Source organism: Neobacillus sp. Fa239 (assembly GCF_055395235.1).
Genome location: NZ_AP041611.1, coordinates 222,501 through 336,715, shown reverse-complemented (window position 1 = coordinate 336,715; position 114,215 = coordinate 222,501). Strand labels below are relative to the sequence as shown.

Here is a 114,215-nt window from a genome sequence, read left to right as displayed (position 1 = left end):
TAGTCTTTCAGCAGCTTCTGATATTCCTTCCAAGCTGTGAGACCGCCCTCTAAAACCGTGACATTATAATGCCGGCTGCGTAAAATCTCAGCACACTTAGCTGCAGAATTCCCGGTTGTACAGGTTACAACGATTTCCTGCTCCTTGGGTAAAGCGAATGGCAATACATCTTCTGCTTCAAAAATTTCTGTTTTCGGTATGTTGTGACTTTCAACTAGAGGGCTTTCTATATGAAAGTCGTTATATTTTTCTTCTGCCCGCACATCAAGAAGAATGACCTTTTCGTTTCTTTTCAGTTTTTCATCTAGTTCTTTTGGCGTCATTTTTTTGTTCGTCACTCTAAACACCTCCATTATAAAGAATACCATATTTTCCTGATTAAGCCTCAAGTCTGAGGAAAAATAAATCCGGAGGTGCATTGAGAGATGGGGGTATATCCCTTATTATTTCTATATAGATAAAAATTGGTAAAAGGATGGGATAAAAAAAATGAAAAGGATCGTGATTCTGTTAATCATTATCACTGGATTATATATTGTTTTTCAACAGTCCTTTAGACTTGATTGGTTTTCGGCCGGGAAACAAGATGGGCAAGCAGCCGTTTCGAACCAGATTGATATGATCAGCGTGGATGTCGGAGGCGTCAATACTACGATCATTCCAACCGATCGCGATAATGTAAAAGCTGTTTTTGAAGGGGACGGAAAGCTTTCAATAGCTCGACATGGCGATACGGTTAGTGTCTCCATCAAGCATAAATGGCTGGATTGGTTTGACTGGCTGCCATTATCGAAAAAAGAGCTAAAGGTTTATATCCCTCAAAATTATCAGCAGAGAATGGCCATCAAATTAGGGTCAGGGAATATGAAATTTTCCGGGCACTCAATGAAATTAGCGGAATTATCTGTGGATGTTGGTTCCGGCAATTTGTACATGAATGACCTGGATGTGAAACATTTTAAGCATGAAGGTGCTTCTGGAAATGTGGTCATTGATTCTTTAAAAACAGACAGCGGCACGTTTGACTTAAGTTCCGGGAATCTGGATCTTAACCACTACTCAGGAGCCATCAAAGCGGATGTTGCTTCAGGAGAATTTAATGTCCAAGTAGACAAATTAACCAATTCCATTGAGGTCGACCTCAGTTCTGGGAATGTCGGTCTGGACCTGCCGAAGGATTCTGATTTCAAATTGAACGGACATGTAACGAGCGGCAACATTTCATGTGATATTCCGTTAACTTCAGAAGAACGAAATCAGCAGAATATTAAAGGGACATCTGGTTCCGGAAAGTACAAAATTGATCTTTCTGTTTCGAGCGGGAATATTCGGATCCAATAAAAAGCTGAAAGCGCCTGGTTTTATTTCATAACCAGGCGCTTTTCATTATGCCAAATCGCTCCCCCGTCACTTGAATCTCTTTGTGCCCTCGAGCTTCTGCTTCGAGGACACTTCGTTCTCTTTTTCATCTCTTTGTGTCCTCGAGCTTCTGCTTCGAGGACACTTCGTTCTCTTTTTCATCTCTTTGCGTCCTTGAGCTTCTTCTTCAAGGACACTTCGTTCTCTTTTTCATCTCTCTGTGTCCTCGAGCTTCTTTTTCGAGGACACTTCGTTCTCTTTTTCATCTCTTTGCGTCCTCGAGCTTCTTCTTCAAGGACACTTCGTTCTCTTTCTCATCTCTTTGCGTCCTCGAGCTTCTTTTTCAAGGACACTTCGTTCTCTTTTTCATCTCTTTGTGTCCTCGAGCTTCTTCTTCGAGGACACTTCGTTCTCTTTTAATCTCTTTGTGTCCTCGAGCTTCTTCCTCGAGGACACTTCGTTCTCTTTTTCATCTCTTTGTGTCCTCGAGCTTCTTTTTCAAGGACACTTCGTTCTCTTTTTCATCTCTTTGCGTCCTCGAGCTTCTTCTTCAAGGACACTTCGTTCTCTTTTTCATCTCTTTGTGTCCTCGAGCTTCTTTTTCAAGGACACTTCGTTCTCTTTTTCATCTCTTTGTGTCCTCGAGCTTCTTCTTCGAGGACACTTCGTTCTCTTTTTCATCTCTCTGTGTCCTCGAGCCTCGTCTTCGAGGATACTTCGTTCTCTTTTTCATCTCTTTGTGTCCTCGAGCTTCTTTTTCAAGGACACTTCGTTCTCTTTTTCATCTCTTTGCGTCCTCGAGCTTCTTCTTCAAGGACACTTCGTTCTCTTTTTCATCTCTTTGTGTCCTCGAGCTTCTTCTTCAAGGACACTTCGTTCTCTTTTTCATCTCTTTGTGTCCTCGAGCTTCTTCCTCGAGGACACTTCGTTCTCTTTTTCATCTCTTTGTGTCCTCGAGCTTCTTCTTCAAGGACACTTCGTTCTCTTTTTCATCTCTTTGTGTCCTTCAACTGTAAATCAGGCCCTTTTTTTACCGATAAGGTTCCCAAATAGATTCTTGCTTCACTAATAAAAGCAAACAGTGCGGTCCCAATGGCTAAGTGGAGAACCGCCCAAGGAAGGTCAATAAATTTGATAATCACAATAATTCCAACGGCGATTTGCAGCAATATCGTTACCGCACAAAGCAGCAATCGCTTGCGAATAGCTGAATCCCATCTTTTAGCATAGGCCATATAAGTAAGAATGAGGGTATATAGAGCGGAAACAGCCGCAAATCCATGATGAAGGGATTGTAAGATCTCAGGAGTGGTTGTTGAGAAAAACGAGTGTTTGCAGCCTAACCATCCGCAAGCCAAACCATAAGACCATTTCGGTGATTTGTATCACGTTAGCGAATATTTCTCTTTCCTCTGAGGCAGGGAACCAAAATAATCAAAATATCATACCGTATAGTGCGTGTGTTTTCACTTGAAAGGAGAATAACCAATGTACTATTACCCTTTTCATTATCCTCCTCAGCCTATATATCAGGGTTATTATATAAATCAGCCAATTTCAAGAGCCTACCCTCCGGTAGATGTGAAAATTTTTTCGAAATCCGTCGCTTCCTTTCGGCTTTTGATGGAGCAAGGAAGTATATTGTTAGACCGTTTAGCCGATGTTGGTTTTGCCAGAAAAATGATGTCTGCGGCACAGCAGGGAAAACAAGTGGAAGTCGACCAGCTCATCCATTCCATCGGATTGAAGGTCCCGGTACACACGAAATATACCCCATCCGGCGTGCAATTTGAACTTTCAACCAATCCAGAAACCGGCAGCCTGTTCAGCTGCTGTACACTGTCGGTTTCTTTGAAATGGGGAAGATAGTACAAAATAGATTCAATAATTAACCTGCCTGCGATGTTGAAATTGCATCGTTGACAGGTTATTTTTTATTCATACGAGAATTACTATTTACATGTCTTTCTCAATGAGAATTTACGTAAAATAATGGAAAGATTCCTGTAGAATTCCTTTTAAAAATATAAAGTGAAGGATGTTGCCAATGGAAAAGCGAGATTTAATGAGAAGAATTGAAGTAGCCGCGGGAAGGGTTCCTGCTGAAACGGTCATTAAGAATGGAAAAATCATAGATGTTTTTAATGGCGAAATCATCACTGGAGATATTGCCATTGTCGATGGATACATTGCAGGAGTCGGGAGCTATTCCGGAATAAATGTCGTGGATGCGGGTGGCAGCTATATTGCCCCTTCCTTCATCGACGGCCATGTCCACATCGAATCCTCCATGTTGACGCCAAGGGAATTTGCAAAAGTCCTATTATTGCATGGTGTAACGACCGTTGTTGCCGATCCCCACGAAATTGCCAATGTGTCGGGGGCTGATGGCATTCAATATATGCTGGACTCTACTGAAAACCTCCCCTTTGATTTTTATCTAATGCTCCCCTCCTGCGTACCGGCAACGGAATTTGAACATGCAGGAGCCACACTCTCAATGGACGAACTTAAACCATTTTATGAACATCCAAGAGTTCTCGGGTTAGCAGAGGTGATGAATTTTCCTGCTGTCTATCATACAGAAGATTCCATGATGGCGAAAATATGGGAGACGAAAAAAAACCAAAAAAAAATTGACGGGCATGCTGCCGGCTTATCTGAACATGATTTAAATGTCTACATGGCTGCCGGCATCCTTACGGATCATGAAAGCACTACAAAAGACGAAGCAAAACAGCGGCTGCAAAAAGGAATGTATTTGATGATTCGCGAGGGAACTGTTGCGAAGGATTTGCGGCAGTTAATTAGCGTCGTTACAGAACGAAACGCCCGCCGCTGTTTATTTGTAACGGATGATAAGCATTTAGATGATTTAATGAAAGAAGGAAGTATTGATCATAACGTAAGGCTCGCGATTGCCGAGGGCCTCAGTCCCTTAACCGCCATTCAAATGGCCACCATCAATGCCGCCGAATGCTTTGGCCTTAACGAAAAAGGCGCCATTGCCCCGGGCTACAAAGCGGATTTCCTTATTTTCAATGATTTGAACACCATTGAGTTAACCCATGTCTATAGGAACGGCAGCCTGGTTGTGAAAAATGGGAGATTAGTTGATTTTCCCGGGACCAGCGAACAGATGATACCTGCACACTTAATAAATACGGTTAACCTGCATCCTTTCACGATTGAGGACCTGCAAATACCTTTAAAAAGCGGAAAGGCCAATATTATTGAAATCATTCCGAACAGCCTGGTCACAAAGCATATCATTGAAGAAGCCGACATCAATGAACAAGGATGTTTTCAACCATCCATCCAGAGAGACCAGTTAAAGCTTGTCGTGATGGAACGCCATCATCACACAACACATATCGGCTTGGGCATATTGAAAGGGTTAGGGATCAAAACAGGGGCCATCGCCACCACGATTGCTCATGATTCACACAATTTGATCATTGCGGGAACCAATGATCAAGATATGCTGACTGCGGCAAAGGCCATCCAGGAAATTCAAGGCGGGCTCGTTGTTGTTCAAAATGGAAAAACAATCGGTTCAGTCGAATTGCCGATCGCCGGTTTAATGTCGGACCGTTCCTATCAAGAAATCCTTGGAGAGCTCAGCAGCATCCACCAGTCTCTAAAAAAATTAGGTGGATTCAGCCATTTTAATCCGTTTTTAACATTATCCTTCCTGGCACTGCCGGTCATTCCGGAATTAAAGCTGACAGACAGCGGTTTATTTCAAGTATCCAAATTTAGACATATTCCGATTGAAAGCGATTGAATTTTCACCTTTCATAAGTTAATGAAATTTTAATCTAAATGAGATTTAGTTCAATAACTGTTCATGGCAGTTCGTGACTTTTATCACATATACCCTTTCGAAACAGGAGTAATATTACCCTCGTAAACAAAATTTACTTCTCGCTCGGAGGCGGAAATCATGAACAGAATCATCAAAAAAGGCACCGTTGCAATAGCGCTAATTTCGGCTCTTTCATTTTCACTTGCAGGATGTGGTACGGCAAATAGTACGGCAAAAGCAAGTGCTCCTAAGGCACAAACAGCAACAACAGCTTCTTCCAAAACAGCTGTCCAACAGGCAGGCGCCTATAATCAGTACATTGTGATTGAGCCAGGTGCCAAATTAGGGTCTGATAAAAAATTACATGATGCTTTCATAAATGATGACATCAAAATTACAGAAGGTCAGCCAGTAACCTTAAATTTCCTAAACTATGATGGAGGAACACACACCTATACTTCTGCTGACTTAGGTCTTAATATTAAAATTAAAGGCTCAACCAAAAAGGGCCAACCCGCATTAACCCAATACACCTTCACTCCTTCCAAAACAGGTACATTCTCATGGCTCTGTGCAGACAAATGTGACGGTGGCAACGGACAATGGGCAATGGCACAGCAAGGTTATATGCAAGGTAAGATTACGGTTCTGCCTGCCACAAACAATGTCCAATATGTATCAATGGTAATGAACCCTAGTTACAAACTAGGATCAGACGGCAAATTGCATGATGCTTACACACCTGGAGATATAACAGTAAAAGCTGGCCAGCCGGTCCAATTAACGGTTTACGGTTTAGGGAAACATGCCCACCCAATTGCCATTAAAGAACTAGGTGTAAATGTGAAGGAAACAGCAAGAAAAGCGGATGGTGATCCAAGTATTACAACTGTCACCTTTACACCGCAAAAGGCAGGAAAATATATGTGGAACTGTACCGTTGCCTGTGACGGAGATAACAACGACTGGGCAATGGGTCAGGATAACTTTATGATGGGATACTTTAATGTAGTAAAATAAAAATGATAAAGAGGCTGATTGCGCGTCAGCCTCTTTTTATTTTGTTATTGAATTTTTGAAAAGGGAATCTTCCATTTGCTTGGCCGGCAGAGGTTCGCTGAAAAAGAATCCTTGACCAATTTCACACTTATTCCTAATTAAAAACTCAACCTGCTCCTCCGTTTCAATCCCTTCCGCAATCACGACAAAATTTAAATTATTCCCCATATCAATAATCGTTTTCACCATCATCCCCTGGCTGGGATGGTAAAGGATATCATCGACAAACGATTTATCAATCTTAATCTTATCAATCGGAAGATGATTTAAAAAACTCAATGAAGAATACCCCGTACCGAAATCATCCATAGATAATTGTATACCAAGCCCTTTTAATTGCTTCAAAATAACGGTTGATTTTTCTACATTCTGCATGACGCTTTCGGTGATTTCCAATTCTAAATACTTCCCATCCAGCCCAATCTCCCGCAGCATCTCCCCAACATATTCCACTAAATTATCGTCCTGAAATTGACGGACAGAAACATTCACGGCAATCAGCAGTTCCTGGAAACCGGCGAGCAGCCACGCTTTTCTTTGTTCACATGCTTTTCGTAAAACCCATTTGCCTAATGGAACGATATAGCCCGTCTCTTCGGTAAGGGGGATAAATTCAGAAGGGGAAATAAAGCCATTTTCAGGATCATGCCAACGGATTAATGCCTCAATTCCAACTATTTTTCCGGTTTTTAGGTTCACTTGCGGCTGATAATATAGTTCAAATTGTTCCAACTCGAAGGCTTTTCGCAAACGATTTTCTAATTCCATTTTACGATGTGAGCTTCCATTAAGGCTTGAAGAGTAAAAATAAAAATTATTTTTCCCAAGATCTTTCGCCTTGTACATAGCGGTATCAGCATTCTTGATCAATGCCTCCTCATTCTCTCCATCAAAAGGATAGAGGCTGATTCCAATGCTTGGTGTCACAAAAAACTCCTCGCAATGGACCTCAAAAGGATGGGAAAAATCATCGATAATTCTTAGGGCCAGCTCTGTCACCCGTTCCTTATTCGTATTCTCCAGGAGGATAATGAATTCATCGCCGCCCTGCCGGGAAACCATTCCCTCCTTTAGGACACAAGCCTCCAATCTGCCTGCTACCTTTTGCAGGATTAAATCTCCTGTGGAATGTCCTTTCGTATCATTAATGATTTTAAACCGGTCCAAGTCTAAAAATAAAACGGCTAGCATTTCAGACTCCGAACGATTCAAAACCTCATTTAAATGCTGTTTAAATTTATTACGATTTGGAAGACCCGTTAATGTATCATAAAAAGCCATCGTTTGTATGGTTCTTTCAGCCAGCTTCCGCTCCGAAATATCCCTGCCAACAACCTGTTTCGCACGTCTGCCTTCATATAAAATCGTCGTAGTTGTCATCTCGACATCAATCGGCCTGCCATCCAGTCTTGTCACTTGAAACTCCAGTCTTACTCTTTCATGAGGGTTGGAATAGGATTTCTCACTAAGACTAATACTCTCAAAAATATCAGCCGGGATAAAGTTCAAAACAGACTGTCCGATTACTTGATTCGGACTATGTGCACCAATCAGTTTGTATCCTGCCTCATTGATATAATCAATCACTCCGTTACTGGCAACTGCGATAATATCCGGAGACATTTCTACCAAACTTCGATAACGTTCTTCACTTTCTTTCCGGTCAGTTATATCGAAAAGCACACTATTAAAATCGACAAATTTCCCTTTATGGTCCATTGTCGGGAATCCCCTGTCATGAATCCAGCGGACCTCGCCATCTGGCCGGATAATGCGGTACTGACTTGATACCGTCTCACCCAATGCCAGCCTTTGCTTTCTTTCCGACAATACCGGCAGATCATCTGGATAGATAACTTTTTCCCAAAGATTATGATCATGATAAAAATCGGATAATGAATAGCCATACAATTTTTCAATTCCCGGAGTGATTAATAGCTTGTCCGTTTTTAAATCATGAGACCAAATCGCAAGATCCAGGGTATCAAAAATATTTTTCAATTTTTGCTCGTTTTTTTGCAGCTCTACATAGGTCTTTTTCATCATCTTATAAATAAAAAACAATGCGATCAAAGCCGCAACAAGAAAAGCCACGGAGGTATAATTAAAAATTTTAATAGAAGGAAAAAGGATAGAACCCGCCACAGCAATGACCTCAAAAACAACCAAAAAACCAAAGGTAATCGACATAAATCTATAATTAACATATTTCGTATTCATACCCGTGCTCACTTTCCCAACATCCAATTTAAATTAAAAATATCAAAAAAATCTGATTCTCACAATCTAACTATTTTTCCAGGGGACAGTCCCCCATTACATTAACGCATTACCGTCTTGGGGGACTGTCCCCCGGCACTTTAACGCGTTACTCTTCTGGGGGACTGTCCCCAATAATGTCCCCCACTACTGGACCCCCGCCACTAATTCGACTTTGATCCGGTCGGGGTCTTCTGTAAAGAGGGCATAGTGATGCGGGCCACCGGCAAATGGATGCTTGTCTGGGTAGAGAACTGTCATGCCTTTTTCCTTTAATTTTTGTGTCATTTCATCCACTTGTTCTTTTGATTTCGCCTGAAAAGCTAAATGATTTAGTCCTGCTCTTGAGCGGTGGTATGGTATGTCCATATAACGGTCTTCCGTTTGTACAAATACTAGATAGGTATCTTCAAATTTCCAGCTTATCCCTTTATCCCATTTTTGATATTGTGAATAACCCAATTCCTTTAAAAACCATCCCCAGAAGTCGATCGTTTTTTGCAAATTAGAGACATTAATTTCAATATGATGCAGCACTTCATATCTCCTTTTTCTAAATATATCCACATTAGGGAAAAAACTAGCATTGTTACAAATATAATAAATTCATATATTTATATTACAAATATATAACAATTTCAGTCATCCGGGGGAAGAGAATGAAGAAGTTTTTTCCATCCATACTAGTACTGCTAGTATTTTTATCATCCATTTCAATAACGATCGTCAAAGCTGCCGATAACCCTTCAATGTCCATCAAGCTAAAAAACTACATTGGCAACAATAATCAACTGACCATTACGGTTAAAGGTGAATACGACATTTCGGGATCTTCTATTTCATTAATAGAGGGAAAAACATATTCGGTAAAAGTAGATACGAATGGTCTTTCGTTATACGAAAATAATATATTAGTTTCTCATTTTACAAGCATTACTGCTATCCCTAAAGTATATGGCACAAGTAATTATATAACGATCAATACTCGTCCATACTTAGGTACCATGAAATTTGTTGTTGAAAACAGCAGCTATGTTCGCCCCGTTAATATACTCCCAATGGAAGATTATTTAAAAGGCGTTGTTCCTTTTGAAATGATGGGTTCCTGGAATAAAGAAGCCTTAAAGGCTCAGGCTGTAGCAGCAAGAACCTATGCCACTCGTTACACTTCAAAAGAAATAGATGATACCATTTCCTATCAGGCTTACGGTGGATACGAATGGTATCCGAACAGTACTGCAGCAGTAGAGGAAACAAAAGCACAAACCCTTACCTATAATGGGACCATGATTGATGCTGTATATTCTGCCAGTAACGGCGGAATGACGGAATCGAATGCGAATGTGTGGGGCGGTACACCGCTTGCAATTTTCCCAATAAAAACCGACCCCTATGATACCAAGATTCCTTGGAGCTTCACTTTAAAAAAGGGGCAAATCAACACCACTTCACTCGATTTAGCGAACCCGCAAAATTGGTGGACTACAGCAAAAGAAGCCGATACAACCCTTGTATCGAATATAAAAAATTGGCTGTCCCAAAATGGTTATGCCAATTACGAGATTAAGATAATCAGCATACCCGCTCTTTCATTTTCAGACAACAAAACCTCCGGTGGGAGGGTTCAATTCGGAACGATTAATCTTCAATTCTTTTTAAAGGATAAAACAACAGGTTTGTATGTCCTGGATAGCAATAACAAAATTAAAACCAATACCTTAGCGTTAACAAACACCCCCGCATCAAAGATCAGAGCCATGATTGGACTCAATGTGATTAAAAGTTATTTAGTTACTAGTTATAAAGATGATGGAACCTCCTATACTGTTTCTGGTTTAGGTAACGGTCACGGCGTCGGGATGAGTCAATGGGGAGCTAAAGTGATGGCTGACCAGGGGTTTAATTATCGTGATATATTAAACTTTTATTATCCTGGTGCGACATTGGCCAACACAAATCCTGTACCTGATGTTAGTCCTAATGTCGGTACTGTTGTTGGTTCGAACATGGGCACTGGTACGGGTACCGCTAGTGGTGGAATTGCTCCTAGTACTGGTTCGGGTACGAATCCGATTGTCCCGGCTCCAATATCAGGTCCGGCTGCCAATCAGAATACCGGTGCCTCTGCACCAGCAGTGGGCTCGAATACAAATCCTAATGCAATTCTACCTGCCGATCCCACGGTAGCCCCAGCAGACGGATCAAATGGAACTGCTACTCCTTTGATTGGGTCTGATTCAAATCCGGTTACTGATCCGGTTACTGGTTCAGATCCGAATTCTGGCACGGTTACTCCGGGTTTTGGTTCGGATTCGAATGCTGGCACTACCGCTCCGGTTTCCGGTTCGGATACAAATTCTGGCTCGACTGCTCTGATTCCAGGTTCGGATGCAAATTCTAGCACGGATGCTCCGATTCCAGGTTCAGATGCGAATGCTGGCACGGATGCTCCGATTCCAGGTTCGGATGCAAATTCTGGCACAGCTGCTACAATTCCAGGCTTGGATGCGAATGCTGGCACGGATGCTCCGATTCCAGGCACCGTTGCCGCCTTTCCTGGTTCGAGCTCTGGAATTGCACCTCCTGTTACCGGATCGAATGCATCCAATCTATCAGCACCGGTAATTGGAACTGAACCAAAGGTAAAGCTGCCAAGTATTGCCCTTGTTAGTTCCGGTTATGTTGCAAAGGATAAACAAATTACACTTGATTACTCAATTTTTGAAGATGGAACCGCATCTGTTTATGTTAAAGATTCAAAAGGAATTAAAACCTATTTAGCAAAAAACAGCAGCCAAAAGGCTGGAAAGCAGCATTTTAAACTAGATGTCACAAAACTTCCTAATGGAATTTATTCTTTTGGTATTATCATTACGAATCACGCTAATTTAACCTCATCTGTGTTAAAGAGCGTAGCATTAAACAAGACGGTGCTTGCGCCAAAAGTAAATTCGGTATCAAATCGAGATCTATCTGTTACAGGGACAGCTGAAGCAAAGGCAACAGTCACCGTCAAAGCGGGAACAAAGGTGCTTAGAAGCGGTGTTGCCGACAGTGCCGGAAAATTTAAGATCACCATTGCAAAACAAACTGCAGGAACAAAGCTTTCCATCACAGCTAAAGATACGGCTGGTAATGTGAGCAAGGTTACGACAATAACCGTTCTCGATAAAATTGCTCCTGCCATGCCAAAGGTCAATACAGTTACTTATCTTGATACAGTTGTAACGGGAACGACGGAATCTAAAGCGACTGTCACCATCAAAATTGGTTCCAAGGTAATTGGTACGGCGAAGGCAGACTCGAAGGGCAAGTTTTCTGTGAGGATTCCAAAGCAAAGAGTGGGTACCACATTGTCAGCATGGTCTAAAGATGGGGCAGGCAATGTAAGTAAAGCCTTTGTTTTGAAAGTGAAAACAAGAAGATAGTAGTGGGTGTCTCTTTGAGACACCCTCTTTTTATAATGTGGAAGTTATGGATAATAGCAATTTGTAGATATATTTTAAAAATGTGTTGATAAATCCTAAAAAAGTGTTGATATCCTAATACATTGTGTTGATATTTTTTAAAAGTATGTTGATATCGAAAAAAGATGTGTTGATATCATTAAAGTTAATCCTTGGATTTGAAAAGTTTGCGGAATCATTCCTGAATCTCGCGGAATTATCTCTAAAACCTGCGAAATTATTCCCCAAGCTAGCGGAATTACTCTCAAAACCCACCGAATTATTCCCAAACCTTGCAGAATTACCTACCAACCTAAAAGGAAGCAATCTTTATTTTCCTTTTCGTTGAAATTTAAGAAATAATCCTTGAAATCCATACATCAGGACAGCTTTCATCAAAAAAATCAGCAGCAGTTGAAAATGCTTAATCCGGACGAGAGAAGCAATGCCCATCGTTTTTAATATATGGATACCTGGATAGACGAAAATTGCGTCCACAATTAAATTTACTAATAAATAGCGAAGGAATTTTCCGAATGTGAACTTTAGAATCCAGAGAGAACCAATAAAAAACGGACCCACTATTAAGGGAAATTCCCCCATCGTATTTGGGATCAGTTTCTCGTAAAACCGCCACCATGCTCTTTTCTTTGCAATGATACTTTCCACAACCACCCATACACTAATGAACAAAGCCCCTGGTAAAAAGCGGCGGAATGTACGTTTTTCTATAAAGGGGACTGATAACCATGGTAAGATCATCATTACAAGCAGAAACATTTTATTATTTTTCATCTATTGTCCATTCCTTTTTTTGTCTTAGGATGCACAATTTGGAAAAAAATATTAAAAAATTTTTCTTAGGCTTGAAAGCTTGGTGTCAGACCTGACATAGGCATAAAGACTAAAGGAAAATAGAAGGATGTACTTTCCTCTTTCATTTCTTAAAATTTAAAGAAGGAGGTACTCCTTGTAGGCTTCCATTTAGTATCATACAGCTCCTCATATTACTAAAATTTAAGTCCTTGGAAGGGTAGTGATGGAAAGATGCTATACATATGGGATATCGAGAATATTATTGAACATACCTTACTTGAGCACAATTTAGATATACATTATGAATTTAACAATAAATTAAACGCACCTATGAGTTATAATGTTTCGACGAATACTATCAGGTTTAACTACCTACAAATTGAGGGATATAAAGCGAAAATAAACTTTAAAGTGAAAGAGACAGATGAAAACTTTGTGAAGATAATTCTATATCATGTGCTCGGCTATTATTTGGATTTTAAGAAAAATAAACATGACACAAGAATCATCATGTATGGGGAAGTTGAAGAAAAAGAACAGCTTTTATCTCTAATAGAAACGAATTCCTGGAATTATGGAAGAACATTGGTTCCTCAACACTTATTAATATCTTATGATAAAGTTCGTGAATTAGATAAAACGCTTCTAAAAAGCAAATAACACTCCCTGTTTAATTTTTTGAAAAATGAGAGAATTTACAGTAAAATTTAATAGAATAAAAAATGAGAGGAGAAGACATGATGAGCTTAATTCAAAAAGTCGGACAGATCGGTGTGCCTGTCAAGGAATTGGATAGAGCTGTTCATTTTTATAAAGAATTGCTCGAACTGCCACTTCTATTTAATACAGATACAATGGCATTTTTTGAATGCAGCGGGCTGCGTCTTCTACTAAGCCTGCCAGAAAAGGAAGAATTCACTCACAGTAGTTCAGTCATTTATTTTCAAGTGAAGGATCTAAAAGAAAGCTATGAAAACTTGCTTGAAAAAGGGGTTCGCTTTCTCAACGAACCACATCTTGTCGCGAAAATGGGACAAATTGAAACCTGGATGGCGTTTTTTCAAGATTCAGAGGATAATACACATGCATTAATGAGCGAGGTACACCTATAGATTAATAGAAAAAGAGCTTCCGCTGAACATAGGCGGAAGCTCTTTTAGAGTTCTCAAAATGGTGCGTTTATTTTATCACTCACATGGCTTGGTAGTGGCTTCGAATGTTTTCTATAGGCTTTGACCAGGAAATCTGCACATAAAAGGACTTCGAAAATTAGGAGTATAGGGACCGCCCATATCCCAACCGAAATAATCATTTTTTTAATAGATATTAAAAAAGAATAGCCAGGCACTGTCAAAAATGTAAAGGTAAAAAACATTCCAAACGTAAAGATTCGGCTCCACTGACTTACGTCATAAGTTAAGACTCCCTTTTTTATCCCGTAACGCTTGATTCGTTTACACAATCGATACACCTCAATCGCTTCAACCACTACAAAAATGATCGCAGCAAATATCCAAATGACGATAATTTCAGGCTCACTGGCAGAATGTGATTTTATACAGGCCAGACCTGTAATGGACAACGAACCGTGCAGAATGCAGTTTGTATTGTTCCAATCGGTTTCAATGTACCAGGAATCGGCATGAAAAAGGTAGCGTTTAACAATGAAAAATCCACTAATCAGATAAAAACATAGCCCTAAAGTGATGAAAAAATGATCAATGGTCACCGGTACCCCTTTAAAAACAGCACTTATGACCAGAACGATTGATTGTGTGCTAACAGTAGATAAAAGGAGAACTCCATGAACATTTTTCGTCAGATGTTTATGATTTATATCGAAAAACGACCGGATACAAATAACAATGTATATGAGCCATAGGCAAAAATTGAAACAGGCAAGGATTCTACTCACAAATGTCCATTCAATAAACTGTTTGGCAATTAAGATGGCGCAAATGGAAGTCCCTGCCACCCATGTGCCCATCGCAAAGCGATTAATCGGATTGGAGTAATGAATTTCTCGAAACCTTTTTTTGAAAAAGGTCATTAAAAAGGAAAAGGTAAAGGATCCCCATAACGCTAAATTAATGACGCTTAAAATTTTTTCAAACGAATGCATTCCAAAAAAGTTGAACAGGACACCCTGGATAATGATTCCTAAAGACATTACAGCGGCCATTGTAGAAGTAGCTACATCAATTTTTTTTATGAGCATAAAGGCTACAAGGCTCGCAGATAAAAGGAAGAAAATCGAAAAATATAACACTATTATCACCTTGCAAATATTAATTTGTTCACTTAATTGTAACATTTGCAGGTTGCTTTTTTATGATTAAATTTAATTCTTTAGAAGAAATCGTTTCCGTTTATGTAATTTTTGAATGGAAATCCCCCTAATTTATACCATTAAAAGGAATACCGTGGTAGGATTAATTTGGTGGTGTTTGTTGGAGTGCTTGTTTAGCCCATGCATCATTACCATATATTGTTTCACTTGTATGGAATTGCTTTTGAAAAAACAATGAAGGTGGCTGGTTTCCTAACGAGCTTAAATGGAACTGCTGCCTAAAATTCGAAGGGAGAAATTGGATATGGTGCAACGACCAAATGAAAGTGAGTTTCCTGCTTATTATCAGCCGTACGTAAAGTCAGTACCTGAAGGTGACCTGCTGCAAGTTCTTAAGGAACATCTTGAGGAAACTATTAAGCTTTTCGAAGGGATCTCCGAGGATGACAGCCATTTTCGATATGCCGAGAATAAATGGAGTATTAAAGAAGTGTTGGGGCATATGGCCGATACCGAAAGAGTCATGAGTTACCGGTTGCTTCGAATTGGCCGCGGTGATGAAACGCCAATGGCCGGCTTTAATGAAAACCTTTTTGTAAAAGGCGCCCATACGAATCGACTTCCAATAAAAAATATCCTCAAAGACTTCATAGCAGCACGAAATGCCACCATAACCTTGATACAAAATATGCCGGAAGATGCCTGGACCAATAAAGGAAGCGCAAATAACGCAGAAGTGACCGCACGCGCCGTCGCATACATCATCGCCGGCCACGCCATCCACCATAGCAACATCATCACAGAAAGATATCTGACTGCAATTTAACAAAAGTGACAAAAAAAAGTGACAGGCACCGTTCGTGGACAAAACACCCATCTTTGTCCACTTGGGGTGGACACTAATTCAGAAGCTGTTTCTTTCACTTTTAAATTGTGCTTTTTTTCTAAAAAAATTAATTGCGAACATTTGTTCTTTGTTTTATAATTAGAATATGGGTAATAATAGAAGGTGGACCTATCGGATTGGTATGTGCCAATCTCCCGCTGGCTTTGTTGGTTACCCTAATATACCGGAAAAAATACTATTAATTTAGGAGCTGATTTTTTCATGACAGTACGTTTGATCCCCTATTTTGTAATGGACGGAAATGCAAAAGAAGCAATCCAATTTTATGAAAGAGCATTGGAAGCACAAGTCCTATTTACCCAATCTTTCGGAGAAATGCCGGAAAACCCTGATTTTCCTTTACCAGCAGAAGCAAAAGATCGTGTTTCCCATGCGACCATTAAAATTGGCGAATCAGAAATTATGTTTTCAGACACATTCCCTGGCCAGCCGCACCAAAGTGGATCACAAGTAACGATCTGTATTACAACGGACAATGCAGAAAAGTCAAAGCAATTTTTTAATGCACTTTCTGATGGCGGGCAAGTGCAAATGCCGTTGCAAGAAACGTTCTTTAGCCCTGCATATGGTACTGTAGTAGATAAGTTCGGTGTAACCTTCCAAATTTTCACTGAAGGCAAACCACACAAATAATCCCATAAACACATAATTTATCGCAGCTTGCTCCATTACATATGAGGATTCAAAAAAACGGCTTCCTACAGGGGCCGTTTTTCTTATGTACTATCAATGTATCGAAAAAAATCTACAATCGATAGTTTCCGATAAACCTTAAAAATTCCCTTTGTTTTGAATGATCATATTTCATGATCGCGTAATTATTAGATTCAGGCAAATGGATGGATTGGCAAATAACCTCTAACATCCTTCCTTCTAATAATTCTCTTCTGACTGTCGATATAGGCAAAAATGAAACTCCTAACCCCTCTACAATAAACCGTTTGGTGATATGAATTTGGGAAACCTTCATCATTCGAACACTTGGAAATTTACTTTTTACCACACTACAAAGATAATCCCAGTATCCAGGGTGATTGTCGGTTAAAAGATAGTTGGTTGTTAACACTTCTTCTTCGTCAAGCGGGAGTGCAGATTCAGAATCCCTTCCATCATGCGGCGCAACCAAAATCACTCGATCATTTGATAAAAGCTCACAAATCAAATTGGGATGAGTGGTATTTAAACAGGATAAGCCGATATCTACTTCTTCCTTTAAAACGGCTTGCTCAATATCAATGGAGTCAATAATTTTAACGGATATCTCTACTTCAGGATGATGATTCGTGTAGCTTTTAAGCACATACGGAAGGATGGTGTCCGCGATTAAAGGAGAAATACCGATGGTAAGTTTGGCCGTATAGCCTTGACTAAAGGAATGTAAATCTTCGAGACCATTTTGATAAACCTCTGTCAATCTCTTTGCATGACCCAAATATCGTTTTCCTTCTTCAGTTAGTTTTATTTTTTTTCCAACTCTATCAAACAAATAGATTCCCAGCTCTTTTTCCAGCTGTTTAATATGAACCGAAACGGATGGCTGTGAAATGTATAAAAGTTCAGCTGCCCTTCGAAAATTTCCGCATTTAGCCGCTGTAATAAAGGTGGTTAACCACTGAAATTCCATATTTGGCTCCTTATTAAAAATAGTAATCAATTACTTTAAAAATATTCAATATTCTTAATTATATTTATTTTATAAAATAACAGTAAATATGGAAAGGGGCGATTTTTATGATCCAAAAAGGTTTAAAGGGAGTCGTCGCGGCAGAAACGTTGATTAGTCTTATAGATGGTGAAAATGGCCAGCTGATTTATAGAGGATATGATATCGGAGAAATTACGAAAAAATGCTCGTTTGAGAAAGCGGCATTTCTCCTTTGGTTTGGGCACTATCCAAATGAGGAACAATTGACAGAGTTAAAAGACCAATTGAAACAGAATCGGACGTTAAGCGAAAACCTTCAGAAAATAATGGACCAACTGCCGCCAAGCATGGACATCATGAGTGTAATCAGAACTGCCATTTCTGCAGAGGGCGGAAATTCCAATTATGACTGGAAGCCAACAATTTCACAGTCAATCCGATTAACAGCACTTATTCCATGCATTATAGCCTATCGAAAAAGGAAATTAGAAGGAAAGGATTTCGTGCCGCCTAGGAACGATTTGGATCATGTTGCGAATTACCTGTATATGCTTAATGGAAAAATGCCGATCGCAGCTCATATCGAAGCACTTGAAACATATATGGTCCTGACACTTGAACACGGCATGAACGCTTCTACCTTTTCAGCGAGAGTAACCGCATCAACCGAATCCGATTTAGTTTCTGCGATCACATCGGCGATTGGGACGATGAAAGGCCCTCTTCACGGCGGTGCACCCTCCGGAGTGATTGAGCTTCTTGATGCTATTGCACAAGCAGGCGACGCAGAAAAAGTGCTGCGGGAAAAGCTTATGAGAGGAGAAAAATTAATGGGGTTTGGACATCGAGTCTATAAAACCCATGACCCTCGAGCTGTTTCCCTTAAAATAAAATTACGGGAGCTTGTCGGTGAGGATAATTGGCTAGACCTGGCCATGAGCGTGGAGGAAACGGCCGTCAAATTATTAGCGGAATACAAACCCGGCCGCTCTCTTTATACAAATGTTGAGTTTTATGCAGCCGCCATCATGAAGGCAATAAACATGGACGAAGAATTATTCTCCCCCACCTTTACAGCAAGCAGAATGGTAGGCTGGACCTCACATGTATTAGAGCAAGCCGAAAATAATACCATCTTCCGGCCGGAATCGAAATATATTGGGCCAATTCGGTGATGATTAAAAGGTGCCACTAAACGGTGCCTGTCACCGTTCGTGGACAAAAACGCCCTATTTGTCCGCGTGGGGCGGACATATTAAACATGCATTAAAAAGCCAGGGAGCGAGCCCCCGGCTTTTCTTTTAGCCCATTTTCGTCTTAGCAGACGCCGGCTGGTATTTTCTCATCGGGCTTTTTTCAATTACTTCTCGAAGATAAAGATTTCCTTTGGGACTTGTTTTCTTAAGCAGCTCCATCAAATATGTAATATCGTCAAGTGCCCTATGTGTTTGGTAATTGGTAATGTTGTGCATTTGCAAAAGGGTGAGGAGTTTTCCGTTTGGAAATCCATAATCTTTCCATGGGACATTTCGCATCGTACAATACCATTTCAAATCATTTACTTCCGGGTACATGTGATAAAGAAAACTGCGATCAAAGGAAGCATTATGGGCGAATACCGAATCAGCCCGGTGAAAATAGGTTTTAATTTTCACATCATAGAAGCTTTTCCCTTGTACCGACTCGTAGGGAATTCCATGAACTTGATATGCACGGTTATAATTGTTCTTTGCTGAATTGGATAGCGGCTCCCTTAAAAAGGAATCTTCCTCAAGGACCTCCAGTATCTCACCAGTATCGGTGCGATAGGAAAATAGTTTTAAAGCGAGTTCAATTACTTCATCCGTAGTAGGACTTAATCCAGTCGTTTCAACATCTAATAGTAACCCTAATTTTTCCGTTTTTCGCAAAATGATCACCTATTTATCTAAAGATACTCTCATTATAGCAGGATTCGGATCGCAAGCCTTTGGTTTTTTATTCCTTACAGCTCTACCTTTTGCAAGTTGGATAATAATTGTTGCTGTAAAGAAAGCAGCTGGTCCACATCTGTTTCGTTCATTGCCTCTAAAGCCAAAACCATTGCACGATAAGAATAGGCATTTTCCATAGATTTTTGAGATATTTCTTTCCCTTCTGGAGTTAACATTAGATTTATTTCTCTCCTGTCTTCACTAGAAGTATGCCGAATCACATTCCCTGATTGAACCAGCCCATCAACGGCTACACTAACAGAACTTTTAGGCAACCCAAGCTTTTGGGTAACCTCTTTTAAGGTTAAACCCGGTGTGGAATATAATAGATTCATAATGGACATTTGCTGCATGGTCAGCCCCAGGCTTTCTGCATTTTGCTGGGTAAACTTTGTCGTTGTCCTCGTAAGTGTCCAAAGGGATTGTAATACTTCAATGGCTTTTTTCACTTTCTCATCTTGATAATCCATTTTAAAAAATTCCCCCTTCTTTTCAAAACAGTTTAATTATGAACTGTTCACCACGGAACTAATATATCTATTTTCAAGTCCCCAGTCAAGAAAAAGAGAGGCCATAGCCTCTCTTTTACACCACTATTCCTTTCAAAAATGCTCTAATGGTAACGACCAAGCTCTCATCCAAATCCAATGACAGCTTGAATCCGCCTCTTTGCTCTAAAGAGGAAAAGCCGTGCAAGATACTCCGTAAACCTCTTACTGCGTGCAAGGCAAGGTCTCCCTCCAAATGATAAAATTGCAGAAGGCTGACAGACAGATCAACGATTTTTGCTCCAGCTTGCTGAACCTCCTGATCCCCTGGACCCGGTGCAAGTAATGCAGCCTCATAGATCCCCGGATGGATTCTCGCAAAATTTATATAGGCTTGACTAACCGCAATTAAAGCTTCCTCACCCGAAACTCCAATAGCAGCATGTGCCAATTTTTCATAAAGCAAATGCAGTCCGTAAATCGCTAATTCCTTCTTTAATCCGGGCAAGCCATCAAAATGGTTATAAAGAGATGGCGGGCGAATTTTTAGTTCTTTTGCCAGATTCGCCAACGTGACCTCCTGCATCCCGTATTGATCAGCCATTTTTCCCGCCACTTCAAGAATCGTAGTTAATTCAAGTCCAACTTTAGGTCTGGGTGACATTTTAAAAAACTTTCCTCTCTAAATTAAGAATAGCTTGTTCCATTTCCTTTACAGGATTTTCTATCATATTTCCGTGGCCGACTGCAAGGAGCATCGGTTCGAAACCAATCAACTTCTTCGCACTCTCCAATGCCGTTTTCTTACTCCATGTTCCAAAGGCTGGAAAGGGGAACAAGGGCTTCACATCCCCCGCGACTGCCATTCCTCCTCTTGTTTGCAACGCATCGCCTGCGATCAAGGCGTTTGTTCGCTTATCAAAAAATGACATCGATCCTGGGGTATGCCCTGGTGACTCGATCGCCGTCAATGAGCCGACCAGATCCCCCTCCTTCAATAAAATGGTTGCCCGAGTTTTTAGCTTTTTCGGAACTCCGCCTTTTATCGGCGTTTGATCTTCATGTGAATCGAGGGAACGGTCACCGTTCATTAACCGGTGGTCCCGCTTGGAAATATAGACCGGAACATCCGGAAACTCTGCTTTTATGGAATCAAGCGCTCCTACATGGTCCTCATGTGCATGCGTCAAAACGATTTTGGTAATCGGCTTTTTAATTCTGTCCACCGCATTAAGGATTCCCTTTGCATTAAAGGCCATTGCCGCATCGACTAACGTTAATTCCTCCCCTTCTTCCACCAAATAGCAATTCACCGGAAAAACATTTGCCATGAACGTCACTTGATACAAAAAGCCATTTTTGATCAATCTCATATCGTTCATCTCCCCTTTAACTAATATCATTAGTTTTATTTTAACTAATTATATTAGTTTTATCAATCTTTTTTTGAAAAAAATCCCTTTTAATTAATATGTTAATAAACCCAATAAATCGTTATAAAATTTATAAAGCCGGCTAAAGTATTTAGGATAGATAAAGACAACAAAAGCGCCTTCCATTTCGCAAAATGGAGGCGCTTAATTTTAAAAGCTATTATCTTCATTGCTTTTTTCGATACCGACTTTATTTTGGTACCAATTTGTAATCTGGGTCAAAATCGCAAAAACGAAAAAGAAATTCATGGCCCAAACATTGATAAATGGCGTTAATTCACCAAATTCAATCGTTTGATAGCCCTTCAATTTCATCACAATCATGGATTCGATAAACAAGAGAATAAACCCCACTACCCCTGCCACAGCTGCTCGAATCAATTCTTTCCCCTCCAAAAGTAAATTTGCACTTAATTAACGATAACAATAATCTATTTTTCAACAAATTTGTGAACATCCTTACTTCTATTATATTGCAGCCGTTTCACAAACAACAGCATTTAGAAAAAAAAGTGCCTGTCACTCAGCGGTTTAACGTGTTACCGCAATGGAGTGACAGGCACCTTTTCTTATTTTATTTTTACTTTCACGTCTCCTTTGATCCAGGTTGGAAATGAGGAAATTTCTAGAGAAATGGGACCTTTTTGTTGTTTTAAGTGGGGAATGGTTACGCCCAATACCTGTTCCTCATTATCCTCACCACCTGATAATGACATTGATAGTGAATCAATTTCTTTACCATTCCCAACTTTGATACGCAGAAAAGGGAAGGAATGATAGTTTCCATTCGTCCGCAGCTTAAAAATAAGATCATTTCCCTCAACCTTAAAGCTACTCAAATAATTTCCTTTCGGCTGCTTCAGGATTTGTAGTTTTTCAGGGTCCACCACCACATAGGCATCCTCTTTATCAATAGCCTGCACTTTATTTAGAACTAAATATAATTCTTTTGGCTCACGGAAATAATTACTTTGTAAGTAGATGATTTTTTCATCGTCTGAAATATTGTTTGCCGTGATTCCATTCGTAATTTTATTCCAAGTTTCTCCATTCTCATCAATAAGCCGTAAATCTTCAAAGTCGAGAAGCTTTTTTGTGTTAGCTGGATTCATTTTTACATGGATTGCCACCCTTAATGGATAAACAGTTGCATCCAGGACCGTTATTTTTTGCCCCTTTATTGTTACCGTCTTGTTTATTGTATAGGTTTTCTTTGCCTGGACTTCTTTTTTAAGACTAAACGGAAGGGTGTAGCTTTCATTTACGCCCTCTCCTTTTACTTGTAAGTTGAATTTAAAATCCTTTGTCTTTAATGGGCTCTCGAAAAAATATTCATAGGTACCACTATAGTTCGTTTGCCCCTTCTCCGAAGAATGTAGGGCATCATAATCACTAGAACCCGGAGGCAGCTTCTCACCATCGCGGTTCTTTAATTCAGCCTTTTCAATTGTGAGTTCCTCTTGATTCTTAGAAGAATGCAGGCTGTAAAACAAAACTAGCCCATTTTCATCTTCAATCGCTCCATCAATGGTAACCTTCAAGCCGTGTTTCTCTTGTGACACACCAATTTTCTGATAGTAATCATTTTCAATCGCAAGCAGCTTTCCTTTGTCATTTCGGATAAGGTCCACGATTTTTTCCATTCCCGGAATTACCGTTATATAATCAGCAAAAGCAGGAGAAAGACGGATCGATGTAAAAAATCCAATCAGGATGATTGCGGCAGCAAGCCCGCTAAACAGCCATTTTTTTCGACGCGGCTTCCGAACTTCCTCCTGCTTCGCTCTATGAAACCCTGCGAATATGGCTTCATCCACTAACTGTAATGGAATTTCAACGTTATCGTACACATTTTTATAGTCAGTCAGTTTTTCTTCTTCCTTTTTAAACATGGAGATCCCCGCCCTTCTCTTCAAGCTTTTCCCGAAGTGCCTTCAACGCTTTGTTAAGCCACGTTTTTACCGTACCCTCGGGACATTTCATCGTGTTTGCAATGTCCTTAATTTTCATATCATTAAAGTATTTTAAAGTTAAAATCTCACGTGAGCGGTCGTCCAGCCCGAGCATGGCATCCCTTAGCTCCATTTCGTTATGGTTTTCTAAGGTGCCTTGGTTGTTCAGCATTTCATCCCCCAAAACCACCCGCTTCTTCTTTTTCAACTGGTCATTACAATAATTAATCATGATGCGCATCAGCCATGTTTTAAAATAAGCTGCTTCCCGGATAGAACGAATATGTCTATAGGCCCTGTACGTGACCTCCTGAATCGCCTCAAGCACTTCCTCTTCATTACGTAAAAAAGCAAGAGCCGTTTTATAAAGGTCTATTTTATATAAATGAATTAGTTTCAAAAAAGCTTGATCATCGCCACGTGCTGCGTTTTGAACTAATTGATCATTCTCACTCAAGATAACAACCCCCTGCATCCCTCTGTACTAAATATTAGACTAATAAGTCGCAAAAAGGTTTTTATATGGTAAAAAGATTTTTCAGTTTGTTTTGGTTTTTGTTATAGTAGGGACGTGGTCTAGATTAGGCAAAAGGAGTGTTAGCCATGCTGCAATTTATCGGACTGGCGAGACCGAAGAGAGAAAACTTCGTGCAGAATTTGACTGATGAAGAAAAAGCAATCTTTGCCCAGCATTTTGCTTATGTGGAGAGATTGCATATAGAAGGGAAATTGGTGATTTCAGGGGCTTGCTTGGATGGGGCTTTTGGGATGATCATCTACAGGGCCGAAACAGAAGAGGAAGCACGGGCCATGTTTGAAAATGACCCACTAACAAAATCGGGAATAACAAATACCGAGTTTCATCCGTTTCGAGTGGGGCATATGTAAATCTTCGGAGGTGCTGCCCTCCGGAGATTTTTAATCTTCACAACTTCCACATAACTTCCCCCTCATTTCTACACAAGTTTTTCTTATTATAAGAGTAACTTAATTGAGTAAGTAAGGTTTTGGAACCTTTAAATCCAAAAACTTCCCATAATTTAGATTGGCCCCGTTGCCAATCTCTTTTTTTTTTGCCTTGAAAGGTCAAGCCTCGAAATTACAATGGATCTATTCCATTTCAATTACATCAGAATGGATTTTATCGGCGAATTTAAGCATTTTATCAGCGAATCGAAACCATTTATCGGCGAATCCGCTTTATGTTAACTAAATACCAAAATAAGTTGACACAAATCCCTCCCACTTATAAAATAAAAATAGAAAATTACGAATCTATTTTTAGGGGTTGGATTATGAAAATCTTAGATATTACATATGTTGCCTTGTTTGCTGCGTTTATGGGGGTTTTAGGCATCGTGCCGCCGATTATGCTTTCGTTTACTCCTGTATCAATTACCCTTCAGACATTAGGTGTTCTTCTCGCCGGGGGTGTGCTGGGTGCAAGACTCGGGGCATGGAGCATGACGATTTTCTTGCTGCTCGTTGCTGCAGGGGCACCGCTATTATCCGGTGGCCGCGGTGGATTTGGTGTATTTATCGGACCGAGTGCCGGCTATTTGATCGCCTGGCCGATTACGGCTTTTTGTGTCGGCTTCCTCGTCTCTCGATTTAGCAAATTGCGATTCTGGAGCATATTGCTGATTAACCTTACCGTCGGGATTTTCCTAGTCTATTTAATCGGCATCCCGGTGCAGGCTTTTATCATGCATCTTCCGCTGTTAAAAACGATTCAAATCAGTCTAGTTTATATTCCGGGTGATGTCTTAAAGGCAGTTATTGCTTCTTATCTCGTCTATAGACTCTTGAAATCACCTGCTATAAAGCGGAATCTTCATAAAAATGCAGAGACACTGTAAAAGTGTCTCTTTTTCATTGCATTTTGTTAAAATAAAAGAGCCTTTATAAAATATCTACAAATTTTCAGAGGTTATCTACAAAAATAAGATTTTATCTACAAACATTCTGAACTTATCTACAAAAATGAGGATTTATCTACAATCAATCTACACGGAAAGGAAAAAATTCATGGCCGGCATTACGGATACATACTCAAATATAGCAATAAAATACCCTGACAAAATCGCCATTCAAACACAAAATGAAAAAATAAGCTATCATATGTGGCTGGAATTAGTAACTAAAACCGCTAATTGGCTGGAGTCTCGTAACCTTTCAACGAAAACACTTGGGATTCTGCTGCCAAACGGCATTCCTTTTCTTCAACTCTTCACGGGAGCTGCGGCTGCTGGATGGATTGCCGTTCCCTTCGATGCGAGATGGACGGAAACTGAGTTACAGAAGCGGATCACCCTATCCGGGACTTCTCTTGTCATCACAATGAAAGACAAGCTACCTTTTTTAAAAAATCTCCCCGCAGCCGTGAAGGTTTGGGAGGATTGCGTGGAGGAAATCAGCCAAGCACCAGGCACTCGCAAAGCAAATCTTTCGTATGGTGCGCTGCCGTTTTATATGGGCTTTACCTCGGGTTCAACAGGTGAGCCAAAGGCGTTTGTCCGTTCGCAAAATTCTTGGGTCGCAAGCTTCGATTGCACTTGTGTTGACTTTCAGATTAATGAGAGCGATTCTGTTCTGATACCTGGGCCGCTGATTCATTCTCATTTTCTTTATGGGGCCATCAGCACCTTGTATCTTGGGGGTACGGTCTATCTGATGGAAAAATTCTCAGCGAAACAAGCACTAGCTTTCATCGAATCCGATCCTATCACAGTGATCTATGTGGTTCCAACGATAATTGCCGCCTTCCTAAAGGAAGACCACAACATTAAAAAACCGATGAAAATTCTCTCTTCAGGAGCAAAGTGGGAAGAAAATTCCAAACAAGAAATCCGAAAAGTCTTTATGAACTTAACGATGTATGAGTTTTACGGGGCAAGTGAATTAAGCTTTGTGACGGTTTTATCGGATGTTGATTCGACTCGTAAACCGGGTTCGGTTGGAAAGCCATGTCATAATGTCGAAATCCAGATTCGCCGGATGGACGGAGCATGCGCCAAACGAAATGAACCAGGGAAAATTTATGTTAAAAGTGAAATGATCTTTATCGGTTATCTTCATGATCAACAGAATCGTGTCCGGGACGAACAGGGCTGGATCACGGTTGATGATATGGGCTATCTCGATGAGGACGGCTACCTTTTTATTGCGGGCAGAGAAAAGAACATGATTTTATATGGAGGAATAAATATTTTCCCTGAAGAAATTGAAAAGGTATTAGAGATGCACCCGGATGTGGAGGAAGCGGCGGTTGTCGGTCTTCAAGATGCTTATTGGGGGCAGGTAGTGGCGGCAGCAGTGAAAGGAAGTGCCTCCCTAATGGAATTAAAGAAATTCTGCCGGGAGAATTTAGCCTCTTTTAAAATTCCGCGCAAATGGGTTTTCGTCAACGAATTGCCTCATACGACAAGCGGAAAAATTTCTCGTCCGCTAGTAATAGACCTAATTGAAAGCAAGGTGAGCAGCCATGGGACGAGCAGTGATTGTCCATGCAAAACGAACGCCAATAGCTAAACAAAATGGAATGTTTAAAGCGCTTCAGCCACATGAATTGGCAGCTCCTGTTATCCGGCAGCTGGCAGACGGCATAAATGTGGATGATGTCCTGCTCGGAAATGTGACCGGCCCCGGAGGAAATGTGGCCCGTTTATCTTCCCTTGAAGCCGGGCTCCCGCTTTCCGTACCCGGGGTTACCCTTGACCGCCAATGCAGTGCCGGTCTTGAAGCAATTCGCCTTGCATGCTATTTAGTTCAAGCTGGCGCTGGCAACTGTTATATTGCCGGAGGGGTGGAGAGTGCGAGCACCTCCCCTTTTCCCAAAAGAGCCCGCTTCTCTCCCGATTCAATCGGTGATCCCGACATGGGAGTGGCGGCGGAAAATGTCGCCCAAAAATATGGAATTTCAAAAGAGACACAGGATCATTATGCACTGCTTAGCTATGAGCGAGGCAGAAAAGCTTTTCTAAAAGGCTTTTTTGCAGAAGAAATCGTTCCAATAAATGATTTTTCCCAGGATGAGGAACTGCTCAAAGAGCGCAATATGGCTAGGCTTTTGAACCGGGCAAAGCCGATTTTCGTCAAAGAAAATGGCACTGTCACTGCGGCCAACAGCTGCGGCATTCATGACGGGGCAGCGGCAGTTGTTGTTATGGACGAATCAGAGGCCATTCGACTTGGATTCAAGCCCGTTCTTCGCTTTATCGACAGCCACGTGACAGGGGTCCATCCTTTTTATCCGGGAATCGGCCCTGTTCCTGCCATTCAGGCCTTGTTAAACAGGAACGAGCTGACGATGGAGGATATCGATTTAATTGAAATCAACGAGGCCTTTGCATCGAAAATTGCCGCTTGTGCAGCGGAGCTTTCGATCCCCTATCAAAAATTAAATATCAGCGGCGGTGCGTTAACCATCGGCCACCCATATGGAGCGTCCGGTGCGGTCTTAGTGACAAGACTTTTCTATGAAGTGCAGCGGAACAGAGGGGCAAACTATGTTCTTTCCGCCATTGGAAGCGGCGGCGGGATTGGTGTAGCTGTCTTGTTTGAAGCAGTGAGGCAGGAAGAATAATTGCCACCAAAAAAAATCGTACATATTCAGGTACGATTTTTTTATGCAAAATATAGGATGGTGCCAAATAGCTTACAGCTTAAAAAGCTTATTAATTGCTTTTAATGATTCAGGATCACAAATGCTTTCAAAATGGTTTTTCAATTCTGATTTGGCTTCATCCATTTCCATATTTTCCAGAGCCAGATCATTATTTTTTGCCCAAAAATTCATTGTTTCAAAAGCCATACTGCTCCAGCCGTTTTTCTCACCTGTCAAATCTGTTTTTTCTTTCGTGCCGGAGACAACGATATCCATGGAGCTTTGCAGTTCTAGCAATGCTAGATCAAATTGTTTTTTCTTTTCCTTTTCCTTCATGCCGGCTTTAACCCGTAATACTCTGGTGTCGATGCCTTCTTCCTCATTGATCACTGTAAACAATTCCAGGGCCTCCCTTGAAACCAGGCCGTCATCGTAACGCTGTTTCAGTGAAAGATTAGAACCAAGAACAGCCCTTACGAAAGGCAGAAGCTCTTTAGAGATTAAGACTGATTTTTTCTTAACAAATTTTCCGTATGCGGCAACGCCATCTCCCGGAAACTTGGCCCGCCACATCCACGGATCAAATTCCGATCCGGTGTACCATTGGTCCTTAGAGGTGTTACTGTCCAAAGAGGGATACCCAGGGATTAATCCTGCCAAAGGCAAAAATCCAATTTCTTTAATAACCTCGATTGCTTCTTGATAGGTTTGAATCTGATAATCTTTCAAGCCAACCTTCTCCTTTTTTACTATCTTACCTATTTATTTACTATAGTCATGGGTAATTCCTTCTAAAGATAAACCCAGAATGGATTAATTTTTTAAAAAATAGACTGCTATTATCGCGATCCTTGAATAATTTTGAGGCTAATTTATGGCGATTTAGCCAATCCCCTAAGTTTAATCTTCTATAAAAAATATATTCTAAATTATGATTCATGCTGACATAATGAATAGTATAAACACATTTTTTGAAAGGAATTGATAACATGGTTATGCCAATTACCCAACCTGACCTTACTGCTAGACCGTTTTCTCTGAAAGTTGAACGAATAATGGAAGCTGCTCCTGAGGTTATCTACAACGCATGGACAAAAGAGATCGACCGCTGGTTTGCAGCACCGGGTACTGTCATCATGCAAGGTGAAGTAAACACGGTCTTCTTCTTTGAAACCGTTTTTAAATCAGAAACCGCCAGCGTTGCAGAGCGTCATCCCCATTATGGAAGGTTTTTAAAACTTGAGCCTAATAGACTTATTGAATTAACCTGGGTAACCGGGGCTGGAGGCACTGAAGGAGCTGAGACAGTGGTCACTATAATGCTTGAACCTCACGAAAGTGGATCAATGGTCCACTTAACCCATGCCGGTTTTCGAGATGAACTGTCCCGGGACGGGCATGAACAGGCATGGCCGTTTGTCCTTGAGCACCTCGATAAGCAGATGGTGGAAGGCTAAACCCCTTTACTTAATATAGTAATTATAGTACATATTTTTTCAAATATTGGTCAATGAAACAGTTCATCATTAACCGCGAAGGCTCTATTTTCTTCTTGGCGGGCAATGCAGAAGCCTTCCTTTTACCGTCTAAGCTCTTTTTTCACCTTGGCGGGCAATGCTGAAGGCTTCCTTTAACCGTTCAAGCTCTTTTTGCCTCCTGACGGGCAATGCAGAAGCCTTCCTTTTACCGGTCAAGCTCTTTTTTTCTCCTGACGGGCAATGCAGAAGCCTTCCTTTTACCGGTCAAGCTCTTTTTTTCTCCTGGCGGGCAATGCAGAAGCCTTCCTTTGACCGGTCAAGCTCTTTTTGCCTCCTGACGGGCAATGCAGAAGCCTTCCTTTGACCGGTCAAGCTCTTTTTGCCTCCTGACGGGCAATGCAGAAGCCTTCCTTTTACCGTCTATTCTCTTTTTTCTTCCGGACGGGCAATGCAACCCATTATCTATCGAATACTTTATATTTCAATCCATAATCCTTTGACCGTCTAGAGTATTTTCCATAAAGAAAATTTTTCTAGAAGGGGGATCCTGCAATAACTTTTCCAATTTTATAAAAATTATGTTAAATTTAAATAGGAATTAAAATTGGAAAGGCAGGTACACCATTGTGCTGGAAATATTCTCCCTCTACATGACTTCATTTGAGCAAGAAAAAACGATCCGCGTTTATCTGCCGACAACCTATAATAAAATAAACAAGCGATACCCCGTTTTATACATGCATGACGGGCAAAATGTGTTTCGTGATGAAGATTCGATCCGTGGGGATTCCTTAAGACTTGAGGACTATTTAGACCAAAACGAACTCGAGGTTATTGTGGTCGGAATTGATTTAAATATGACTGGAGATGAACGGGCTAACGAATACTGCCCATGGCCTAATGGTAAATTTGCCAAAGAGAAATTTGGGGTGACGAATTCCTTTCAAGGCAGAGGGGAAGATTATTTGGACTTCATTGTCCACGAACTAAAGCCTTTCATCGACCGCAAGTATCGAACAATCGACACCAGCACATCGATGGCTGGCATCTCATTGGGCGGTCTAATTACTACCTATGCGGCCTGCCATTACCCGCATATTTTTAAAAAAATTGCCATTTTGTCCTCAGGATTTTATCGCAACCAGGAAGAAATCGAAAAGTTATTACGAGATTCTGATCTATCATCACTAGAAGGAATTTACATGGACTGCGGCACCCGTGAAGCCGGTGATGACGAGGAAATCAGCAGACTTTTTTTAGGCACCAGCCAATCGGTTTATGAAATAGTAAGTAAACAGGTGCCAAATACTCAGTTTGAAATCCTGGACAATGCCGAACATAACTACCCGGTCTTTAGAAAAAGGGTTCCGGCCATTTTTAACTTTTTCGAGTTTAATAAATAAATAGACATAAGGAAAGAGCAGAATTCACCGTTCTCCACGTGAAATTCTGCTCTTTTTTGGGCTTATATTCGTTTAAAAAACAGGAGAATAATCGCCAGCAGTAACACCCCCATAATAATGAAGGGAGTTAGTCCTGAACTATAAACGATATATACAGTTATATGACGCAAAGCATTCACCACAAGAAAAATAACTAAAATACTACTCAAAAAAATGATAAGAGCCGAGTTTTGACTTCTCTTCACATCACCAGCCCCTTTCTCCAAGCAAAAGGATCTAGTCTCATGGCTTTTGCAGGTCACTTATATAACACTTTATTTACTGCAAATTTTATTATTCCTCTATCCGCAAAGAAATACTTACTTTAAACAAATCCCCATCTGTTTCAATATCAAGGCTGCCCCCATGAAGGTCGACGATTGATTTGGCAATCGCAAGTCCAAGGCCCGAGCCATCCGTATGACGGGAGGTATCTCCACGCTTGAATCGTTCAAAGAGCTCATCACTATTTTCGCTAAGTTCATATTTTGAGACATTTTTAAAGGTAATGATTGCCTCGTCGTTCATTTTCGAAACCGTTATATAAACACGTGAATTCTCAAGTGAATATTTTAAGATATTTCCAATCAAGTTATCAAAAACACGCCATAGCTTTTGGCCATCAACATAAGCATAAACCGGCTTCTCGGTGCTGGCAACCCGGAAATTCAGATTAGAGCCAATGATTATCTCATCATATTCTGCCAGCGCCTGTTGTAACAACTGGCCGAGATCAACTTTTTCCTTTGTTAATTCCATATTGCCGCTCGCCATCTTGGAAACTTCAAATAAATCATCAATCAAGACCTTTAAGCGTTTGGACTTCCGGTCAATGATTTCCAGATAGGCTGAGCGGTCCTCATTTGATACTTCATCTGTTTTTAATAACTGGGTATAGGTAATGATTGACGTGAGTGGTGTCCTTAGGTCATGGCTGACATTGGTAATTAGCTCTGTTTTCAAGCGTTCACTTTTGGCTTGTGCATTTTGTGAAGTCCTCACCCCTTGCTTTAATGCATTGATATTGACAGCAAGTGTTGCCAGAGCCGTTTTCCCCGATACCTGCAAGTCCTGCCCCATTTTTCCAGCAGCCAGCTCGTTTGTTTTTTCAACAATCTTGTTTAAATAGGACAATCTCTTAGTCATGATCACTAAAAGAGGAATCCCAACGGCCAAAATCAAAATCATATAAAATGGAAGAAATACTGGTTTTACGAGAATCAGTACGGAGGCTAAACCTAAAAAATAGGATGTGACCAAAACCATAATCATTTGCCTGCCCATCGTTTGATTCGAAAATATATCTTTTAGGTTCGATATAATTTTAGTAAGAAGCGCTTTTTTCCATTGATTTTTTATATCTTTTTTGATGGAATTGAAATATTTCCATTGCAAAAGCGTAGCAGCACAAAAAAGTGAACCAAATGCCAAACAAAGGATAATTTCTTTTACGAAAACAAGTGGATTGTCATTCAGATAAACGATTTGATCGCTTGTAGTAAACAAAAAGAGAAGGAAGCCAATGATGGATAAAATGAAAAAGACTATTCTCACGTCAATTGGCAGCCTATTATAATAAGGCCTCCAATCTTCCATTTCTGCCGGAATAACTTTGGATTTTTTCCACATATAGTATGTGAATAAAAGAGCTGATAAGCTAAATAAGACAAAAACCAAAAGGATAATTTGCTGATTTTGGTAGCCGTTGTATTCCATCATAATAGAATTTGCTGTCGATAAGGATTTTGGTACGGCAATTTGCCCCTCAAAGGTTCCAGTCGTTTTTGGGATGATTGAATTCATCAGGTCTTCATATCCAGGGACACTGTAATAAATAGAATTATCGGGATAGATCGTATACTTTGTTACATAGAGCATTTCATTTGGGTTTAGTTTAGCGGTATCGCCGTCTGCTAAATTTGTGTAGACCTTACCGGTTGTACTGTTTTTAAAATAGTAACGAAATGCCTGATTATACTTTTGATAATCTGAACGATAATTCTCTCTTTCCTTAAAAAAATCATCCACTTTCTGTTCTTTTTCTTGCTTGACTTCATTTCTTATATAATCATCATTGCTGAAGTTATTGGTAATATCCTTTATTTTTTTGTCTCTTTCAGCCTTGTATAGATTGGTTTCTTCCTTACTATCCGCTTGTTGAATTAAGTTATCATATTGCTCTTTTAGATTGGCAATTTGTAAATTGATATCATTTTGTTTTCGATAGATATTGATATCGTCGCTCGTCACGGTTATCGCTTTCTTTGCATCCGTTACTGTCAGACTGTTTAGCTCAAACATGCTTAAATCCCCGGCAAATTGATCAAGTTCGCTTTGAAACTCCGGCGTGTGGAAATAGTCACGATGAATATAACGGGTTCCAGAAGTAAATAGGGACAACACTCCGCTTAGTCCGAAAGTGAAAAGGATCACCCAAATTCCAAATCGACATCTATTTTTCCATTTTATATCCAATTCCCCACACCACCTTTAAATATCTTGGATTCTTCGGATCAATTTCTATTTTTTCGCGAATCTTTCGGATGTGGACTGCGACCGTATTTTCTGCGTTGTAACATGGTTCCTTCCAAACCCGTTCATAAATTTCATTAATAGAGAACACACGGCCTGCATGTTTCATTAGGAGTTCAACGATTTTATATTCAATAGGTGTAAGCTTCACCTGCTCCCCATTGACAGTGACTTCTTTTGCTTCAGGATCGATTATTAGCCCATTCAGATCAATGACTTTTTTTATCCCTTCATATGTACCCAAACTAACGTACCTTCTTAACTGTGATTTCACACGAGCAATAAGTTCCATTGGATTGAACGGTTTTGTCACATAGTCATCCGCACCGACCTGGAGTCCTAATATCTTATCCGTATCCTCGCTTTTCGCACTTAAAATAATAATAGGGATGTTTTTCTTTTCGCGAATTTTATAGGTGGCCGCAATCCCATCCAGTTTGGGCATCATAATATCGAGGATGATCAGATGAACCGGATGATCATTTAAAATCTCCAATGCTTCGATACCATCCTTTGCTTTTAACACCTTAACCCCTTCATTTTTCAAATAAATTTCAATGACATCACGAATCTCCTTTTCGTCATCGACAACAAGGACAAAATATGGTTCCATGCTTCCCCCTTCTTTCTATCAACCATTTTCTATATAGTAACCGGAAAATCTTAACATTGATTTACGATAATTCTTAAGAATTTCTTAATGTGCTACCATTATTTTATACTAGATAGTTTGTTAGAGGGGGAATCATTTAAAAGGGTCGGGGGTCAGTCCCCCGCCGCTTTAACGCATCAAACTGCCTATTTTTAAAATCCTTTAAGATTCCTAATATCATCCCACCCATAAATAAGTTCAGTAAGTTTTGTTCCGGCAAAGTCTACTTCAATTGAACTGATCTTTTTCCCTCCCATTAACTCATAAAAATGACAGGCACTATTATCCTCCAGCACCAAAACCATCATGGTTGTCATATTTTCCAGCATCAGTTCTTTCATAACGGACTGAACTAACAGCCTTCCCAGCCCTTTTCCCTGAAACTCTTTTAAAATATAAATAGCGTATAGTTCACCTGAGAAATGAGGATATTTCCCCGTTCTTTCTTTTCCTCCAGATGAAAACCCAACGATTTCCCCTTCCTCATTTACTGCTACAAATACACCGCCATTTGGAATGCCTTCTTTCCATAACCGCTCTCGTTTTTCGTAGGACAATTGCTTTATATATTCATCCGGAATGATATTTTCATAGGTTGTTTTCCAACTATCCACATGTACCTTGGCAATTCCTTTTGCATCGGCTAACACAGCTTTTCTAATATTCATTCTTCCACCCCGTTATTTTTTATGAATGTTCTTGTTTATCCAATAAGAATATGATAGAATAATTTTAAGAAATATTAAATTATTCCGCAGTAGCTCAGTGGTAGAGCTATCGGCTGTTAACCGATCGGTCGTAGGTTCGAGTCCTACCTGCGGAGCCATTATTATTATAGAATTGAACACTATTTGATAGGGTTCTTTTTTTATGCCCTTTTCTTTTAAAGTACACCAATAATCACAGAAAATTTTTCTGATTCCTTCCCTTCGTTTTACTTCACCTACTTCGAATCTTTATTGTTTTTCTGATGATGTAAATTTCTAAATCCCTTTATTGAAATAGTACAAGCAATGGCAAAGAAGAAAATGCCGCCTATCCACAATTGTAATGTTTCTGGTATATGTATTGGTATTGAGATGGATAGCTGAAGCTTACTTTTAATAAAATCCCCCAAAATATTCAAAAGATAAATGAATATCCAAAAAACGATTACTTCTTTTTTAAAAGAGGGTAAATAGAATTCCTTTTTCACCCAACCAATAAAGGCTAAACCAAGAGACAATCCAATTAGAGTACTCTAATCCATTTCCTCACTTCATTTTTAAAGATTCCTTTTATATATTCAATATCCAATTGTCAAAATCATCCTAAAAATGGAAATTTTAGTTTCCACTTGAAGGATTATCCAACATATTTTAAGACAGAAAACACACACTAAAAACTGTTGCAAGTCTACATAGGGAGTTGGTTTAGTTGAAATGGCACATGAGGGTTTTATCCATGATTCAACAAAGACAGGAGAAAAAAATCGCCCTGGCAGTTGATACCTCTACTACAGAAGCACCTTCCGAACTTATTAACAACATCGTGAAATTATTTGAAACAGTTAAACCCGATACCATTCTCGTTCAAGCAGACTTCAAAATTCGCAGCATTACCCCAGTAAAGGCAGATACAATCAAATATCAGACACACGGGAAAGCCTCTTATACAGATGTATTGGAATGGGCCAAAGAGGAAGAAATTGAAACATTGTTCTACATTACTGATGTAACCGGCTTTATTTATGAAGAAATCAAACAGGTCGATTTTGAGCTGTACTGGCTTGTTCCAAATGGTTACTTACCGAAGGTCCCGTTTGGGAAAGCGATAAAGGTTGCATAAAAAAAGAACCCAAAATAATTTGTTATTTTGGGTTCTTTTTAAGAATAAAGCAAGAGCCATCATCGGCAAAATATAAGTATTCTCCAAATTTGATATTAAAATTAACATTTTCCTTATCATAAATAAGTTTGGCAACCTTTACAAATTGGCCGACTAATTCAACAGAAGGGTTGAAAATGATATCCTGGCTATTCTTTGTTGTAACAAATCCTTTAGGATTACCTTTTCTTTCGGGCTTTAATTCTGCAGTCCATGTTCCATTAAGAAGAAGACTGCTCGCGGTAAATTTCGATTTCCTATTTTGGACCGACCATATCTTCCGGCAATTACATCGATGTATTTTGTACTTCATTAATAATACCTTCTTTCAATGAAGTTAAAGTATCATTGAAAATGTATTCTCCGGGCCGTTGAATTATTTTTAAATTTTTTTCAGAATTTATTAAATTCTCATAAAACTTATACCATTTTCACTAAATAAATAGTAAAATATGGAGTATACTATACATAAATTAAGTCTTTGGAGGTGATTAGAATGGAACAAAAACCACTTCATTTTGATGGCAGCGTGCAAAATACAGATTCTTCCAACATTGATTCGACTGTAAATGAACCATATAAATTAACGGAAGAAATGAGAGCCAATATCAGCGCTAATCCATATGGTTCCAATGAATAAACCAGTAAACAGGCTGACCTCCCGAGTCAGTCTTTTTTATTTTCTTTGAAAAATTCTTCGTATGGTTTCTTCTTTTTTGCAAAAACTAACGTATCAAATTTGCAAGAAAGAAAGGGAAAGAATATGGCAAAAGTTCTATATATCACAGCACATCCTCATGATGACACACAATCCTATAGTATGGCAGTAGGGAAAGCATTTATTGATACCTATAAAGAGATTAATCCAAATGACGAAATTGTTCATATTGATCTTTATAAAGAAAACATTCCGGAGCTAGATGTGGATGTATTTAGCGGATGGGGTAAACTACGGTCTGGAGGCAGTATGGAAGATCTATCCTCTGAAGAAAAAGCAAAGGTCAGCCGGCTCTCTGAGTTATCTGAACAGTTTGTTTCTGGTGATAAATATATTTTTGTCACCCCATTATGGAATTTTTCCTTCCCTCCAGTAATGAAAGCCTATATTGATTCGGTTTCCGTTGCTGGTAAAACATTTAAATATACAGAAAAAGGACCGGTAGGGCTTTTAACTGACAAAAAAGCCTTACATATTCAAGCACGTGGGGGAATTTATTCAGAAGGCCCTGCAGCTCAAATGGAAATGGGTCACCGCTTTCTAGATATTATTATGCAATTCTATGGCGTCCCTTCGTTTGAAGGGTTATTTGTAGAAGGTCAAAATGCAATGCCGGATAAAGCGCAGCAAATCAAAGAAAATGCCATTGCACGCGCCAAGGATTTAGCCCATACCTTCTAATCAATATAAAAGAGGCTTTCCCAAAAGGGTCTGACCCCTACTCAATATAGTGCTATATATTGACGTTGTGGGGTCTGACCTTTTGTTTTGGGACAGCCACTTGTTATTTACATTAAAAAGACAGCCGATACGCTTTCACAATGATCCCATCATCTGCAGGGACAAAATCAAATTCAGGCAGGTGTTCAAAGCCAAGGCGCTCATACAATCTCATTGCATCTGCCATAAATTCGCCCGTATGCAGCCCGATGGAATGGAAGCCCTTTTTCTTTGCGCGCTCGATGCATTCAGAAATCAAAGCACTGGCTACTCCTTTGCCCCGAGCTTCAGGGCTAACGGCAAGCATGCGGATTTCAGGATATTCCAACTCCTTTACAAATCCTTCATAAGCATCCGTTTTTGCCGGAAATAAAACGACACTTCCTACAATTACACCATCTATTTCAGCAACAATCCGGTCAACCCCCGGCTGCAGATCAGCCTCGGAGGAAATGGCCTTTTTTAATGCATGCCAATGTTTTCTTGGAATCCGTTCCGCGTGTTCTTGATACGCGTAAACTCTTTGTTCCCGAATGAATGGCAGCTCCTCCAATAATACTTCACGTACGATCATCGCGTAGTCTCTCCTTAGTGAATGATAAACTTTTCTTCTTTATTACTTATTCGAAGGCGATTATGCTCAGAATGAAGACCAGACAAATCCGGCCCCTTCGGCAAAATACGATTATGTCCTTTTTGGTCATCACTGGCAATATGATTGGATAAATGATAATGCCGTTTGATGGCATCAAAATCGGTTGTATCACCAAATCCTGGCGTCTGATAAAGATCGCGCAAATAACCCCATAAATTCAGAAAATCTACAATCCGATTTCGATTGCATTTAAAAGCTGAATAATACGCTGCATCGAAGCGAACCAATGTAGCATAAAGACGAACATCCGAGTCTGTAATATAATCCCCAAACAAGAACCGCCGGGCAGATAATCGCTCGTCCAAGTCATCCAATCTTGCAAATAACGTGTCATATGCCTGTTCATAGGCCTCCTGTGTTTGAGCAAAACCGCATTTATACACGCCATTATTTATATCATGGAAAATACGATCATTTAATGCATCAATCTCGGACCGTAAATGTTGAGGATACAAATCCGGGGCATTTTCTTTATGAAACGGTGCCCAGGTGGTTTCGAGATAGTTTGTGAGTTTAAAATAATCATTGTTGACTACTTTTTGAGCCCTCACATCTACCATTACCGGAACAGTAGGCCTGCCCGTATATTCCGGGTCTGTTTTTTTATAAATTTCACTCAAATAGCGAATTCCCAAAACCGGATCTACCCCATGTTCATCTAATGAAAATTCCCAATCGACATGCGGAAGCTTTGGACGCATGGGGCTTGCAGTCCCTAAACTGATGACCTCTTCTAATCCAAGTACTCTTCTTACAATCACGGCACGATGAGCCCAAGGACAAACGGCGGACCATAAGAGCCGGTACCTTCCTGCCTCTACTTGAAGTTCAACCGTCTTACCGCCAAATGGCGTAGTAAATTGATTCTTTTGACGATTAAAGGATCCATCTGCTTTTATTTCGGCATTGATTCCTGTATTTGCATTCTTTGCCATGGTAAATACCCTCGCATTATATTTTGGATTATTTTAACAGCAAATATCTAAATATACAATAAAAAAAGGCTGTTCCGCCAGCCCTTTTTTGATCAACTACTCTTTTTTAACATCGTGAAATACTGACGGTAAAGCCATTCCTCAAATGGAACCTTTTGCAGATTTGGAAAGATTATTTGTGCTGCTTCACTAGTGTAAAAGTTAGCCATTTTTTCGATATAATCATCATCTAGTATTGGAAAAAGCATTCGATTATCACGTACCAACTCTAACAAAATATCATTCCCCCTACTTTCTCTTCCATTTGACAAAAGTCATAAATTCACTGATAATGCGCTTACATTTTTTTGCGATTTAGTAGATATGTATTATTGTAGCAAAATATGAAAGAGTAAAGAAACAAAATATTCCGATTATTTTTTGTTAAAATCGACACTATTCGTATTGAAACTCAGATAATAGAAGATAAATGGGGGAAAAAAAAGATCATTCCACCTGTTTATGTCGAATTATCATGAAAAATATTAATATATATTTGGTCTTTTATATGGAAGGAACTATTCGCCAGTGGAAGAGGGCTATCCGCCAGTTGGAGAACGCTATCCGACAGTTGAGCCACCCTATCCGACAATTGGAGAATGCCATCCGACAGTTGAGCCACCTTATCCGCCAGTTGGAGAACGCCATCCGACAGTTGAGCCACCTCTTCCGCCAGTTGCTGTTCTCTATGCCACGAATTAGGACTTCCTCTCAATCTTAAATGATAAAAAATATACGAACAATTCATTTAATTCGTTTATAATAGGAACATATGTCAAGGGGGAGGAAGCAAGATGGGCAGACAGAGTTTTCCATTTAGACGATTCCATTATAGCTGGACTGTTGTGGGCATTGCCTTTTTAACATTATTGGTTTCGGCAGGAGTTCGCTCAACGCCTGGCGTGCTGATTCTTCCGTTAGAAAGTGCGTTTGGCTGGAACCGGATGGGTACCACGTTTCCACTAGCGATTAATTTAGCCTTATACGGTCTCTGTGGGCCATTTGCAGCCGCCATAATGGAGAAATACGGGATCAAACGAGTAATGATTGTTGCTTTATCAATGTTAGTCATCGGAACGGGGCTATCCTGTTGGATGAAAAACACGTGGGAATTTACCCTGTTATGGGGTCTAGTCATCGGGATGGGGACGGGGTTTACGTCCTCGGTGCTTGGAGCCGCAATCGTCAACCGCTGGTTCGTTAAGCGAAAAGGGCTCGTGATGGGAATCCTTACCGCGAGCGGCGCAACCGGGCAGCTTGTTTTTTTACCGCTATTAGCAAAATTAGCGACGGAAAATAGCTGGCAAGTGACTGTCTTGGTCACTTCGCTCGCATCTCTTTTGGTAAATTTACTAGTTTTGGTGTTTATGAGAGAGAGACCTAGTGATGTTGGGGTTCTGCCTTACGGAACGACGGAGCCGCCGAAACCTTTGCAAACTATGAATGGAAATCCGTTTAGCACCGCATTAACAGGATTGCGGGTAGGGATGCGGGTGAAGGAATTTTGGCTGCTGGCCGGGAGTTTCTTTGTTTGCGGTTTATCAACAAACGGTTTAATTGGCACCCATTTGATCCCGGCATGTGGAGAGCACGGAATACCGGAAGTAACCGCCGCTAGTTTGCTGGCGTTTATGGGAATCTTTGATATTGTTGGCACAACACTTTCCGGATGGCTTTCGGATCGCTGGGACAGCCGCTGGCTGTTATTTTGGTATTATGGATTACGAGGACTGTCGCTCATTTTTTTACCGGCTGCGCTAAATTCCGGAACGATTTGGGGTCTTACGATTTTCGCCATTTTTTATGGATTGGACTGGGTTGCGACCGTACCTCCAACCGTTCGCCTATGCAATAAGATATTCGGTGAAAATAGTGGAGTCGTGTTTGGCTGGGTCTGGGCAGCACATCAATTAGGTGCATCTGTTGCTGCGTTTGGAGGTGGAGCCTTACATACTATTACTGGCTCTTATACGTTTATTTTTATTTTTGCAGGCGTTCTTTGCGCGGTGGCTTCGGGATTTGTCATTCAAATTCGTCAGAACCAAAAGTTTGCGATTCAGGAAACCGTTTAATAGAAAAGTTTTAAATATGTGTAATGATTTGTTCATAGTTTGTTCATTTCATCGGGGTATCATAGTTATATGAAATTGAATTGCTCTTTTTCATACCTAACCCCCTTTTATATATTTTGTTTTGATCCGGCTGCTGGCTGGATCTTTTTTTTCTTCATTAAAAAAGCCACCAAAACTGGCAGCAACAGTCAATACTACTTTTTCAAAATACCCAAATACTCAATCCAAGGTCCAACGTCTGCTCTATATCTATCAGCCATTACCCGAACAATTTGGGCAATATGTGTTAAATCATGAACAACCCACGTAGAAATCAATTCTCTTGCCTTCACGGTTCCAAATGCAGGGTGTGTACCTGTCAATTCAAGATGCCATTCAGGTTCAATAAGATCCTTAAGTCTGTTTATATTTTGTGCGCGAAGAGTTTTAAATTCAAGCAGCTTTTGTTCAATTGACCTTACAGGCTTTTCATGTAAGTGCGCATCACGATCAAATGGAGGAAATGGTTTCTTTTCGCCATCCTGAAGGATCATTTCCAGCCTTGGGATCCAATTATTTTTTTCTCCATCAATGAGGTGCCCCATCACTTCAGATGCATTCCAGGTTCCTTCCCCTTCGTTACACTGTAACCATCCTTCCGATAAACCGGATAAAAAATGCTCTAAGGTTTGTGGTGTTCGCTCGAGAATCTCAATTGCTTCCTTCAGATTAAAATTCATGCCACTACCCCTTTCTTTGCTCGATGAATCATAATTCCAATGACATAAATACGCTGTTTGGGTCCTCAATATAATCGGAAAAGGGCTTGCAGTATTGAAAACCAAAACTTGCATAAAGCCTTTTAGCGGGTGCAAAAGCATCCATTGATCCAGTCTCCAAACTCAGTCTTCGGTAGCCACGACGCTTTGCCTCTTCAATTATATGTTGAAGAAGCTGCTTGGCAACACCTTTTCTTAAATGGGACGATGAAGTTCTCATTGATTTTATTTCACCATGCTCGCCGTCAAGTTCTTTCAGTGCCCCGCAGCCAAGTAATTCGCCTTGTTCCCACGCACTCCAGAAAGTAATTTCCGGTTTTTTCAAGCCTTCAAGGTTTAAGGCGTGGATACTTTCCGGCGGAGAATTCTCTGCCATCCCTTGAAGATGCTCGCCCACTAATTTCGCCACTTCAGGTCCTGTTAAATCATCTAATTTGATATCCAAAATCGGTCCACTCCTCAGTTTCTAAAAATCTTACAAACTTCATATATTTTATATGAGCATTTTTTAGTCCATATGAAAAAGGGGATGCTAACATGTTTGTTGTTTATTTTTTCGAAAACAAAAATCTTTTATTAAATCAACTGCTTAATAATGTTCCATCTGTTGGTGACGATTTAACTATTAAAGGACGAAAAGCAAAAGTATCAAGTGTTAATAGTATTGATGAAAAAAAGGTTCATGTCCAAGTTATTTTAGAAACGGTTAAACAATCTAAGGCCGCCGCTATTGTCGATAATTCCAAAAAGAAAAAGAGATAACTAAAAGAAGGACGCATTCAGAAACGGATGCGATTATTTTTTTTGCCATAAACACAGCCTATTAAAAAAAGCCTGGTGCCATTGAAAAATAAATTTCCTTTGACACCAGGCCCCTCGAATTAAACAATTCTCCACACATATAAGTAATAAACACCAAAAATAATGAAAATCAAAATTGACGCAACAGATAAGAAGATCACCAATCTTCTTGAAAAGGTAAACGTCTGCTGGTTAATATCCTTCCCTTTTTTAAAATAGCTGACCGTTGTAATAATTAAGGCAACAATGCCCACAAAAATAGAGGCCAGTCCAATGATTTGGGCTAAAATATCAGCCATGAAAACCTTAGAAGATAGAGTAGAAAAATGAAGATTGGTAATTAAAAAGCCGACCCCCATTATCGTTATACAGGTTCGAACCCAGGCGAGGTATGTTCTTTCATTCGCTAAATGCTGCTGGATATATTTTGAATCTACTGTTTGTCTTTGTTGTTCATCCATTGTTTATACCTCGGAATTTAAATATCGCTCACTGGATAATCCCTTCGTTCTGCGCACCATTAATAACAGGATACTTACGCAAATGATGACAATCGAAATAAATTGGGCCATTCTCAAATGGCTTGTGAGCATTAAGCTGTCGGTTCTCATGCCTTCAACAAAAAAGCGGCCGACAGAGTACCAAATCAGATAGGTAAAAAACATTTCACCGCGTCTCAAATTTGCTTTTCTTAACGAAAGAAGAAGGATGACGCCAATGAAGCTCCAAACAGATTCATATAAAAATGTCGGATGATAATAAACTCCGTTAATATCCATTTGGTTGATAATAAAGGCTGGGAGGTGCAAGTGCTCCAGAAAAGCTCTCGAAACAGGTCCACCGTGGGCCTCTTGATTCATAAAGTTCCCCCATCTGCCAATGGCCTGTCCAAGCAGAATGCTGGGTGCTGTGATATCAGCCAGCTTCCAAAATGATATTTTTCTTTTTCGTGTAAAAATGATTGCCGTAAGAATAGCACCTATTAATCCGCCATGAATGGCGATCCCCCCATGCCAGATGGCTGGGATTTCCGATAGGTGTTTTTGATAATAGCTCCATTCAAATAAAACATAATAAATTCTTGCAGAAATAATGGCCACCGGTAATGCTATCGTAACAAAATCAACGAGGTGATCGGGAGAAATTCCCATTTTCTTGCATTCCTGCATGGCTATATACAGCCCCAATAATGCCCCAAAACCAATAATAATTCCGTACCAATGGAAAGCTATTGGCCCTAAATGAAAGGCAATAGGATTTAAAGGAATCGGATTCACTTTCACTGTGACAAACCTCCTTGAACATCTTCATACAAAAACCATTATAGCATAATTGGCATTTTATAATTGAAACTAATTCTCGCCTGCATTTTTTATGTATCTCCTATAAATAGGCACATGCCCTTACAATTTTTCGTTAATTTCATATTTTGTTATTACCTATATCATGCAAGGATGAATGCGGACGAAATGGTTCAATTTCATTTATTGCAGGTGCCGTCAATATTGGCGGGAATTTATTTAGCTGGTTCAATCAATTTTTTGAAAGGGGGATTTCCTATGTTTGGGTATGGCGGATTTGGCTATGGCGGTTGTGGTTGTGGATATGGTGGATTTGGATACGGCGGTGGATGTTTTGTTTTAATCGTAGTATTATTTATCCTGTTAATTATCGTTGGAGCTTCTTGCTTCTATTAATAAAAAAACTTCCCTTATGGAAACGTGATCAAAATAGAGTAGGCGCATGAGAAATTTCATGCGCCTCTCACAGATCCGTACGTGCGGGTCATCGCATACGGCTCCTCCACTTTATCCCCTTTGGGGATGTAGTTCGTTGTATATGTCTAAAAGAAAAACAAGTTTAATTTCCCGAAACCTTTCATTCGGAATCGCAAAATGAACGTGCTCAGTCTTAGAATTCCTCCATCTAGTCATTGAAAGATGCGGAAGTTCACCCTTCCAATTCCTTTTCCGAAGCTCCCTGTGGAGCTTTCTTATTTTTCTCCAGCTTCTTAACTGAATCATTCTTAGCCTTCTTCGAATCCATGTATCCAATTTTTGAAATAGTTTTTTTGAAAAGCCAATTCCAAAGTATCTTCCCCATCCTCTAATAATGGGATTTAATCGATGCTTGACGAATTCTTCCAGGTTAACTGTTAGATTTCTTTTCGTTACATCTTTGATACTTTTCTTAAACTTCTTTACTGCTTTGTCTGATGGAGAATGGAAATATCCTCTTTTGAAAACATACCCTAAGAAGATAAACGGTTCTTCGTAGTTGTCTACAATCTTAGTTTTGTCTGGGTGCACTTTCAATCCTAACTTTTCATCTAAGAGCTTCACTACCGTTCTTAGTACTCTTTCTGCTCCCTTTCGGGATTTGCAACAGATGACGAAGTCATCCGCGTACCTTGTAATACGGTGACCTCTTTCCATCATCATTTCATCGAGCGGATGCAAATAGATGTTCGCTAACAATGGACTGATTACGCCACCCTGAGGACTCCCCTTGTCACTCTCATAGAAAATACCATTTTCAAGGATTCCCGATTTTAAGAACTGCAAAATTAGCGCCAATACTCTATTATCCACAACTTCTTCTTTGATTAATTCGATAAGCTTATCATGAGGAATTGAATCAAAATAAGTCTTTATATCGGCATCAATTACAAAGGTGTACCCATCCATCAAATCCTTTCGGATTTTGTCTATCGCCATATGTGCACTACGGTTCGGACGAAATCCAAAACTACAGTCTAAGAATTTCTGTTCAAAGATTGGTTCAAGTATTCTTTTAGTTGCAGCTTGGAGAACTCGGTCTTCTACTGTTGGAATTCCCAGTGGACGTTTTGTACCATCAGCTTTTGGAATAAAAACTCTTCTAACTGGTTTTGCACGATATGTTTTCAAACGCAAAGATTCTTGGAGCACTCTTAAGTTGTGTTCCAATTCAATTTCATAATCTTTAATCGTTACTTTATCCACTCCGTGTGAACCGCGATTTTTCTTCACGTCATAGAAAGCTTGTTCCAGGTTTTGATAGTTCCATAATTTATCCATTAGGCTGTACCACTTGCGTTTCTTTTTAGAATTCTCCACTACACGTAAGCTTCGTTTTCCTATTGATTCATTCATGCATTCGATTCCTTTCCCAATACAATATCAACTGAATAGGTAAACCAATGGCTGATATTTGATATTAGTACTTCGCCCTAAACAACCTACTTTCTTTCGGTCTCGATTCTTCGGCTTTCTGCCTCATCGACTTCTGTTTAGTACATGACGAGTAAATAAGTTCGTATTGCTTTTCTTCGATGGACAGACGGGCTTCGCATCAGTCCACTGCCTTTTGAGTCAGTGCCCGCCTTATCAACTTTGTGATAAGTCACTTGTCTTTGTGGCGTTTCCAACAAGTTTATTCACTACTATCCCCTGCTCTGACTTCTCACCTTCCATAATCCATTTCTTGTCCTTCGCGGCTTTGAAAAAGAGTTACCACCTACGGTGGAGATGATGAGATCTCCTTGGGTCACGTTCATCGCCTTTCACTCGAATCCAGTCCTCATAACTAATAAGATACAGAGTGGTATTGGACATCCCCATTTTATGCAAGGTTATCCCACCTTACCAGCCAACATGGTTACAGCCACCTGTTCCGAGTTTTGCCTTCAAGTCCTCCGCACGAAATCTCACGATACTCGCACTACCTGTCAGCTATACATTTCCGCCACAACGGCATGTTAGGGACTTTCACCCATTAGAGCGATGCGCTGCCAAGCGCACATAAAAGCAATGCGATTGGAATTCGCATTGCTTTTTTACATTCTAAGCCTCTTCACTCTTATTCAATACAGGTGAACTTTTAAACAAAGGAACGAGGAAGAGGACCCCGATCACAAATAGGAATGCCGATGTTTCATACATCGTAAGCAGCGAGAAGGTTTGTTTCAACCAACCGCTTAAAGTCATGGTAATCACCATCGTTCCCATAAACATTGGATTTAATATCCCATTCACACGACCGATAAATTCAGCCTCTGTGTTCTTTAAAATCATCGTGTTAATACCGATGTGAATGCATGGCATGAACAATCCGCTCAGGAATTCTGCGGTCAGTGTCAGCCAAAATAGTTCGGAAAAGCCCATGACGAAAAATCCAATCGCACTGACAGTCATCCCCATTGCAAGCAGAATTTGTGGAGGGGTTTTCTTTGCAATTCCCACCGTGAGGCCGCCACCTAAAATCATACCAATTCCAAAAGCTGCCATTAACCATTGCAGCATTTCTTTCGGCAAGCCAAGCCTTTCCGTAACGAGGAAAACCGTCAGCGGCTGGGTCAATCCCAATCCAAATCCTGCTGCTGCAAAACAGCCGCCAAGCAATGTCAGTGCACGGCTATTCCAGACATAACTGAATCCTGCCTTCATTTCTTGCATGATCGTGGTTTGTACTTTTGTCTCCGCGACTTGATAATCCGGCGGCAGCAGGAAGAGAATTCCTGAAGATAGCAAAAAGGCAATTCCCATAATCGCAATGGCAACACTAATGCCATAATGCTGATAAACAAAGGTTCCGATAATCGGACCGAGAATCATAAACAAGGCAAAGACTGTCTGATAGATGGACATCCCCATCTGAATCAGCTCTTCCTTCACATGCAGCTTAAACAGCTTCATTCCTGAAGGTTGTGAGAACTGTGACAGAATTGAAGAAACTAGTGTCGCAAAGAAAATCACTTTCCAGCCGCCAAAAACAAGCGTCAATAATACAACAAAAATCGAAATGGCACTTAAGAAATCACACCAGATCATTGTCCGTTTCGGTTTCCAGCGGTCGGCGAAGGTTCCGCCGATGAAGGAAAACAGAAAAATCGGCGCAAATTCGGCCACAGAAATGAGCGAAACGGCAACTGGATTTTCATGAGTCTTCTCAATCACAAATAACAAAATGGAGTAATTTCGCACCCAAATCCCGATTTGCAGGAAAAATGTCGAGAGCAGAATCGTGCGAATCACTTGATTTTTTAACAACGCCCCTAAGGTTAAATCCGATTTTGCTTTTTCCATTAAAAAACCTCCTTATCCATCAATCTGGATAGGAGGTTTAAATGGGCAGAGAAAGTCCTGGTATAGTTCGCTACCATTGTCCTCTTTTGAAAAAAGCCCGCACTAATCCTATCCAGAAATATGTTCGTATGATACGAATTTTTTCTAAAATAGGATTAGTAGATCATTGGCTTTCCGTCACCCTTCCGTTTTTTCGTATTTTCATCATACTTGATATGTTTTTGAGAATCAAGGAAAAATTGTTATTTTGTGGCAAATCATTTATGTTTAGTAAAATAGTAAAGGAACCATACCGCATGATTTTGTTCATCTGCTGCCGCTCTTCGAAAGACATCTTTGATACTTTGATCCGTGGCATCATCGGCGATTTCATGATAAAAATCAACCGTTTTTTGCTCATCCTTTATGGCAAATTCCAAGCCGGCAAGATAATGATTTGGACACTCTTCCACTATTTTCGGATGCGGCTTTTTTCCTGTGAGGTTCATATAAACCTGTTGAAAATGTTGAAAATGCTTCAATTCATCCTGACGTATTTCAAGAATTCGCTTCCGTTCCTCTTCATTTTTAGCCATCGAAGCCAATTTAGCATAACAATGAATCGCACTGTACTCACCATTTACCGCCTTTTCCACATCACTGATTAATTTATTAGGCTGCCGGTACATGGCGTCATAATAATTGGTATATGGATACATAGCAAAACCTCCCACATTATTCTACGGAAAAACGGGATAATCGGTGCCATTAAATCCAACCAGCGAGGAATGGCAAGCACTCCCTACATATTTTTACCCTATTCATTGATATAATAAGATAATCAAGGAGTGTAGGAATATGAAAATTTTTAAATATCTTTTCGTTCTCATCTTAATCATTGGCCTTGGTATTACCGCATGGGTTTATTACCCTCAATACCAAATTTATAATATGAAAAAACAGGCATTAGAAGTTAGCAAAGACAATGCAAACTTGTCGTATCTTCATTATTTTCAAAGTGCCAAAAAGGGTCAAATTTATCACCTTGCTCTCGGTGATTCGGTGATAAGAGGAGTCGGGGCAAGAAGGAATGAAAATCTCGTCTCTCAATTTTCAAACAGATTAGAAAAACAAATCCATAAAAAAATTCAATTTCAAAACGAAGGAATCAATGGGATCACAAGCGGGGAATTAAATAAACTGGTCCAAACCGGCCGATTTGACAGTGAGATTCGGAAAGCAGACATTGTTACGATTAATGTTGGAGGTAATGATATTCTCAGGTTGGCAAAAAAACAAAACCTCCAAAGCGTGTTCCAAACCTTTAATCATTTACAATCCAGCTTTTCGAACAATTTGTCTGATATCGCGTCCAGGATTAAAAAATTAAATCCGAACACGACCATCGTATTTCTGGAATTGTATAATCCACTGCCACCTTCTAATCAAATGTATAAGCTGGCCGATCAATTGCTGCCAAAGTGGAATCTAAAAATATATGAGGTTGCAAACCTTTATGCTTCATCCCTCGTTGTAGAAACGACAAAGGTCATCAACGGGGAAAAACAACAAAATCTATCTTCAGATGGCGTCCATCCCAATTCAGCTGGATACACAGCCCTTTCAGAACAAATGCTATATCAATTTAAGCATGAACATCGAAAACATTCAGCATAAAACGAAGAAGCCGACCTTCTTCGTTTTATTTTTTTGAATTTAATCAAACGTTTGATTAGTATACGCTATTTCATTAAAAGGGTTTTAAAATCATGAGGGTGATTATGATTAAAAAAATGAAATTTTCCAGGTGTTCAAATCGAATCAAAATTTTCGATAAGCGCCAATACTCTGCAGGGATTTCTTCACCTTTATAAGAGTCTAATAGTGCTTTTACCGGTTTCGATCTAGGCGATAAGACAACCGGACCGATTGCAAGGGCAAGCAAAAAGAGAACAAGACTTGTCACATACCACCCCATATGAAAGAGGCTTGGATTCATCATTCCCATTGTCAGCCCGGAAAGTAGTAAAAGAATGCCGCCAATCATGACAAAGATATGCAGTTTATGTCTAATTCTATAAGAATGTCTTAACTCGGTCATGTTATTCCCGTTTTTGATAACCGTGGTTAAAATAAAACCGGGACCCATACCTAAAATGGCTGAAAAAATATGTATGAAAACAATGACTTTGTAAAAAGTAATCATTTTATGCTGACCTCCATTCTGCCATCTATTTTATCATGAATCTATCAATTTTTATGTGATCTAAATGGCAGTTTAACGTCAAGTTTTCAATATTTATTCTGTCAATAACTCGTTTATCTTACAAATCATTTAATTGCCAGTACCTGTTTCCTTTTAAGGGTTTTTATTTTAAATGGAGAACCATATGTTCATCATCATAGGAGATTCCATTAATTTTTAGAGCATTTTCCTCATACCCGTATGTTTTAAATCCTAATTTGATATAGAGTTTCCTTGCCTTTTCATTACTTGCAGTGACGGATAAATTTACTTTTTCAATCGACTCAATCATTTTAGCTTTTTCGATCGCCTCTGTAAGCAACGCTTTCCCAACACCTATTCCTTGTTTTTTGGGCGTTACATACATTGCAAAAATATTGGCCCGATGCTTAAGCTTAATGGACTTCTCTTGAAGCAGCGTCACTACCCCAATCAGTTCCTCCTTTTCAAAGGCTCCAAATGTATAGCTGTCTTCTGCATCAAGGTTTCGGGCCGTCTGGTCAATTGGATTTTCTCTTTTGACCGCTTCTTCATAGCTTGTTAAAAAAGCCTCCGGATTTTGCTTTAATGCTTCTAACCTTAATCTCCAATAATCTTCTGCATCCAATGAATTTAGTATCCTAATCTCCATTATTTGATCCTCTTTTCGCTTCGATTTGGATAGCTTCATCCTTGATAGAAAAGCCGCTCTACCTCTCTTTTCATCTCCTCAAGTAATGGAAAAGCCGATTGGCAGCCCAAACTTTCCATGATATTTCGATAATACCATTCTTGTTGTTCCCTTCCGCGATTAAACCTCTCCCAAACCGCTTCACCGATTTTGTCATAGTCATTCCAAATAGATCTTAAATTGTGGAGCTTATCGGCACAGGCAACAGCACGGATATCAGCAGATGCAGTTTTTAGAAATTCAATCGTATGAGCTTTCCTCTCCTCCCAGGAAAGGGATTTGTCAGGTTCGGAGCATCCTTCAACTATTTCAGCAATTTTTGTTCCGAATTCATGTTTAATATCTTCCAGCGTAAAATCCGTATCTTCCACGGTATCATGGAGAATCCCTGCAGCAATGACTTCCTCCGAGTACCCTGCTTTCTGTAACATCATTCCAACTGCAACAGGGTGAGTAATATAGGGGATATCCGTATGTTTTCTTACCTGGCCAAGGTGTGCTTTACTCGCTTCTTGAAGTGCTTTTTCAACAAGATTCATATTGGTTCCCCCTGTTTTTTATCTTTCAGCAGCTTTCTTATCAATAATATTCCCCACTTACTCATTCGGACCAAAAACTCTGCTTCGGATATCTATTGTTCGTTCTTCTTTTTCAATCCGCTTTTCCAACGTAGCTCTCAGGCCTGGTGCAAGGAGTTCACATTGGGCAAGAGCATGCAGGTCCGTGAAATTTTGCTGCTTGGCATGGATGATTTGATTACACTTTGCAATCGTCCATTGAGGATAAGGTCGATCGATTAAAGTAAAGTTTTGCCCTTCCTCGACGTACCCCTCTTTTAAAATACGATAATACCAGCCGGTTCTGCCTGTATTTTGTATTAACAGGGCTAAGGTTTTAACTTGAAAACGGCGTGCCGGCTTCCAGCACGGTTGTCTTGGCTGTGATACTTGGACGATGGCTTCGCCTATTTGAAAGGTATCGCCAATCGAAATCGTTTCTTCATTACCATTTTCAATGACAAAATTCTCTCCCATTCCTCCGGATGTGATTTGAGGTTTTCCCAATTCTTTTTGCCAATAGGTATAGTTCTCAAAAGCATAAGCAAAAACAGCCTTTTCCGGCCCTCCGTGATGCTCCAGATCAAATTGACCGTCTCCAGTTAATTTCGTTTTGCCGACCCAGACTGGTCCAAGTACAGGTTCTTTGAAAATAGCACTGGTCCATTCACGTTCCATCGGGCTTGCTGCGCCTTTTGTTCCAACCGTTTTCGGCAGACCGACAAAAACCTTTTTCAGCAGGATGTCCATTTCAATTCCTCCCCAGAAGTATTAATTTTCCAAATATTAATTCTATTATAGCAACTAGTGTTAAATCTTGACTATCAAAGTATCAACTTCAACTGGAAAACACATTTATAAAATATACAATTTCAAATTTCTCTACCGTCTTGCTATTTTTTTCTTTTTCGGGCAATGGGACGCGCTTGGTTTGACTGTTTAAGCTTCTTCTTCCTCTTCACGGGCATTGCATCGGCTTTGCTTTGACCGTCGAAGCTCTTTTTTCTCCTCCACGGGCAATGCAACGACTCTCCTTTGACCTTCGAAGCTACTTTTTCTCTTCCAAGGGCAATGCAACGGCTCTCCTTTGACTTTCGAAGCTAATTTTTCCTCTTCACGGGCAATGCAGCGGCTCTCCTTTGACCGTCGAAGCTCTTTTTTCTCCTCCACGGGTAATGCAACGGCTTTGCTTTGACCGCTGAAGCTCATTTTTCTCCTTCACGGGCAATGCAGCGGCTCTCCGTTGACCGTCGAAGCTACTTTTTCCTCTCCACGGGCAATGCAACGTTCTATTACTACCATCTAACCATTCTTCCCATTAAATAAAGAATTCCCAAACGGTCATACTAAAATTATCTATCTGGATTTGGGAGGAATAAGTTTGAGCACCCATGAAAATTTATTATCCATTTTCGCATTAGGCGGCATTAATGAAATCGGAAAAAACATGTATGTGATCCAATATGGAGATGATCTTGTAATCATTGACTGCGGCGGAAAGTTTCCCGATGAGAGTTTGTTAGGGATTGATTTAATCATCCCTGATATTACTTTCCTAGAAGAGAATCAAGATAAAATCCGCGCTTTAATTGTGACACATGGACATGAGGACCACATCGGCGGGATTCCATATATCCTGCGAAAAATAAATATGCCCATCTATGCCACACGTTTTACCCTTGGGTTGATTGAACTGAAGCTAGAGGAGCATCGGCTCAGCCGGGATACAAAATTAGTGCAAATCGATTCAGATTCCATTCTCGAGCTGGGAAAAATAAAAGCATCCTTTTTCAAAACGAGCCACAGTATCCCCGATTGTCTGGGGATTGTTTTTGAAACACCGGAAGGGAATATTGTTCATACCGGTGATTTCAAATTTGATTTAACCCCTGCCAATAACGAATATTCGGAAATTCATAAAATGGCCGGGATCGGCAGTCAAGGTGTTTTGGTTTTAATTTCTGAAAGCACCAATGCTGAGCGCAAAGGACTATCGCCATCTGAGAGCATGGTTGGCGAACATATGGATGAGGCATTCATAAAGGCACACGGAAAAGTCATTGTTTCTACCTTTGCATCGAATGTGAATCGGATTCAGCAAGTCGTGAATGCGGCACTGTTGACCAATCGCAAGCTTGCCTTGCTTGGCCGGAGCATGGTCAATGTCGTAGATGTTGCGATTGAACGGGGCTATTTAAATGTTCCGGAGGGGATGCTGATCGAGGCCCGCGATGTTGACCAGCTGGCACCGGAAAAAGTGGCGATTCTTTGTACCGGAAGTCAAGGGGAGCCAATGGCTGCCCTTGCCCGCCTCGCAAGTGGAACCTATCGGGATGTTGCCATTTACCCAGGTGACACCGTTATTTTAGCGGCATCCCCTATCCCCGGGAATGAAGTGGACGTTTCACGAATCATCGACAATCTCTTTCGACTCGGCGCCAAAGTTATTTATGGTTCTGGCAGTTCCACCGGCATGCATGTTTCCGGACATGGCTACCAGGAAGATTTAAAGCTGATGCTGACTTTAATGAAACCGACCTATTTTATTCCAATTCACGGAGAATTTCGAATGCTGCACCATCACCAGCAACTGGCCGAAGCTGTTGGGGTGGAGAAAGGAAATACCTTTATTATTAAAAATGGTGATGTTGTCGATATTGAAAACCAGGTCGCCCGCCAGACCCGCAGGATCCCTGCAGGTGATACATATGTTGACGGGATGGGCGTCGGTGATATTGGAGAGATTGTGTTACGCGACCGGAAACAGCTGGCGGAAGATGGTATGCTTGTCATTGTCCTCACGATTTCTAAAATGGAACGAAAAATCATTCAGGGACCCGATACCATTAGCCGTGGATTTGTGTTTGTTAAAGAATCGGAAGACCTGATGAGAGAGGTTAACCGTCTTGTCAAAAAAACAGTGAATGATATGGATGAAGAAAATATCCGCCAATGGAATATCGTTAAACAAAGTATAAAAAAGACAGTAGGGCAATATTTATTTGCGCAAACAAAAAGAAAACCCATGATACTGCCGATTATTATTGAGATATAAATGTCTGCATGGGGGCGGGTTTACTCTCGGATAAGTTCGATTTATTCTCGGTTAAGTTCGATTTACTCTCGGATAAACCTAATATACTCTCATTAGATGCGATTTTCACGCTGAAAAGCCGGGTTATCTCAATCACCCGGCTTCTTGATTACTCTTTAATTGGGCATAAACCTTTTGATAATCTGAGGCTTCCTTCACCATTCCTTTCAGCTGATACATTTTACTGATTTTCCTTACGGGCTCAGGATTTTGTGGCTGCAGCTCCATTTCCCAGCAGAAGCAATCGATAGCAGAATCGAATTGTTTAAACTCTGCATAGTAATCCCCCAATTTCATCATTTGATCAGGGTCCTCCACGAGTTCGGTCATTTCATTAATTTTTCGAATCACCACTAGGTCAGGAAATATATCCTGAATGGGTAGGAGCTTTTCGTGAACAGTTTTCAGATCATACTCTTGCAGCAGATTAGCGGCAAGCTGGAAAACGTTTTTTTCAATCTGTTCTGTTTTTTCATTACGCGGCAGATGCTGTAACAAAGTAATGAAATCCTCAAGGTGCGAGTAAACAAACTTGGCATCGGAATTTTCCCAAATGGCCTTTTGAATTTCCCCAAAGGATTTTGGTAAATCTTCGATAAATTCGAATATATATAAAGCCGCTTTCTCATAATTTCCTGTCTGGATCATTTTTTCCATAATGAATTTGGTATTGGGTAACGCCCGGAACGGATTGATATTTGCTTCACCTAAAATGAGAACCCATTCCTCCATCGAAACAAACCGTAAAGCGAGCTCTGTATATTTTTCTATTGAATCGGTTGTTTGAAGCCTACGAACCTTTTCCAACCATAGCAACAGCTGCTCAACATAGCACTCTTGCTGGCTTAAGATCCCTGTTAATAAAAGAAGTTTCTCTGGATTTAATCGATTTTTGAAGCAATGTAATTCTACAAATAGCGGATCCTTTTTTAGGATGGAAGGTAAACTGGCGGAGTGGTAAAAATCGTGGTAGGAAAAGTATTCATGGGAATCCATGCGTTCCTTAACTGATTTTAATGCAGGCGCAAAATCACTTAACATTTGAATGATCTGAAAGGATTTCATAAATTTCCCACTTCTTCTATAGTGAAAGTAGACCTTATCAATCATTTGAATGAGCTGTTCTTTTTCAAAAAAGGAGTCCAGGGTTGTGGCAATATGAACAACTTCCTGTAGAGAAAAATGAGTTTGCAGTTGTGAAAAGAGTTTATTTTTATTCGGAACAGAAAGTGATAATTCGGGGATGAATGAGGTTAATAGCGGGTGCGGGGAGTCAATCACGATTCCTTCAACAAAAGCTTTATCGATAAAAGTGCATTTTTCTACATGACCAAGCATATCACCATAAATAAGGGAATTTTTATAGAAAATGAGATAAAAGCTTTCATTTTCTGGCGTCAACACTTCGATTACCTTGCTGCTGGCGTAGAGTGCGGCTCGACGTATGGTACCATTGATTATTTTCTTTTTATCCTTAATAGAAATTTCTGTTGGCATGACAAGTTCTTTAAACATTTTACCATTGCCCCCAATCATTTTTTCGTTTGCTCTGTGTGTTCATTATATCATAATTCTGAAAAAACAGTGCCTGTAGTCTTGGAACCTATTATACTAATATTAGGTATAAACGCTTCCAAATCGGATCATGATAGAAAAAATTGAAGAAGGATGGATTCGTGTATGAACAATCTGACAAAATTTGAAATTTTAAAACCCGCTCATGAAGTATTTGAAGCCTTCGTAGATCCTGCAAAAATCGGTAATTTTTGGTTCTCCTCCAGTTCTGAGAGATGGGAACAAGGGAAGACAGTGACATTGAGATATGAAGAATACAACGCTCAAGTGGAAATTCAAGTGATGGAAGTCGAGTTAAATAAAAAAATCGTTTTCAAATGGGGTCCGGCTGACAGTGCACATACTGTTACAATAACGCTGAATGAAATAGACCATTCTATGACCATCATTGAAATAAATGAAGAAGGCTTTAACGAAAATGATGAACAGCTGCTGCCTATGATGCTCGACAATAAAGAAGGCTGGGTTTATATGCTCAGCTGTTTAAAGGCATATTTAGAATTTGGAGTTAATCAATTGCGTGCCGGAATCGTGAAATAATGACAAAAACACCGTTCAGAGAAATCTGAACGGTATTTTTTACTTAAAAATACTTAAATTAAATTGAAATGACTTAAAAATATTGTATAATTACTTAAAAAGACTTAAAGGTAGTGTCATTCGATGTACCAAGATGAGCGGTTATTATCCATAATAGAATTCCTTAAAAAGAATAACAGGATTTCGGTTGAACAAATTTGTTCTCTCTTTGATGTCTCTAGAGATACAGCTAGAAGGGATCTTGTCAGGCTAGAAGAAGAAAAAGCGATTGTCCGGACACGTGGCGGTGCGCTCCTTCCATCTATCCATGATGAAGTGAAAACCTATACAAACCGCCTTAAAACGGTATCAGAAGAGAAAAGGCGAATTGGCAAATTGGCGGCTTCTTTAATTTATCCTGGCGACAGAGTGATCTTGGATGCGTCCACAACGGTTCAATCCTGTGCAGAACAAATTGACAACATCGAGTGCACCATTATCACCAATTCAATCAATCAGGCAGAAGTATTATCCGACAAACCCAAAATAAATATTCAGCTATTAGGCGGCACACTGCAAAAAGAGCATCGATTTTTATATGGTTCATCAGTAGTAGAAAAGCTGTCAGAATACCATGTCGACAAGGTTTGTATCGGGGTGGTCGGCATTTCAGAAATGGGATTAACGATCGCCCATGAGGAAGATGGTGTCGTAAAAAGGAAAATGATTCAGCAGGCGAAACAGGTTATCGTGTTAGCCGACCATACCAAAATTGGTATTACTGATTTTTTTCGGTATGCAGATTTGCAGGATATTGATCTCCTGATTACGGATCAAACGCCCTCGAAAGAATTTAGGGAGTTACTAAGTAAGAACAACGTGGAACTACTGACAGCGGACCTTGAAGATGAAGGGGAGGATTAACGTGGTAAAACTCATTGCCGTCGATTTAGATGGCGTTGCACATTTTATTTATTCCTTGCTTCCTTCAGCCGTTTCATAATAACTACGATACTTAAACTCTCATTGGCGTAACGCATTTGCGGCGTGACAATGAGAGTTTGAGATAAATGGGGTCAGTCCCCCGTCGCTTTAATGCATTACCATGTCGGGGGACTGACCCCACAATGTCTGTTTTACATTTCAAAAAAGTTATGCCTTTCTACTCTGCAAACTCTAAGGGAAAAGTTTTGATACCATTCTGCTTTCCCTTTTTCCTGTGCAACTTTATGGGCTGAATTTTCTTTCCAAGCTTTTATCGATTCTAAAGAATCCCAATAGGAGACGGTAATTCCAAGACCTTCATCGCGGGCACTTTCGACCCCTAGGAATCCCTTCTGCTGTGAAGCTAACTCCACCATTTTTTCAGCCATTTTCCCGTAGCCTCTATCCCCCTCGGTTCTTTGTGATGCAAAGATTACCGCGTAATAGGGTGGTTCAGGCGTTTTGGCAATTCCACTCATCGTTCCTTCCCCCTCATAGCCATTTAGTGCAATTTCTTGATCATGTTGTACCAAATTACTCCGCCATGCTCCGAGTTTGATTGGCCTTTATTAAGGTATCCAAGATTTTCATAGAAGTGAATTAAATTTTCTTTGCAAGTAAGGGTGATTGTTTCACGGTTTTTCTCTCTGGCTTCTTTTTCTAGCCGGGCAAGTAACACAGAAGCCACTCCCCGTTTTTGATGATCCGGAGACACCGCTAATCCTAATATCGTTTGATGACCGCCAGATGGAGGATTTGGACTTATATCTCCAAATAGGTCATCCGTAATGAAGGGTGATTCTATGACAGGTCCATTGACCAGCCCGGCAATTTCCCCCTCCTCTTCCGCAACAAAAAAACTATCCGGAATGATTTGTATTCGTTTTTCAAAGGCTTCCTTCGTCGCAGCTTCTTCTTTTGAAAAGCAAAGATTTTCAATGCTAACCAGCTCGGGCAGATCTTCCATTTTTACGTTTCTAATTTTCATCATATTGATCATTCCTCCAAAATCCCAAGGTGTTCCATACCATATACATTATCTACACGGAATGGAAAATTCAAAATAAAACACTTGATATTACACGATTAAATTCAAACTCTTCTTCTAAAAAGGGATAATGATTGCTTTGTTCAAAAATATGTAGCATTGCATTTGAAATTAACTCGCTCATTTCAATAGAAAAATTTACAGGACATTGAACATCATGCCTGCCGCAAAGAATAGCCGTTTTTGTTCTAATTGCAGATAACTGCCGTGTAACATCAAAAATTAGCGCTTCTCTACTAAAAAAGTTCATTCTTTTTGCAGAGATTTTTTTAGAGATATTTTTTGAAAAATATCTCTCATAATTTTCAGGACGAAATAAAGATAATTGAGTTCTTTCTTTGGAAAATCTTTGCCTATCCTCTTCAGATAGATTTGGTAGTTTTAAAAACTCAATTAATTCTTGCATTCTTTTAAATTCAGGGTGTCCTTCATTATAAATACATTGATTGGATGAGGAGGCATACTCTCTTGCAGACGTGCCGACCAGAATAAGTGAACTTAACGATGAGGAGCAATGAATACCATATAAAACACCAATCATTCCTCCTGTTGAATGTCCTGCAAAGGTCCAGGAAGAAAACCCCATTTCATTCCGAATCTCTTCAAGATCCAGTACTGCATCAATCATGCTTAATTCGTGGGCCTGTTTGGCTTTATCAGAGTTTCCGGCCTCTTTTAAATTCACTAGAAAAACTTGATGCTGATCTGTAAAGACTTCAGCAAAGTAGTCCCCTGATTCATTAAATTCGGAATAATGATGCGTGATACAAATCGGGCTCCCCTGTCCTTTTATAAAAACCTCAAAGTTTCCACGGGAAGTTTGAATTATTTCTCTTGTCCAGTCTGCCATAACAGCTTCCTCCTCTACTTGAATATATAGTTGTTCTTTTCAAGAGAAACTCAAAAATTCCTTTATTAATTTTATGGAAGATGTCTTTTTTAGAGTGTTTTCCGCTAAATTCAGCTCATTCTCGAAGGGCGTTTAAATAAATCAACACAAATCCAAGATATATCAACACATTTTTAGAAGATATCGACACAGATTTAGAATATATCAACACATTTCTAAGGGATATCGACACATTTTCAACTTATATCAACAATCAACAAGAAAAGACCACCTACGAAATAGTGGTCTAAATTACTTACTTGTTTCCCTGCGCACGACCGGTGCTACCTCTGTTGCTAATCGCTCGATGTTTTCAGCCACTGTCTTATATGGCATGCCGCCTATGTCCATTTGGGCGATAAAGCGTTGATGTCCAAACAGCTCATATTGTTGAAGAATTTTTTCTATAATCTGCTGTGAGCTCCCTACAAATAACGCGGTTTCAGGTGCTGTCATCAGTTCAAAATCTTCTCTCGAGATTTGAGTACTCACCCCGCGCTGATTGTTCATGTATCTCCAATAATTAGCGTGATATGGATAAAATTCATCTTTTGCCCGCTTTGTTGTGTCAGAAATAAATGTATGTCCGTTCACTCCCACTTTCAGAACATCAGGAGAGACTCCTGCTTGATTTGCCGTTTCTCGATATAGATCCACAAGCGGTTTAAAGCGGCTTGGCGGACCTCCAAGGATTGCCAAAGCTAAACCCATGCCCAATTTGCCTGCACGTGCTGCGCTTTCTGGATTCCCACCAACTCCAACCCAAATGGGTATCTCTTTTTGAATGGCCCGAGGTGCAATTTCAGCATCTCGCAACGGTGAACGAAAACGGCCATTCCAGGTTACCTTCTCTTCTGCATTTAACTTTAGAAAAAGCTCCATGTGTTCTTCAAACAATTCATCATAATGTTTTACATCGTAACCAAACAGGGGAAATGATTCAAAATAAGCCCCGCGCCCTGCCATGATTTCTGCCCGTCCGTTTGACAAAAGATCAAGTGTTGCAAAATCTTCATATAATCGAACTGGATCCACCGTGTTTAAAACAGTAGTAGCACTAGTCAGTTTGATACGATTAGTGATTTGCGATAGTGCAGACAACACGATCGAAGGGGACGAAACGGCATAATCCTTCCGATGATGTTCCCCTACACCAAATACGTCCAATCCTGCTTCATCAGCCATTTTCGCCGCTTCGATAATTTCCTCCAGCCGTCGTTTTGCACTGATGGTTTTTCCAGTTTGCGGATCTGGGCATAAATCCGCTAATGTATAGATGCCTATTTCCATACCTTTTTGTTCTTTCTCCATCTTATGATTTCCTCCAAAACCTCGATTTCCCATCCAGATGCTTTCATTTTCAAATTTCCCACTGCCTTACTTGTATCCTATTCAGAAAAAAAGAAATGAGGCTGTCCGCAAACAAAGGGTCAGACCCCCCAACGTTAATATATGCTGAACTTAACTTAAATGAGTCCATATATTAAGTGTAGAGCGAGGGGATCAGACCCTTTTGGGACAGCCTCTAATTTTTATATTTAAGCGGGAGGCTGACTAAAACATGGGTCCCCTCCCCGACTTTACTCATAATACGAATTTTTCCTGAATGGGATTCGATAATCCACCTTGCAATCGAAAGCCCTAATCCTGATCCTTCCAGATGACGGGTTCTCGATTTATCACCACGGTAGTACCGGTCATAAATATAAGGAAGGTCACTTTGTGGGATACCAATCCCTGTATCGGATACATCAATGACTGCACGCGAATTTTTGATGGTGCTTTTAATAGAAATGAAGCCATTTTCTTTTGTGTATTTTAGAGCATTATCTAAAAGTATAACAAACAGCTGTTTTAGTCTCTCTTTATCACCGATTAATTTTATCGGGGAAATTTCAGCAGTTACTTCAATATTCTTTTTAAAAGCGAGAGATTTGAAATCCTTGACTACCTGTTGGAGAACTTCATCTAACTGGAAGGACTCTTGGACGATCTGCAGCTGATCGGAGTCCGAGCGCGCTAATGTAAGTAAATCAGCAGTCATTTTGGACATATAGTTGATTTCTTGAATAACTTGATGAATCGTCTCACTTTCCTGTTCTATCGTATCATCCGGATGCCGGAATAAATGCTCCAAATTCAGCTTCATGACGGAGAGTGGTGTCCGCAGCTCATGCGAGGCATCGGCAACAAATTGCTGCTGCTTCTCCCATGACTTCTTAATTGGTATTAATGCTTTATTGGCAAGATAGATTCCAGCCAGAATCGCGATAAAGACACTAAATAATGAGCCAAAACCGATGACAATCAGTAAATGATCTAACATTTCGTTTTCACGTTTAAGATTATAAATAATTTGTATATGCTGAACGGGTGCGTCCACTTTTTTCATTGATACAGACATGGTGATTGCGCGATAGGATTCTCCACTAATGGAAGCGGATTGAAGGCCTGTCTTATTTATTAATTTTGAAAAATCGCCAGCAGCTTTAGTCGTCAACGTATTTCGCGGGATCACCTGGTATTGCTTATTTCCCTTTTCCCATAATAAATAGATCAACCGGTGATTTTCTTCCCGCTCTGGACTTAATTCCTCCCCCAGCTTTTCTTTTTCACGGAGCAGGTGATTTTTCTTTTCTAAAATGGTTTGGTCCACCTGCTGGTATAGACTAAAATGCGTATAAAAATAAATGATGGCCCCAAAAACATTTTGCAGGATTAAAAACACCAGAGCATTTAAGATAACAAGCCGGCGTTTCGTCTTTTTAAACATACCTGGACTACTCCTTTAACATATATCCCACACCGCGGACCGTTCGAATCAGTCGATCAAAGTCAAATGGAGCAAATTTTTTCCGCAAATAGTGGATGTAAAGATCAACAATTGACTCTGTCGTATCGGATTCTATTCCCCACACTCGCTGATAAATTTGATCCCTTGTTAAAATTTGTTCTTTGTTTTGAATTAGATAAAACAGTAATTCGTATTCTTTTATCGTCAATTTTAAGGCTGCTTCATTGATAAATCCTTCATGTTGATTGGTATCTAAGAGAATCGGTCCATAGGTCATTTTTCCTTCTATACCCATTTTCCCTGCCCGGCGCAATAAGGAGCGAACTCTCGCTAAAAATTCTTCTGTTGCAAAGGGTTTTACGATATAGTCGTCCGCTCCAAAGTCCAGGCCCTTTACTTTATCCTCAATCCGGTCCTTAGCCGTAAGGAACAATGTGGGAGTTTGATGGCCTTCACTACGCAACTTTTTCATTACAGCATATCCATCCAGCATCGGCAGCATAATATCAAGCGTAATCAAGTCATACTCGCCCGAGGAAGCCATTAAATAGCCTTCTTCCCCATCTTCAGCTTGGTCCACTTCGTATTGTTCTTCCTCTAATATTCTTGTAATGATTTTTCTTAACGGTCCATCATCTTCCACGACCAATACACGCATTCCAGCCAGAACCCCCTTGTTCCTATTTTGTTACCATTATTTATCTTTTTAAAAAACGATTCAAAGAAATGTTTTGCATCATTCTACTTACTATAAACTCTACTTCTTGTATTTATGTTTTGTTTTTGAGGGGCGACCTTTGTGGCTTTAATACGATAACTATAAAGGTTTCCGGCAAATAATCCGATAAACAAATAGGTAAGTCCGCCAAAAATAACATAAACAATCATTCCTGCAACTGCAGTAAGGACGCCAAAAAGGACTTGGTTTTTATATTTTGCTGGTGAAGTAGGCGGATCCGTTAGCATAAAAAAGCCAAAAAATAAGGCAGCATTGATAAAAGGCGCGCGAAACGCATCAGAGGCAGCCATCGTGTTGACTTGACCAAAGAGTAACAGCAAGACAAAAAAGGTGCCTAGAAATGAAAAAACCTGCGGGAATTTATTCACGCGCTCTGCCACCAAGTATCCACCAATCAACAGAAAAATAATCATCCATGACGGAAGGTCCCCAAAAGCACCCCACCAGCTTTGCTCTGAGTGAAAAATAAAAATGGAGACAAGTAACCCAAAAGCAGCTGGATTAAAAATAGGTTTCTTCTTATAAACGAATAAATGCTTCGCCAGAATGGCAATCACAGCCGTTCCAGCTACAATCATCCATGAGGAAGTAAAACTTAAGACGAGTGAAATAATTAAACCCGTAATTACCGTTCCATCTCTGCTGCTTTTTCGCTTGGTAAAAAGACAATAGAGATTATCGACAACTAATGATGCAGCAACAGCAATAAAACCATTCTCGATACCCAACAAATTTTTTGACCCGATGGAAGCAATCAAAAGATAAAACACCATGGCAATCGTGACATAGCCCTTTGGAGTTTTCATCCACTTATACCCTGACACTTAAATCCCTCCAACCCTATCTATTTGTAATTCGGATGTAATTAAGATTCCCTTTACATCAAGTTGTTCTAGCAAGCTTTTGCCTTTATTTTCCCCAAGTAAAAAGGCTGCCGTCGAAAAAGCATCTGCCATCATGGCAAAAGGGGCGATCACACTGCAGCTCATCCAATCTTGAGGAGAATGCTTGGTTTTCGGATTGACTATATGATGTAAATCTTGTCTATTCTGATTCCTGCGCTCGTAGCTGCCGGATGTGCAGATGGCCTCATTGGAAATTTCAATGGTTTCAATGAGATTTTCTTTTTGATGCGGATGCTGAATCCCCACTTTCCATGGATCACCCTTTTCATCGACGCCAGCGGCAAACAAATCACCGCCGGCATTTACCACGAATCCTTCAAACTCTCTTAATTCATTAACGGCCAAATCGATGGCAAATCCTTTGGCCACAGCCCCTAAATCAATCACTAAAGGTTTTCGTACCAATAATGTTCTTGATTGAGGATCTAACACGATATCCTGATAAGTAACGGAATCAGAAGACTGGCTTTCTATATTATCTCCCGTTAGATAATGGCGGTTAAATCCATTCATTTCCATCACCTTCCCAACGGTCGGATCGAATAATCCATCCGTCAGTTTTGCCACTTCCACAGCCATGTATAGCGGCTCAAAAAGAAGCGGGCTGATTTCAACCGGAACTCCGACTAATCGGCAGGCTTTCATTAATTCACTATTAGAGGTAAAACGGCTGCAGGCCTGCTCTACTTTTTGAAAAACATGAAAAGCACGATTGATCTTCTCTTCCTGCACTTCCTCTGATGTTCTTGATACAACCTCTATTTCTACGATTGTATCCATATATAATTTTGATTTTTTCATTTTTCTAACCTGCCTCATTATGGGCTTGATCAAGGGCAGCTTGTACGGCATCCTCAAATGCTTGTGTACTATAAGTTGCGCCTGATACATTTGTCACTTGTGCACTTTGCTTCTGCAGCACTTCATCAGGCAGCCCAACTACGTCACTTTCCGAATAATGCATCCCAAAATTGCTAATTTCAACATTGGTGATTTTATCATTCTTTATCGTTACGGCAACGTCAATGGAACCGCGCCGATTCCAGCCGGAACCGGTAAATGTACCATTCTTATAAAGACTCTTTGGCTTGTTAATTGGTTTACTTTTGCTTACTTTATGTTCATTTAATGCTGTCATATGTTTTGTTTGAACGTTTGCCGCGATATGTTGGATCGGTTGACTGATTTCAGCAGCCTGAGGCTCCGTTGTCACATAACCAGCTGCATAGACTGCTGCAACGGCTGTTGAACAAAGAATAATCCACTTTTTGTCCATTTTTTTCATTTAGAAATCCTCCTAACTCAAAACTTCTTCAGAAATAGAATAGCTAGGCAAAATTAGAATTTTCTTAGAAAGTTTAGACCGATTTAAAGAAAACTCGCCGATTGGCGAGCCGTTAGGCGAAGACAGAGGCGTAGTTGCACTTATGCGCGATAAGAAAGTGTAAACGATAGTTTATACTTTCTTATTAGCCAAAAAAACAGGCTGCCTTTTTTGGCAGCCTGCACTTCATTAAAATTTGACGATTCTTATTTATGTTTTTTTAATGCACGCTTAACAACCTTCTAACATATAGGCCATATTTTCGTAACAATATAGGGTTATAGTATGTATCAGCGGGGATAGCGCGTGTGGCTATCATGGTATTTGGCGTAGGTGGAGCCGATACAGTAAGAATACTTGGGGATGGAAAAACTTTTATTTGTACCTGTGACTATTATCGAAAGTTAAAAAGAAGGAATGAAAAGCCACAATCCATCAGTTCAAATCTGGGAGGCCACAATGATTGTGCCTCCCTTATACCATCAAAATCTCCCTGATATCCTCTTCTGTAAGAACAGCCATCATTCTATCTTCCGAATCAATGATAGCTTCCACAAGATGACGCTTTTTTTCCTGGAGCTCATTCATTTTTTCCTCAATGGTTCCACGGGCAACGAGCTTGATGATCTGAACCACATTTTTCTGCCCGATCCGATGGGCACGGTCTGCTGCTTGTTCCTCGACGGCCGGGTTCCACCACGTATCATATAAAATCACCGTATCAGCACTCATTAGGTTAAGGCCTGTTCCTCCTGCTTTCAAGGAAATAAGGAATAAATCGCGCTCACCGCGATTAAAACGGTCGCAGATTTCCACCCGTTCTTCGGCTGGAGTTTGGCCATCCAAATAAAAGAACGGCAGCCCCTGCTTCGTAAGCTCCCTGCTTATGAGCTCAAGCATTTTCGTAAACTGTGAAAAGATAAGGACTCTCCTGCCAGAAAGTCTGGATTCTTTAATGATTTGCTTCAGCTGCTCAAATTTTGAAGATGTTCCTTTATAACCGTCGACAAACAAGCTTGGATGGCAACATATCTGCCGCAGGCGCGTCAAACCGGCCAATATTTTAATCCGATTTTTCCGAATGGTGTCCTTATCCAGATGCTTCAAGGTATCATGTCTCAGTTTCGCCAAATAAGCCGCATATAGCTTCTTTTGTTCAGGAAACAGCTCCACGGATTCCAATGACTCCATTTTCTCCGGAAGCTCGGAAAGGACCTCTTCCTTCAATCTGCGAAGTAAAAAGGGCCGAATTCTACGCGCAATGTTTTTCCGTGGGAGCTTACTATATTCCTTTAAACCACGGAACAGCTCCGGAAACACAACATGGAAAATGGACCACAGCTCCTCGAGCGAATTCTCCACCGGTGTACCCGTCAGTGCGAAACGGTGATCAGACTGCAGCTTCTTGGCTGCCCGTGCCGTTTGCGTTAAAGGGTTTTTAAAAGCCTGGGCCTCATCAAAAAACACAGTATGGAAATATTGTTTCTCAAACCAGATGATCTCTCTGCGCAATAACGGGTAGGAGGTGATCAGCACATCAACATCTGAAACGTCCTTCAGCAGTTTGGACCGCTCTTCTTTCGTTCCATCAATCACTGCCACTTTCAATCCTTGCGTAAATTTCCTGATTTCCCCCAGCCAGTTATACATCAGGGATGACGGGCACACCACCAGGACCGGCTGCTTCGTTTTTCGGATTTCTGACAGGACTGACAAAATAAACGAGATGCTTTGAATCGTCTTACCGAGACCCATATCATCAGCTAAAATCCCGCCGAATCCATAATACGCAAGTGCTTTCATCCACTTAAATCCCTGTTTTTGATACTCTTTAAGGGTCGGCTCCAAACTCGGTGGCACTTCGAATTTCAAACGCCCTGGATTTCGCAGGTGATCAAGAAACTGACGGAAGGATTCCTCCAGCTTAAAGATGTCACTCACCTCAACTACATCCAGAAGCTGCAGGCATTGTTCGAAGGGTAACTCCAAACCACTTACCAAATCTTTATTCTGGGCCAGCGGGGAATAGAGGAAACGTTGAATTTCTTCGAATTCCCTTGTCTGAAGCGAGAGCAGCGAGCCATTTGGCAATCGATAATACTTCCGCTTTTCCTCTAAAGCGGCTAAAACTTCCCGAATCTGCTGCTCCGGGATATTCATTTCAAATTTAAATTCAAGCCAATTGGTTCTCTCTTTCTTGACCTTAATCCTTATTTGAGGGTGGAAACTCTCTCTGAAGATCCGATTTCTTACCGCCGTGGTAGCATAAATTTGGACCAGCTTTTGAAGCTTCGGGACGACATGATACAAAAATTCATACTCCAGCTCTTCATTATGCAAATAATATCCACCGTCAGTCGTCGCAAACGAACTGTCCTCCATAATCTGCAGGATTTCACCCTCTTTTTCCACATCTCTGACCAAAGTAGTGCCTCCGGGGATCTCTCTATTTTCCAATGGATGAATGATCAAATGGTTATAGTGAAATTCAAGTCCAGCAAGCAGGCGATTTTTTACCCGGTCCAAATAGAGCTTGGCCACAAGCGGCGTGCTCATCAATTGCTTCGTGACGGCCTCACTAAACGTAACAGTCCCCAGCTTTTTTAACCCTTGCGCCACCTTTTCCAAAAAATAATGGATTTGCTGTTGTGGAATCGGAATTCGATTGGTTCCTGAGACAGCTAACATTTGCTTCAATTCCACTAGACGGTCGGTATCTTGACTCTCCAACTGTTTGATTTTTCCATCAAACAGAACAGAGTTATAGGAATCAAGTACAATCATGCTGCTCAAACCTACGACCTTTAACTGGTAACCTTTGCCCGCTGCTTCTGAAAAGTTGAATTCCAATGGCAGCGGCTCATCTGTGCTATGAAGCCCTGCAAATGTTTGTCCATCATACTCCAATGTCACCTCTGGTGCTTTTTGAAGTAATGGCAGGAGCCGTTCCCAAGATGAAGTGGGGATCAGCAGCATTTGTTCATGGAAATCCTTGATTGGCAGTGAATCAACATACACCTGTTCATCGCGCGTCACTAGGATGAGCTCGTGAATAACCGCATCCGTGTCTTTTTGAAAGCAGTGTATACTCGGGTCGTATGTGAATACTTTGGAAAGACAGTACGAATTCCCCGCCTTAACTTGCTCCAGGAATTCACGGATACGTTGAACTTTAGATGACTCTAAATTTATTTCTATTCCGAATAAATGCCGTCCGTTGCCTATCGGAATCGGCTTACAGATAAACACCATTTCCAGTAATTTCCTTTTTTCAAAATGAAGCTGATGACCACTGGAAGGGGCAAATTGATCTTTGAAAATGGTTAGTAATCCCTCTGTCAGTTCCGGATTGGTTCCTTGCCGCTGGTGCTCCTCAATCGCCATTAAGACGGCGGCAACATGCTGACACTCCTTAGTAAAAGAAGCCAGCTTCGGGCAAGTACATTCCGTGAGAATGTCTCCATTGGCATGGGTTTCAACTGTCACATGGAAATCTTCCTCACCAAGTACCGTTGCTAAACAACGGTCTGGACGATATTGGTCAAATCTTACTTTATCATTGCGATAAAAATAATCTCCTCGTTTGAAGGAGACCATACCGCACATTTCTTGGATGATTTTATGATTTAATGTTATGTTCACGCCGTTTGCCCCTTCCCCTGAGGATGGATTGTTCCGTTATTCGTATCAATAATTGTATCATAAGCCAGAATCAAGTGCCTGTCACCGAAATGGCAGAAAAAAAACAAGCCTATTTTTAGGCTTGTTAAGGGATAGGCCGCATTAAACAATTTACTCTCGGATAGCCGTCCAATACTCTCGCTTAACCACCATTTACTCCCGCATGGCGCGTCTTTTCTCTCGAATAGCCGCCTTAATCTAGCGGCAGGCAAAATCTTAACTTCGCACCTTCACACTATAGTGTCTCATTGACTTTGGAATCCCTTTTAACTCAAGGTGCCCATTGTAGATTAAATGCCGCAGCCGGTATTCCAGATACGCATCACCAACGATCTCTTCCATTTGATAGAGGATTTCTCCGATCACTCTGCCAGCCCTAATAAAATCCTGATTCGCCTGCAGCTCTTTTATCGTTTCGATAATCAACGAATCATAGTAATCCTCTGGGACACCTACTATACTTCCATCCTGCCAAATGCGAAGGACATCCTTGGTTTGCGCCAATGACTCCCATTCAATTTGAAAAAAAATCCGCTCCTGCTGCGATAACGGTTCAGCTTGCTTTCTATTTTCAAATAGATATTTTAATTGATGGGGCTGCAGCATGCTTGAATGGTGCAGCGTCTGGTTTTCATTTCCGGGCTTCTTCCATGGATCCTGAAATTCGTTTGTGTCGATTAAATAGATTTCATTGTCTTTATTTCTTAATTGATAAAGAATAAACCGGACCGCTATTTGTTCATCCGCGTTTTCGGCAGCCCAAATATAGATCGGAACGTATTCAGGTATATCAGCGATTTCCAAAAGCGTATTAGTAAATTTATTCTCTAATTCATAATCCTCCTGCTCAAAATTGATATTCTCATATAACCATTCATAACGCCCTGCCTGTCCGAATTTACTGTCCAGCTTCCAAATCGGTCCTATTGAGAAGGAATCATGAAATCCGATCACTGTCTTCGGCCTGTCCAATCCTACCCTTAAAGAACCCGCTGTAGAGAGCGAGGAAACAAGGTGAAACGCAGAGGCTTCAAATCCATTTTCCCTAGGGAAAAAATTACGTTTTTTATGTATGAGCTGATTAATTTTTCCGACCATGAAGTGTAGTTGATCCTGCTGAACAAAATAGCCTTGCCCTATTAAAGGAATATGCGATTCATGATTGAAGGTCCTAAATTCATCGGCATTTTTAATCTCATAGGTATCCCAATCCCCGAATTCTGATAGATTTGCAGCTGTAACATATTCATCTACTTCAATTTTATAAACAAACACCACGATTGGCTCCACGAAAAAATAAATAAAAGGATAATTGGTTCTTGTTTTCATGACACTGCCCCCCTTTAAAGGATACTTTACCCATAATTAATAATTCTGAATATTTTATTAACAATTATGCCATTTTTGATTCCGATACATACTTCTTTTTCAATTTCGACAATTTATTTGAAACACACACTTCTGTTTGATATGGTAATCTTTATAACCAATCACGATTGAAATGAGGGATCTTGATGAATATATTGTGGGATTTCGATGGGACACTTTTTGACACCTATCCATCGATAGTTGAAGGATTCGTTCAATTAACTAACCAAGACCTGGACCACAGCGAAGTGTTGAAGGTGTTGAAAAAGAATTCCAAATTCGCATTTAAATATTATGGAATTGATGAAAATCGTAGACCCGAATTCCAAAAACTCCATAATGATTATTCAAAAAAGAGCAGCAGGCCATTTGAACACTTAGAGGATGTTTTATCTACTGTTGAAAACAATATTATCGTCACGCATCGTGATAAGGAATCGACTATTTTTCTTCTTGAGAAATTCCACTTAAGAAAATACTTTAAAGAAATTGTTTCCGTTGAAGAACAAGGTTTTACAAGAAAACCCCATATTTCTTCTTATGAATTTGTCCTAAAAAAATTCCATATTGATTTAGTAGTGGGTGATCGCGACTTGGATTTAATTCCTGCTAGAAAATTAAACATAAAAACGGTTGCCTTTCAAAACCGAACTATTGAAGCGGATTTTCATATTGATAACTATTCAGAATTTATTCCCTATGTGCTTAATCAACTTCATCCAAAGACCCTTTGAATGTCAAATCAGGGGGTTTTTGATTATGAAGCAGGATAGGTATTTTGCAAAAACTGAATGGATTGTTGAATGAGCGTTTGCAATGCGGGTATATCGATATCTGCAACCTTATTGATATACACACAGCCTTTACCAGCCGTATGTTTTCCAAAATCCTTTAGCAATGCCTGTCGCTGAGTAATACCTGGAGCAAAATACAAACTAATTTTAGCTTTACGAGGTGAAAAGCCGACAAGAGGGGCATCTCCTTCATGACCTGAATCATATCTATAGTGATAGGAGCCAAATCCGATGATACTCGGACCCCACATCTTTGCTTCAAATCCTGTCGCTTCAGTAAATATTTCTAGTAGTTTATAAGCATCTTCACGTTTCTTCGGACTCTCCACACTCTCAATAAACTCCACTACACTGTTTTCCGTTTCATTAGTTTTTTGCTGATAGGCCATTCGAACACTCCTATTTTTTAACTTAATGTTTAAGTATTTATAAATCTATTATAGGTAAAATATGTAAAAAAAGGGACAACTTTAACAGGAATGATCGAAATATATCAAGCAAAAAGAAGCATTTTTTATTTTGGAAAAAGATACAATGTAATCATTTTTCCTACCCCCATGACAACCATAACATAATAATACAAACCGATCATAGCGAGAGTAATAATACCTCCCCAAGTGAATTTAGGCGCCTTATCCTTATTTCCATTTGTTGAATTAGTGGTCATATCATCACCTGGGGTCTGACCCCCGACGCTTTAATGCGTTAAAAAGTGTGTTCGGCTCGTTTTTTTTAGCTTATTTTGGTGTTAAATACCCAAAAATAATTAAGTAAAATAAGGTAAAGAGGATCGATAGAAAAATGGCCAAAAGTGTCTTTTTATAGTGAATCCTCAGCATGGTAAACATGGTAAAATCGAAAAAGGTTGTCCAGCCTAATTTCCAGCCATTAAAATAGTTTACATGGTCAAATCTTAACAGCAGCCATTCCACTAAAATAAATGCTGTTACCCATTTTGTTATGTAAAAGCATTTCTTAAGAAAACGCTCCTCTGGAAAATTGGACAGAAAAATAATGGTAAACAATGGATTAATCAGAAGGGTGTGCCACAAAAAAATCGAAGTTTCGTTTTTAAAAACAAGGTCAACTGAATTGAATTTCCATAAATGGAAATTGCTTAAAGCAAAATATTTATAAAGGAGATTCATGGAAACAATATAGATCATGGTCGGATAATAACGCTGCCATTCCTTCCATTTTGCCCATTTTAGTGAAACTAATATTACTATTACCCCAATGATAAAATGCAACCTGATGGTCTTCCTCTCTATGCTGTAAATAATTATATTTATTTTTTCCATATTAATGGAAAACATTCCTCCCCCATATTACTTCCAATTAACTTGACCAATTCAATTAGTATGAGCGGCCACCATATTGCCTCCTCGACATTTTTTATTCCTGTTCCTAAACATAAATAGACTTTATAACATGATGTTAAATTAGATGAGCAAATCTTTTTACAAGTTGTTCAAGGATAAATCTAAGATAATATGATATTATTTTACAGAAGTGTTCTAAATATTTTGAATAGTTTTGTAATAAAAAAAAAGAAAGGGGCATGATCATGACCGTTACCGAACCGAATTACAAAATAGCCAAGGAGGAGTTTATTCTTAACTTTTCTTCGAAAAACCCTCCGGCATTAGTAAGCCCAAATGGGGCAACCGTTACTTTTGAATCGTTTGATTGCTTCAGCAATAAAATTCAATCAGAAGAACATTTGTTTAGCAGCGTTGGATGGGACCAAATTAACCCGGCAACAGGTCCCTTATATATTGAAGGTGCGGAACCAGGTGACATTCTTAAGGTTGAAATTAAAAAGATTTCAATCGAAAATCAAGGGGTCATGACCGTTGCTCCAAAATTAGGCGCCCTTGGGGAATTTATTCAAGAAGAAAAAACGAAATTAATAAGAATTGAAAATGGTTATGCCCAGTTTAACGAGAAATTGCAAATACCGATTCGCCCTATGATTGGAGTGATTGGAACGGCTCCCGCACAAAAGGAGGTTCCTACAGGTACCCCTGGCGATCACGGCGGGAATATGGATTGTAAGAGAATTGTTGAAGGGGCAATACTATATTTACCTGTAAATGTGCCTGGTGCCCTGCTTTCGATGGGAGATCTTCATGCTGTAATGGGAGATGGCGAAGTCATTATCTGCGGGCTGGAAATTCCCGGTGAGATTACGGTCCAAGTAAGTGTCCTAAAAGATAAAACGTACCCGTTACCGCTGCTTCGAGAAGGGGAACATATCATGACGATTGCCTCCGCCGAAACTTTGGACAAAGCAGCTAAACAGGCGACCATCCATATGCATCAATTTCTTACCGAAGAGATTGGGCTGGAATTTAATGAAGCGGGTATGCTGCTTAGTCTTGTTGGAGATTTGAGAATTTGTCAGGTTGTGGATCCTCTAATGACCACCCGGATGGAATTGCCTTTATCTGTTTTATCTCAATATCAATACAATTTGGATTAAGGGAGTGTGCTAGATGTCTAATACTGCGAAAAAGAAAACTCAATTAACCCGGTCTCTCTCAATTTTCGGAAATATCTCCATCTCTGTAAGTGATATCAGCCCTACTACAGGAGTTTTTCTTATGGTCCCGGCAGTATTGGCTACAGCGGGAACAGGCACATTTATTTCTTTCCTTGGGGCCGCATTAATTGCCTTATGTGTGGCTTTATGTATGGGTGAATTGGGGGCATTATATCCCGGAGCAGGGGGATTATACAGCATCGTCTATCGTGTGCTTGGCCGGCCAATTGGTTTTTTAGCACTTTTAAACTATTTGATCCAGGGAATTTTCCTTCCTGCCACCATCGCTTTTGGTGCAGCCAATTATCTAGTGAAGATTTTTCCAGGCTGGACGATGAATATGTCCGCTTTTGGTGTTATGGTTCTTTGTACAATCGTCACAATTTTATCCATGAAATGGAATGCAAAATTCGTGGAAGTTTTTCTTATTCTTGAATTGGCTGTCGTTGGTATTCTTGCAATCTTTACGATTATTCACCCACATCAAGGAATTGGATCTCTCTTGCATCCAGTAGCTCTATCAGCTAATCATTCTCTTAGCCCTGTATCATGGTCGACCCTGTTTGCAACCGTTACGGTGGCCTTATTTTCCTACAATGGATATGATAGTTCGATTAACTTTTCGGAGGAAACAGACAAGAACGCCAATATTGGCAAGACCCTGTTTACTTCAGCATTGATCGGCGTGTTAGCCCAAATCATTCCTCTATTTTGTGTATTAATCTCTGTTCCTGATTTAAAAGCGTTTCTGTCCAATTCAGCTCCTGTTAACTACATCGGTGAAATGTATATAGGTAAAAATGCAATTCTATTTTTGAATGCTGGTGCTTCTATTGCCATGATTAACTGTGTTCTAGCGGTCATCCTGCAATTCTCGCGTGTCTATTATAGCGCCGGAAGAGACAAAGCTTTCCCAGACAAGATCAATAAAGCATTAACAACCATTCATCCTAAATTTAAAACGCCTTGGATTGCAACTTTAATTATGGGTATTATTGGGGCAGCTGTCTGCTTTGATTCAAGCTTAATTACAATGGTTACCTTCACATCCGTTACAATCGTCCTTTTATATGCAACAGTGGCTTTATGTGTCATCAAAAGCCGTTTACGTGATAAAGACCTTTATCGCCCATTTAAAACACCATTATTTCCAGTTATTCCTATCATCGCTTTTGTCGGGGCGATTGCCGCCCTATCGCAACAAACAGGGAGGGATTTAATGATTAGTGCTGTCGTCTTTGCTTTAGCGCTTGTATACTATTTCCTTTACCTCAAGCCCCGGGGAAACACGCACTGGGTATTAAATCAAGAGAATAAAGCGGAAGAAGAAAGTACAGTTGATTATAAAGGAGAGCAACTTGATGCCTAAAATTGTATTAGCCCAAGAAAAGCCTGTGTTATTTGATAAACAAGCCAATTTAGAAAAAATGGAATCAGCGATGGTCAAAGCATCAGAAGAAGGCGCGGATTTAATTCTTTTTCCAGAGCTGTTCCTTACCGGATACTTTACGAGGGAAAGAACACTGGAGTTAGCTGAAGATACGAAGGGACCTTCCATCAAGCAAATCCAACAATGGGCAAAAACATACAGGATCAAAGTGGTATTTGGATTTCCTGAAAAGCAGAATGGATCCGTTTACAATTCAGCCTGTTTTATTGGTGAAGATGGCGAGGTTATTGGAACCTTTCAAAAAGTCCACCTTTGGGATGAGGAATATAAATATTTTCAACCTGGTTCCTCCTTCAAGGTTTGGCCGACGAATATAGGAAAAATCGGAATCATGATCTGCTATGATACCGAGTTTCCTGAGTCAGCACGTTCTTTGGCCTTACAAGGAGCTGAAATCATTCTAGCACCAACAGCAAATATGGCTCCTTTCCAACATATTCAAAAACTTTACATCCAAACTCGTGCAGCAGAGAATCAAATCTTTGTAGCCACGACCAATCAGGTTGGCATGGAAGAAAATACATTGTTTTTCGGTGAAAGTGCCGCTGCCGATCCATTCGGTCAATTGCTTGCCCAGTTGGATGATCGTGAAGGCAATTGTTTAATAGAGATGGATCTTAATTTAATTAAAAAAGCAAGAGAGTATCCTCATTATTTGAAAGATCGACGTTTTGAATGTTATAAAGAGCATCAAATGAAATCATAAAAACAAAATCTAAAAGCCCCCGAACTCTTCTCTTCTTATGTGGAGAAGAGTTCTTTCTGTACTCAGATCTGTTCATTAAAAATGAAATATTCCCGTGCAGGAACGCCATCCAGTTGCATTGAAAGCGACAGTACACTTTATCTCTTTTCAATATGCTATACTTTAAAAGCAATAATTGTTAGAAAGGAGTTTTTTAATGGAATTACAAATGACAAATTCCCAAACGAAATCAGCCTATTATATTATGCTCATTATTGGGATTGTCCTTATAGCCTTTAATTTGCGTCCTACAATTACTTCAGTAGGGCCATTAGTTGGCATGATTCAGAATGACATTGGACTTGCCCATTGGAGTGCAGGCCTTTTAATGAGTTTGCCATTAATTGTTTTTGCCCTCATGTCACCGATTGTTCCAAAACTATCTAGTCGTTTCACTAATGAAAGAACACTCCTAATAGGGATGATCTCTATTTTGATTGGGATTGGCATTCGGTCGATTCCTATGACGGTATTTCTTTTTACTGGGACGCTTTTTATAGGAATGGGTATCGCGATTGGCAATGTTCTTTTGCCCGCAGTTGCTAAGGACAAATTCCCACAGAAGTTTGGGCTTATCACAAGTGTTTATTCCACCTCAATGGGATTAATAGCATCATTAGCATCAGGAGTAAGTGTTCCCTTAGCTACTGGTTTAAACCTTGGCTGGCAGGGATCCTTAAGTGTATGGGGAATTCCGGTGATACTGGCGATCCTGGTGTGGGCCTTTCTGGTTAAATCCAATCAAGGCAGCCAAATAGGATTCCAAAAAACCAGTTCTCGCCATAATCATGTCTGGCGCTCCCCTCTTGCCTGGCAAATCGCCATATTCATGGGATTTCAGTCCTTTTTATTTTATGTAACAATTTCTTGGTTACCAGAGATCTTAACTAGCCATGGAATGAGTATAGGAACCGCAGGCTGGCTGCTTTCCTTTACCCAAATCGTAGGTTTGCCGGCTAGTTTCATCATCCCGGTCATCGCTGGGCGATTTCGTTCACAATCATGGATTAGTTTCATGCTAAGTTTGTGTGCAATTGTTGGATATGGAGGATTGCTTCTGGGTTCATCCCTTCCCATTTTAATGGTCAGTATTACGTTAATTGGGATTGCATTAGGAGGCAGCTTTCCATTGGCTTTAAGCTATCTGGGACTTCGTGCCCGCACGGCTGCTCAAGCCGCAGAGTTATCAGGAATGGCCCAATCGACCGGCTATATCCTTGCAGCAGCTGGCCCATTGTTTATTGGCTATTTATTTGACAAGACCCATATGTGGACCATTCCACTGTATACACTGATCATTGTTTCTGGCATCGTTATGCTGTTTGGCATGCTGTCAGGAAGGAATCGGTATGTTTAAGGGCGAACCGCGCTTGATGCAGTTCGCTTTATTTTTTCAAAAAGAAAATTCATAATAAAAAAGGGATTTTGAACAAAGTCCAAAATCCCTTCGTTTGGTTTATTAAACCCAACTAGATAGAACGATGATTAATAGAATGAACAATACTACGATTAAAACAAATGTGCTTCCACCATAGAAGCCGCCGCCGTATCCATAACCGCCCCAGCCATAGCCGTATCCAAAGCCCATACGTTTCACCACCCACTTGGATTATTCGAAGGAAAAAACCCTCTGTATATATATATTTCTTAAGACAAAAGACGTTTGGACAAACATCATATAGCAGGAAAAAATTCTGCTAGTTGCTGAAATCATTTCTAATAATAAAAAGCGTCTGCAATACATGCATACGCCTTTTCAGAGGTATTTCTCTATGTCTGGTGATCTGGTGGTAATAATAATATATGCACGCTAAATGGAAGTGAGTGGACAAGTGCTGATTAAATGTAAAATATAACTCTAACTATTCAAAATTCCTTTTAACCAGACACGTGGACGGTATGGACCGACAGGAATTTGGATCAGGCTAGTTTTTTCTTTCGAATTGATTCCGTAAAGTTCATCACTTTGGTTCACGTCAAATCCTAATAGCGGGTGCCCCCCCATCTCTAGGGCACATGCTGTCAAGAGCAGACGCTGCAAGAGTATTCCCGTCTCCATCTGTTGAATCCGGTATCCTCTATAGCCCAGTTCCTTTTTGAGGTGGTCCTTATCTCCAACAATATGGAGGCAGAGAGGTACCTGAAACAGATTTATATTGGGCATTGTTAAACTATATTGCATATACTCCCGGAAATCCCCCATAGATATTCTCCGAAGGGCATGAGCGCTTTTGTCATAGGCGTATGCACCATCTTGAACACCCTCTACATTGTAAAAACTGCCATACAAATGTAAACCAGTCTCATCATTTCCAAGGTCTTTTTGATATGAGAATGAAAAAGTCTCTTTTAACAAAGTGGATATTTTTGTTTGGCTGACCTTCCCTAACATAAAATCAATATCAGGAGAGTGACGCTCTCTGAAAACGGAAGCCAGGTCAAACGATATTGCCTCCGTAAATGGCAGCATGACTAACTCCGTACCTAAAGAATGATTAAGGTGTTCATCTTTTCTTATGTTCACAAATGCTTGTGTTGTTTCCAACATCGAGACTGTATTCATCTCTTTCAGCACAGGATAATCAATGACTCTTTTTGAACGGTTATAGGTTACAGCTTTAAGCATTGGAACTTCCCGTGACAATTCCGTTGCAGAAATATTATCACTTTTATATTCGTCAACATTATAAATGGATAATGGGATGACAGCATATACACTTTCGCCCTGTTCGGGCAGCCCAAGCAAATGATTGATAGAACGATCAAGAAATTGATAACATACCCGTGATGAGAACCCCATACTATCCGCCACTTCCAACGATTGCCCAATAAGCACGCCAGCATCTAACCCTTGTAGTCTGTAGGAAAAATTATTGTATTTATAAAAATTTTTCCAAAAAACCGTCGATACAAAAACAGTGCAAAAACAGTCTGAAAGATTATAACGATTTCCAAGACTTCTGGAAAGGTAGGAATCGTAATTGCCTTCCCGCAAGCATATGAGGCGATGGTGAGCCACATCATAATGGTAAATTCCCTCCGGTGCGCCCTCCAGTTTTAAATACACATATAATTCATTTGGATAAAGTGCCCCTCCAGAGGGGACAAATCTACGGAATAATTGGGCATAGCTTACAGCAGCTTTTTCCTCGGCGCCCTCTATGAAAGCTGCTTGAGCGTATCGCGTAATGCCGTATACATACCATAAGTAATGACCAAACTCCTCCAGACTGGGTATTAAATGAGCTTCTCGCCCCTCGAGAGTCAACGGTACATCTGCGGTAAGTGGAATCTCTGGTAAGCCACGGTACAGTTTATAAGGAAGTGGTGCGTCTCCCCAATCCGGTTGCCACTCCGGTGGAGAGATTTTATCTGGGTGAAAATGAAGATTGTAAAGAAATGTATCTAGTTCCAACCTGGCACCTCCTACACTTCAGTTATGGGAAAGGATGGGGATATGGATTCAACTGTTCATATGTTAACGGGTGCTTTTTAAATCCAAGTTTCACTGGTACGTTGAGGACCCGTTCAAGTCCATTTACACGAACAAGGTGATGTCCGAATGTCATAGGCAGCATTCCAGGAATCAATACCTTTACACAATATAAACCGTTCCTTTTGGTTATAGGTGATGTTTGGTCAACCACAATAACTTCTAACCCTAACCGTCGGAAACGATTTAGAACCTCCTCAACATCATCCTTCAAATCAGCATTCACCAGCGGGGATTTAAATTCCTCAGCAAAGGTGCGTAAAGGACGATTTCCATCCAATAGAAAGCTCAAGTTTTCCTCTGCTTCTTTTAGTCCATAGAGCAGCCCATGGTCCTCCATGGTACGTACAGCAAACGGATCCTGTAACATCTTTTCATATTTCGGTCGATTTTTCTCGAGGATTTCGTCATGCCTCACCATCATTCCTGCAAGCTCATAAAGCGCACTTTTTACTGCCCTTACAGGATCAGGATTAGCTGCTGCTGCACAAATGATGTTTGCCCCCTTGGATCTTCTGTTTTTTGCTACAGCCCAAACGCTCGGAATCTCATGTTCCATTGTCGAATTGTAAAAATGCAGGTCATAACCAGCCACCTCACGTATACGGCTAACCATCAACTGCAATTCTTTATCGTTCGCGGAATTAAGGTCAAGACGAGGAAGAGGGAGCCTGGCATACCAGGTTAATAAGAAGGAGTCTCGCTCGACGATCTCCATAATGCCATGGAAAATGGCCTCCTCTAAACTTCCTCCTAATGCACAGCCGTTGGAAGTTTCATAAACAAAGCCTTCCCCATATCCCAAACTGTAATAGGCCAGTAACTCCGGAACCAGAATCGGACGTTCTTGTAAAAATGAATATCCCCAGACCCAATTCATTGGTTCATCTGGATGAAATGGTTTAAACGGAAAATGGGGCTTTGCATATTGTTTCTTTTCATGCAAACCAACCCTTGCAGGATTCAGTGCTTTATCCGCCAAATTATGATAACTATCCCGAACCACCTTCCTTTTGCCGCGGGGTTCGATTCCGCAATATCTCTCCAATCCTTCCAAAATGGCCGTTAGCTCGCTCATTTCATAAGAAGTAGTCCTACCTGCTACTCCCTCGTCCCCTTCAAACAACGGCATGTTCACTAAAACATCTGCGAACGGCAGCCTTAAATCCTGCATTTTCCCATTCATGATCCCAGTCCGATAATCCAGATAATCTTTGACTAACACGTTTTTTAATTCATCTATCGAACGACAGCGGTAATCATTAGGATTCAATTTAGGATTAGGCTCTAGCCTAATTTGGGCTAATTCAGCTGTGTCTATAGGTATTGGACTGCACATCGGGCACAACGGATCTGGCAAGAAAAAGTGGCTGGAGACTGTTAATGTTCTTAGATTCGTAATGAATACCCGTTCCCCTAAGGAACTGTGGTCACCTTGAAGAACCTTCTGCACTTCGTTACTGATCAAGGTCGCCATTTGCGATAGTCCGGTTCGTGATGCCCATGCATCGCGAATTACACCTTTTCCTGCAGCCAGTTTCATCCGAAGTCCCCACATTTCTTGACGATCAGTTCCAGCTAACGTAAGCCGTATGTCAGCACAGTGAGAACATCCCGGCATATCAGGGCGTACGAATGGACCAATGATTCCATCACCAAACGAAACGAAACCTCGAAGCCAAGGAATACCTAAGGCCCTGAACCTTTCATCTGCTTTTTGATGTATGGCTGGATTCCACGTATCGTGCAGAACAAGAGCCAAGACTGTATTTTCAGGGACCTCATCAAGAATGCTTTGGCGCCTTACAAGATAGTTGGGGGACAATTGATCATAGACATAATCCGCTAATAAACCCTCACCATCTATAAGTATATGAGCTGCCATTACGATCCCCCCTCTTGTACCTGAACACCAAATACCCCTGCTAGCTCTTGATTTAAAAAATCTTCGAATGCAAGGTCATAGACTACTAGCCGTAAGTGGTTCCGGTTTAATAACTGAATGGACGAATCTAATAGCTCCATTGAAGTCATTTCATCACAAGATGGGATATCCAGTTTCCTTTCATTTTTCCCCATAAAAACCGTTGATTCCATCTCTTGCCTTACTGTGGCATTCACTTTGTTCTGCGCATCTAAAAGCGCTTGTTGCAATGCATTTCGTAATGCCAATGTTGTATTTAAACCTGCCTTGCAGTACCAATGTCCACTCGACCTTACCCATACTACCGGGAAGCCTAGTATATCGTCTGTCAAACCAATTGTCGGTGCACCATTCAAGGTAGTCAGTGCATTAAAATAAAATCTGCATCGCTTATCTTCTACGGCCCCCAGCTTATAACGATAAACCGTATTCTGCTGATCAACCTTTCTCTTTTTCACTTCTTCGCCTAAATATACTTGCAGACCTCTACAAACAGCTTCAGCGATTGTTTCTCCTGCACCGATGCCTATAAATCCCTCAGGTATGTTCGCCCCCACTATATTTTTCTGATGTTTGGATCCCCATTCGGTCGAATGTATCATTTGCGATACATACATTTCTATGCCTGTCAGCCCGGCCTCTTTTCTTGCTTCTTCATGTGTTAGTCCTGCACAAACAACTTCAGCAAGCAGCTCTGCCGGTCCCTCTGACAAGGGATTTACCGTTTGAACACAGCACTGAGCAAGTGGAAGCTGGGTTAAATGTTGTTCCTCCCAGGTATGGAAAATTCCTATTTCTTCTGACGTTAATCGACTGAAATACTCTAAGAGGTCACTAGATGGTTCAGTTGTATCCATTTCCTCTTTGAGGCGTAAATCAAAATCTTCCACCAGTCTTGGATTATTAGGCTTTGACGTACCCAGATGCGGGATGAAGTAAAGCCAGTCTCCTTCGAGGGTTTCAAGATTAAGCGTGTAAATTTGATGGCCATCTTTGGAACTTGTAATCCCTGTAGCCCTTTTGAAAAATTCAAAAACAGAAACATTCGCCAGGATTGATCCTGCTGTTGATGAGAATGATTGCGGCGGCCGATCTTTTTGTAGGGCAGATTGATGGATTCGGCGCCATGCGGACTCCCAGGATCCCTCTGTATCCGGTTGATCAAATGGACCAGATAGCCCCATATGGTCTAGATAGATGGCGGGCATAAATGCTTTCTTTTCTTCTTTGCAAACCAGATTAAGATCCCTTAGCTCATTTATATTGCCATCCTGTGAGACATATAGAATCCAGTCATAGGCCTGAATTGTTTCCCTCCAGAAACTACTTCCTGCGTCTTTTGGAAAGGGTACGTCCCTTAGCTCGACTTCCGAATCGGTCTTGCGGGCATTTTGCACAAGTTCATTTAGCCTCTCCCTATTGGTAGGAATGGAATCTGTAACCAAAACGTTTAATTTGGGAAGACCTGATTCGATTAAGGCGGAAACCAATGAAACCATAAAGGGGCCAGAGCCAACAGCTAGAACTTTAGCTTTACGGAATTCTTGAAAATGGTATGCACCAGAATCCATAAAATTTTCGATAAATTCGATTTGTGAAGCATACTTTTCTAAAACGTTCCGATATAATTGATGGGCAGCATCTTTGCTAATATCACGAATAAAGCCGTTCTCGGTTAATGTTTCACCAATTTCGTAAACCCTGTCCCTGTACGGGGTAGTTAATCCCGCTGTTATTTCTCCCAATGTATGCTCCCCATTGAACATTGGAATCAATTTTTCAATCCACTGATAGATGGTTTGACCTTCCATTCGGAATGAGCTTAAGTTGTTTCTAAAATACACACCACCATTTGGATCTGGAAGAAAGAAAGTATCCCTTTTGACCTTCAGACGTGAGGACGAGTTCAGTTTTGTCATTCAGCTCCTCCTTATTCATCATCGTACGAATTATGCACTATCAGTTTATGTACGAATTTTTGTCCAATATGAATATCAATAAATAAGTACCCATGCGTCATTCACGCATGGGCATTTTCGTATCATAAAATTAGTTTTTTTTTAGAAAATTACGCACCGCCAAACTGCCAAAACCATTAAATAAAACCGATACCGAAACAGCTAAAACCAATGCCAAAGCCGAAACAACTAAAACCGAAGCAGCCACCGCAGCCACCGCAGCCAAAGCAGCCAAAACCACCACAACGGAAGCCTCCACAACCGCCGCAACGGAAACCTCCACACATTCCGCCGCAACGGAAGCCTCCACAGCCACCGCAATGTCCGCAGCCACCGCAACGTCTGCTCAACATATCCTGGCTTTGAAAATCCATAGGAACTAACTGACCAACTTGATAAGGATCGATTCCCAACCCTTGAAGCTCATTTTGGAACATTTTGTATTCTCCTCCCCATTGTATTTAATTATTTAGGTTAAACCTGAATCGAGAGTGGAAAAGTCGATTGTTTTTTTATAAATGAAAACTTATGATGCGATGTTTACTCTCTTCAACAAATTATGATTTTCATTAGGTCCCTGTTACTAAACAAAGAGCCTATTTCACGTTGAAGTATTATGAAGGTTGCTAAATACCGCTTATAGTTGATGCCCATATTCAAGATTTCCCCTTCATTTCTGTTCACTTGTTAGTGGGACAAGATCATTTTTTGCTAATCTGCTCCTAAACAAAATGCGGCTGCCCACAATAATCTTTTAAATAAGAGACAATAAAAAAGAACCCTAACACCAGATGTATCAGAGTTGTCTTTTGCCTAATTCAATTAAAAATTTTCTTTTACCTGATAAACCTATTTAACAACAATAGGAATACGGATGAAGTGGGGGAGCCGCTGGAAAAACCCATTTTGGTTGTAAGGAAGGATCCTTCCAGTGCCAGGCACCGAGTGCAGCCGCGCATGCATCAATCGAATGACTTTCCTCTTCAATGGCAATAGGGAGTCCTGCTAAGTTTTGCTGCTCAAGCCAGCTTCTCATAAAACTCCTGTCCGACCGATATTGTTTATAACTCAATACATACGAAAAATCATTTTGTAAGAGCCTGGACCCCATAACAGCACCTGGATGCACTTCTACGATCGAAATTGGGTATTTGGTTTTTAAACTTTGGATTTCCCTGCTAAGCCTTATTCCTCTTAGTGTTAAATACACCATTTTGTTTAATGTTGGCGGCATAATCGACCCAGGCCTCATTCCTAATGAAACAATATACCTTCGAAGTTCACGGTCACCTTGCCTGTCTCCTCCGCCATCCTCATAAGATAATGGGGCATCGATTCCAATAACCAGCTCATCTATTTGACCTTGTTCTGAAACTTCTTTTAAAATTTCAAGATCGCTGACATTGGTCATCCATTTCACAAATGTTAGTTGGTTCCCTTGCTTTTCAAAAACAGTTAGGACAGTATCCTTATGATTACTGGGTCCAGATAAGTCAATGCCGATTACTCTCATCAATAGCCCACTCTTTCGTTAACCTAAACTGATCCCTCTTATTTATCCATTTCCTAATAATATTTTCAAACAATCTTCATAAACTAAGTCCATTAATATTAGGGAAGGTGTTAAATGAAGAAAATACTTTTGTTTGTGGTTCTTTCATTGATTCCTTTATTTTCTTATCAAATAAATGCGGCTGCACAAATTGCCAGCCGTTTCGAGCTTGAAAAAACGGGACGAGTAGTGTGGGAAGTAAATACTAAGGAAAAAATAGTTGCCATAACTTTTGATGATGGTCCTCATCCTATTTTCACTCCGCAAATTCTTGACATATTAGCCAAATATAATGCAAAAGCTACCTTCTTTGTAACTGGTGCCAAAGCGAAACAATTTCCTAATATTTTGAAAAGAGAAGTAAAGGAAGGACACGAAATTGCCAATCATACATATCACCATATTGAATACGGGCATTTGACACAAAGAGAGTTATCAAAGGAAATGGAAGAAACCGATAAAACGATTATGCGAATTATCGGGTTTAAACCATCGCTTTTTCGACCGGTTGGCGGTCATTATGATAATTGGATTGTAAATACTGCTGTAAAAAATGGAAAGCTAGTTGTCATTTGGACATGGGGTCAAGATTCACGTGATTGGTCAAATCCACCTGTAAGTAAAATTTGTAGCACCATCTTCAAAGGAGTAAAACCCGGCAATATCCTTTTATTTCATGATTGGCATGGTTTTGAAGATACTAAGAGTTGTAAAACGGTAGAAGCTTTAGATAAGATTTTAGACTATTTATACAAGAATGGATATACGTGTGTCACAGTATCAGAATTGCTCTATCGTTCGACACAAATAATTCCAGAATCTTTTAACATTTTTCCTTCAAAAGGGAAACGAAATTCCCAAATAAATTTAATGTTTTAGATGTTTCTGGGGGCAAGTTAAGTTATCATATTTCAACAAGGAAAACACAAGGCCCCCTTGATCAATGGAGAATATAAAATTTAAAACATATTATGGGGGACCATTATGAAACTGAAAAGACCGCTAATTGTTATGGTAAACCTAACAATGTTCATATTTACAGTTATGAGCTTCATTCATCCATATAATACCATCGCTAAGGGCAATACTAAAACATCCTTGGAAATGAAACAGGATAAACTCTACGAAAAAATTCAAATGTATAGGGATGAACATAAAGTTGAGCCGATTGATGCAACCGTTGATAAGATATGGAAGGCGATACCTGGATATAATGGGCTGGATGTAAATATAAAGGAAAGCTATAAAAAAATGAAGAAAGATGACAAATTTGATGTAACCAAAATTGTAGTGAAGGAAATATCGCCCAACGTTCATTTGGGGGATTTACCTGCTAATCCAATCTACAGAGGGAATCCGAAAAAGCCAATGGTGGCTCTGCTGATTAATGTTGCATGGGGAAATGAATATATTTCACCCATACTTAATGTTCTTAAAAATTCCAAGGTTAAAGCAACATTTTTTTTTGACGGCAGCTGGGTTAAAAAGAATCCCGATATAGCCATGAAAATTTATCAAGAAGGGCATGAAATCGGTAATCATGCTTATAGTCATCCTGATCTTCAAAGGCGTTCCAAAAGTGATACTATAAAGGAATTGGAAAAGACGAATAATACCATTGAAGATACCATCGGTGTAAAGCCGAAATGGTTTGCACCCCCAAGCGGAAGTTTCAATCAGGTGACCATTCAAGTCGCGGACCAGCTTAACATGAAGACTATATTATGGACAGTTGACACCGTTGATTGGAAAAAGCCTCAAGCAACAGAAATGGTTAATCGTATTGTAAAAAATGTGGATAATGGGGCAATGGTTCTCATGCATCCTACAAAGCCAGTTGCGGTTGGACTTAACGCTATGATAACTGGCATTAAAGCGAAAGGATATCAACTTGGTACCGTAAGTGATCTTATGAGTGAAAAACGTACAGATAAAGACAAATATTAAAGAATTTAAAAAAAGAAAGTTACAGATCTAGTGACCGAAAAGTTACTCTTTATTCATTAAGGATATATTTTATATAAGGGTTAATATACAAGATTTTATGCATAACTTGTATATTAACCCTTATTTTCCATGCGAAAATTATTCTGTATAAACGACCCTTTTTAATTGTAAAATACAAAGATTCTCCGAAATTATAAATCTGGAACTTGCCAATCAATTTCCTTCCTCCCGATTTTCCTTAAGAAATCGTTTGTGCGGGAAAAAGGTTTGCTACCAAAAAAGCCTCGATGTGCTGAAAGCGGGCTTGGGTGCGGAGATTTAATAATAAAGTGCTTTGAGGATGTAATAAGCTGTTGTTTTTGCTGAGCAAAGCTTCCCCAAAGAATAAAGACAACTGGTGTCTCCCTGTCATTCAATATTTCAATTACTTTGTTAGTAAACTGCTCCCAACCAAGATCTTTATGCGAGTTTGGTGTCCCCGCCCTTACAGTTAAAGATGAGTTAAGCAGTAAAACCCCTTGCTTAGCCCAATTCTCCAGGCAGCCATTATTCGGGATCGAACATCCCATATCACCTTGAAGTTCTTTATAAATATTTTTTAAAGACGGCGGAATTCCAATCCCAGGTTTAACAGAGAAACTCAATCCATGGGCTTGTCCAGGTCCATGGTACGGGTCCTGGCCAATTATCACCACATTCGTGTCTTGAAAAGGAGTATAATGCAAAGCGTTAAAAATATCATTTGCATCCGGGTAGATTACATTTGTTTGATATTCTTTTTGTAAATCCTTCCTCAACTGTTGATAATACTGCTTCTTAAATTCCTCTTCAAGCAATGGAGCCCAGTCATTTTTTAAAATAGCCATGTGATCACTCACCCATTCCATAGTTGCTAAGGATATTATAGGAGTGATTATAAGTAGTAGCAACAAAATGGTATAATAGATACTCATAAAAGCAGAGGAGGAATTTATATGAATCTACTAGAAACCATCCTTATTTCAGTGATTGGAATTATGGCAGCGATAGGAATTAGAGTAAATATGGAATAAACAGCAAAAGACCGCTGAATTGCTGTCTTTTGAATGGAGAGACAAAGAATTTTTTTGTATACCACCCCTTATGTCAATCTAAGTGTCATTTTGACTATAAATTTAAGAATAAAACCTCAATACGGAACCCTTTATCAATAAGAACAGGGTTTTTGTTTCAATTCTAGTAATGTCCATTTGTCTAAGGAAACGAAGGATAACTATTCTAGAAAGGCACCCTCTGCAATAGACTTTTGAGTTTTTACCCGTATTGTTAATCACATTACTTGCAGCTTCTTCGATTGAATTCGCTATCTGTCTATAATGCAGTCCCTTCTCTCTCTGGCTTACGCTTTTCTTACTGTCCAGAAGTTATTTTCACACCAACAGCTCCGATTATAATACAAAGAATTAAAAAAATTCTTTTACTACTTCTTGGTTCATTAAAGTAAGCCATGCCTACTAAGACACTTCCAACAGAGCCGATGCCAGTCCATATTGCGTAAGCGGGTCCGATTGGAAGAACCTTTAATGAGAGGGAAAGAAAATAAAAGCTGAAAATTCCAAATACAAGACAGGATACGGCAGGAAGAAATTTTTTAAATCCTTCTGCACGTTTTAGACTTATGACACTTCCAATCTCAGCAAATCCAGCAAGAAGGAGTAATAGCCATGCCATCTACTCATCACCTACCCTTGGACAAATCATCTTACTTCTTGTTGACCATCATTTGACTCGATTTTTAATCCAATTATTCCAAAAATCATTAACATGACAAAAAAAATTTTTAGCAGATTGATAGACTCTCCCCAAAAAATTGCCCCAGCAGCTATTGTTCCAACCGTACCCAAACCCGTAAAAATGGCATACCCTGTTCCCACGGGTATTAAACGTAATGCTTTTGACAATAAAAAAAAGCTGAAAATTATAACCCCTACTGTTAGAACACTAGGTATGAATTCAGTAAATCCGTGCGAATATTTAAGGCCTATAATCCAGACGATCTCTAAAAGACCCGCAATCAAAATATAAATCCAATCCATTTAAAGATTCTCCCTTGTCAGCATACGCCATCCCAATACATTTAATTACAAACCTGCTATTTTAATAGATTATATTATGGTTGTATCACTAAATTTTTCAAGTATTGGTAAATGGCTTGAGCCACTCCATCTTCATCATTTTTAAGAGTGGACATTGTACAAATATCCTTTATCTCACGTTTTGCATTTCCCATCGCCACACTATATTTCACTTTTTGGAACATAGATCGATCATTTTCGCTGTCTCCGATTGCCATTGCATGGTCCAAACTGCAATTTGTCAAAGAACAAAGTTTTTCAAGGGCAATTCCTTTTGAAGCATGTTTGCTCGTAATTTCAATATTATGATTAGCAGATGAAACAACTGTTAACGCACCAAATTCTTTAAAGTGTTTCCGGCTTTCTGCTAACTTCTTTTCATCAAAAGAACACACTACAATATTATAAAAATCTTCCTTTTGTTTTAGGATATCATGATAGTTTTCAACAAAAACATACCCATACTGATCAAGTTGTCTTTCTGCTTCCTCCACTAATTCTTTCCTTTCACAATCTCCCCCGGCTCTTTTCATCACTTGAATCTCATGATTGAAATTCTCCCTGTCTTTTCTAATCGTATAAATAGCTGTGTTTGTAAACACCTCATAGTAAAAATTCCGTTCGTCTAACCATTGAAGAATAGATTGGACGTCATTTTCCTCAATTGCAACAGCAGACATAAGCTTCTCATCTTTGGCATGAATAGTGGCACCGTTTGTACCAATTACAACGGTAGAAAGCCCTGCCTTTTCACATATTCTTCGCACATCAAAATATGCCCGGCCTGTTGAAATGACTACTTCAATGCCATTCTTTTGGGCAAATTGAATCGCTTTTATATTTTCTTCACTTATTTCAATTTGATGGTTTAATAACGTTCCATCTAAGTCTATTGCAATTAAACTCATGTTCTTTGACTCCTTTTCGATATCTATGCTTTGATCCAGTCGATATCGTTTAGTCTCAAATCATTTTCCCAAGATTCCGGGAGTGGTTGGTCACACACAATGATATCTAATTTCTCAAAGGGGCATATTTTACAAAATGTATCAACACTGAATTTTGAATAATCGGCTAACAAAATAATTTGTTTTGATACCCTAACCATGGTTCGAGAAACCAAAGTCTCGTTTAAATGAAAATTGCTAACACCGTTTTCGATAGAAACACCGCCTGCTGAGATAAAGGCCTTATTAATATTGAATTGATTTAATATCCGCTCCGTAATACCACCACTGACAGATTGCTGTTTCGGATCAATTTGCCCGCCTAACAGTAAAATTTGACCTGTGAACTTTTGTTGATTAAGAGATTCCGTTAATACAGCTGATACAGGAATGGAATTTGTTAAGATCGTTATATTTTCTTTATTTTGGATAGAATGGGCAAACTCCAGTGTAGTGGTTCCAACATCAATAACAATGACATCTCCATCGGATATAAGTTCCGCTGCTTTTTTACCAATTTGAATTTTTGCCTCTTGATTCACTGTCGTACGCTGCGTAAACGGAGGTTCTCCGGATTGAAAGGTTGTTTTAATTGCCCCGCCATAAACCTTTTTTAATAACCCATTTTCCTCTAATTGTGTTAAATCCCGACGGATGGTTTCCTCTGAAACATTGAATTGTTTGGCCAAATCAATGACTTTTACCTTTCCGATTCTTTTTAACTCATTTAAAATTTCATTTTTTCTTTCCTCTGGTAAGATTAACATTTGATTACCCCATTACTAATTTATAAAACAATGCATTCTTTCTTTGGTATAAGGATACGAATAGGTGAGCCCTGATCCAGTTTTCCTCCTTGATGGTGAAGAGAATCCACATGGAAGATGGAACCATCTGTTTCAACTTCATATCTCAAAACATTTCCAGTCATCGAAATATCCCGAATCACACCTCTAACCGACCAATTATCTTCTAAAGGCATGGTTTCGTGTTCAACTGGCGTTAATTGTAATACTTCAGGGCGGATAGCCACTTCATTGCCTTTTAATTCCGGACTTCGAATCAGTTTATTAAATACCTCAACATTTAGAACATTATAATTCCCGATAAATTTTGCAACAAAGGTATTGACTGGGGAAGTATAAATTTCTGATGGAGAACCTGATTGAACAATATTGCCTTCATTCATAATAAAGATCTTGTCTGACAATGTCATTGCTTCTTCTTGATCATGAGTCACAAAAATCGTGGTGATCTCCAATTCTCTTTGTATTCTTTTTAATTCCCTTTGTAAATTCTTCCTGATTTTTGCATCCAGTGCACTTAAAGGCTCGTCCAAAAGCAGCACTTTCGGTTCCATTACAAGCGCCCGTGCAAGTGCAACCCGTTGCTGCTGGCCGCCGGATAGCTGATGCGGATAAGATCCTTCTTTTCCGGTTAAATCCACCATATCAATCATGTTTTGCACTCTTGATTTGATATTTGTTTCTTTTTTCATTTTAAGCCCATATGCAATGTTATCGAAAACGGTCTTATTCGGAAAAAGGGCATAAGATTGGAATACCATGCCGACCTCTCGCTGCCGGGGAGATAAATGAGTAATATCTTTTTGATCTACCAAAATCCTGCCCTTATCCACTTCTTCAAGTCCAGCAATGGACCTGAGCAATGTACTTTTTCCGCATCCGCTTTGTCCAAGAAGTGTAGCAAATTCTCCTTTTTGCAATGTTAAAGATATATGATTTAAAACCACTTGGTTTTCATATCGCTTCGTCACTTGATCAATGGTTACATAGCTCATTAATTATCACCTTCCAAAAAAGTAATGTTTTTAGGAGACTGTTTCTTAAAACTTGAAAAAATCCGCTTCTTTTTTAACATATATGGACTTTTTTGGTTTCTGAACGTGGCTTTTAAAACGGCCCATGTTAACAGCAAAATCACTGAATAATACGTAATAACAATGGCACTTGTTAAGTGACCGCTCGTATTTAATTTGTTGGAAAGATAAATTTGCAGGGTTTCAAACTGTCCTCCAACCAGCAAATTGGCAAAAGAAAACTCACTAAATAAAAGAGCCACGGATAACAGTGTAGAGACTAGGATACCGGATAGAATATTAGGAAACACGACGGTTCTAAAAGCTTGAAATTTTGATGCCCCCAATAACTCAGCGGCATCTACAAGTTCCACCGCATTAATGGACCGCAGACTGTTCCGGATCCCTTGATACATGAATGGCAAAATAGTAACAAAATAAGCACCAATCAAAATCCAGGGTGTTCCGGAAATTTGAATCGGTCCATTCGAATATAACTTGATTAATCCAACAGCGCCGACAATTGGAGGGATTCCATAAGGAAGCATCGCAACCGCTTGAAGGAGACCTTCCAATTTACGAAAATAGATCGTGATAGTGAAAATGGTCGGAAGCATAATAATGATACTAAGCCCAACAGACATCACAATCAGAAACAATGTGTGTTCGAAGGCAGTAAAAAACCTTGCATCTTGAAATAATTCAATATACCACTTCATGGTAAAAGACTCAGGTAAAATGGTACGATCCCACTTGCCGGCAATAGAAAATAAAAATGTCCCGATTAGCGGTATTAACAAATAAATAATGAGTAACCCAACAGCCGCTTTATGGAAACGCAGTGAAGATTTCATTATAAATCCCTCCTGAAACGACGCATCATGCGCTGATTAAACCACATCGCCAAAATCATCGTCGAAGCTAATAGAACACCTAATGCACTGCCCAGCTGCGGCTTTAATGCAACATCACTAGCAACGAGAGAGGCAATTTGCAAGGATAGTAAATTATAATTGCTGCCGACTAATGCATAAGCCGTAGCATATGCGCCCATGGAATTTGCAAATAAAATACTGAATATACCTGCAATACTTGGCAACAGGACAGGTAAACCAATATGAAGCCAAAATTGCCGCTTTGAAGCCCCTAATAATGCTGCAGCTTCTTTCCATTGCTGTTTTATCCCTTGGTATGAGGGATATAGAAGCATAATAGCCATTGGAATTTGGAAATAAACGTAGACAAGAATTAACCCCGTCCAAGAGTATAAGTTAAAATTCCCCAACACATCCCAGCCAAACTTGGCAAAAAGCAACGTAAACAGACCATTATTTCCAAGCAAAATAATATAGGAAAAAGAAAGAGGAATTCCTTCAAAATGCGAAGTCATATTGGCAATCATAAGTAAACGATTTTGTGCTTTCTTCGAAAATTTTGTAAACGAATAGGCGATGCCAATCGCCACGATGATCGAAGTAGTGGCCGAAAAAAATGAAATAAGGACGCTGTTTTGAATGGCTTGTAAGTAAAATTTACTTTTGAATATGGTTACATATTGCTCGATTGTCACCTTAATTCCATCGTCAGCATAAAAACTATTTTTCAACATCGTAACTAATGGTCCAATTTCAAAACCAACAATAAGAATAATAAATGGCAGTAAAAGAGCTAATAAATACAGTTTTTGTTTTTTTAGTTTTTGCAAGATTTTTCGCTCCTCTAAAATGGCTAACAATCCTTTGAATCGATTTGGCCCTAATTCCAAATCGATTCAAATTTTCAAAGAATCCTTTATTGATAGACTATAAGCCTTTCCTAATTAAAGAGTGACCGCTGCTTTCAATCCAGGAAATTTATAAGAAATCATTTTGTCAGACGGTTCAATACCTAACAGTTCACAAACAAGTGGAGCAAACGCCAATTGAGGAATGGTTTCCCCATGTATTCCTGTTTCAATTCTCGGGCTAATGACAAAAAGTGGTACATCACGTTCACCATCCGTTATGCCTCCATGGTTCCCATATTCACTCATCCCATGGTCGGAGGTAATTAAAATATGGTAACCGGATTTCATCCAAATCGGAAGAAGCTGAGCTAACAAGCTGCCCATTTTTAAAATTTGTTCACGATATTCTTTCGATTCCGAACCGTAATTCTCCCCTTTTACATCCACTCCCATAGGATGAATGTATAAAAAGTGCGGATCATGCTTTCTGCGCAAAGACTCCGCATCCATCAACAAATGGCTATCCGGATAATCATCATCCCAATAGAACAATCCTGATTGGATCGGCTTAGACATATCTTCTTGAATACGGTCTTCAATAAAATTGAATGGCGCTCGGTTATATAGTTCGCTTACCCAATAATAGGCTGCAGCAGCATTTCTTAATCCATTTTCTTTCGTAAGATGAAAGATACTTTTCTTGTTAGATAAACGAACCGTTTGATTGGAGGTAATTCCATTCATGGATGCTGGCGTACCAGTTAGTAATACTTCATACAGCGGACGGGAAAGACTCGGAAGCTCCGACTTCACTTTGTATAGTGCTGCCTGATTCGTTTCAACTAAATGCTGTATATATCCCAGCGTTTCGCACGCTTTGTCATATCTCATTCCATCAACAACAACGACAATTACTTTATTTAACATTTACTAACACCTCTTCTTGCCAAAGCTGTGGTAAAGATTTTGCTGTTTCTTCCCAAGCTTTGTAATCATTAATTGGTTTTGCATTTTTGTATTCTTCTTTTGGAACCAGTTTGGCTGCTACCTCTTTTGGAAGTTGTACATCACGAATCGGGCGTGCAAATCCTTTAGCTAAATTAATTTGACCTTCATCACTTAAGATATATTCTCTAGTCGCCATCGCCGCATATGGATGCTTCGCATATTTGTTAATGATGGTTGAATAAGCACTGACAACTGAACCTTCTTTTGGAATACTTATATCAAATTGCTTTCGGTTGATTTGCTCCGCATAACCAATTGCATTGAAATCCCAAAGAATGGCTACCTGTACTTCCCCTTTTTCAATGTTAGCAGGCTTTGCATCGGTTAGACTAAGACGGCCCTGCTTGGCAAGCTTGGCAAAATATTTTAGACCTGGTTCGATATTTGACTCACTTCCGCCGTTTGCAATCGCTGCAGCAAGAACAGCCATTTGATTCTGTGCTCCGCGTTGAACATCACCAACTGTTACTTTGTAGTTTCCTTTTAAAATATCAGCCCATGATTTTGGCGGGTTCTTTACCAATTCTTTATTAGTTAGAAAGGCAATCGTTCCTTGATATCCGGCAACCCAGTCTCCATTGTCATCTTTCGCCCATTTCGGTACTTGATCCCAATAGGAGGTTTTATACGGTATGGTTAGGTTTTTTTGTTCAGCAATAGGGGCAAAAGAAATCCCCACGTCTCCGATATCAGCTGTGGCATTTTGCTTTTCGGATTCAAATTTGGCAATCTCTTCAGCACTGGATAAATCTGTATCATCATGGGTCAATTTGTATTTTTTGGTCACGTCCGTCCAGGTTTCTCCCCAATTTGCCCATGTATCCGGCATACCGACGCTATTAATGACCCCTTCTTTCTTTGCTTTTGACTCAATTTCCCCGACTGTTAATGAATTGGGATTTTTCACAACGGGAGCAGCTGATTTTTCATTTGTACCGCAAGCTGCCAAACTTAGTAAACTTACACCTAATAACCCAGCTTGAATTGTCTTCATTGTCTTACTCCATTTACGTTTCATCAAAAAATCCTCCTGTTTGGTTTCTTTAATATTGTTGTTGATTGTTTACTGATTTAGAATAATTTATTAATGTAAATACTACATTAAACCAATGTTAAGGTTTTGTAATCTTCTGCTTCATCCTCTAGAAGCGAATATCTTTTCACAAAAAAACCTACTGAACCGGACAACATTTTGTTGTTTGGTTCAGTAGGTTTTTTTGTGAAAATAGGATTTATTTATCAATAATTATCAACAACCTATATTAGGTGAATTATTTCTAAAGTGTGATAGTCATCTTCCTATCTCAGGGTCTATAAAAGCCCGCGGCTGGATTTATGAAGTTCTCAAACATGCAGAAAAATTAGCTATTCATCATCAATTATTAACCATTCATGATGACTATTCAATTTTAGATAGTGATAGATTTCGAACATTCTTCTCACAATATTAAATTGCAGTTGGGTCGACTGGAAATTTAGGACTTAGAATAGGCATCATGAGTGCAAAATTAGGTTTTAATGTGACTGTGTAGGAAGACCATCTGGATTTGTGGGTAAAACAATAGAACCGTTTCTAAGTGGTAATTATACGGTCAGCGATGAACAATTGTATAAGTTATTAAAGGAACTAATTGATACAGAAGGAATTCATTTAGAACCTTCAGGACTGGCGGAAATATGGTTCCTAAAGAAATGATGATGCAATATTATCAAAAAGGGTTGAATTTAACACGGGGTTAGTTGCCCCCGTGTTTATTATAAAAAATTTGCTTATTAAACGTAACTGCACCCTTTAGTTTAAGTTTAACACTTCACAATTTCATTGATTAAAACGTATTAGTACACAATAAAACACCTGAAATCGGTGCACAACCTTTTTCGAATATAGAAATGCATAGATAGTACGTTATGAATCCTCCAGCACAATTACTTTAATAATAAATTTAGAGGAATTTCTTTTCCTTTTGACAAAATCCTATTTTAATCAAACGTTTGATTAGATTTGATAAAATGCCTTATTTGTTATAGGTATTACTTACATTACTTATAAAAAGATTGTCGAATTCTTCTTTTAAAAAGTGTTATCCTTATTACAGTAAATATTATTAGGGAGGCAATCATGAAAAAGCTCGTAAAAGTAGTTGCCGCGATTATCGAAAATGAACAAAATGAAATTCTGTGTGCCTTAAGATCTCCTGAAATGTCTATTCCAAACATGTGGGAGTTTCCAGGTGGAAAAGTTGAAGCAAATGAGGATATCTATTCCGCATTAGAAAGAGAAATTACCGAAGAGTTGGACTGTAAAATCCAAACATCAAGAGAAGTTTTTAATGATAATACTCATGAATACGAAACCTTTATCATTAATTTAATTTCAATCAAATGTAAGGTTGTTGAAGGAACACCAACGCCAAGTGAGCATTCAAAGTTAATTTGGTTAAAAAGAGAAAATCTAGCTTCTCTGAAGTGGGCTCCTGCCGACATTCCAGCAGTGGAACAGTTAATAAATGAAAAATAGTCTTCTCGCAATGAGAAGACTACACTTTTTCTGTAAACTCTGTGTATAAACTAGCCGGTACTTCTTGCTCTAATGCCATTCTTACCGTTATTGGCTTATCCCCTTCGAAGTGAATGGAATTGCCTTTCCCGATATAAATATAAGGCTCTGTCTTTCCATCAATTTCGCGGTACTTTCTAATAAACAAGTGCAAATTAACTCCGCGTTGTTTATTAAAAATAATATTCTTCCCTCTTTCGGACTGTTGGGTTGTATTATTAACAGACTGCCATTGGAATTCCTGTGGATGAATAAATTTATCTTTGTAATTGATACTTTCCTTTACATCCTCTTCTTTATGCAGATCAATAAACAGAAAATACTCATTTCCATTTGCCAGTAATCCTGAACCTCTAAAAGAACTATGGATTTTCCGATAGTTGGACAATAAAGCAGCATCAATCATTTGATATTGCTCATATAGCTTGAAATGCGGAACTCCGTAGTACTCCCCTTTAAATGTTTTCTCGTAACGGAAGATCCCATAGGTTATAATGTCTTCAATGTATTTCCGATACTCCGCATTCTCTAACAGTTCTTTAAATACGGGAGTCTTTCTTAAGGTACCATTACTATAATGAAACAATTTAGGGTTTCGTTTTAGCTGTCCGCTGTCATAATAATTTTGATTTAAGCATTCAAATGCATGCAAAATACTGTCGTTATCAATATCTTTTATCATTTTTAAGATTTGCTGCCTCGCTGTTATAAGAGTAATCTCCTCACACTCCAACAAGTAACGAATGATAACAAACTCATAAATCCGTTTAAGCGGAAGAAAGCTAGACAATTCCTTTAAAGTATCCTCAAAATCCTCATTTTGTAAAAGTTTCTTTAAGTATTCATCCTTTTCCACTTTAGCTACAAATAGTAGATATGTTTTTTCACGATCGATGAATTTGATTGGATCCGGTGCACCATCAAATTTAAGATAATCAAGCAAAAAATAAGGAATCCGCCCTTGGTTAAGTTTCTTAAATTCAAAGTACTCTTCCTTCAGGTACTTTAATGAATTAAAGTTTTCATTATCGATTTGAGCCAAAATCCGTTCCTGTGATATCTTATCCATTTGAATGTGGGTACAGCCATGAATACTAGCAAATCCCGTAGCGATTGCAACCTTCAAGCTCTCTTTATCATAATATCGACTTCCGTTAAGTGCGAGAGCAATAAGGAATGTTTTATTATGGTTTCCGATGAAATCAAGAACGGTTAAGAAACTCTTATCCTCGTGCTTCCGCAGTCCACGCCCAAGTTGCTGTATAAAAACAATTGGAGAGTTGGTTGGCCTTAACATTAATACTGAGTTGACTGAAGGGATATCGACACCCTCATTAAAAATATCGACCGTGAAAATAAATTCTAATTCGTCATGGTCACTTTCTAATTTATTGATATATCGTTCCCTGGTTTCTGATGAGTCGGCACCATACAAACAAACGCTTTTATACCCCCGTTTGTTAAATTCACTAGCCATGTACTGAGCATGGTCAATACTAGCGCAGAATCCTAGACCCTTCCTATTCTCCCCGTCATGGCCATAGAAGTCCATTTTTTCAATTATAAAATCGACGCGTTCATTTACCTTTAACCTCTTGGTAATTTCAGCGACATCGTCAATATTGACATCACTTAAATCTATGCCTTCAATATCTGTTATTCCAAAGTAATGAAATGGGATAACTAGTTCGTCCTCTAAGGCCTCGTGTAGTCGAACTTCTATTGCCACATTGTTATCAAACAGGTCAAAGACGTTATATCCATCGCTTCGTTCAGGGGTTGCCGTCATACCTAGAGTAAACTTTGGATCAAAATAATTTAAAACCGTTTGATACGTTGGGCTAGTCGCGTGATGGGCTTCGTCTATAATTAGATACTCAAATTCATCTTTTTCAAACTCATGAAAGCATTTTGAAATTGTTTGGATCGTCGCAAATACATAATCAACGTTTCGCTGCTTGTGATTACCAGTTAACAAACCAAAAGTAAGTCCTTCGTTTGGAAGGAGCAATTCAAAAGTTTCTTTAGCCTTTTTCAGAATTTCTTCCCTATGTACAATGAAAAGAAGCTTCTTCGGTTTAAATCCCTTCACATCAAAGGCGGACATATAAGTTTTACCCGTACCAGTTGCAGCAATGACTAATGCCTTATTCTCCCCAAAACTTCTTAATCGCTCTAAATTCTCGGTTGCACGCTTTTGCATTCTATTGGGGACAATATACTTTTTATTTTCATAGATCAATGAGTGAGATTTTTGTGTATCCTTAAAGCTCTTTAAAAACTCTTCGTATCTACTAATAAAATCTCCATCTGCCACATCACTCATATTCCAAAGATAATCATATTCCTTCAAAACATCTTGAATAAAACGGGCATCTTCTTTGGTGATAATCTCCACATTCCACTCAATATTGCTTTTCAACGCACTTTGAGTGATGTTGGATGAACCAATAATGACTTTGAAACTATCTTTATACTCAAAAATGTATGCCTTTGTATGGAAGCCAATCTCTTTATCCGTAACAAAGACCTTTAAATCAACATTTGTAAACTCTTTAATTTTTTCTAGAGCCTTTGCATCGGTAAAATTAAGATAAGTAGACGTAATAATTTTACCCTTTACTCCCTTTTTCTCAGCTTCCTTTAAAGGATCAAGCAAAAGTTGAAGACCACTAAAATTAATAAAAGCCACACTAAAATAAAACCGTTCACATTCGTTCATGGATTTTACTAATTCTCTTAATAAATTTCCCTTATCAGAATTAACAATGAGCTTCTTTTCTACAACTTCCATTTTCGCTGTTCCTACCTATCTAAATCATTAATGTTAAATATTTGTATATAGAAAAATTGTACAACATGGAAATTGAAATAAAAAGATCCTTTTACCTATTTACATATTCTTATGATTGTTTCTATAAAAACGAGGAGTGACACCCAAGGCCTTCTTAAAGGCTTTAGAAAAATGATGAATATCGGCAAAGCCACAGTACTCGGCTATTTTTTCTATAGGGTATTCGGTGTTTTTAAGTAATTCCTCAGCATGTTGGATGCGTAAATGCATCAAATATTTATGCGGTGGCATATCAAACGTTTTTTTGAACACTTCTCTAAACCGAGAGACAGATAAATTTGCACGTTGAGCCATATCTTCAATGGAAACAGCTTCAGATAAATGCATAGAAAGATAGGATGGAAACGAATTAAAGATCGGCAGTTTCTCCGATTCACTGAAGCTAATATCGTTATGATCATCAATGATCTGTACAATCAACTCTGAGAGAATAGTTTGTACTTGCATTTGCCGTAATGGATTCTGGCTCTGCCAGTATTCAATCATCCTTAACATTTTTATTCTGAATTTTTCTGGATCTTTGGGCTTTAAATGAACGGGAATGTGGATTCCATGAAGGTCATTCAGAGAAGGCTGCATTAAGTGCAAATAGTCTTTTAAATCCGTTTGTCCTGCGCGAGTGGGAAAGCTTTCCTCACGAAGCGGGTTATAAAATACATCAAAATGTGCAAATGGGGTCACGGTAGGTGTCAGACCACGCATCACCTTTATACTTCCTGGTTGAGCAAGACATAAATCACCGGGAGAAAAATGGTATCTCTCTCCATCAATTTCAAACAAACAATTTCCCTCTTGAAAATATACCAGCAAATAATCTAGTAACCGTCTTTCTGGAAAAAACCATGGTGGACGGACAGCATAATCACATTCTCGAATATAAGGTAAAAACGGCTGAATCCAGAGTAATTCATTTAAATTCATTTCTACCACCTCCACTTAAGCCAATTGAATCTAACATATCAAGGATCAACTGAATATGATAGTCTTTTTTGATAAAAAGAACACTTAATATAAAGGAATAAATGCGAAGATCAGTTATTTTTGACAAAAAAGTCAGTTAGCGGGTACAAAGATAAATGGATGGTTTTTCTATATAATGATGTTATTTAATGGCTTTATCCTAGATTGGGAACCTTGATTATATTGGAGGGAAATGTGATGAAAGAAAAACTTGATATGCTTCCATCTTTAAAAGAAAGTTATGATTTGAATTCAGATCAAATCGAAGAATATCAAAAAAATGGTCACATTTGTTTGAGAGGCTTAGCTTCTTCAGAAGAAGTTTCGATTTATGGAGAAGCCATCCGAGATATTGTAAAAGAACTCAATTATCAAAATAAGCCAATGAATGAACGATCTACTTATGGGAAAGCGTTCATTCAGATAGAAAATGTGTGGGAGAAAAGTGAAGTGGTTCAACGTTTCGTCATGGCTCGCAGGTTTGCAAAAGTAGCAGCTGAACTGATGGGGGTTGATGGAGTAAGGATTTATCATGATCAAGCATTGTTCAAGGAGCCAGGCGGTGGGCACACTCCATGGCATCAAGATCAAATTTATTGGCCGCTTGATACAGACAAAACGATCACCATGTGGATGCCAATCGTTCCGATTACAGAAGAGATGGGATCCATGACTTTCGCTTCTGAATCTCAAAAAATGGGGTATGTCAATAAACTGGAGATATCTGATGAGTCTCACCGGACATTAGCCCAATATATTGAAGGAAAAGGTTTCGAAAAAGTAACCTATGGAGCAATGGCTGCTGGTGATGCAACCTTTCACGCTGGCTGGACGATGCACAGTGCTCCCGGAAATCCAACAGATCAGATGAGAGAGATCATGACGATTATTTATTATGCAGATGGTTCCATCGTTGCGGAACCAGACAGCAATGCTCGTAAAAACGACTTGGCACAATGTTTTCCAGGTGTTAAGCCTGGTGAGGTAGCGGTAAGTCACTTAAACCCACTAGTATATAGCAGGTCTAAGCAACCTAAGGAGGACTAATGAAATGAAAGACCTGAATATAAATGCGGATCGCTCTCCCAAAATGATCATTCATCAGGCCATGTGGTCAATGGAAGGCTATGGCTCTCATCATAAGGAGTGGTCCCTAGAGGAGAAGTTCGAAAAAATGGCGGAAGCCGGTTTTGACGGAATATACTCTAGATTACCGGAACCATCTGAAGAGAAACAATGGCGGCGTTTAATGGATCGATATAATTTTAGTTTCGGACTTGAGAGTTTTCCTAATAACCGAGAGGATTTACGTACACTTCTTGAACGGGCAAAAGATTTCGATGTTCAATATGTCAATGCTCAAGTAGGGAATTCCTTTATCATCGCCCATATGTTTTCGGCGATACGCTTGAAAACCAATGATTGCTGCCATCGGTCCGTTAGGATCTCTTCATCTGAGTGCATACTTCCTAAGCCTGAACGTGTCATCGCATAATGATGCCCTATTTCACAGACAAAAGGGAAAACGTCTCCAACATTTGCTTGCTTTAGCCAGTTTCTCATTCCCCTCTCCCACCATTTTTTGAAGGGAGCAGCGCATGGATGGTCCCCATCGCCAATATCAATTTGGATCTGTTCGCCGTTTGTTACCCGACCATGAATGGAAGAAGCTCTTTGTAATAATCTCTTAAAATAAGGTTCTGCTAACTCAAAATCCCCCATTTCTCCCGCTAGTAAATAATGCGAGAAATCAATGGTTAAACGGAGATTCGGTAAACGTTCAACATACTATAATATCGAAACGGTTAGAGATTACAAGAGACTTGCATTGTAAGTGAAAAACTATAATAAAAGCAAAAAATTAAAGGAGAGGGAATAAACCTCTCCTTTATAATCTTTTCGCTTTTCAAACTTAACAAGTCATTTTCCAACTTGATAAAGTCAACCAGTCTTCCTTTTCCTTATAATCAGGCATTATTTTTCCAACAAGACGCCAGAAGGACCGGTCGTGATTCAGATGGACCATATGACACATTTCGTGAACGACTACATAGTCGATTACCTCCCTTGGTGCCATTGCCAGTCTCCAATTGAAGGTTAACTGCAGTTTTGAATCACAGGTTCCCCAGGTAGTTTTGCTATCTGAGATACGGACAGAACGTGGTTTTGTTTTGAAATTACTTTGATAGGAGGATATGCTCTCCGCAACTATTGCCTTACACTGCTGGTAATAGAATCGTTTTAATGTTTGTTTTATCTTTTCTGTGTCGGGCTGCTTTACATATATATACAGCTTGTCTTCTTTCAACACTACATGTTCTTGAGTGATATTTATTTCTTGAAAGATCTCTATTGGATAGGTTTTTCCTAAGTATAGAAAACTCTCACCATACTCATACACCTTTTTCTGAGGGCCAAGCAGCCGATCCTTCATTTCTTTTAATTTTTGCTGAATAAGGTCCCAATTTTCCTCTAATAACTGAAGCACCTTATCATTATGTGTCCCTTTTGGAGTCTGGACTTCCACATTTCCATAGCTATCGATCGTAATTCCTATAGAGGTACGATTTTTGTACTTGATTTCATAACGTATAGTTTCACCTAAGTAGGTATGTATCATAAATGCGTTATCCCCTGTATTTAACAGCCAGCCCTTTTAAGAAATTCCTGGCATATTTATCTCCGCACTCTTTATAATTCTTATGCCCTTCTTTTCTTAATAAAGCGCCGAGTTCTCCTTTTGAAACCGTGATTCCAGCTTGTTCAAATATATCGAGCATATCCTCAGTTGTTAATGCTAATGCTATTTTTACTTTCTTTAACAGGAGATTATTAACGTTTGCGCTTTTCTTTATAGACGGTTCCGGCGTATCAGGCTGATTTGGTTTGGGCTCCTGTTTTCCTCTTTTAAAAATAATAAAACCATTTAAAAATGAATCAAACATACTGTTATTACATTTTATTTGTTCGTCACTTTCATCATCGTACTCGTCTGATTTTGTGAGAATCTTTATGACTTCTGGTACGGTGACATCCACGCCGCCAAGTTTAAAGATCTCTGCCATTTCTTTATTTTTTATTTCCATTGCATATCTTAATCGAATTAATATATCGTTATTCTCCATAAAGGGCCTCCTATATATAAATTTGGTTACAGGTATTTTTTCAAACCCTGCGGCTTCCTCGCATAGGCGATGATTTAGTTTATCATAAATATTGCCCAAAGCTGATCTAAAATCTCGTCAGGTGAATATCCGCGTACTTCTCTTTGAAATAAATAGGCATCGCTTCTTAAAGCGGCAAGTAATATGTCTGCTCTAAAAACACTATTTGGTTGGGCTTCTTCCGCTACAGCCATCTCATCAAATAAACAAACCAGGATTTGATGCAATTCATTATATAACGGGCCGCGAGTTTTAGACTTCGATTGATTCGTTGACTCGAACTCTTCGACTCCCTTAAGCAGTTGTGCTTTGCTTTCTCTAAAACGGATGAATATGCTAAGAATTCCTCTCAATCGCTCTTTTGGCGGCTCTGTGCGATTTTCCTCTAAATATCTGTCAATATCTTCAAAACATAGAACAACATTATCTTTTATTAAATCTAAACATAATTCCCCTTTGTTTCTGTAACGGCGATAGAGGGTTCCTGGACCAATCTCTGCTTCTGCAGCAATTTGATTCATGCTCACCTTTTCAACACCAATTTGTTCAAATAGCCTTGAAGCTGTATCTAATATACGCTGACGGTTCTCGGCAGCGTCACGTCGTTCAGTACGATTGTAGGTTATGTCCCCATTCTTCATTATTATCACTCCCTAAATACCAGGCATACACATTGACAAACGGAGATATCTCCATCTATCATAAGTGATAGAGTTCTCCACTTAATAGTAACTTAACGAAAAGGAGTTTACAATACATGCAAAATCATTCCAATAATGCTGCATTATTAGTCATGGATTATCAAAATGGCATCGTATCACGGTTTGCTGAAAATAAGGAGCTGCTGCTTCCCATTCAGAAGGCTGTGGCAAGTGCACGCAAACACAATATTCCGGTTATTTTTGTACGTGTTGGATTTAGCAAAGGGTATCCTGAGGTGAATCCGCGAAATAAAACATTTGCAGGGATTGCCCAGTTTGGAGGCATGACCACATCAGACAACGCAACGCAAATTCATGAATCGGTTAAGCCTATAGAAAACGAGCCGGTTGTAACAAAGTATCGTGTGAGTGCCTTTGCCGGCAGTACGCTCGAAGTGATCCTCCGCTCCCGCCAAATCGATACTCTCATTGTCAGTGGAATTTCGACAAGCGGGGTTGTTCTATCGACATTACGGGAAGCAGCAGATAAAGATTATTCATTGACCGTGCTGAGAGATGCCTGTCTTGATCTCGATCCTGAAGTTCATCGCGTCCTTATGGAGAAGGTATTCCCTCGTCAGGCCGATGTTCTGACCGTCGATTCCTGGATTGACGCATTGGATTGAGTCATTAGGGTCTGTTCCGATATTGCGGAATGGGCCCTATTCGTTTCCCTTTCACTTTTTATTCTTAAAGAAGGAAGGAATAGTTTTGTCCAAATCTAAACATAAAAACAATTTTAATCAAAAACTGATCCCTCCCATGGTTTTAGGTTCGATTTTAAATCCTATTAATTCTTCGATTATTTCTGTTGCGCTCATTCCAATCGGGCATGCGTTTGGTGCACCGCCATCTCAAACAGCATGGCTTATTTCTGCTTTATATCTGGCTACCGCGATTGGACAGCCGATTGTCGGAAATTTGATTGATATCTACGGACCACGGCTCCTTTTTTTAATCGCAACGTCTTTAGTAGGGATCTCGAGTTTAATTGCCACTTTTGCCCCTAGTTTTTGGTGGTTGGTGGTTGCAAGAATCATTCTTGGATTTGGAACATGTGCGGGGTACCCCGCTTCGATGTATCTGATCCGCAGTGAAGCAGAACGAACGGGTGAGGCCAGTCCAACGAGTATTCTGACCATCTTAGCGATTGCCAATCAAACAATCGCCGTTATTGGACCTACTTTAGGTGGTTTACTCATTGAATTTGGGGGCTGGCAAAGTATCTTCCTCGTCAATATCCCTTTGTCACTCGCCTGCATCGTCTTAGGATCCTTGCGTTTCCCAAGATTTTCAGCAGATGCCGATGGCGATAAGAGGAAAAAAATCTCGATTGATTTTATTGGCATTGCCCTCTTTGGAATTTCATTAATTGCGGCTCTACTTTTCTTAATGGGCCCTAGTTGGCATAAGATTTATTTGTTACTAATTGCCATTATCATTGGTATCATTTTTTCAATCCTTGAATTAAAATTGGAAAATCCTTTTATCAATATTCGTCTATTAAGCGGAAATATACCCTTGATATTGACTTATGCCCGTGGTTTACTTTCAGCTACCGTTTCCTACAGCATCCTTTATGGTTTCACTCAATGGCTGGAAAAAGGAAGGGGTTTATCTCCTTCTAATACTGGACTGTTACTATTACCCATGTTTTTAATGTCGATCATCGTTTCTAAAATGACAGGAAAAAGTCCTGCAATCCGTTTGAAATTGATCGTCGGAAGTATTGCTCAATTTATTGCTATGATGCTGCTGCTTTTTACAAATCATACGAGCAGCCTGGTTTTTCTCGCAGCAATTGTTCTGCTTTTAGGGATTCCCCAAGGCTTGCTGAATTTAGCCAACCAAAATGCGGTCTATTTCCAAGCATCGCCAGAACAAATCGGTGCTTCAGCTGGTTTGTTAAGAACTTTTATGTACATGGGGGCTTTGATTTCTTCTGCTGCAAATGGACTATTTTTAAAACCCGAAGCAATGACAGCAGGCATGCACAAAATAGCGATATTTGGCGGTGTCATTAGCTTTATTCTAATCATGATCACCTTATTAGACCGTTCCTTAGGGAGAGTCGGCCTTAAAAATCATTAAAAAATTTGAGGGTCCGAGAAACATTCTCGAACCCCTCTTCTTATTCTTTAATCCTCTAAAGTGACTCTACCTACGTTGATTACTACTTCTTGCTGCTAATTCACTATGAATTAACGGTTTCATTTACAAATTCAACTTCAAATCCTAAATCAGCCAGCATTTGATGATCTGCCGTGCTTTCTTGCCCCGCCGTTGTTAAGTAATCGCCGACAAAAATAGAATTTGCTGCATATAATCCAAGTGGCTGAAGACTTCGTAAATTGACTTCACGTCCCCCAGATATTCGGATTTCTTTCGTTGGATTCACATATCGCATAAGCGCCAGTACTTTCAAGCAATACCTTGGATTTAGTTCATTTGTGCCTTCAAGCGGTGTACCGTCTATTGCATGAAGGAAATTAACGGGAATGGAATCTGCATCCAAGATCCTTAGACTAAACGCCATATCAACAACGTCTTTTTTCGTTTCCTTCATCCCGACGATTACCCCTGAGCAAGGAGAGATACCTGATTCTTTTACAAGTTGAACGGTATTAACCCGGTCCTGGTAAGAGTGGGATGTTGTGATGAATTCATGGTGGTTTTCTGAAGTGTTTAGATTGTGATTATATCGGTCTACTCCAGCTTCTTTCAGCATTGCCGCTTGTTCAGGTTTCAGTAGTCCAAGGCAGGCACAAATCTTTAAATTATATTTGTCTTTTATTTCCTTTACAGCTGAAACAACTTGATCAACCTCATGGTTACTAGGTCCCCGGCCACTGGCGACGATACAATAAGTCCCAACATTAAGCTGGTTTGCTTGTTCGGCACCTTTTAGGATCGTATCTTTATCGACCATGCGATACTTTTGAATAAGCGCTGAAGAGATGCTTGATTGTGCACAATAACCGCAATTCTCAGGGCATAGACCTGATTTTGTATTGATAATCATATTAAGCTTTACCTTATTGCCATAATAATGGTGACGAATGAGATAAGCACCTTGTAAAACCTCAAGTAATTCGAAATCCGAGGAATTTAAAATACTTAACGTTTCCTCTTTTGAAATTTCATTTCCCTTTAACACGTATTGCGCCAATTCCTTCCACTTGCTCATATAATCCCTCCTTTCTAGAATTAACCTGCGTTCTTTATGTTTTTAAATTGGCTGCGTGATAATAAAGTGCGTTCTAAACGATGTCCCATTATCCCTGCAAAAATTGCTAAAATAATATCTTTTGGAAGTGGGACAACCATCCATAACCAGGCCATTTTATATGTAAATCCTTCTGGTGCTGCAAACCAAAGTTTATAGGCTGCATACATCCAGTTTGTTCCGAAAACATAGTTGACCGCCATTCCTGCTAATGCTGCAAAAATAAATACTCCAATAGTTTTCTTTCCTTTTTCAATTAAGTAACCGGTTACAAACGCAGTGAAAATAAAAGAAACAATAAAACCAAAAGTCGGGCTGATCACCGAAACAAAGCCAGCTCCAAATTTTGCAAAAACCGGAACACCTACTAATCCAACAAGACAGTAAACAGTCATGGAAATAGCTCCTAATCTACTGCCAAGTACTACACCTGCTAAAATAGCAAAAAAGGTTTGGAGCGTAATGGGCACTCCCCCCACTACCATAAAAGGTGCAATCGATGTTATGTTTGCACCAATCGCCATTAAGGCAACGAACATTCCTGCAAACGTGATATCAGTCGTTCTTAGCTTCATCCTCATCCCCCCAAATTTTTACTCTAAATAAAGAATAATAGTTTTTATGTTTATATGTCAACCGAGAATCATTTTTGGTTAACACAATGCGGATTTAATGGAGTCAAAGGAAGCCGACCGAAAAAAGGCCAACCCTCACAACGTTAAATCATTGAGGATTGACCCTAAAATTATGATTTATTGTTACATATGGAAAAACATTGGAAACTAACTCCTATTTTATCTGCCTTTTTAAAAAGCCCCTACTCATTTAGCATGAAAAAGGGGCCCTCTTCAAGGAGTTCCCCAATAAAATATCTAGTGTCTGTCACCATTCGATTTCTTCTGGATAATCAACTAATGATTGAATATTGATCATGGAACAATTGTATTCTCTTACTGCTTCCATTACGGCGGTTTTTACCTCTTGATATTCTTTTCCTTGCTCAGCAATTCGTTTGCACATTATCGTAATGTTTTTTAAACGTTTCTCCTTGTTCATGTCGATGAATTTACAATTTAGTTCATCTAAATATAGGGTTGCATAGTGGCTAAACCAAGTATAATCAATGTTCATTAATTTTATCGTACGGCTCCACGATGTTTCTGGGATGGTTTCTTTAATACAATTAGCTATCGCAGCTTGAAGTCCTCTAACATGAGCAATGGCAGGATCCCATATATTTCGATACTCTAAAATGAAATCGTAGCTCTGCTTTGCCTGTTTTTTCGCATAAAGTCTAACGAAATCATTTAGTGCCATTGTCACAAAAATCAGCTCGGGCCATAATACATTGAAAGCATAATAGACATTTTTATCATTAGTGACAACAGATAAATGCTTCATGATATCCTGATTCATTCCGTTATGAACAAACTCTATCTCTCGATTCCCCATAATGGCATGGCTGATATCATAACATACTCCAAGGATTCTCAGGAGGGCTCCTTCAAAGCCTGACCAATCATTCTCATCTCCCACTATTGTGTGAAGTGATTCGTTTAGCCCCTCTAAATCCAATCTGTCTCCGTAAATGGTGACCCCGGTAAAATTAGGTGTATTTTTTAGAAAAATCATTGTTTTACCTCATTTTTTTATTAAATCTATAAATGTTTACAACGTTTAATAGGTATACAAGCGAGACAGGGTAGAAACCGTCTCCATTTTGTTGAATCCTTATGAATTTTTGTAGAATCCTCTTCAATATTTGTAGAATCCACCTAAATTTTTGTAGAATTCCTTTGCCACAAATTTTTATGCTTCATTTGGTACCAGGCACCCTTTGTTTATCCACTCAGCAAAAATCCCCCTACTTACAAACACCATACCGGACCAAGATTGTTTCCTAAGTTGCTCAATAAAAGTGCTAGTGCACATGGATTTATCGTGAATGATTTTGATTACATCCGTCATGAAGCCGATAATCAATTACACGAATGGGTATTGGAAGGTAAAATAAAAAGCAAGGAAACAATTATTGAAGGATTTGAAAATACCGTACCAGCTTTTTTATCATTATTCGAGGGTGGAAATGTTGGTAAACTTCTCGTTAAGGTCGATTAATTTAGTGTTTCGTTTCCCTAAGTAAAGGAGAGGAAACGGGAAGAAGTTAGAGATTATATAAGACAGAACAGATTAGAAAATAAAATTTCAGTCCCTGAAAATGGAAATATTATTGAAAAAGATAGGATTTATATGGGAAAATCGAAAGGAATTTTGTTTATAGAATAGGCTTTAAATCAATATGATTCTTACCGGATTTGATATGTCCTTCATGTACTTTATGAAGGACATATTCTTTGAGTAGAACCGGTTATAGGTGATTTTACGAATAAATCATCCACTGATTCGGCAGCTTCATTTGTTCTTCCTCACCATATACATCCTTAACAGATGGCATTGTGAAATTTGACTGCATAGATTAGTAAATAATCATTAATTAGGAATTCTACATAGTTTATGGGAGTGGTATTTAGGATGGATTCATTTAGGAGGTATCTGTAAAAAGTCGTAAAAAAGTGAAAATATCATCAAAGATTATCTTCAATCTGTTCATGGTTTCCTTACTTAATTTGATCAATCAAAAGACGTAGAATTTAAAAAATTACATCACGAGAATATAAGCGAGTACATTTCATTTTTGAAAAACAATAACCGTTCGAAGCCGAAAACCATTAATACAAAATTGCAGCCTTCATATAAATATAATAACTGGTATTGTCCGAAGTGGTATCCAGAGATGTTAGAAGCACACATTGCTAATTGCCGTGGAATCGAAATAAGATTTTGGAGGGAATTGACAATGAAAGTAAAATATAAAGACGATAGAATATACGGACAAGGTTTAACAGATTTCCCTTATCAGGAAGGTGACTATGTAACGATTGTTGTTCGCTATTGGACAGTTAAAGAGGACGATGAAGATATTTATTATCATGGCCATATTACACAATTAGAGGACGAAAGGGTAGGTTTTTGGGCTGTTTTAGATGATGACCCCAATCAGGAAGAATTTTTTCAATTTTGGAGATATAGAAGCGGTCTTTGACGGTGATAAAATCCCCTTTCTTGGTGAATGGACTAAACGTAAAGAATAGTTGCAAACAGTTGCATTAAAACAATAAAAGCCTACTCATTACGAGTGGGCTTATTTTTCGTTATCTAACCTAATTACTAAAAATAACGAATGATTATATAATTTTAAAAAAGGAAGATTGTAGTTATTAAAGATTGAATGCCATTTTCCATCACCTGGGAATTCACAATGAAAGTAAGGTACATATCCAATCGTTTTTTACATTTACTCGCCTTAGAGGATTCGAACCTACGATCGAGCGTTTAACAGTCGTTTGCTCTACCACTGAGCTACTGCGGAACAAAGAATATATATTTTATTATGATGGGCCTAAATGGACTCGAACCATCGACCTCACGCTTATCAGGCGTGCGCTCTAACCAGCTGAGCTATAGGCCCTTTATATGGAGCGGGTGATGAGAATCGAACTCACAACATCAGCTTGGAAGGCTGAGGTTTTACCACTAAACTACACCCGCATTATAAAAAGGATCATGGTGGCTCAGGACGGAATCGAACCGCCGACACAAGGATTTTCAGTCCTTTGCTCTACCGACTGAGCTACTGAGCCAACAAATGGCGGTCTGGACGGGACTCGAACCCGCGACCTCCTGCGTGACAGGCAGGCATTCTAACCAACTGAACTACCAGACCATATTGCGGGGGCAGGATTTGAACCTGCGACCTTCGGGTTATGAGCCCGACGAGCTACCAGACTGCTCCACCCCGCGATAATAAAAGATGAAAATAAAATTTATGGCGGAGGAAGAGGGATTCGAACCCCCGCGCGGTTTAACCCGCCTGTCGGTTTTCAAGACCGATCCCTTCAGCCGGACTTGGGTATTCCTCCATATAAAATGGACCCTGTAGGACTCGAACCTACGACCGGACGGTTATGAGCCGTCTGCTCTAACCAGCTGAGCTAAGGGTCCATTGATATTTTTTATAGCGGCGGAGGAGATCGAACCCCCGACCTTACGGGTATGAACCGTACGCTCTAGCCAGCTGAGCTACACCGCCAATTTCATAAAAAATAAATGGAGCCTAGCGGGATCGAACCGCTGACCTCCTGCGTGCAAAGCAGGCGCTCTCCCAGCTGAGCTAAGGCCCCATGTTGTTATTGTAATCCTTCGACTGGTCGGGAAGACAGGATTCGAACCTGCGACCCCTTGGTCCCAAACCAAGTGCTCTACCAAGCTGAGCTACTTCCCGATCTATTAATGGCGCGCCCGAAAGGAGTCGAACCCATAACCTTCTGATCCGTAGTCAGACGCTCTATCCAATTGAGCTACGGGCGCATTATTGAAAGTTATTTTGCTCGCGCAAAAAACTTGGTGCCGAGGACCGGAATCGAACCGGTACGGTAGTCACCTACCGCAGGATTTTAAGTCCTGTGCGTCTGCCAGTTCCGCCACCCCGGCGAAATCTATTTATCTGTTCTAATCCAAAACCCAACATTTATTTAATTGGAGGCAGCAACCGGATTCGAACCGGTGGTAAAGGTTTTGCAGACCTCTGCCTTACCACTTGGCTATGCCGCCGCCTTATTTTATGGAGCGGAAGACGGGATTCGAACCCGTGTTACCGCCGTGAAAGGGCGGTGTCTTAACCGCTTGACCAAGGGGCCAACTAAAAAATCACAAAAATAATAGCCCCAAAGGGGCTTTAGCCTGGCAACGTCCTACTCTCACAGGGGGACAGCCCCCAACTACCATCGGCGCTGAGAAGCTTAACTTCCGTGTTCGGGATGGGAACGGGTGTGACCTTCTCGCCATTATTGCCAGACTATTTACTTGAGAGATCGTTCTCTCAAAACTAGATAATACAGAAGAAGTTTTCGTAAAAACGAGGTAATCTGTCTAGCTTCGGCTCCGCTTTTCTATTTGGTTAAGTCCTCGATCGATTAGTATCAGTCAGCTCCACATGTTGCCACGCTTCCACCTCTGACCTATCAACCTGATCATCTTTCAGGGATCTTACTAGCTTGACGCTATGGGAAATCTCATCTTGAGGGGGGCTTCATGCTTAGATGCTTTCAGCACTTATCCCGTCCGCACATAGCTACCCAGCGATGCCTTTGGCAAGACAACTGGTACACCAGCGGTGCGTCCATCCCGGTCCTCTCGTACTAAGGACAGCTCCTCTCAAATTTCCTGCGCCCACGACGGATAGGGACCGAACTGTCTCACGACGTTCTGAACCCAGCTCGCGTACCGCTTTAATGGGCGAACAGCCCAACCCTTGGGACCGACTACAGCCCCAGGATGCGATGAGCCGACATCGAGGTGCCAAACCTCCCCGTCGATGTGGACTCTTGGGGGAGATAAGCCTGTTATCCCCAGGGTAGCTTTTATCCGTTGAGCGATGGCCCTTCCATGCGGAACCACCGGATCACTAAGCCCGACTTTCGTCCCTGCTCGACTTGTAGGTCTCGCAGTCAAGCTCCCTTATGCCTTTACACTCTGCGAATGATTTCCAACCATTCTGAGGGAACCTTTGGGCGCCTCCGTTACTCTTTAGGAGGCGACCGCCCCAGTCAAACTGCCCACCTGACACTGTCTCCCACCCCGATGAGGGGTGCGGGTTAGAATTTCAATACAGCCAGGGTAGTATCCCACCGACGCCTCCACCGAAGCTGGCGCTCCGGTTTCTCAGGCTCCTACCTATCCTGTACAAGCTGTACCAAAATTCAATATCAGGCTACAGTAAAGCTCCATGGGGTCTTTCCGTCCTGTCGCGGGTAACCTGCATCTTCACAGGTACTATAATTTCACCGAGTCTCTCGTTGAGACAGTGCCCAGATCGTTACGCCTTTCGTGCGGGTCGGAACTTACCCGACAAGGAATTTCGCTACCTTAGGACCGTTATAGTTACGGCCGCCGTTTACTGGGGCTTCGATTCAGAGCTTCGCTTTTAAGGCTAACCCCTCCTCTTAACCTTCCAGCACCGGGCAGGCGTCAGCCCCTATACTTCGCCTTGCGGCTTCGCAGAGACCTGTGTTTTTGCTAAACAGTCGCCTGGGCCTATTCACTGCGGCTCATCGAGGCTATTCACCTCAATGAGCACCCCTTCTCCCGAAGTTACGGGGTCATTTTGCCGAGTTCCTTAACGAGAGTTCTCTCGCTCACCTTAGGATTCTCTCCTCGCCTACCTGTGTCGGTTTGCGGTACGGGCACCCAATATCATCGCTAGAGGCTTTTCTTGGCAGTGTGGAATCAGGAACTTCGGTACTATATTTCCCTCGGCATCACAGCTCAGCCTTCACGGTGAACGGATTTTCCTATTCACCAGCCTAACTGCTTACACGCACATATCCAGCAGTGCGCTTACCCTATCCTCCTGCGTCCCCCCGTTGCTCAAACGATAAAGAGGTGGTACAGGAATATCAACCTGTTGTCCATCGCCTACGCCTTTCGGCCTCGGCTTAGGTCCCGACTAACCCTGAGCGGACGAGC

At 39.9% G+C, this 114,215-nt stretch carries 114 protein-coding genes, 14 tRNA genes, 2 rRNA genes and 1 pseudogene (2 of these 131 cut by a window edge); 42 read left to right on the top strand and 89 right to left on the bottom strand.

Annotation, left to right across the window (positions count from 1 at the left end):
- A protein-coding gene (locus ACZ5XR_RS01655; protein ID WP_464499983.1) for a rhodanese-like domain-containing protein crosses the window boundary here: on the bottom strand, nt 1-338 show its 5' portion. Its footprint begins 1 nt before the window's first position; only the first 338 of its 339 coding nucleotides appear in the window; the start codon lies at nt 336-338; only part of the stop codon is in view: it crosses the left edge, with 2 bases visible at nt 1-2.
- A 151-nt stretch (nt 339-489) separates the two neighbouring features.
- Between ACZ5XR_RS01655 and liaG the strand changes: the two genes are divergently transcribed.
- On the top strand, nt 490-1,341 hold the full coding sequence (liaG, locus tag ACZ5XR_RS01650; RefSeq protein WP_464499982.1) for a LiaG family protein: 852 nt from the start codon (nt 490-492) through the stop codon (nt 1,339-1,341).
- 1,007 nt (nt 1,342-2,348) lie between these two features.
- Here the strand turns inward: liaG and ACZ5XR_RS01645 are convergent.
- On the bottom strand, nt 2,349-2,717 hold the full coding sequence (locus tag ACZ5XR_RS01645; protein ID WP_464499981.1) for a COX15/CtaA family protein: 369 nt from the start codon (nt 2,715-2,717) through the stop codon (nt 2,349-2,351).
- Between the two features lie 130 nt (nt 2,718-2,847).
- Here ACZ5XR_RS01645 and ACZ5XR_RS01640 point away from each other — a divergent pair, with 130 nt between their 5' ends.
- From ACZ5XR_RS01640 to ACZ5XR_RS01630, 3 genes are all read left to right on the top strand, one after another.
- Nucleotides 2,848-3,228: a hypothetical protein gene (locus ACZ5XR_RS01640; RefSeq protein ID WP_464499980.1), complete on the top strand. Its 381-nt coding sequence runs from the start codon at nt 2,848-2,850 to the stop codon at nt 3,226-3,228.
- A 178-nt stretch (nt 3,229-3,406) separates the two neighbouring features.
- Nucleotides 3,407-5,146 (top strand): adenine deaminase, encoded by a 1,740-nt coding sequence (gene ade, locus ACZ5XR_RS01635; RefSeq protein ID WP_464499979.1) that lies wholly within the window; start codon nt 3,407-3,409, stop codon nt 5,144-5,146.
- A 159-nt stretch (nt 5,147-5,305) separates the two neighbouring features.
- Nucleotides 5,306-6,187 carry a hypothetical protein gene (locus tag ACZ5XR_RS01630; RefSeq protein WP_464499978.1) on the top strand — a complete coding sequence of 294 codons (882 nt, stop codon included), beginning with the start codon at nt 5,306-5,308 and terminating at the stop codon, nt 6,185-6,187.
- Nucleotides 6,188-6,223: 36 nt separating this feature from the next.
- On the opposite strand, the gene ACZ5XR_RS01625 is transcribed toward ACZ5XR_RS01630, so the two are convergent.
- Entirely contained in the window at nt 6,224-8,446 is a 2,223-nt protein-coding gene (locus ACZ5XR_RS01625; protein ID WP_464499977.1) for a putative bifunctional diguanylate cyclase/phosphodiesterase, read from the bottom strand.
- Between the two features lie 186 nt (nt 8,447-8,632).
- Nucleotides 8,633-9,022 (bottom strand): VOC family protein, encoded by a 390-nt coding sequence (locus tag ACZ5XR_RS01620; protein WP_464499976.1) that lies wholly within the window; start codon nt 9,020-9,022, stop codon nt 8,633-8,635.
- A 122-nt stretch (nt 9,023-9,144) separates the two neighbouring features.
- Here ACZ5XR_RS01620 and ACZ5XR_RS01615 point away from each other — a divergent pair, with 122 nt between their 5' ends.
- Nucleotides 9,145-11,913 carry a SpoIID/LytB domain-containing protein gene (locus tag ACZ5XR_RS01615; RefSeq protein WP_464499975.1) on the top strand — a complete coding sequence of 923 codons (2,769 nt, stop codon included), beginning with the start codon at nt 9,145-9,147 and terminating at the stop codon, nt 11,911-11,913.
- 348 nt (nt 11,914-12,261) lie between these two features.
- Here ACZ5XR_RS01615 and ACZ5XR_RS01610 read toward each other — a convergent pair whose 3' ends face one another.
- On the bottom strand, nt 12,262-12,726 hold the full coding sequence (locus tag ACZ5XR_RS01610; protein ID WP_464499974.1) for a hypothetical protein: 465 nt from the start codon (nt 12,724-12,726) through the stop codon (nt 12,262-12,264).
- A 252-nt stretch (nt 12,727-12,978) separates the two neighbouring features.
- Here ACZ5XR_RS01610 and ACZ5XR_RS01605 point away from each other — a divergent pair, with 252 nt between their 5' ends.
- Both ACZ5XR_RS01605 and ACZ5XR_RS01600 read left to right on the top strand, forming a co-directional pair.
- The gene (locus ACZ5XR_RS01605; protein ID WP_464499973.1) at nt 12,979-13,407 is read left to right on the top strand and encodes a hypothetical protein; all 429 of its coding nucleotides are present in this window, start codon (nt 12,979-12,981) and stop codon (nt 13,405-13,407) included.
- 77 nt (nt 13,408-13,484) lie between these two features.
- On the top strand, nt 13,485-13,859 hold the full coding sequence (locus ACZ5XR_RS01600; protein ID WP_464499972.1) for a VOC family protein: 375 nt from the start codon (nt 13,485-13,487) through the stop codon (nt 13,857-13,859).
- A 53-nt stretch (nt 13,860-13,912) separates the two neighbouring features.
- Here the strand turns inward: ACZ5XR_RS01600 and ACZ5XR_RS01595 are convergent, their stop codons facing one another.
- Entirely contained in the window at nt 13,913-15,016 is a 1,104-nt protein-coding gene (locus ACZ5XR_RS01595) for a TDT family transporter (RefSeq protein WP_464499971.1), read from the bottom strand.
- 325 nt (nt 15,017-15,341) lie between these two features.
- On the opposite strand from ACZ5XR_RS01595, the gene ACZ5XR_RS01590 reads away from it, so the two are divergent.
- Nucleotides 15,342-15,863 carry a DinB family protein gene (locus ACZ5XR_RS01590; RefSeq protein WP_464499970.1) on the top strand — a complete coding sequence of 174 codons (522 nt, stop codon included), beginning with the start codon at nt 15,342-15,344 and terminating at the stop codon, nt 15,861-15,863.
- Between the two features lie 282 nt (nt 15,864-16,145).
- Complete coding sequence (locus ACZ5XR_RS01585) at nt 16,146-16,577, top strand: VOC family protein (protein WP_464499969.1); 432 nt, start codon at nt 16,146-16,148, stop codon at nt 16,575-16,577.
- Between the two features lie 112 nt (nt 16,578-16,689).
- Here the strand turns inward: ACZ5XR_RS01585 and ACZ5XR_RS01580 are convergent, their stop codons facing one another.
- On the bottom strand, nt 16,690-17,568 hold the full coding sequence (locus ACZ5XR_RS01580; protein ID WP_464499968.1) for a LysR family transcriptional regulator: 879 nt from the start codon (nt 17,566-17,568) through the stop codon (nt 16,690-16,692).
- A gap of 107 nt (nt 17,569-17,675) precedes the next feature.
- Here ACZ5XR_RS01580 and ACZ5XR_RS01575 point away from each other — a divergent pair, with 107 nt between their 5' ends.
- Nucleotides 17,676-18,764: a citrate synthase/methylcitrate synthase gene (locus ACZ5XR_RS01575; RefSeq protein WP_464499967.1), complete on the top strand. Its 1,089-nt coding sequence runs from the start codon at nt 17,676-17,678 to the stop codon at nt 18,762-18,764.
- Nucleotides 18,765-18,890: 126 nt separating this feature from the next.
- Here the strand turns inward: ACZ5XR_RS01575 and ACZ5XR_RS01570 are convergent, their stop codons facing one another.
- The 7 genes from ACZ5XR_RS01570 to ACZ5XR_RS01540 all read right to left on the bottom strand — a co-directional run bounded on the left by ACZ5XR_RS01570 (nt 18,891) and on the right by ACZ5XR_RS01540 (nt 23,892).
- A complete protein-coding gene (locus tag ACZ5XR_RS01570; RefSeq protein ID WP_464499966.1) occupies nt 18,891-19,508 on the bottom strand; it encodes an exonuclease domain-containing protein in 618 nt (205 codons plus the stop codon).
- 65 nt (nt 19,509-19,573) lie between these two features.
- Nucleotides 19,574-20,032, bottom strand: a complete 459-nt coding sequence (locus ACZ5XR_RS01565; RefSeq protein WP_464499965.1) for a MarR family winged helix-turn-helix transcriptional regulator — start codon at nt 20,030-20,032, stop codon at nt 19,574-19,576.
- A gap of 115 nt (nt 20,033-20,147) precedes the next feature.
- Entirely contained in the window at nt 20,148-20,714 is a 567-nt protein-coding gene (locus tag ACZ5XR_RS01560; RefSeq protein WP_464499964.1) for a TetR/AcrR family transcriptional regulator, read from the bottom strand.
- A gap of 1 nt (nt 20,715) precedes the next feature.
- Nucleotides 20,716-21,423: an MBL fold metallo-hydrolase gene (locus tag ACZ5XR_RS01555; RefSeq protein ID WP_464499963.1), complete on the bottom strand. Its 708-nt coding sequence runs from the start codon at nt 21,421-21,423 to the stop codon at nt 20,716-20,718.
- A 210-nt stretch (nt 21,424-21,633) separates the two neighbouring features.
- On the bottom strand, nt 21,634-21,864 hold the full coding sequence (locus tag ACZ5XR_RS01550; protein WP_464499962.1) for a hypothetical protein: 231 nt from the start codon (nt 21,862-21,864) through the stop codon (nt 21,634-21,636).
- Between the two features lie 188 nt (nt 21,865-22,052).
- Nucleotides 22,053-23,375 carry a DUF4179 domain-containing protein gene (locus ACZ5XR_RS01545; RefSeq protein WP_464499961.1) on the bottom strand — a complete coding sequence of 441 codons (1,323 nt, stop codon included), beginning with the start codon at nt 23,373-23,375 and terminating at the stop codon, nt 22,053-22,055.
- Nucleotides 23,368-23,892: a sigma-70 family RNA polymerase sigma factor gene (locus tag ACZ5XR_RS01540; RefSeq protein ID WP_464499960.1), complete on the bottom strand. Its 525-nt coding sequence runs from the start codon at nt 23,890-23,892 to the stop codon at nt 23,368-23,370. The genes ACZ5XR_RS01545 and ACZ5XR_RS01540 overlap by 8 nt, the downstream gene beginning before the upstream one ends.
- Before the next feature lie 146 nt (nt 23,893-24,038).
- Here ACZ5XR_RS01540 and ACZ5XR_RS01535 point away from each other — a divergent pair, with 146 nt between their 5' ends.
- From ACZ5XR_RS01535 to ACZ5XR_RS01520, 4 genes are all read left to right on the top strand, one after another.
- The gene (locus ACZ5XR_RS01535; RefSeq protein ID WP_464499959.1) at nt 24,039-24,323 is read left to right on the top strand and encodes a YciI family protein; all 285 of its coding nucleotides are present in this window, start codon (nt 24,039-24,041) and stop codon (nt 24,321-24,323) included.
- 407 nt (nt 24,324-24,730) lie between these two features.
- Complete coding sequence (locus ACZ5XR_RS01530; protein WP_464499958.1) at nt 24,731-25,294, top strand: biotin transporter BioY; 564 nt, start codon at nt 24,731-24,733, stop codon at nt 25,292-25,294.
- Nucleotides 25,295-25,463: 169 nt separating this feature from the next.
- Entirely contained in the window at nt 25,464-26,966 is a 1,503-nt protein-coding gene (locus ACZ5XR_RS01525) for an AMP-binding protein (protein WP_464499957.1), read from the top strand.
- On the top strand, nt 26,920-28,020 hold the full coding sequence (locus ACZ5XR_RS01520) for an acetyl-CoA C-acyltransferase (RefSeq protein ID WP_464499956.1): 1,101 nt from the start codon (nt 26,920-26,922) through the stop codon (nt 28,018-28,020). The genes ACZ5XR_RS01525 and ACZ5XR_RS01520 overlap by 47 nt, the downstream gene beginning before the upstream one ends.
- Before the next feature lie 72 nt (nt 28,021-28,092).
- Here ACZ5XR_RS01520 and ACZ5XR_RS01515 read toward each other — a convergent pair whose 3' ends face one another.
- Complete coding sequence (locus tag ACZ5XR_RS01515; RefSeq protein ID WP_464499955.1) at nt 28,093-28,770, bottom strand: AlkZ-related protein; 678 nt, start codon at nt 28,768-28,770, stop codon at nt 28,093-28,095.
- A gap of 260 nt (nt 28,771-29,030) precedes the next feature.
- On the opposite strand from ACZ5XR_RS01515, the gene ACZ5XR_RS01510 reads away from it, so the two are divergent.
- Nucleotides 29,031-29,498, top strand: a complete 468-nt coding sequence (locus tag ACZ5XR_RS01510) for an SRPBCC family protein (protein WP_464499954.1) — start codon at nt 29,031-29,033, stop codon at nt 29,496-29,498.
- A gap of 647 nt (nt 29,499-30,145) precedes the next feature.
- A complete protein-coding gene (locus ACZ5XR_RS01505) occupies nt 30,146-30,922 on the top strand; it encodes an alpha/beta hydrolase (protein ID WP_464499953.1) in 777 nt (258 codons plus the stop codon).
- Nucleotides 30,923-31,255: 333 nt separating this feature from the next.
- Here ACZ5XR_RS01505 and ACZ5XR_RS01500 read toward each other — a convergent pair whose 3' ends face one another.
- From ACZ5XR_RS01500 to ACZ5XR_RS01490, 3 genes are all read right to left on the bottom strand, one after another.
- Complete coding sequence (locus ACZ5XR_RS01500; RefSeq protein WP_464499952.1) at nt 31,256-33,436, bottom strand: sensor histidine kinase; 2,181 nt, start codon at nt 33,434-33,436, stop codon at nt 31,256-31,258.
- Nucleotides 33,414-34,106 carry a response regulator transcription factor gene (locus ACZ5XR_RS01495; protein ID WP_464499951.1) on the bottom strand — a complete coding sequence of 231 codons (693 nt, stop codon included), beginning with the start codon at nt 34,104-34,106 and terminating at the stop codon, nt 33,414-33,416. The genes ACZ5XR_RS01500 and ACZ5XR_RS01495 overlap by 23 nt, the downstream gene beginning before the upstream one ends.
- A 191-nt stretch (nt 34,107-34,297) precedes the next feature.
- Nucleotides 34,298-34,813, bottom strand: a complete 516-nt coding sequence (locus ACZ5XR_RS01490) for an N-acetyltransferase family protein (protein ID WP_464499950.1) — start codon at nt 34,811-34,813, stop codon at nt 34,298-34,300.
- A gap of 83 nt (nt 34,814-34,896) precedes the next feature.
- On the opposite strand from ACZ5XR_RS01490, the gene ACZ5XR_RS01485 reads away from it, so the two are divergent.
- A tRNA-Asn gene (locus tag ACZ5XR_RS01485) sits at nt 34,897-34,971 on the top strand.
- 617 nt (nt 34,972-35,588) lie between these two features.
- Nucleotides 35,589-35,972, top strand: coding sequence for a VWA-like domain-containing protein (locus tag ACZ5XR_RS01480; protein WP_464499949.1), 384 nt, complete (start codon nt 35,589-35,591; stop codon nt 35,970-35,972).
- A gap of 22 nt (nt 35,973-35,994) precedes the next feature.
- Here ACZ5XR_RS01480 and ACZ5XR_RS01475 read toward each other — a convergent pair whose 3' ends face one another.
- Nucleotides 35,995-36,324: a hypothetical protein gene (locus tag ACZ5XR_RS01475; RefSeq protein ID WP_464499948.1), complete on the bottom strand. Its 330-nt coding sequence runs from the start codon at nt 36,322-36,324 to the stop codon at nt 35,995-35,997.
- A 183-nt stretch (nt 36,325-36,507) separates the two neighbouring features.
- On the opposite strand from ACZ5XR_RS01475, the gene ACZ5XR_RS01470 reads away from it, so the two are divergent.
- Nucleotides 36,508-36,651, top strand: coding sequence for a hypothetical protein (locus ACZ5XR_RS01470; protein WP_464499947.1), 144 nt, complete (start codon nt 36,508-36,510; stop codon nt 36,649-36,651).
- A 123-nt stretch (nt 36,652-36,774) separates the two neighbouring features.
- Complete coding sequence (locus ACZ5XR_RS01465) at nt 36,775-37,410, top strand: FMN-dependent NADH-azoreductase (protein ID WP_464499946.1); 636 nt, start codon at nt 36,775-36,777, stop codon at nt 37,408-37,410.
- A gap of 112 nt (nt 37,411-37,522) precedes the next feature.
- Here ACZ5XR_RS01465 and ACZ5XR_RS01460 read toward each other — a convergent pair whose 3' ends face one another.
- The 4 genes from ACZ5XR_RS01460 to ACZ5XR_RS01445 all read right to left on the bottom strand — a co-directional run bounded on the left by ACZ5XR_RS01460 (nt 37,523) and on the right by ACZ5XR_RS01445 (nt 39,826).
- Nucleotides 37,523-38,023: a GNAT family N-acetyltransferase gene (locus ACZ5XR_RS01460; RefSeq protein ID WP_464499945.1), complete on the bottom strand. Its 501-nt coding sequence runs from the start codon at nt 38,021-38,023 to the stop codon at nt 37,523-37,525.
- A 14-nt stretch (nt 38,024-38,037) separates the two neighbouring features.
- Entirely contained in the window at nt 38,038-39,039 is a 1,002-nt protein-coding gene (locus tag ACZ5XR_RS01455; RefSeq protein ID WP_464499944.1) for a glutathione S-transferase family protein, read from the bottom strand.
- Between the two features lie 92 nt (nt 39,040-39,131).
- Nucleotides 39,132-39,314: a hypothetical protein gene (locus ACZ5XR_RS01450; RefSeq protein ID WP_464499943.1), complete on the bottom strand. Its 183-nt coding sequence runs from the start codon at nt 39,312-39,314 to the stop codon at nt 39,132-39,134.
- A gap of 224 nt (nt 39,315-39,538) precedes the next feature.
- On the bottom strand, nt 39,539-39,826 hold the full coding sequence (locus ACZ5XR_RS01445) for a hypothetical protein (RefSeq protein ID WP_464499942.1): 288 nt from the start codon (nt 39,824-39,826) through the stop codon (nt 39,539-39,541).
- A 46-nt stretch (nt 39,827-39,872) separates the two neighbouring features.
- Between ACZ5XR_RS01445 and ACZ5XR_RS01440 the strand changes: the two genes are divergently transcribed.
- On the top strand, nt 39,873-41,150 hold the full coding sequence (locus ACZ5XR_RS01440) for an MFS transporter (protein WP_464499941.1): 1,278 nt from the start codon (nt 39,873-39,875) through the stop codon (nt 41,148-41,150).
- A 194-nt stretch (nt 41,151-41,344) separates the two neighbouring features.
- On the opposite strand, the gene ACZ5XR_RS01435 is transcribed toward ACZ5XR_RS01440, so the two are convergent.
- Both ACZ5XR_RS01435 and ACZ5XR_RS01430 read right to left on the bottom strand, forming a co-directional pair.
- Nucleotides 41,345-41,869, bottom strand: a complete 525-nt coding sequence (locus ACZ5XR_RS01435; RefSeq protein ID WP_464499939.1) for a DinB family protein — start codon at nt 41,867-41,869, stop codon at nt 41,345-41,347.
- Nucleotides 41,870-41,897: 28 nt separating this feature from the next.
- Entirely contained in the window at nt 41,898-42,353 is a 456-nt protein-coding gene (locus ACZ5XR_RS01430; RefSeq protein ID WP_464499938.1) for a GNAT family N-acetyltransferase, read from the bottom strand.
- A 92-nt stretch (nt 42,354-42,445) separates the two neighbouring features.
- On the opposite strand from ACZ5XR_RS01430, the gene ACZ5XR_RS01425 reads away from it, so the two are divergent.
- Nucleotides 42,446-42,670: a hypothetical protein gene (locus ACZ5XR_RS01425; RefSeq protein WP_464499937.1), complete on the top strand. Its 225-nt coding sequence runs from the start codon at nt 42,446-42,448 to the stop codon at nt 42,668-42,670.
- Nucleotides 42,671-42,789: 119 nt separating this feature from the next.
- On the opposite strand, the gene ACZ5XR_RS01420 is transcribed toward ACZ5XR_RS01425, so the two are convergent.
- Entirely contained in the window at nt 42,790-43,170 is a 381-nt protein-coding gene (locus ACZ5XR_RS01420; protein WP_464499936.1) for a YidH family protein, read from the bottom strand.
- A 3-nt stretch (nt 43,171-43,173) separates the two neighbouring features.
- Nucleotides 43,174-43,992, bottom strand: coding sequence for a prolipoprotein diacylglyceryl transferase (lgt, locus tag ACZ5XR_RS01415; protein ID WP_464499935.1), 819 nt, complete (start codon nt 43,990-43,992; stop codon nt 43,174-43,176).
- A 276-nt stretch (nt 43,993-44,268) separates the two neighbouring features.
- On the opposite strand from lgt, the gene ACZ5XR_RS01410 reads away from it, so the two are divergent.
- Entirely contained in the window at nt 44,269-44,406 is a 138-nt protein-coding gene (locus tag ACZ5XR_RS01410) for a YjcZ family sporulation protein (RefSeq protein ID WP_464499934.1), read from the top strand.
- A gap of 111 nt (nt 44,407-44,517) precedes the next feature.
- Here the strand turns inward: ACZ5XR_RS01410 and ltrA are convergent, their stop codons facing one another.
- From ltrA to ACZ5XR_RS01395, 3 genes are all read right to left on the bottom strand, one after another.
- Nucleotides 44,518-45,843 (bottom strand): group II intron reverse transcriptase/maturase, encoded by a 1,326-nt coding sequence (gene ltrA, locus ACZ5XR_RS01405; RefSeq protein ID WP_464497298.1) that lies wholly within the window; start codon nt 45,841-45,843, stop codon nt 44,518-44,520.
- A 690-nt stretch (nt 45,844-46,533) separates the two neighbouring features.
- Nucleotides 46,534-47,775, bottom strand: coding sequence for an MFS transporter (locus tag ACZ5XR_RS01400; RefSeq protein ID WP_464499933.1), 1,242 nt, complete (start codon nt 47,773-47,775; stop codon nt 46,534-46,536).
- A gap of 257 nt (nt 47,776-48,032) precedes the next feature.
- A complete protein-coding gene (locus tag ACZ5XR_RS01395) occupies nt 48,033-48,473 on the bottom strand; it encodes a ferritin-like domain-containing protein (protein ID WP_464499932.1) in 441 nt (146 codons plus the stop codon).
- A 139-nt stretch (nt 48,474-48,612) separates the two neighbouring features.
- On the opposite strand from ACZ5XR_RS01395, the gene ACZ5XR_RS01390 reads away from it, so the two are divergent.
- Nucleotides 48,613-49,431, top strand: coding sequence for a GDSL-type esterase/lipase family protein (locus ACZ5XR_RS01390; protein ID WP_464499931.1), 819 nt, complete (start codon nt 48,613-48,615; stop codon nt 49,429-49,431).
- Between the two features lie 73 nt (nt 49,432-49,504).
- Here the strand turns inward: ACZ5XR_RS01390 and ACZ5XR_RS01385 are convergent, their stop codons facing one another.
- The 5 genes from ACZ5XR_RS01385 to ACZ5XR_RS01365 form a co-directional block, all read right to left on the bottom strand.
- Nucleotides 49,505-49,960 (bottom strand): DUF2269 family protein, encoded by a 456-nt coding sequence (locus ACZ5XR_RS01385; protein WP_464499930.1) that lies wholly within the window; start codon nt 49,958-49,960, stop codon nt 49,505-49,507.
- Between the two features lie 163 nt (nt 49,961-50,123).
- The gene (locus ACZ5XR_RS01380) at nt 50,124-50,630 is read right to left on the bottom strand and encodes an N-acetyltransferase family protein (protein ID WP_464499929.1); all 507 of its coding nucleotides are present in this window, start codon (nt 50,628-50,630) and stop codon (nt 50,124-50,126) included.
- A 35-nt stretch (nt 50,631-50,665) separates the two neighbouring features.
- Nucleotides 50,666-51,208 carry an HD domain-containing protein gene (locus tag ACZ5XR_RS01375; RefSeq protein ID WP_464499928.1) on the bottom strand — a complete coding sequence of 181 codons (543 nt, stop codon included), beginning with the start codon at nt 51,206-51,208 and terminating at the stop codon, nt 50,666-50,668.
- A gap of 57 nt (nt 51,209-51,265) precedes the next feature.
- Nucleotides 51,266-51,976 (bottom strand): MOSC domain-containing protein, encoded by a 711-nt coding sequence (locus tag ACZ5XR_RS01370; protein WP_464499927.1) that lies wholly within the window; start codon nt 51,974-51,976, stop codon nt 51,266-51,268.
- A gap of 189 nt (nt 51,977-52,165) precedes the next feature.
- The gene (locus tag ACZ5XR_RS01365) at nt 52,166-52,435 is read right to left on the bottom strand and encodes a hypothetical protein (RefSeq protein WP_464499926.1); all 270 of its coding nucleotides are present in this window, start codon (nt 52,433-52,435) and stop codon (nt 52,166-52,168) included.
- A 172-nt stretch (nt 52,436-52,607) separates the two neighbouring features.
- Between ACZ5XR_RS01365 and ACZ5XR_RS01360 the strand changes: the two genes are divergently transcribed.
- On the top strand, nt 52,608-54,281 hold the full coding sequence (locus ACZ5XR_RS01360) for a ribonuclease J (RefSeq protein ID WP_464499925.1): 1,674 nt from the start codon (nt 52,608-52,610) through the stop codon (nt 54,279-54,281).
- Nucleotides 54,282-54,413: 132 nt separating this feature from the next.
- On the opposite strand, the gene ACZ5XR_RS01355 is transcribed toward ACZ5XR_RS01360, so the two are convergent.
- Nucleotides 54,414-55,835, bottom strand: a complete 1,422-nt coding sequence (locus tag ACZ5XR_RS01355; protein ID WP_464499924.1) for a tetratricopeptide repeat protein — start codon at nt 55,833-55,835, stop codon at nt 54,414-54,416.
- Nucleotides 55,836-56,000: 165 nt separating this feature from the next.
- Between ACZ5XR_RS01355 and ACZ5XR_RS01350 the strand changes: the two genes are divergently transcribed.
- Nucleotides 56,001-56,435, top strand: coding sequence for an SRPBCC family protein (locus ACZ5XR_RS01350; protein WP_464499923.1), 435 nt, complete (start codon nt 56,001-56,003; stop codon nt 56,433-56,435).
- A 123-nt stretch (nt 56,436-56,558) separates the two neighbouring features.
- A complete protein-coding gene (locus ACZ5XR_RS01345) occupies nt 56,559-57,338 on the top strand; it encodes a DeoR/GlpR family DNA-binding transcription regulator (protein WP_464499922.1) in 780 nt (259 codons plus the stop codon).
- 212 nt (nt 57,339-57,550) lie between these two features.
- Here ACZ5XR_RS01345 and ACZ5XR_RS01340 read toward each other — a convergent pair whose 3' ends face one another.
- The 11 genes from ACZ5XR_RS01340 to ACZ5XR_RS01290 form a co-directional block, all read right to left on the bottom strand.
- Nucleotides 57,551-57,877 (bottom strand): antibiotic biosynthesis monooxygenase family protein, encoded by a 327-nt coding sequence (locus ACZ5XR_RS01340; protein WP_464499921.1) that lies wholly within the window; start codon nt 57,875-57,877, stop codon nt 57,551-57,553.
- 23 nt (nt 57,878-57,900) lie between these two features.
- Nucleotides 57,901-58,389 carry a GNAT family N-acetyltransferase gene (locus tag ACZ5XR_RS01335; protein WP_464499920.1) on the bottom strand — a complete coding sequence of 163 codons (489 nt, stop codon included), beginning with the start codon at nt 58,387-58,389 and terminating at the stop codon, nt 57,901-57,903.
- A gap of 67 nt (nt 58,390-58,456) precedes the next feature.
- Nucleotides 58,457-59,296: an alpha/beta fold hydrolase gene (locus ACZ5XR_RS01330; protein WP_464499919.1), complete on the bottom strand. Its 840-nt coding sequence runs from the start codon at nt 59,294-59,296 to the stop codon at nt 58,457-58,459.
- A gap of 291 nt (nt 59,297-59,587) precedes the next feature.
- Nucleotides 59,588-60,646, bottom strand: coding sequence for an LLM class flavin-dependent oxidoreductase (locus tag ACZ5XR_RS01325; protein ID WP_464499918.1), 1,059 nt, complete (start codon nt 60,644-60,646; stop codon nt 59,588-59,590).
- 214 nt (nt 60,647-60,860) lie between these two features.
- Nucleotides 60,861-62,108 (bottom strand): sensor histidine kinase, encoded by a 1,248-nt coding sequence (locus ACZ5XR_RS01320; RefSeq protein ID WP_464499917.1) that lies wholly within the window; start codon nt 62,106-62,108, stop codon nt 60,861-60,863.
- Nucleotides 62,109-62,115: 7 nt separating this feature from the next.
- Nucleotides 62,116-62,787, bottom strand: coding sequence for a response regulator transcription factor (locus ACZ5XR_RS01315; RefSeq protein ID WP_464499916.1), 672 nt, complete (start codon nt 62,785-62,787; stop codon nt 62,116-62,118).
- Between the two features lie 83 nt (nt 62,788-62,870).
- Nucleotides 62,871-63,692: an RnfABCDGE type electron transport complex subunit D gene (locus tag ACZ5XR_RS01310; RefSeq protein WP_464499915.1), complete on the bottom strand. Its 822-nt coding sequence runs from the start codon at nt 63,690-63,692 to the stop codon at nt 62,871-62,873.
- Nucleotides 63,693-64,574, bottom strand: a complete 882-nt coding sequence (locus tag ACZ5XR_RS01305; protein ID WP_464499914.1) for an FAD:protein FMN transferase — start codon at nt 64,572-64,574, stop codon at nt 63,693-63,695.
- A gap of 4 nt (nt 64,575-64,578) precedes the next feature.
- Complete coding sequence (locus tag ACZ5XR_RS01300; protein WP_464499913.1) at nt 64,579-65,058, bottom strand: FMN-binding protein; 480 nt, start codon at nt 65,056-65,058, stop codon at nt 64,579-64,581.
- Nucleotides 65,059-65,571: 513 nt separating this feature from the next.
- Nucleotides 65,572-68,739, bottom strand: a complete 3,168-nt coding sequence (locus tag ACZ5XR_RS01295; RefSeq protein ID WP_464499912.1) for a DEAD/DEAH box helicase — start codon at nt 68,737-68,739, stop codon at nt 65,572-65,574.
- Between the two features lie 255 nt (nt 68,740-68,994).
- Complete coding sequence (locus ACZ5XR_RS01290; RefSeq protein WP_464499911.1) at nt 68,995-70,107, bottom strand: DUF1835 domain-containing protein; 1,113 nt, start codon at nt 70,105-70,107, stop codon at nt 68,995-68,997.
- A gap of 185 nt (nt 70,108-70,292) precedes the next feature.
- On the opposite strand from ACZ5XR_RS01290, the gene ACZ5XR_RS01285 reads away from it, so the two are divergent.
- Nucleotides 70,293-70,880 (top strand): HAD hydrolase-like protein, encoded by a 588-nt coding sequence (locus tag ACZ5XR_RS01285; RefSeq protein ID WP_464499910.1) that lies wholly within the window; start codon nt 70,293-70,295, stop codon nt 70,878-70,880.
- A gap of 23 nt (nt 70,881-70,903) precedes the next feature.
- Here the strand turns inward: ACZ5XR_RS01285 and ACZ5XR_RS01280 are convergent, their stop codons facing one another.
- The 3 genes from ACZ5XR_RS01280 to ACZ5XR_RS01270 form a co-directional block, all read right to left on the bottom strand.
- Nucleotides 70,904-71,329, bottom strand: a complete 426-nt coding sequence (locus ACZ5XR_RS01280; RefSeq protein ID WP_464499909.1) for a DUF1801 domain-containing protein — start codon at nt 71,327-71,329, stop codon at nt 70,904-70,906.
- Nucleotides 71,330-71,454: 125 nt separating this feature from the next.
- Nucleotides 71,455-71,607, bottom strand: coding sequence for a hypothetical protein (locus tag ACZ5XR_RS01275; protein ID WP_464499908.1), 153 nt, complete (start codon nt 71,605-71,607; stop codon nt 71,455-71,457).
- Between the two features lie 70 nt (nt 71,608-71,677).
- Nucleotides 71,678-72,190 carry a CBO0543 family protein gene (locus tag ACZ5XR_RS01270; protein ID WP_464499907.1) on the bottom strand — a complete coding sequence of 171 codons (513 nt, stop codon included), beginning with the start codon at nt 72,188-72,190 and terminating at the stop codon, nt 71,678-71,680.
- A 317-nt stretch (nt 72,191-72,507) separates the two neighbouring features.
- Between ACZ5XR_RS01270 and ACZ5XR_RS01265 the strand changes: the two genes are divergently transcribed.
- From ACZ5XR_RS01265 to ACZ5XR_RS01250, 4 genes are all read left to right on the top strand, one after another.
- Nucleotides 72,508-73,425 (top strand): acetamidase/formamidase family protein, encoded by a 918-nt coding sequence (locus ACZ5XR_RS01265; RefSeq protein WP_464499906.1) that lies wholly within the window; start codon nt 72,508-72,510, stop codon nt 73,423-73,425.
- Nucleotides 73,426-73,438: 13 nt separating this feature from the next.
- Entirely contained in the window at nt 73,439-74,854 is a 1,416-nt protein-coding gene (locus tag ACZ5XR_RS01260) for an APC family permease (RefSeq protein WP_464499905.1), read from the top strand.
- Nucleotides 74,847-75,641 carry a carbon-nitrogen hydrolase family protein gene (locus ACZ5XR_RS01255; RefSeq protein WP_464499904.1) on the top strand — a complete coding sequence of 265 codons (795 nt, stop codon included), beginning with the start codon at nt 74,847-74,849 and terminating at the stop codon, nt 75,639-75,641. Before ACZ5XR_RS01260 ends, ACZ5XR_RS01255 begins: the two co-directional genes overlap by 8 nt.
- A gap of 196 nt (nt 75,642-75,837) precedes the next feature.
- The gene (locus ACZ5XR_RS01250) at nt 75,838-77,037 is read left to right on the top strand and encodes a CynX/NimT family MFS transporter (protein ID WP_464499902.1); all 1,200 of its coding nucleotides are present in this window, start codon (nt 75,838-75,840) and stop codon (nt 77,035-77,037) included.
- Between the two features lie 102 nt (nt 77,038-77,139).
- Here the strand turns inward: ACZ5XR_RS01250 and ACZ5XR_RS01245 are convergent, their stop codons facing one another.
- From ACZ5XR_RS01245 to ACZ5XR_RS01220, 6 genes are all read right to left on the bottom strand, one after another.
- On the bottom strand, nt 77,140-77,268 hold the full coding sequence (locus ACZ5XR_RS01245; protein WP_464499901.1) for a YjcZ family sporulation protein: 129 nt from the start codon (nt 77,266-77,268) through the stop codon (nt 77,140-77,142).
- Between the two features lie 270 nt (nt 77,269-77,538).
- Nucleotides 77,539-79,095: a SagB family peptide dehydrogenase gene (locus ACZ5XR_RS01240; RefSeq protein WP_464499900.1), complete on the bottom strand. Its 1,557-nt coding sequence runs from the start codon at nt 79,093-79,095 to the stop codon at nt 77,539-77,541.
- Between the two features lie 22 nt (nt 79,096-79,117).
- Nucleotides 79,118-81,058 (bottom strand): TOMM precursor leader peptide-binding protein, encoded by a 1,941-nt coding sequence (locus ACZ5XR_RS01235; RefSeq protein ID WP_464499899.1) that lies wholly within the window; start codon nt 81,056-81,058, stop codon nt 79,118-79,120.
- Entirely contained in the window at nt 81,058-83,016 is a 1,959-nt protein-coding gene (locus ACZ5XR_RS01230) for a putative thiazole-containing bacteriocin maturation protein (RefSeq protein ID WP_464499898.1), read from the bottom strand. The genes ACZ5XR_RS01235 and ACZ5XR_RS01230 overlap by 1 nt, the downstream gene beginning before the upstream one ends.
- A gap of 176 nt (nt 83,017-83,192) precedes the next feature.
- Nucleotides 83,193-83,492, bottom strand: coding sequence for a heterocycloanthracin/sonorensin family bacteriocin (locus ACZ5XR_RS01225; RefSeq protein WP_464499897.1), 300 nt, complete (start codon nt 83,490-83,492; stop codon nt 83,193-83,195).
- A 416-nt stretch (nt 83,493-83,908) separates the two neighbouring features.
- Nucleotides 83,909-84,568, bottom strand: coding sequence for a DUF429 domain-containing protein (locus ACZ5XR_RS01220; RefSeq protein ID WP_464499896.1), 660 nt, complete (start codon nt 84,566-84,568; stop codon nt 83,909-83,911).
- Nucleotides 84,569-84,682: 114 nt separating this feature from the next.
- Between ACZ5XR_RS01220 and ACZ5XR_RS01215 the strand changes: the two genes are divergently transcribed.
- Together ACZ5XR_RS01215 and ACZ5XR_RS01210 are read left to right on the top strand one after the other, a co-directional pair.
- Complete coding sequence (locus ACZ5XR_RS01215; RefSeq protein ID WP_464499895.1) at nt 84,683-85,486, top strand: polysaccharide deacetylase family protein; 804 nt, start codon at nt 84,683-84,685, stop codon at nt 85,484-85,486.
- A gap of 105 nt (nt 85,487-85,591) precedes the next feature.
- On the top strand, nt 85,592-86,554 hold the full coding sequence (locus tag ACZ5XR_RS01210) for a polysaccharide deacetylase family protein (RefSeq protein WP_464499894.1): 963 nt from the start codon (nt 85,592-85,594) through the stop codon (nt 86,552-86,554).
- A gap of 191 nt (nt 86,555-86,745) precedes the next feature.
- Here the strand turns inward: ACZ5XR_RS01210 and ACZ5XR_RS01205 are convergent, their stop codons facing one another.
- The 10 genes from ACZ5XR_RS01205 to ACZ5XR_RS01160 form a co-directional block, all read right to left on the bottom strand.
- Nucleotides 86,746-87,420 carry a uracil-DNA glycosylase gene (locus ACZ5XR_RS01205; RefSeq protein WP_464499893.1) on the bottom strand — a complete coding sequence of 225 codons (675 nt, stop codon included), beginning with the start codon at nt 87,418-87,420 and terminating at the stop codon, nt 86,746-86,748.
- Between the two features lie 523 nt (nt 87,421-87,943).
- Entirely contained in the window at nt 87,944-88,264 is a 321-nt protein-coding gene (locus ACZ5XR_RS01200; RefSeq protein ID WP_464499892.1) for a DMT family transporter, read from the bottom strand.
- Between the two features lie 26 nt (nt 88,265-88,290).
- On the bottom strand, nt 88,291-88,629 hold the full coding sequence (locus ACZ5XR_RS01195) for a DMT family transporter (protein WP_464499891.1): 339 nt from the start codon (nt 88,627-88,629) through the stop codon (nt 88,291-88,293).
- 74 nt (nt 88,630-88,703) lie between these two features.
- Nucleotides 88,704-89,576 (bottom strand): Cof-type HAD-IIB family hydrolase, encoded by an 873-nt coding sequence (locus tag ACZ5XR_RS01190; protein ID WP_464499890.1) that lies wholly within the window; start codon nt 89,574-89,576, stop codon nt 88,704-88,706.
- Nucleotides 89,577-89,599: 23 nt separating this feature from the next.
- Nucleotides 89,600-90,382, bottom strand: a complete 783-nt coding sequence (locus ACZ5XR_RS01185; protein WP_464499889.1) for a DeoR/GlpR family DNA-binding transcription regulator — start codon at nt 90,380-90,382, stop codon at nt 89,600-89,602.
- A gap of 20 nt (nt 90,383-90,402) precedes the next feature.
- On the bottom strand, nt 90,403-91,416 hold the full coding sequence (locus ACZ5XR_RS01180) for an ABC transporter ATP-binding protein (RefSeq protein ID WP_464499888.1): 1,014 nt from the start codon (nt 91,414-91,416) through the stop codon (nt 90,403-90,405).
- Nucleotides 91,416-92,288, bottom strand: a complete 873-nt coding sequence (locus tag ACZ5XR_RS01175; protein ID WP_464499887.1) for an ABC transporter permease — start codon at nt 92,286-92,288, stop codon at nt 91,416-91,418. The genes ACZ5XR_RS01180 and ACZ5XR_RS01175 overlap by 1 nt, the downstream gene beginning before the upstream one ends.
- A complete protein-coding gene (locus ACZ5XR_RS01170; protein WP_464499886.1) occupies nt 92,288-93,139 on the bottom strand; it encodes an ABC transporter permease in 852 nt (283 codons plus the stop codon). The genes ACZ5XR_RS01175 and ACZ5XR_RS01170 overlap by 1 nt, the downstream gene beginning before the upstream one ends.
- A 114-nt stretch (nt 93,140-93,253) precedes the next feature.
- Nucleotides 93,254-94,087, bottom strand: a complete 834-nt coding sequence (locus ACZ5XR_RS01165; RefSeq protein WP_464499885.1) for an alkaline phosphatase family protein — start codon at nt 94,085-94,087, stop codon at nt 93,254-93,256.
- Nucleotides 94,077-95,186 (bottom strand): ABC transporter substrate-binding protein, encoded by a 1,110-nt coding sequence (locus ACZ5XR_RS01160; RefSeq protein ID WP_464499884.1) that lies wholly within the window; start codon nt 95,184-95,186, stop codon nt 94,077-94,079. Before ACZ5XR_RS01160 ends, ACZ5XR_RS01165 begins: the two co-directional genes overlap by 11 nt.
- Nucleotides 95,187-95,412: 226 nt before the next feature.
- Between ACZ5XR_RS01160 and ACZ5XR_RS01155 the strand changes: the two are divergent.
- Nucleotides 95,413-95,840 (top strand): annotated as a pseudogene (locus ACZ5XR_RS01155) (hypothetical protein); the annotation flags it as partial.
- Between the two features lie 447 nt (nt 95,841-96,287).
- Entirely contained in the window at nt 96,288-96,686 is a 399-nt protein-coding gene (locus ACZ5XR_RS01150; protein ID WP_464499883.1) for a (deoxy)nucleoside triphosphate pyrophosphohydrolase, read from the top strand.
- Between the two features lie 19 nt (nt 96,687-96,705).
- Here ACZ5XR_RS01150 and ACZ5XR_RS01145 read toward each other — a convergent pair whose 3' ends face one another.
- Together ACZ5XR_RS01145 and ACZ5XR_RS01140 are read right to left on the bottom strand one after the other, a co-directional pair.
- Nucleotides 96,706-99,519 (bottom strand): DEAD/DEAH box helicase, encoded by a 2,814-nt coding sequence (locus tag ACZ5XR_RS01145; protein ID WP_464499882.1) that lies wholly within the window; start codon nt 99,517-99,519, stop codon nt 96,706-96,708.
- Nucleotides 99,520-99,618: 99 nt separating this feature from the next.
- Nucleotides 99,619-100,500: an AraC family transcriptional regulator gene (locus tag ACZ5XR_RS01140; RefSeq protein ID WP_464499881.1), complete on the bottom strand. Its 882-nt coding sequence runs from the start codon at nt 100,498-100,500 to the stop codon at nt 99,619-99,621.
- A 237-nt stretch (nt 100,501-100,737) separates the two neighbouring features.
- On the opposite strand from ACZ5XR_RS01140, the gene ACZ5XR_RS01135 reads away from it, so the two are divergent.
- Entirely contained in the window at nt 100,738-101,586 is an 849-nt protein-coding gene (locus ACZ5XR_RS01135) for a phytanoyl-CoA dioxygenase family protein (protein WP_464499880.1), read from the top strand.
- Nucleotides 101,587-101,590: 4 nt separating this feature from the next.
- A complete protein-coding gene (locus ACZ5XR_RS01130; RefSeq protein WP_464499879.1) occupies nt 101,591-102,034 on the top strand; it encodes a hypothetical protein in 444 nt (147 codons plus the stop codon).
- A gap of 417 nt (nt 102,035-102,451) precedes the next feature.
- Here the strand turns inward: ACZ5XR_RS01130 and ACZ5XR_RS01125 are convergent, their stop codons facing one another.
- The 3 genes from ACZ5XR_RS01125 to ACZ5XR_RS01115 form a co-directional block, all read right to left on the bottom strand.
- Complete coding sequence (locus tag ACZ5XR_RS01125) at nt 102,452-103,159, bottom strand: M48 family metallopeptidase (RefSeq protein ID WP_464499878.1); 708 nt, start codon at nt 103,157-103,159, stop codon at nt 102,452-102,454.
- A 7-nt stretch (nt 103,160-103,166) separates the two neighbouring features.
- A complete protein-coding gene (locus ACZ5XR_RS01120; protein WP_464499877.1) occupies nt 103,167-103,664 on the bottom strand; it encodes a YehS family protein in 498 nt (165 codons plus the stop codon).
- A 74-nt stretch (nt 103,665-103,738) separates the two neighbouring features.
- Nucleotides 103,739-104,344: a TetR/AcrR family transcriptional regulator gene (locus ACZ5XR_RS01115; RefSeq protein WP_464499876.1), complete on the bottom strand. Its 606-nt coding sequence runs from the start codon at nt 104,342-104,344 to the stop codon at nt 103,739-103,741.
- Between the two features lie 116 nt (nt 104,345-104,460).
- Here ACZ5XR_RS01115 and ACZ5XR_RS01110 point away from each other — a divergent pair, with 116 nt between their 5' ends.
- Nucleotides 104,461-105,030, top strand: a complete 570-nt coding sequence (locus ACZ5XR_RS01110; protein ID WP_464499875.1) for a cysteine hydrolase family protein — start codon at nt 104,461-104,463, stop codon at nt 105,028-105,030.
- A gap of 85 nt (nt 105,031-105,115) precedes the next feature.
- The gene (locus ACZ5XR_RS01105; protein WP_464499874.1) at nt 105,116-106,495 is read left to right on the top strand and encodes an MFS transporter; all 1,380 of its coding nucleotides are present in this window, start codon (nt 105,116-105,118) and stop codon (nt 106,493-106,495) included.
- Between the two features lie 103 nt (nt 106,496-106,598).
- Here ACZ5XR_RS01105 and bioB read toward each other — a convergent pair whose 3' ends face one another.
- From bioB to ACZ5XR_RS01090, 3 genes are all read right to left on the bottom strand, one after another.
- Entirely contained in the window at nt 106,599-107,591 is a 993-nt protein-coding gene (gene bioB / locus ACZ5XR_RS01100; RefSeq protein ID WP_464499873.1) for a biotin synthase BioB, read from the bottom strand.
- Nucleotides 107,592-107,611: 20 nt separating this feature from the next.
- The gene (locus tag ACZ5XR_RS01095) at nt 107,612-108,211 is read right to left on the bottom strand and encodes a biotin transporter BioY (protein WP_464499872.1); all 600 of its coding nucleotides are present in this window, start codon (nt 108,209-108,211) and stop codon (nt 107,612-107,614) included.
- A 301-nt stretch (nt 108,212-108,512) separates the two neighbouring features.
- Complete coding sequence (locus ACZ5XR_RS01090) at nt 108,513-109,262, bottom strand: DUF6904 family protein (RefSeq protein ID WP_464499871.1); 750 nt, start codon at nt 109,260-109,262, stop codon at nt 108,513-108,515.
- 273 nt (nt 109,263-109,535) lie between these two features.
- Here ACZ5XR_RS01090 and ACZ5XR_RS01085 point away from each other — a divergent pair, with 273 nt between their 5' ends.
- The gene (locus ACZ5XR_RS01085; protein WP_464499870.1) at nt 109,536-109,748 is read left to right on the top strand and encodes a hypothetical protein; all 213 of its coding nucleotides are present in this window, start codon (nt 109,536-109,538) and stop codon (nt 109,746-109,748) included.
- A 739-nt stretch (nt 109,749-110,487) separates the two neighbouring features.
- Nucleotides 110,488-110,733: a hypothetical protein gene (locus ACZ5XR_RS01080; protein ID WP_464499869.1), complete on the top strand. Its 246-nt coding sequence runs from the start codon at nt 110,488-110,490 to the stop codon at nt 110,731-110,733.
- 352 nt (nt 110,734-111,085) lie between these two features.
- Here ACZ5XR_RS01080 and ACZ5XR_RS01075 read toward each other — a convergent pair.
- The 15 genes from ACZ5XR_RS01075 to ACZ5XR_RS01005 form a co-directional block, all read right to left on the bottom strand.
- Nucleotides 111,086-111,159, bottom strand: a tRNA-Ile gene (locus tag ACZ5XR_RS01075).
- A 6-nt stretch (nt 111,160-111,165) separates the two neighbouring features.
- Nucleotides 111,166-111,239, bottom strand: a tRNA-Gly gene (locus ACZ5XR_RS01070).
- 16 nt (nt 111,240-111,255) lie between these two features.
- Nucleotides 111,256-111,331 (bottom strand) — tRNA-Phe (locus tag ACZ5XR_RS01065).
- A gap of 6 nt (nt 111,332-111,337) precedes the next feature.
- Nucleotides 111,338-111,414 (bottom strand) — tRNA-Asp (locus ACZ5XR_RS01060).
- A 3-nt stretch (nt 111,415-111,417) separates the two neighbouring features.
- A tRNA-Met gene (locus tag ACZ5XR_RS01055) sits at nt 111,418-111,491 on the bottom strand.
- A gap of 26 nt (nt 111,492-111,517) precedes the next feature.
- Nucleotides 111,518-111,610: transfer RNA gene (locus ACZ5XR_RS01050), tRNA-Ser, on the bottom strand.
- A gap of 8 nt (nt 111,611-111,618) precedes the next feature.
- Nucleotides 111,619-111,692 (bottom strand) — tRNA-Ile (locus ACZ5XR_RS01045).
- Nucleotides 111,693-111,706: 14 nt separating this feature from the next.
- Nucleotides 111,707-111,780: transfer RNA gene (locus ACZ5XR_RS01040), tRNA-Met, on the bottom strand.
- Nucleotides 111,781-111,798: 18 nt separating this feature from the next.
- Nucleotides 111,799-111,871 (bottom strand) — tRNA-Ala (locus ACZ5XR_RS01035).
- A 24-nt stretch (nt 111,872-111,895) separates the two neighbouring features.
- Nucleotides 111,896-111,972 (bottom strand) — tRNA-Pro (locus ACZ5XR_RS01030).
- Nucleotides 111,973-111,981: 9 nt separating this feature from the next.
- Nucleotides 111,982-112,058 (bottom strand) — tRNA-Arg (locus ACZ5XR_RS01025).
- A gap of 34 nt (nt 112,059-112,092) precedes the next feature.
- Nucleotides 112,093-112,181: transfer RNA gene (locus tag ACZ5XR_RS01020), tRNA-Leu, on the bottom strand.
- Nucleotides 112,182-112,227: 46 nt separating this feature from the next.
- Nucleotides 112,228-112,301, bottom strand: a tRNA-Cys gene (locus tag ACZ5XR_RS01015).
- 127 nt (nt 112,302-112,428) lie between these two features.
- A 5S ribosomal RNA gene (gene rrf, locus ACZ5XR_RS01010) occupies nt 112,429-112,545 on the bottom strand.
- A gap of 98 nt (nt 112,546-112,643) precedes the next feature.
- Nucleotides 112,644-114,215 (bottom strand): 23S ribosomal RNA (locus tag ACZ5XR_RS01005); it runs 1,369 nt beyond the window's last position.

What these genes read in the sequence shown, in the direction of transcription:
- ACZ5XR_RS01315 (WP_464499916.1), bottom strand. Translation starts at nt 62,787, where the DNA reads ATGCGTGTATTGGTCGTGGAAGATGATGGACCGTTAAGAAAAATCATT.
- ACZ5XR_RS01615 (WP_464499975.1), top strand. Translation starts at nt 9,145, where the DNA reads ATGAAGAAGTTTTTTCCATCCATACTAGTACTGCTAGTATTTTTATCA.
- ACZ5XR_RS01280 (WP_464499909.1), bottom strand. Translation starts at nt 71,329, where the DNA reads ATGGCCTATCAGCAAAAAACTAATGAAACGGAAAACAGTGTAGTGGAG.
- ACZ5XR_RS01375 (WP_464499928.1), bottom strand. Translation starts at nt 51,208, where the DNA reads ATGAATCTTGTTGAAAAAGCACTTCAAGAAGCGAGTAAAGCACACCTT.
- ACZ5XR_RS01255 (WP_464499904.1), top strand. Translation starts at nt 74,847, where the DNA reads ATGCCTAAAATTGTATTAGCCCAAGAAAAGCCTGTGTTATTTGATAAA.
- ACZ5XR_RS01205 (WP_464499893.1), bottom strand. Translation starts at nt 87,420, where the DNA reads ATGGCTATTTTAAAAAATGACTGGGCTCCATTGCTTGAAGAGGAATTT.
- ACZ5XR_RS01115 (WP_464499876.1), bottom strand. Translation starts at nt 104,344, where the DNA reads ATGAAGAATGGGGACATAACCTACAATCGTACTGAACGACGTGACGCT.
- ACZ5XR_RS01465 (WP_464499946.1), top strand. Translation starts at nt 36,775, where the DNA reads ATGGCAAAAGTTCTATATATCACAGCACATCCTCATGATGACACACAA.
- ACZ5XR_RS01175 (WP_464499887.1), bottom strand. Translation starts at nt 92,288, where the DNA reads ATGAAATCTTCACTGCGTTTCCATAAAGCGGCTGTTGGGTTACTCATT.
- ACZ5XR_RS01410 (WP_464499934.1), top strand. Translation starts at nt 44,269, where the DNA reads ATGTTTGGGTATGGCGGATTTGGCTATGGCGGTTGTGGTTGTGGATAT.
- ACZ5XR_RS01210 (WP_464499894.1), top strand. Translation starts at nt 85,592, where the DNA reads ATGAAACTGAAAAGACCGCTAATTGTTATGGTAAACCTAACAATGTTC.
- ACZ5XR_RS01140 (WP_464499881.1), bottom strand. Translation starts at nt 100,500, where the DNA reads ATGAATTTAAATGAATTACTCTGGATTCAGCCGTTTTTACCTTATATT.
- ACZ5XR_RS01370 (WP_464499927.1), bottom strand. Translation starts at nt 51,976, where the DNA reads ATGGACATCCTGCTGAAAAAGGTTTTTGTCGGTCTGCCGAAAACGGTT.
- ACZ5XR_RS01325 (WP_464499918.1), bottom strand. Translation starts at nt 60,646, where the DNA reads ATGGAGAAAGAACAAAAAGGTATGGAAATAGGCATCTATACATTAGCG.
- ACZ5XR_RS01390 (WP_464499931.1), top strand. Translation starts at nt 48,613, where the DNA reads ATGAAAATTTTTAAATATCTTTTCGTTCTCATCTTAATCATTGGCCTT.
- liaG (WP_464499982.1), top strand. Translation starts at nt 490, where the DNA reads ATGAAAAGGATCGTGATTCTGTTAATCATTATCACTGGATTATATATT.
- ACZ5XR_RS01235 (WP_464499899.1), bottom strand. Translation starts at nt 81,058, where the DNA reads ATGGCAGCTCATATACTTATAGATGGTGAGGGTTTATTAGCGGATTAT.
- ACZ5XR_RS01180 (WP_464499888.1), bottom strand. Translation starts at nt 91,416, where the DNA reads ATGAGCTATGTAACCATTGATCAAGTGACGAAGCGATATGAAAACCAA.
- ACZ5XR_RS01470 (WP_464499947.1), top strand. Translation starts at nt 36,508, where the DNA reads ATGGAACAAAAACCACTTCATTTTGATGGCAGCGTGCAAAATACAGAT.
- ACZ5XR_RS01080 (WP_464499869.1), top strand. Translation starts at nt 110,488, where the DNA reads ATGAAAGTAAAATATAAAGACGATAGAATATACGGACAAGGTTTAACA.
- ACZ5XR_RS01215 (WP_464499895.1), top strand. Translation starts at nt 84,683, where the DNA reads ATGAAGAAAATACTTTTGTTTGTGGTTCTTTCATTGATTCCTTTATTT.
- ACZ5XR_RS01480 (WP_464499949.1), top strand. Translation starts at nt 35,589, where the DNA reads ATGATTCAACAAAGACAGGAGAAAAAAATCGCCCTGGCAGTTGATACC.
- ACZ5XR_RS01185 (WP_464499889.1), bottom strand. Translation starts at nt 90,382, where the DNA reads ATGTTAATCTTACCAGAGGAAAGAAAAAATGAAATTTTAAATGAGTTA.
- ACZ5XR_RS01275 (WP_464499908.1), bottom strand. Translation starts at nt 71,607, where the DNA reads ATGACCACTAATTCAACAAATGGAAATAAGGATAAGGCGCCTAAATTC.
- ACZ5XR_RS01510 (WP_464499954.1), top strand. Translation starts at nt 29,031, where the DNA reads ATGGTTATGCCAATTACCCAACCTGACCTTACTGCTAGACCGTTTTCT.
- ACZ5XR_RS01600 (WP_464499972.1), top strand. Translation starts at nt 13,485, where the DNA reads ATGATGAGCTTAATTCAAAAAGTCGGACAGATCGGTGTGCCTGTCAAG.
- ACZ5XR_RS01345 (WP_464499922.1), top strand. Translation starts at nt 56,559, where the DNA reads ATGTACCAAGATGAGCGGTTATTATCCATAATAGAATTCCTTAAAAAG.
- ACZ5XR_RS01380 (WP_464499929.1), bottom strand. Translation starts at nt 50,630, where the DNA reads ATGGAGATTAGGATACTAAATTCATTGGATGCAGAAGATTATTGGAGA.
- ACZ5XR_RS01340 (WP_464499921.1), bottom strand. Translation starts at nt 57,877, where the DNA reads ATGAGTGGAATTGCCAAAACGCCTGAACCACCCTATTACGCGGTAATC.
- ACZ5XR_RS01290 (WP_464499911.1), bottom strand. Translation starts at nt 70,107, where the DNA reads ATGAAAACAAGAACCAATTATCCTTTTATTTATTTTTTCGTGGAGCCA.
- ACZ5XR_RS01575 (WP_464499967.1), top strand. Translation starts at nt 17,676, where the DNA reads ATGATCCAAAAAGGTTTAAAGGGAGTCGTCGCGGCAGAAACGTTGATT.
- ACZ5XR_RS01490 (WP_464499950.1), bottom strand. Translation starts at nt 34,813, where the DNA reads ATGAATATTAGAAAAGCTGTGTTAGCCGATGCAAAAGGAATTGCCAAG.
- ACZ5XR_RS01090 (WP_464499871.1), bottom strand. Translation starts at nt 109,262, where the DNA reads ATGATTTTTCTAAAAAATACACCTAATTTTACCGGGGTCACCATTTAC.
- ACZ5XR_RS01350 (WP_464499923.1), top strand. Translation starts at nt 56,001, where the DNA reads ATGAACAATCTGACAAAATTTGAAATTTTAAAACCCGCTCATGAAGTA.
- ACZ5XR_RS01555 (WP_464499963.1), bottom strand. Translation starts at nt 21,423, where the DNA reads ATGAGATTGATCAAAAATGGCTTTTTGTATCAAGTGACGTTCATGGCA.
- ACZ5XR_RS01145 (WP_464499882.1), bottom strand. Translation starts at nt 99,519, where the DNA reads ATGGAAGTTGTAGAAAAGAAGCTCATTGTTAATTCTGATAAGGGAAAT.
- ACZ5XR_RS01385 (WP_464499930.1), bottom strand. Translation starts at nt 49,960, where the DNA reads ATGATTACTTTTTACAAAGTCATTGTTTTCATACATATTTTTTCAGCC.
- ACZ5XR_RS01460 (WP_464499945.1), bottom strand. Translation starts at nt 38,023, where the DNA reads ATGATCGTACGTGAAGTATTATTGGAGGAGCTGCCATTCATTCGGGAA.
- ACZ5XR_RS01230 (WP_464499898.1), bottom strand. Translation starts at nt 83,016, where the DNA reads ATGACAAAACTGAACTCGTCCTCACGTCTGAAGGTCAAAAGGGATACT.
- ACZ5XR_RS01420 (WP_464499936.1), bottom strand. Translation starts at nt 43,170, where the DNA reads ATGGATGAACAACAAAGACAAACAGTAGATTCAAAATATATCCAGCAG.
- ACZ5XR_RS01335 (WP_464499920.1), bottom strand. Translation starts at nt 58,389, where the DNA reads ATGATGAAAATTAGAAACGTAAAAATGGAAGATCTGCCCGAGCTGGTT.
- ACZ5XR_RS01245 (WP_464499901.1), bottom strand. Translation starts at nt 77,268, where the DNA reads ATGGGCTTTGGATACGGCTATGGCTGGGGCGGTTATGGATACGGCGGC.
- ACZ5XR_RS01610 (WP_464499974.1), bottom strand. Translation starts at nt 12,726, where the DNA reads ATGAAAAATAATAAAATGTTTCTGCTTGTAATGATGATCTTACCATGG.
- bioB (WP_464499873.1), bottom strand. Translation starts at nt 107,591, where the DNA reads ATGAGCAAGTGGAAGGAATTGGCGCAATACGTGTTAAAGGGAAATGAA.
- ACZ5XR_RS01195 (WP_464499891.1), bottom strand. Translation starts at nt 88,629, where the DNA reads ATGGATTGGATTTATATTTTGATTGCGGGTCTTTTAGAGATCGTCTGG.
- ACZ5XR_RS01585 (WP_464499969.1), top strand. Translation starts at nt 16,146, where the DNA reads ATGACAGTACGTTTGATCCCCTATTTTGTAATGGACGGAAATGCAAAA.
- ACZ5XR_RS01560 (WP_464499964.1), bottom strand. Translation starts at nt 20,714, where the DNA reads ATGTCACCCAGACCTAAAGTTGGACTTGAATTAACTACGATTCTTGAA.
- ACZ5XR_RS01520 (WP_464499956.1), top strand. Translation starts at nt 26,920, where the DNA reads ATGGGACGAGCAGTGATTGTCCATGCAAAACGAACGCCAATAGCTAAA.
- ACZ5XR_RS01640 (WP_464499980.1), top strand. Translation starts at nt 2,848, where the DNA reads ATGTACTATTACCCTTTTCATTATCCTCCTCAGCCTATATATCAGGGT.
- ACZ5XR_RS01095 (WP_464499872.1), bottom strand. Translation starts at nt 108,211, where the DNA reads ATGAGGATGAAGCTAAGAACGACTGATATCACGTTTGCAGGAATGTTC.
- ACZ5XR_RS01590 (WP_464499970.1), top strand. Translation starts at nt 15,342, where the DNA reads ATGGTGCAACGACCAAATGAAAGTGAGTTTCCTGCTTATTATCAGCCG.
- ade (WP_464499979.1), top strand. Translation starts at nt 3,407, where the DNA reads ATGGAAAAGCGAGATTTAATGAGAAGAATTGAAGTAGCCGCGGGAAGG.
- ACZ5XR_RS01305 (WP_464499914.1), bottom strand. Translation starts at nt 64,574, where the DNA reads ATGAAAAAATCAAAATTATATATGGATACAATCGTAGAAATAGAGGTT.
- ACZ5XR_RS01120 (WP_464499877.1), bottom strand. Translation starts at nt 103,664, where the DNA reads ATGGAGAATAACGATATATTAATTCGATTAAGATATGCAATGGAAATA.
- ACZ5XR_RS01580 (WP_464499968.1), bottom strand. Translation starts at nt 17,568, where the DNA reads ATGGAATTTCAGTGGTTAACCACCTTTATTACAGCGGCTAAATGCGGA.
- ACZ5XR_RS01395 (WP_464499932.1), bottom strand. Translation starts at nt 48,473, where the DNA reads ATGTATCCATATACCAATTATTATGACGCCATGTACCGGCAGCCTAAT.
- ACZ5XR_RS01250 (WP_464499902.1), top strand. Translation starts at nt 75,838, where the DNA reads ATGGAATTACAAATGACAAATTCCCAAACGAAATCAGCCTATTATATT.
- ACZ5XR_RS01455 (WP_464499944.1), bottom strand. Translation starts at nt 39,039, where the DNA reads ATGGCAAAGAATGCAAATACAGGAATCAATGCCGAAATAAAAGCAGAT.
- ACZ5XR_RS01425 (WP_464499937.1), top strand. Translation starts at nt 42,446, where the DNA reads ATGTTTGTTGTTTATTTTTTCGAAAACAAAAATCTTTTATTAAATCAA.
- ACZ5XR_RS01605 (WP_464499973.1), top strand. Translation starts at nt 12,979, where the DNA reads ATGCTATACATATGGGATATCGAGAATATTATTGAACATACCTTACTT.
- ACZ5XR_RS01135 (WP_464499880.1), top strand. Translation starts at nt 100,738, where the DNA reads ATGAAAGAAAAACTTGATATGCTTCCATCTTTAAAAGAAAGTTATGAT.
- ACZ5XR_RS01130 (WP_464499879.1), top strand. Translation starts at nt 101,591, where the DNA reads ATGAAAGACCTGAATATAAATGCGGATCGCTCTCCCAAAATGATCATT.
- ACZ5XR_RS01565 (WP_464499965.1), bottom strand. Translation starts at nt 20,032, where the DNA reads ATGGATTATCAAGATGAGAAAGTGAAAAAAGCCATTGAAGTATTACAA.
- ACZ5XR_RS01630 (WP_464499978.1), top strand. Translation starts at nt 5,306, where the DNA reads ATGAACAGAATCATCAAAAAAGGCACCGTTGCAATAGCGCTAATTTCG.
- ACZ5XR_RS01285 (WP_464499910.1), top strand. Translation starts at nt 70,293, where the DNA reads ATGAATATATTGTGGGATTTCGATGGGACACTTTTTGACACCTATCCA.
- ACZ5XR_RS01225 (WP_464499897.1), bottom strand. Translation starts at nt 83,492, where the DNA reads ATGTTCCAAAATGAGCTTCAAGGGTTGGGAATCGATCCTTATCAAGTT.
- ACZ5XR_RS01530 (WP_464499958.1), top strand. Translation starts at nt 24,731, where the DNA reads ATGAAAATCTTAGATATTACATATGTTGCCTTGTTTGCTGCGTTTATG.
- ACZ5XR_RS01110 (WP_464499875.1), top strand. Translation starts at nt 104,461, where the DNA reads ATGCAAAATCATTCCAATAATGCTGCATTATTAGTCATGGATTATCAA.
- ACZ5XR_RS01300 (WP_464499913.1), bottom strand. Translation starts at nt 65,058, where the DNA reads ATGAAAAAAATGGACAAAAAGTGGATTATTCTTTGTTCAACAGCCGTT.
- ACZ5XR_RS01320 (WP_464499917.1), bottom strand. Translation starts at nt 62,108, where the DNA reads ATGTTTAAAAAGACGAAACGCCGGCTTGTTATCTTAAATGCTCTGGTG.
- ACZ5XR_RS01355 (WP_464499924.1), bottom strand. Translation starts at nt 55,835, where the DNA reads ATGTTTAAAGAACTTGTCATGCCAACAGAAATTTCTATTAAGGATAAA.
- ACZ5XR_RS01435 (WP_464499939.1), bottom strand. Translation starts at nt 41,869, where the DNA reads ATGAATTTTAATCTGAAGGAAGCAATTGAGATTCTCGAGCGAACACCA.
- ACZ5XR_RS01150 (WP_464499883.1), top strand. Translation starts at nt 96,288, where the DNA reads ATGAAAAAGCTCGTAAAAGTAGTTGCCGCGATTATCGAAAATGAACAA.
- ACZ5XR_RS01265 (WP_464499906.1), top strand. Translation starts at nt 72,508, where the DNA reads ATGACCGTTACCGAACCGAATTACAAAATAGCCAAGGAGGAGTTTATT.
- ACZ5XR_RS01495 (WP_464499951.1), bottom strand. Translation starts at nt 34,106, where the DNA reads ATGGAACCATATTTTGTCCTTGTTGTCGATGACGAAAAGGAGATTCGT.
- ACZ5XR_RS01545 (WP_464499961.1), bottom strand. Translation starts at nt 23,375, where the DNA reads ATGTTTAAAAAGGAAGAAGAAAAACTGACTGACTATAAAAATGTGTAC.
- ACZ5XR_RS01475 (WP_464499948.1), bottom strand. Translation starts at nt 36,324, where the DNA reads ATGAAGTACAAAATACATCGATGTAATTGCCGGAAGATATGGTCGGTC.
- ACZ5XR_RS01165 (WP_464499885.1), bottom strand. Translation starts at nt 94,087, where the DNA reads ATGTTAAATAAAGTAATTGTCGTTGTTGTTGATGGAATGAGATATGAC.
- ACZ5XR_RS01535 (WP_464499959.1), top strand. Translation starts at nt 24,039, where the DNA reads ATGCTGCAATTTATCGGACTGGCGAGACCGAAGAGAGAAAACTTCGTG.
- ACZ5XR_RS01200 (WP_464499892.1), bottom strand. Translation starts at nt 88,264, where the DNA reads ATGGCATGGCTATTACTCCTTCTTGCTGGATTTGCTGAGATTGGAAGT.
- ACZ5XR_RS01160 (WP_464499884.1), bottom strand. Translation starts at nt 95,186, where the DNA reads ATGAAACGTAAATGGAGTAAGACAATGAAGACAATTCAAGCTGGGTTA.
- ACZ5XR_RS01260 (WP_464499905.1), top strand. Translation starts at nt 73,439, where the DNA reads ATGTCTAATACTGCGAAAAAGAAAACTCAATTAACCCGGTCTCTCTCA.
- ACZ5XR_RS01190 (WP_464499890.1), bottom strand. Translation starts at nt 89,576, where the DNA reads ATGAGTTTAATTGCAATAGACTTAGATGGAACGTTATTAAACCATCAA.
- ACZ5XR_RS01400 (WP_464499933.1), bottom strand. Translation starts at nt 47,775, where the DNA reads ATGGAAAAAGCAAAATCGGATTTAACCTTAGGGGCGTTGTTAAAAAAT.
- ACZ5XR_RS01445 (WP_464499942.1), bottom strand. Translation starts at nt 39,826, where the DNA reads ATGAATTGTTCGTATATTTTTTATCATTTAAGATTGAGAGGAAGTCCT.
- ACZ5XR_RS01440 (WP_464499941.1), top strand. Translation starts at nt 39,873, where the DNA reads ATGGGCAGACAGAGTTTTCCATTTAGACGATTCCATTATAGCTGGACT.
- ACZ5XR_RS01220 (WP_464499896.1), bottom strand. Translation starts at nt 84,568, where the DNA reads ATGAGAGTAATCGGCATTGACTTATCTGGACCCAGTAATCATAAGGAT.
- ACZ5XR_RS01625 (WP_464499977.1), bottom strand. Translation starts at nt 8,446, where the DNA reads ATGAATACGAAATATGTTAATTATAGATTTATGTCGATTACCTTTGGT.
- ACZ5XR_RS01365 (WP_464499926.1), bottom strand. Translation starts at nt 52,435, where the DNA reads ATGAGCTTCAGCGGTCAAAGCAAAGCCGTTGCATTACCCGTGGAGGAG.
- ltrA (WP_464497298.1), bottom strand. Translation starts at nt 45,843, where the DNA reads ATGAATGAATCAATAGGAAAACGAAGCTTACGTGTAGTGGAGAATTCT.
- ACZ5XR_RS01125 (WP_464499878.1), bottom strand. Translation starts at nt 103,159, where the DNA reads ATGATACATACCTACTTAGGTGAAACTATACGTTATGAAATCAAGTAC.
- ACZ5XR_RS01330 (WP_464499919.1), bottom strand. Translation starts at nt 59,296, where the DNA reads ATGGCAGACTGGACAAGAGAAATAATTCAAACTTCCCGTGGAAACTTT.
- ACZ5XR_RS01525 (WP_464499957.1), top strand. Translation starts at nt 25,464, where the DNA reads ATGGCCGGCATTACGGATACATACTCAAATATAGCAATAAAATACCCT.